This window comes from Paenibacillus sp. FSL L8-0435 (assembly GCF_037965655.1).
Taxonomy (GTDB): domain Bacteria; phylum Bacillota; class Bacilli; order Paenibacillales; family Paenibacillaceae; genus Paenibacillus.
Genome location: NZ_CP150185.1, coordinates 3,690,970 through 3,806,312 on the forward strand (window position 1 = coordinate 3,690,970; position 115,343 = coordinate 3,806,312).

Sequence of the window (115,343 nt, forward strand, 5' to 3'; positions counted from 1 at the left end):
CTGCCTATCAAGTTCTACTTGAAGACGGGAGCCGCATTACAGAGCTACGCTTCAAAGGGTACTCAACCGGCGCTGGTAAACCAGCACTTGATGGTCTGCCGTATGTGTATACGGAAACAGACCATGAAGCAGATACCTTGGAGCTGGAACTGGAGGATGCGTACGCAGGAATCACCGTTCTTCTGAAATATTGTATCTTCAGGGATGGTGCTATTACCAGGTCAGTTCACTTTAAGAACAACGGTCACAGCACGATCAAACTTTTACGTGCGCTTAGTGCCAATGTTGATTTGTATGGCAAGAGCCATTATGAATTGTTATACCTCGCGGGTCATTGGGCTCGAGAGGCGCATCTTCAACGCAGACCCCTGGGCCCAGGAGGTACTAGTCTTGGGAGCAAACGTGGAATGAGCAGTCATCAGCACAATCCTTTTGCGGCTGTCGTTAGCCCTGGAGCCGATGAGGATCATGGGGAGGTTTTTGCTGTAAATCTGGTGTATAGCGGTAATTTCCATGCCGAAGCGGAAGTGGATGCTTTTGGCGTCGTTCGTTTGGGCATTGGTCTGAATCCATTTGATTTTGGTTGGCTGCTTCCTCCTGGCGAATTCTTCCAAACTCCTGAGGCTGTATTGGTATATTCAAATGAAGGGATCGGAGGCATGTCCCGAATCTATCATCGACTCTACCGGAACCGTCTATGCCGCGGCGTGCATAGGGACAAGGAGCGACCGATTCTCGTGAACAATTGGGAGGCAACTTATTTTAATTTCACTGCAGAAAAGATTGAAGCGATTGCCGAGACAGGCTCTCATCTGGGGATTGAACTGTTGGTGCTTGATGACGGCTGGTTCGGCAAACGTGACAGCGACAATAGTTCGCTCGGAGACTGGGTTGAAGATCGGAGAAAGCTTCCTAACGGCTTGCGTGATTTGGCAGAGCGGATTGAACGCCAAGGCTTGCAATTCGGATTATGGTTTGAACCTGAAATGATCTCACCCGAAAGTGATCTGTACCGGAAGCACCCCGACTGGTGCCTGCACGTTGAAGGCCGTCGCCGGACGGAAGCCCGCTGGCAATTGGTATTGGATCTTTCACGGCCGGAAGTCCGTGATTATTTGTATGATGCACTGGCTGAAATCTTCACCAACGTACCTGTTTCTTACGTAAAATGGGACATGAACCGTGCGTTGACCGAAATTGGTTCCGCAACGGCTTTACCCGAGAATCAACAGGAGATTGCACATCGTTACGTGCTTGGGCTCTATGATCTTTTAAATAAACTGACGACTGCATTTCCGGAAATTTTATTCGAAAGTTGTTCCAGCGGTGGAGGTCGGTTTGATCCCGGAATGCTGTACTACATGCCGCAGACTTGGACAAGTGACAACACGGATGCCGTGGAACGCTTAAAAATACAATACGGGACCAGTTTGGTATATCCCGTCAGTACCATCGGAGCTCATGTCTCCGCCGTGCCGAACCATCAAGTCCACCGCGATACCTCGCTTAAATTCAGAGGGGACGTTGCGATGTCGGGAAACTTTGGCTATGAACTTGATCTGACCAAATTCACGGATGCCGAAAAAATCCAGGTGAAAGAACAGGTTGCCATGTACAAAGAACATCGTTCTCTCATACAACAGGGGGATCTATTTAGACTTCGGAGCCCTTTTCAAGGCAATGAAACATCCTGGATGTTCGTTTCGGACAATCGATGCGAAGCTATCGTATTTTACTTTCGAGTTTTAGCCAAGCCCACTCCTGCTGCTGATGTACTTCAGCTCAAAGGATTGGATCATTCGTATACTTATGAAGTGACTGGAGAGAGTGGACACATGGGATCTTTCGGCGGGGATCGTTTAATGCAAGCAGGCTTGATCATCCCTCCCCTTACAGGAGATTATACCAGTGCATGGTTCAAGTTGAGCGCCACTCAATAAATATGGCGATAATAAAAATTCTCTGCATTGGTTTAATGCAGGGGATTTTTATTATACCAACTTATGAAAACAAAATTGTCTTTTCTGAAAACAGTATGGATTATTGAATGAAATCCTACTGGATCTCCGATATGTCGCCAATATAACAATCGTTTTATGATGAAAGAGGAAAGGGGGGGATGAAATGAAAGCGATAACAGAAGAGAGAAGGTTCCGCACACGCAAACACAAAAATTCGCAAAAGTGGAAAGTCTTTAAGAATCAAAAATATCTGTACATGATGTCATTTCCGTTTGTGATTTGGGTGTTTGTATTTCAGTATTTGCCTCTGTGGGGATGGACGATGGCATTTCAAAACTACAGACCAGGCAAAGGTTTTTTCGATCAAAAATGGGTTGGATTCGATCATTTCCAAGCACTGTTTCAGGATGAGCATTTCTATTTGGTGCTAAGAAATACACTGGCAATGAGCCTTATGGGGCTTGTGGCTGGGTTCGTGTTTCCTGTATTGTTCGCAGTGGTTCTAAACGAGGTACGAGTTCAGTTTATGAAGCGTTTCGTACAGACTGTTTCTTACCTGCCTCACTTCGTGTCTTGGGTCGTGGCCGCCGGGATCGTCATCAAAATGCTGTCAACCGACGGAGGCGCGATAAACGACTTGCTCTTGGGGCTGAATTTGATTGACCAACCGATACAATTTATGGCCAAGGGTCAACTGTTCTGGGGAATAGTGACCGGAGCCGATGTTTGGAAGGAGACAGGGTGGAACGCCATTATCTATTTGGCTGCCATTTCGGGGATTGGTCCTGAACTGTATGAGGCAGCAAGGGTAGACGGCGCCAGTCGTATGAGACAAATATGGCATATTACACTCCCAGGCATCAGGCCAACAATCATCGTACTGTTTATTATGTCGATTGGCCACCTCGTAGGAATCGGATTTGAAAAGCAATTCTTGCTTGGTAATCACATGGTTAGCGATTATTCCGAAGTGTTGGATCTGTATGCGTTGAACTACGGTTTATCCATGGGGAGATATTCTTTTGGTACCGCTATTAGTATCTTTAACTCGGTCATCAGCGTGATTTTGCTGTTCGTCGTGAATGGACTTTTTAAAAAATTCGCTAACGAAAGCATTATGTAAGGAGGAGGAACACACATGGAAGCATCCGAGCCGACAACTTCTTCCGTCACACCCAAACGACCGAAGATAGGCGCAAAATCTCCCCAAGACTTGATATTTGACACCTTTGTTTATGTTTTCATAGGAGTCGTTACGATTGCGACGCTATATCCCTTTTTGAATGTGCTCGCCATTTCATTCAACGATTCCGTAGATACTGTTCGAGGCGGTATTTCTATTTTCCCTAGACAATTCACTCTTGAAAATTATAAGCTCATCTTTAGTTATGAGGGGTTGATCACGGGATTCAAAATATCGGTGCTTCGTACTCTAATAGGAACCCTGGCAGGTCTAGTAAGCGGTTCGATGGTTGCTTATACACTTGCTCGTAGAGAGTTTCAGGGAAGACGATTTGTTTCCGTATTTCTGGCGATCACAATGTATGTGTCGGGCGGTTTGATTCCTAGTTTTATCTTGATCAAGAATCTGGATCTGATCAATACGTTCGCAGTGTATATTTTGCCAGGACTCGTAAGCGCCTTCAATATATTCATCATCCGTTCGTTCATTGATGGAATTCCTTATGCTTTGCAAGAATCGGCCAAGCTTGATGGGGCAAACGATTTCACCATTTACTGGCGTGTCATACTACCGCTCACCAAGCCTGCTCTTGCAACCGTAGCCTTGTTCCTTGCTGTCGGGCAATGGAATTCCTGGTTTGATACGTACCTTTATAATGGTTCCAATGACTCCCTGACCACCTTGCAGTATGAGCTCATGAAAGTGCTTCAGAGTACCACCACAAACTCGAACAATATACGTGGGGAAAACATGTCTCAATTGATGTCGCAAGTGTCTCCTGACGCTGTCAAAATGGCGATTACCATCATCGCAACTGTGCCTATTCTCATTGTGTACCCATTCTTGCAAAAGTACTTTGTAAAAGGCATGACACTAGGTGCGGTCAAAAGCTGATGAGACTCTAACCGTAAATGACTTTGTATCCTTAAATTATCTGAAACATGGGGAGTGTTGTTTTTATGAGAAAGCGAACCCGAAAAACAGCAGTAACACTACTTTCAGCTGGTCTGTTGCTCAGTCAGCTCGCAGCCTGCAGTGGAAGTGGTGGTGGGGAATCAGCAAGTCAAGATGGCTCAAATCCTATCACACTTACTTATTTTTCAGAGGATGGAAGTCCTAACTGGAACAATATGAATGACCGTATAGGAAAAGTCATCACAGAGAAAACAGGTGTCGTTTTGGATGCTGAATTCGCAGTGGGGGACCCAGTGCAAAAGGTATCCATCATGGCTGCCACTGGTGAAGTTCCCGATCTCATAGCTGCTAAGGCTGATCTTGGCAAGCTAGTGGATGTCGGTGCAGTTCTCAATCTGACGGACCTGATTGAAGAACATGCGCCTAATATTAAAAAGATGCTTGGCGATAAGATTGTTCGTGCCAAATATAGTTTGGAGGATCAAGCCATCTATGCCATTCCGACTTGGTCTGCTATCGATGAACGTAAATTCAAAGCCGACGGTGGCTTCCAACTTCAACATCGGGTTGTAAAAGAAGCTGGTTATCCTGAAATTCGTACGGTAAAGGACTACGAGAAGGTCCTTACAGACTATATAGCTAAACACCCAACAGATGATAATGGTAACAAAAATATCGGACTAACCATTAATGCGGATGACTGGCATATGTATCAGGTGACGAACATGGGATTTTTTACGACAGGTGCACCGGATGATGGAGAGTACTATGTGGACCAAGAAACTTTTGATGTAACTTATCATTTCCGCCGTCCAGAGGAAAGAGAATATTTCCGCTGGCTGAACCATATGAACGACATAGGTTTATTGGATAAGGAAAGTTTTGTCCAAAAGACGGATCAATTCAAATCCAAGGTTTCATCTGGGCGTGTGCTTGGCCTGATCGACCCTGCATGGGACTATGGTGATGCTCAACAGGCATTGAAGGCTGCAGGGAAATTTGACCGGACTTACGGTCATTATCCAGTAACATTGTCTGAAGAGTATAAGGATACTAATTTCTGGTCCGCTGGGTTTGACGGAGGATATGGGATCGCGATTTCCAGTGAGTGCAAAGATCCTGTGGCTGCAATCAAATTTTTGGATTACCTGGCTTCGGAAGAAGGACAGATTCTGATGAACTGGGGGATCGAAGGACAAGATTACGTTGTAGAGAATGGAAAAAGAACTGTACCGAAGGATGTTCAAGAAAAGATGGACAACGAAGGTAGTGCTTACATGAAGGAATCGGGTCTCGGCCTGTATTGGAACCTATCGGTTCATTATGGTGATGGAATTAAGGACTCTACAGGGAATTATTATACGAAAACGAACAGTGACCTTTTAACGGCGACCTACAGTGCACCCGAAAAAGATGCTTTGGCCGCTTACAAAGTCGAGCATTGGAGAGATCTTTTCCCAAAAGAAGAAGAGTTTCCTGAAAGAAAAGCCGGCGCCGTTTACAATATTGCTTTGCCAAGCGATAGCCAGGCGACAATATTAATGGCCAAAATGAAGGATATCACATGGAAACGAATTCCCGAAGCTGTAATGGCCAAACCGGAAAATTTCGATAAAGTCTGGGATGAGTACATGGCGGAATTGGAAAAGGCTGGAGTGGAAGAGATGGAAGAGGCTTTTGGTCAATATGTGAAAGACCGTGTTAAACTGTGGAGCGGTCAATAGCATGTAATTGAGAATAGACAGAAAGGCAGGATACGATGAAATCGATACCTTGCAATCCTAATGCATCGGAAGAAGTACGTTCTGTGCTCAACTATTTCCACGAGATTCAAGGGACTGGCATCATTACGGGACAGCACACACAAACCATGGTGCAAGAAGAATTAAACTACATCTATCAAGTAACAGGGAAGTGGCCGGCACTATGCGGATTCGAGCTTCTTGGGTATTCTCCAAACATTAATTATGACGATAGTGGCGAAGAGTGTTTGCTGGAAATCGCTGAAAACCAGGATACGCTGCAAAAAGCCTGGGAGTGGACGGAGAACAACAGAGGCTTGCTTACGTTCACATGGCATTGGTTTTCACCGCTTGGCGGACGGGATAAAAGCTTCTATTCGGAGCATACAAATTTTAACGTAAGTAAAGCGATTACGGAAGGAACCATAGAATATGAAGCCCTGTTGTCCGATATGGACCATATGGCCAATATCCTCCGGGAATTTTGCGACAAACGTATTCCGATCTTGTGGAGACCATTTCATGAAGCGGAAGGCACTTGGTTCTGGTGGGGCAGTCAAGGCCCGGAAATCGCAAAACAATTGTACCGTATCATGTATGAGAGGTATACGCATTATCATAATCTAAATAATTTAATTTGGGTGTGGAACTCACCGTTGGTCGAAGGTTACGTTGGGGATGACGTGGTTGACATTATTTCCAGGGATATGTATCCCCCAGCTCACCAACATACGGATTTACGGAAGGAATATGATGAACTGGTTGGTGTTACACGAACTCCAAAACTTGCTGCTATCGGGGAGATTGGTCCAATTCCGAGTATTAGAAGCTTGTCCACCTCGCGCATCCCGTGGCTGTGGTTTATGACTTGGTCCCAGGACTTTGGTAGGACGGAGAAGTTTACGACAAAAGAGGAGCTGCGCAGTGCATATCACTGTAACTATGCTATAACATTGGACAAACTACCAAAGCTATATTAAATATTCAAAAACACCTCTTGGCAGCCGATCAGGCGTGAAACGAAGGAAAAGGACCGCATGTTTAAGTGTGTGTCGTGAGACTAACGAAAAATAAGGGCGGAGTATATCCGCCCTTATTTTATTTTTACGGCTTTAGCCAGTTGGCAAACAAGAGCTACAGCCTGGACACACAAAGTGGATGTGCAAATACCACATTGTATTCACCCCGAAGTATAGACAGAAAGAAATCTATAATCAAGTCAGAAAAGATTTAATCGAAATTTTCAAAACGTTTATGCAAGTACAAGGGAGTAGAAATTATAGAAGGTCATATGATGCCCGATCATGTCCACATGCTGGTAGCGATTCCAACGAAGATTGCAGTCTCAATAAAAGATATTCAGTTCAACGCAGGTCTCTGTCTTTGTTTGTAGAGTTGTTGCAATGCCAGAGAATAAAGTTGATAAGCATTATCATTCATGATATATTGTTCACTAGTAAACTAAATATAAGGGTTTATTTAGAAAAACCCTACTATTTAAATGATATTTTTGTTTACAAGTAAATAAGGAGCGATCAAAGAATGATCTCAAAAGATCGAACAAAACAGTTGCTTTATGACCAATTTATCCGTTTTTTACATGTGTATGAGAACCACAAGGATACAGAAATCGAGCATTTCCTAAGTATCGCCCAGCGAGAAAGTATCGAGAAAATCCCTCAGCATTTGACCGCGGTTCATATGATAGATTGCATAGGCAAGCATGAGCCTATTAACAACACGGGTATTGCCGAGGCGATGAATTTGTCCAAAGCAAGTATCACCAAAATTGGCAACAAACTGCTGGAGGAAGGATTCGTCAAACGGACGAAAATGAACGACAACAAAAAGGAAAGTTATTTCCGGTTGTCACCGCAGGGCAAAAAAATCTTTGAACTGCATGAACGTCTTCATATACATGAGGCTGAGCGCTTCTATCGTACTCTCGACAAATACTCGGAAACGGAGCTAAAAGTAATCCATCAATTTCTTCAAGACAGCAGTATGAATATTGAATCCAGATAGAACAAAGGAGAGTGAAGCATTTGAGTCTGGCGGAATTGATCAGGGAGCGCAGGAGTATTCGTAAATGTAACTCTACGCCGGTGGACCAGGAGTTAATTGTAGCATTACTGCGTAAGGCTATAAGGCTTCAACCGTCTGTTGAGTCTGGCTCGTGGCGTGTAGTATATGCCGGAACTCCAGAAGCACGCAAACGGTTGGTAGACTGCATGCTGGAACAGATGTCACAAAGCAAGCTCGGCAAGTTGATTCCAGGGAAACTTCTGGATGTTTTTAAAAAGAGATTTACCGATATTCCTGCGCACGTCATTGTTATGTCGACTGTAGGACCGGATCGTCTGACCAATGACCGCAATTATGCGGCTGCCTGCTGGGTGATGCAGAGCTTCCAACTGTTGGGCTGGGAACGAGGGTTAGGAATGTTATGGGATACAGAGTCCATGATTCAGCATGAAGCGTTCTTCAATGGAATTGGCTTACGTGAGGATGAACGATTTGTTGGTATTCTTCATATAGGATATTACGACAAAGCGCCAAGAAGTCGGAAAAGAACACCAGCCGAGCAGAAATGGACCGTATTGCGAGGACAGTCTACATAGAAGAGGAGGGTATAAAATGAAATTGTCAGATCTGGAAGGAGTCATGGGCGGTCCGAGTGAGTTTTTGGAACAACCGGTATCGCACGACCTCATCCTTGAATTGCTTAATCATGCCGTATGGGCGCCAAATGATGGACTCCGAGAGCCGTGGCGATTTATCTTTGCCGATAACCGGTATGGGGACATCATGCAGGGATTACAGGAGCCTGCCCCTGCATATCTTCTGGTCTTGGTGAAGGAAGAGGCGGATCAATATAAGCGGGAAGAGGACTTTGCAGCTGTCTGCTGCCTAATTCAGAATTTCCGCTTGCTGGCTCATGAGCAAAGTCTGGGTGTGCGCTGTACCTTGCATGACTGGATGTACGACCCAAGCCGTACTGAAATGTTTGGTGTACTGAATAACGAGCGCATTGCTGCGGTTCTGGAATTGGGATACGGTGCAAATCAGTGGAAAGGGAATACAGAGTTGCCTGAGACTCAACTTCATTTTGAACTGCTGTAGGGTGGCGATCAATTTTTATTGCACCAAAACATCATAACTGATTGAGCTTGCTTTCAGGCTCCTCACCATTTTCTACACGTTTTATATTCTTTATAAAGAAATCATATCTTGTTTTATGAAATTTCCGACCATCAGGCATTCCCGCTGTATGTGGAGTAAGTATCACATTACCCTGATTCCGGAGCTCACTGTCAATAGGAAGCGGTTCAGATTCAAACACATCCAGGCATGCGCCTGAAATATCCCCGTTTTTTAATGCATCAATCAAATCTCTTTCGTTGACAATGCCGCCGCGGGCTGTATTGATAAAAAGAGCAGTATTTTTCATTTTTTTGAATGCCGCTTTGTTAATTAGCTGTTTGGTTTGTTCATTCAAGGGTACATGTACACTAACTATGTCCGATGTGCTTACAAGAGTATCAAAATCCGTCTTTTTCACAAAATCGTCCGATTGTACAGTGGCATTTCTCGCATACGCCAGTACATTCATATCAAAAACCCTGCAAAACGCAGCTACTTTTTTTCCAATTGCACCCAAACCGATAATTCCAATCGTTTTTCCCTTCAATTCACTCCCTGTATAGTCCAATTGATTTTCATCCATCTTATTTTTCATGAAAGTATCAAGAGACGGTATGTTTTTATAATAAGACAATAACAGTGCCATGACGTGCTCGGCCACTGCCTGTGCATTCACTCCTGCAGCATTGGCCACCCAAATGCCGAGCTGTGTACAGGCAGGGACATCCACATTATCAAATCCTGCACCCGTCTGTACCAATTTCAATTTTTTTGCGTTAGAAAGCAGGCTATGGTCCACTTTAATATGTTCAGGAATGATTACCTGGCAATCTTCAATATGATGCAGCATTTCTTTTCCGGGCGGAACAATTACAACGTTCCAGTCTTGCGGAAAACTCCCTGCAATATTGGATTTTGAGGTCTCGCTAAAATTGCCAACGATGAGAATTTTCATTGCTAAACCACCTTTCATAAGCTACCATTCTTCAAATAAAACCGTTGATGCTCGTCATTTTATCCTTTTAATACAATTTTATCAAGAAGATTTCATTACGTTCTATTGAACCGGAATGGAAAAGAATCTTGATAAACAATATACTAGCTATATAGTTTTTTTGTTGAGGAGAATATCAAATGGATGAAATCGATGAGTCAAAACAAATTGTATTACAAATCGGCGGTGCATTAAAAAAGTATAGAAAAGAAAAAAACATGACCTTAGACGACTTATCAGAATTAACGGGTGTAAGCAAACTTACTCTGGGGAATATCGAACGTGGTGAGACAAATCCAACTTTGGCTATCATATGGAAAATTTCAAAAGGAATATCTTTACCGCTATTGGCTTTGTTCACATCAGAGAAACCCGTTAGTTTGTATCGAGCAGGGGAGGGACTGCGGTTTTCTAATGATGAAAAAAATTGGGTCATTGAACCCGTCTTTAAAAGCAACGATATTGAAATGTGTCGGGCATACTTACAGCCTAATAGCTCGTATTACCCTGAAGGTCATCATGTGAATACAACTGAAATTGCGACAGTAATGACGGGTTCCATCGAGTTACAAGTTAATGGAGAGATGTACACATTGAATCAATATGATACGATCAGTTTTCGTGCAGATTATCCCCACGCTTATACCAATCATACGAATAACGAAACAGTGCTCCATATATCCTTAAAATATGGTTTCTAGTCGTCGAAAATCCACTTATTAAATGCAACTCCGAATTCCATGACGGGAATTCAGAGTTGTATTTTTTTATTCAATTTTAGTATGTTATAAAATAATTATTGTTTATAAAAGTATCTTATACTATACTTTCATTATTCGCGCGGATGTTATAACAAAGTTTTTCAGCCAACAAGAAGCAAATATAAGACGTAGGAATTCAGGAAGGAGAAATGAAGAATGCCGAATAAACAAAATAAAAAATTCGTGCCATCCTCTGTAGCGCTGATCATTCTCGGCATTATTGTTATTGCAGCTAATTTACGTACTCCCTTAACCTCAGTTGGTCCTTTAGTAGGTTTTATAAGGGATGACGTTCATATTTCAAATACATTAGCAGGCCTGATCACAACGGTACCCTTGCTTGCCTTTGCTGTGTTATCACCTCTTGTACCAAAATTAGGACGGAGGTATGGGGTTGAGCGTATCATTTTGATTGCCCTAATCTTTCTGACTGTTGGTATTGTAATACGATCTTTATCTGGCGCAGTTAATCTGTTTATTGGAACAGCAGTTCTTGGATTCGCCATTGCCATATGTAATGTATTATTGCCAAGTATAATCAAAAGGGATTTTCCAAATAAAATTGGTTCCATGACAGGGGTTTACTCCATTTCAATGAATTTATGTGGAGCAATCGCATCGGGAATCAGTGTACCGCTAGCCATGAACGCAGGGCTAAAATGGCAGGGAGCATTGGGAATATGGGGGATTCTAAGCTTTGTATCAATCCTCTGTTGGTTACCCCAATTAAGAAATCAAACAAAACAAACCGCCAAGACGAGTCAACAAATGGCAAGCAACGATGTGAATGTTTGGCGATCCCCGCTTGCTTGGCAAGTAACCTTGTTCATGGGTATACAGTCTATGGTTTTCTATGTATTGATCGCATGGTTGCCTGAAATTTTAAAGCAGCAAGGAATTGACTCCAACCAATCTGGATGGTACCTCTCGATCATGCAGTTAGCGATGCTTCCATTTACCTTTATTGTCCCTGTTATTGCCGGGCGTATGTCTAACCAACGTTTGTTAGTGGTTATCACAACCATTTTGCTTTTGACGGGGACGCTCGGACTTCTTTACGGAAGTTCTAATGTCATTCTGTTGTGGATCGTCATACTCGGAATTGGTGGAGGTTTCGCCTTTAGTTTGGCCATGATGTTTTTCGGGTTACGCACTGATAATGCGCATCAAGCAGCGGAACTATCTGGCATGGCCCAATCGATCGGATATCTTCTTGCCGCAATCGGTCCAGCCCTTATAGGATATCTGCACGATGCAACAAATAGTTGGAACCTGCCACTTTTCATTCTTCTTGGGGCTTCCGTGTTACTATTTATAGTTGGTATAGGAGCAGCAAGTAATCGTGTTGTAGGTAGTCGAAATGGTTACGAATTGCCACGGAAAGGATGATAACTATGTTTGACAAAATTATGGTGGCCATTGATAAATCTGAAATAACGAACAAACTCCTTGATGCAACCGTTGAAATAACCCAAAATAAACAAACTCAAGTTACCTTGGTTAATGTCAGCCAGGATTATGTGTCAAATGGCATGACATATGTACCAGAGAATTTTTTGGAAGACATACTGAACGAAATGGAGAAAGCCAGTTTGGAACAGTTGCATCAAGCCAAATCTAAATTAAAGTCTGCGGGGATTAACCCGGAAACTGTTCATCTTAAGGGAGATCCTGGGCATGAAATATTGAATTATGCAAAGGATACCGAGCAGCAACTTATTATTATCGGAAGCCGTGGGCTTAGGGGCGTTAAGGAAATGATGCTTGGAAGTGTCAGCCACAAGGTTTCACAGCTATCAAGTTGTCCAGTCCTCATTGTACATTAACTCCTTCGGGAACTGGGGAACGTTCATAGTATGAATAAGTGTTAGAAATCATTCCGCCTGGGGTTCAAACAGAATTCATGACAGATCCCAAAAACTCAATACATGAAACAAACAAAAACCCGCAACGACGCGGGCTTTTGTTTGTTTTTAACATCAAGTATACATTACCTGCCGGGAATTTCATTCAGCGAGTGTTCTTGTTCCTCCAGCAGTCGTTTCAGTTTTTGGCGCTGCCGTTTTTCTTTCTGACGGCGCTCTCTGTCCTCAGCTTGCAGAGCCTTGAGCAGGGAGAAACACATACCAATAAGAACAACAGCGAACGGCAGTGCGGCCACAATGGAGGCCGTCTGTAGACCGTTCAACCCCCCGCTGATCAGTAGGACTACCGCGATGGCGGACTGCATGATTCCCCAGGTTAATTTCACTCTCGTACTCGGGTCCAGCTTGCCATCTGAAGACAGCATACCCAGCACAAAGGTAGCCGAATCAGCCGACGTAATAAAGAAGGTCATGATCAGGAGTGTAGCGATAAATGCTATGATCGTACCCAAAGGTAGCTGCTCCAGTGTAAGGAATAAAGCGGTTGTTGTATCTTGTTTGACGGCCTCCGCCAAATGGGCGGCATTAAACAATTCGAGGTGAAGTCCTGTTCCACCGAAAACGGAGAACCAGATAAATCCGAACAGGCTTGGAAAAACCATGACGTAAATTACAAACTCCTTTATGGTTCTTCCTCGGGATACCCTTGCGATAAACGTGCCAACAAAGGGAGCCCATGCGATCCACCATGCCCAGTAAAATAACGTCCATGCTCCAATCCAGGTTTCTCTTGAGAACGGTGTCAGTCTCAAACTCATGTTAATAATATTCTGCATGTAACTGCCCAATGTTGTCGTGAATGTGTCAAATATAAAAGAAGTCGGTCCAGTCACCAATACAAACACCATCAATAGCACAGCTATAACCAGATTGGTGTTGCTCAGAATCTTAATACCTTTATCCAGACCGGAGGTTGCCGAGATCAAAAACAGTACGGTAACAATTGAGATAATGACAATCTGGGACAGCGTCGAGTTTGGAATACCGAATAAGTAATTCAGACCCCCACCGATCTGAAGCGCACCCAATCCAAGAGAGGTTGCAACACCGAAGATCGTTGCAATGACTGCAAGAATATCAATGATCTTACCAAGCCAGCCTGCAGCAAGACGTTCACCGATCAGCGGAATAAAGGTGGAACTGATCAGTCCTTTGTAGCCTTTCCGGAACTGGAAGTAAGCGAGCGCCAAGCCGATGACGGTATAGATAGCCCAAGGATGAAGCCCCCAGTGGAAAAAGGAATAACGCATTGAAAGTCTTGCTGCTTGCGTTGTTTCGGGTACCGCGCCCTCCGGTGCAGATAAATAGTGGGACAGCGGTTCAGCAACTCCCCAGAAAACCAGCCCAATGCCCATACCAGCGCTAAACAGCATGGACAGCCAGGAAACCGTAGAATATTCCGGCTCATCATCGTCATCCCCCAGCCTAATACCGCCAAATCGGCTGAACGCAAGATAGAAAGCAAAGATCAGGAAGAACAGTGTCGCTAGCAAATAAAACCAGCCAAAATTCTGAATAGAGAAGTTGTAGGCAACATTAGCCACATCCGCCAGCTGAGCAGGAGCGACGGCTCCCCATATTGCAAACAGTACAACGATGATAATTGTGATTGTAAATACCATGATGAGACCCTCCGTTATGTAAGCTTAGCCAACTGTTCCTTAGTATGTGCTAGTCCGACTTGTAATATTTCGGAAAGCTAGCTGTTGATAAATTAAAACAAACCGCCGTGTAATGAAACACCCGTCGGTTTATTCGTTCCCTTTTTAGATGGGGCATTGTGATAAGCCGCTGATGCGCTATCCATTTTATCGTCAGCATGCAAAGCAACATTTCTGTTAAGATTTAGAAGTATATTAAGCATACATCTAAAGTTAGGTTCTTGTTTAGCTATGCTCATTTTAGAGTAAAATGAGAGGGGGATTCCAACGAGAATTCAACTCCAAAATAAGGTTATTATAATGAAAAAGATTCTGTAGATATGATAGGGTGATAGGGATGACATTGGAGAATGCTACGTTTATCGACTGTACTTTTTATAAATGTAGATTCAATGACCGGGTTTTACAAGCGGCGAATATCGTCAATTGCTCCTTTACCGGCAAGCTAGTGGATATTACGTTTGAGGGAAATGGCCACCAAAAGTTAATTGCCAATTTTGAAAACTGCATCCTTGACGATGTTCGTTTTGTGAACTGTGACCTGACGCAATGTATTCCGCCAAAATCCAAAAACCATGTGTATGTTGAACAGGTATCCGCACGTGTGAAAAATGCTCTGACGAAGATAGATGATGACCCTAATCTATCTGACGATGATCGGAAAGTACTTGTACGCAGTCTCCGCAAGCTTGAGCCTATGGAACAATATATTTTTAACACAGCGCATATGAAGAAACTATATGGTGATGTTTTTGTTGAACGATTTTTCAGTAGTCTGGATTGTAACATTGCGTAAATTTAAAAATGGATTGAAGTGAAAGGAAGGGGGCCGCTTTTGGTGACAAAAGTTGCCCTCTTTAATTTCCTCTTGATTAATCTTATTTCCCGCTGGCCCTATCCAAATCAGTTGCCAGATAAATGGAATTCCAGTAATTCAAAATCGATGAAATATCATCAATGGAGGTACGCATTGCAATGTAACCGTCGGGACGAATCAATATGAGTTCTTTATTTGTTACATCGTAAATTCGATAGGCATTACCTGCTGTGTCTATTATACCTTCCGCCGCCCCCTCCACGTGGGATGGCAGGATATAATGCATATGGAGTTCATTGTTGGTGAAGTTCTTCAGCGAAGGATCGATGCTGCTTGCAAAAGCCAAAAGCGTCCAGTGTGGGCCTCGCAATAGGTCAAAGAGACTTCCTGCAAATCCGGTGCCTTGCAGGCCCGTAGCATTAGGAGCACGATCCCCAGGAAATGAACGGGTAGCATTTGTTCGAGCAGAACGACGGATAAGCGAACTTGAGCGATAGGAAATGAGTAGCCCGCTCGTCAGATCGTCGGATATGGTGCTCAAAGTTTGGGACAACCCTCCGCCTTCAGTCGCCGTTCCTATGACCACTCCCATCTTCTTCGTGCTGTCCTCAAGAACAGATTGAGCCACTGGGCGGCGCTCCTCATCGTACGTGTCGAGTAAGGCGGTGTCCGCTCCCCGCATCACAGCCGCCAGCTTCCAGCCGAGATTGTACGCGTCCTGCATCCCCGTATTCATGCCTTGACCACCGGCCGGCGAATGAACATGAGCAGCATCGCCGGCAAGGAAGACCCGGCCGTTGCGGTAACATTCGACCATACGAACGTTGACCCGATAGATGGACAGCCAAGAAGCATCTGTGAGCCGAACACGGTCGGCCCCGGCGCGACGGTCAAACATGGCTTGATACGCCTCTAGCGACGGCTGCTCTGGTTCTTCGATGTCTTCCGGAATTGTAGCCTGCAGTTGCCAAATATCGGATTTTGGCAGCGGCGTCACCCCGACCATCCCCTCCGAAGAAGTCCAGATATGGATATGGTCACGATCTAACCCTTCCAATCGTACATCGCCAAGATACCATCGCTCATGATCGTGTGTTTCCCCAACCAACGGTAAGTGAATAAATTTGCGGATATTGCTTTTGCCTCCGTCAGCGCCGACTACATAACGAGCGCGAATTTGCTCTTCTCCTTGTGGTGTATTCACGGTTATCGTTACACCATCCTCATCCTGAACAAGACTTATGGCTTCCATGCCCAACTCAACTTGACCGTCAAGCACTGCATATCGGTCGCGCAATGCTTTTTCCACATCATATTGAGCAATCCAAACCGGATCACGATAGGGTGTTTCAAGTTCGGGGCTGGCTGCAACGGTAATAGCCGGCTTGTCCACACTCCTGCCATCTGCGGTATAATAACGAACAGGCAAATCCACAACACCTGTGTCAATAATGTAGTGGACGGCCTCCAAATCATCGACGACTTCAAGCGAGCGAGGCTGTATTCCTTTGGCGCGAGAAGCAACGTTAAATAAGGAGCTTCGTTCAATAATACGATGGTTGATGTTTCGACGGGCGAGATCACAGGCAAGTGTAAGCCCTGTAGGTCCTGCCCCGACAATAAGAACATCAACAAAAGACGGCTTGCTATTCATGAATAGAATCCTCCTTGTTCATTGATTTGATATGCTACATTTGCTATACTACACCGTGCAGTGTAATTTGTAAACAGAACGGAACTCTAATTAATTTCTGATGGTATACCTATAAGGGGGCACGTAAGAATGGATCATACGGAAAACAAGAAAATCCGCAAAGGCTCTTCAGACAAAAGAGCTAAAATTATGGCGGCAGCACGAGACCTGTTTCTTTCCGATGGGTTTGATCGATCCAGCGTTGATGCGGTCGCAGCTAAAGCGGGAGTTTCCAAACGGACAGTTTATGATTATTATGGCGACAAACAGAATCTACTGCTTGCCGTTGTTGAAGAATCCAGTTTGGCGGTTCTTGACATGATTGAGCAAGGGATTTCAGATCACCTCTTGGAATTCGAGGATCTGAAGCAGGCGCTCATCTTATTTTGCGAACAAATCGTAGCTTCTGCGAACGGTTCGTCCGATTACATGGCTTTGATCCGTCTGGTTATGGTGGAAGCCGCCAACCTGCCAGACTCGTTTTTTGATAGGCTGGATAACGCAACTGAAGAGGGGATTATCAGGAGGTTTACAGAGTTTGGACAAACCGGATTGCTCCATGTGCCCGATCCTGAAATGGCTACAAAGCACTTCGCTGCATTAACGTTTTTATTGGTATTTAATCAACCTAGAAAAACAGAGGCATTCGAAGAGGAACAAACCAAACGTATCATCACTGAAGGCGTACGCGTCTTTCTTAGTGCTTATGGACCTCGTACCGTTTAAAACGAAAATCAACCATCATACTGATTGCGATTTTGTTCAAAAAATAAAAAAGGACCGTAAATGTTCATCTTCCATCGATGAATGCTTTCGGTCCTTTTGTGTTTATCCTTAATGAACGACGGTATAGTTCCCGTCTCTCTTGGTTAACGTCTTCGGAAGGCTCCGCCGCGTGCCAGAGCGAAGAAGATGAGCAGAGCAATAATCGAGCCAACGATGGCGGGAATAATATGAAATCCGCCAATCACCGGCCCCCTTGGTCCCAGCAATTCCGTTCCTAACCAGGAACCGATAAAACCCGCAATAATGTTTCCAAGTACACCGCCCGGTACGTCCCGCCCAATCAAGTTGCCGCTTAACCAGCCAATAAGTCCACCAACAATGAGTACCCAGAGCAGATCCATGGATTGTTCTTCTTTCTTCGGGGTTATTACAGGTTATGTAGGGTTCGTTTGAATATACCTCATCTTCCTGCGGGTGGAGGAATCTAAATCGCCTGTGCTAAGATGGGTTAATAGTTGATTAAAGCTGGTGAAAACAGGGCTAGATAGGGGTGTACAGTTGAAGAAAATCCTAGTCATTGATGATGAAATCGCAATTCGAGATTTAATTGAGCTGGTGCTAAGGCGAGAAAACTACGATGTGCAGACCGCAGAGGACGGCAAAACGGGCTTGCAGCTGCTCGACTCTTTTCAACCCGATATAGTGGTACTTGATCTGATGCTGCCAGACTGCTCCGGATATGACTTGTGTAAGGAAATTACCGGGAAACGTGCCGTTCCTGTGATCATGCTCTCTGCCAAAAACGAGGTGATTGACAAGGTATTGGGACTCGAGCTAGGGGCGGAAGATTACATGACCAAACCCTTTGACAACCGTGAATTGCTCGCTCGGATCAAGGTCATTCTGAGAAGAAACGAGAGCAAGGAAGAATCAAGTGAAGGAACAGAGGTGAAATCTACACGCATCATTCATGAAGAGCTGACATTTGATCTGGAAAGCCGCAGGGTGCTGAAAAACGGTGTACCCGTGTCTTTAACGGCTAAAGAGTTTAAAATTCTGGAAACGTTACTCAAAAGGCCAGACAAAATCTTTACCCGGGATGAGCTGTTGCAGATCGGATGGGGATATGATTTTATGGGAGACAGTCGCAGTGTGGATATGACCATCATGCGGTTACGGAAGAAGCTGGAGGATAACGCGGACGAACCGAAGTATGTCAGGACGATCTATGGATTTGGCTATCAACTTGGAGGTGGCGAGGCCTGAAGTATGCAACCCGGTTACTGCTGAATTATTTATTTTTCTCCGTGCTGTCCTTTGGCATCATCATTTTTGCGGTGAATAAAGCCATCGATTACTACAGCTTCATTACCATTGAGAAACAGATGATGGAGAAAGCGGATCTGTCCGAGTTGTCCTTCCGTGAGGTGTTGTCGCAACATAGGTCATCTTCAGGAGAGCCCCAGACCAAGGAAATTGTCAGACTTGCTCTAGAGAAGCTGAAAGCTTCAGGCAAGGAAGTACGTATCTATGACAGCTCCAAGCAGTTGCTGGGCCTGGCTGTGGATGGCATCATCATTAATGATGCCAAACCGCTTATTTTTGACAAAAATATAGAGAAAGCCCTGAGCGGCAGTTATACCTACACCGTCACGGAAGATCATCTGCTTTATTTTGCGACGCCCATTCAGGATCAATTCTACGAAAACGCTTATGTGTATGAGTTCGTGGAGGATATTTCCTACTTTTATGCGATTATGGATCAAATCCGTTATATCCTGTTTGTCGGCGCAGGCGGATTTATTATACTGATTACGTTATCCAGTCTGTGGATTGCCCGCAACACAACCAAGCCGATTAAACTGTTGCTTAGCGCTGCGCAAAGTTTCTCTAGACAGGAGTTTCGTAGAGTTCATCTAAACCGGAAGGATGAGCTGGGCATGCTGGCAGATGGGCTGGATTCCATGGGGCGGCAGCTTCATGATTACATTCAGTATCAGAAACAATTTGTCTCCAACGTATCTCACGAGTTAAAAACACCCTTGGCAGCCATTCGTGGTTTCTCTCAATACTTGGTTGAAGGGGAGACTGAGAACAAGGAGCTGCAAAAAATCTATGCTCATCTGCTGCAGGAATCGGATCGGCTGACACGCTTGATTAATGAACTGTTGTTGTTATCCCGATTCGACAAGGCTGGTTCTAACGAACTGGAAGTCGAGACAACGGAAATGAATGAACTTATTCAGGAAGTCACAATGAATATGGGAGCCAAGGCTAAGGATAAAGGTATCGAGATCAGAGTCAGTCAAGTGGAGGAAGAACCAGATGATGAGGGTACGACAAAAGTTTACGCCAACGTGAATCCAATGCTGATGTCCCATGCGATCGCGAACCTTGTGGACAATGCCATCAAATATTCAGGCAGTCCATCGCTAATCGAATTGAAGTTGGAACATACGCCAAGTGAGGTAGTTATACGGATACGTGATCAAGGGATCGGTATCTCGGGCGAGGAGCTGGAGCGAGTGCAGGAACGTTTTTACCGGGCCAAAAATGCTAGCACAGCGAACGGTTCAGGTCTTGGGCTTTCTATTTGCAAGGAGATTGTCGAGCGGTTTAATGGTTATATTGACATGGAAAGTCAAATCGGGGAAGGAACAACCGTTACGATTGTGTTGCCCCGTGCGGAAACACAATCGTAAATAATTAACGTTACAAGATTGGTACATTTCTGTTATGAGACTAACAAATGTTTTATTTATAATCACTTCATAAGAACAAATCACACATTTATGGAGGGATCATGATGAAATTGATAAACAAAGCAACAGGTGTTATCGTACTAGGTGCTCTACTAACGGTGGCATTAGCGGGCTGTCAGTCCAATGATGCTACGCCCCCAGCAACCGGACAGAACACAGCGAATGAACAGAGCAAAGGCGAAGGAGCAACCAATTCTCCTGCGCCTGCTTCCGAAAGTTCGGAAGAAAAGGGTACTGAAGCTATTAAAGAAGGTTCGATGGAGAAGGAAGGCAATGTGGTGCTGAAGGAGCTTGCTTTTGTCTATAATGAGCACACCATTGCGATTTCGGATACAGCGAATGAAGACCAGATGGAACAGATGCTGGGCAAACCGGATAACCTGAAATCTCATACGTACAGTGCCGACGATGGAACCAACATGGATACGTTAATCGGTTTTACAGAAAAGGTCTATACGTATCCTGGTCTGGAGATTAAAACAATCAGTATACCGGAAGGAAAACAAGACTCCATCTTTCATATCGAAATCACAGATCCTAAGTACACGACAGTGCGAAACATTAAAGCAGGAGATAGTCTGGATACACTCAAAGACGCCTACCCCGAGGGGAAACTGCTTGGTGATGGAGCCCCTAATGAGGAAGATGACTACCGTTACGAGCCATCCAATTATGTGGATGTAATGTCGTTTCATATCAAGGATGCCAAGGTAGAGAGCATTCAGATCTACAGCCTTTTGGATTAATATTTAGTCGAAAGACAAGAAGATAGTCCTATTGAAGTCGCTAATTTATCGGCTTTTTTATTTTATCGGTACAATGGGATGCCATGGCATACACAGGGTAGGATCTGATATCAGTAAAGAAAACGTAACGATTGTCCTAAGTATACGATTGTATAACAAAGCGAAAGGGTCATCCCTCATAGGATGGCTCTAAAACTTGCTGTTACAGACAACACGGAGGACAGTATCGTAAACGAAGAAGGTCGATTGAACTAAAGGGAAACAATAGTTCCATGAAACCAAAGGGGACCGCCGATCAACAGGATCGGCCGGGCAGTAAAGTTTAGTTATAATCAACTTTTATCACCATAAAATAAAGTTCACTTGGTAAAATTGTAAAGTAAAAATCACATTAACTGGAGTGGATACTATGCTTTCTGAAGAAGATTATGCGAAGGTGGCGAAAGAAGCTTTACATCAATACCCAATCTATTGGGAAAAACTTCTGTATCTCGGAAAGAGTGATAATGTTACATTTCAAGTTCAGACCAACGATGATCATCAAAAGTTTCTTATCAAAATCCATATCTCAACAATTTCCATTCAATCAAAAGGGAATATCGCATCAGAGCTTATTTGGCTTGAAGCTTTGGTTAAAGATACAAATCTCGTCGTACCTGCACCTGTTAGAAATCTTCAAGGTGATCTGGTAACAGAAATCTCAACTGATCTTAGCGAAAATACAATCATGGCGACTATTCATCATTGGATTCATGGAAGCGTACTTCAAAGAGAGCCAACAAGTAATGAAACTGAAAATTTAGCTCTCTTAATGGCGGCTCTACATAAACATTCTATGCAGTGGAATGCACCTGAAGGCTTTAATAGACCAATATACAATTCTGATCATTTATATTCATCACTAAATCAATTAAAACGGTTAGTAAATTTAGAGCTTATCCCAAGTGAAGTGTTTGTTCATGTGGAAGAGTCAGCACATAAAATAGCAAATGTGATACAAAATTATAAACCTTTGCCAAGTAACTGGGGAGTTATTCATTCTGACCTTCATGAGAGTAACTATGTATTTTATGACAATACTCCTCAACCTATAGATTTTTCGAATTGTGGCTATGGCTTTTATTTATTTGATATGGCTGAAACATTTTTGCATCTTTCATCTGATAATAGGAAAGTATTTATTTCATCGTATAGCAAAGTAAATCAACTGGAAGAGAATTATGTCGAGTTATTAGAAGCATTTTTTATTTGGTCAATCATTAGGACTTTCGCATTCCATTCACTAAATCCAACTGAACAACAATCCTTAGCGGCAAGTTTTCCATCAGTTATTGAAAACTATTTTAGGAAATATCTTAAAGGAGAAAAATTTTTGTTAAACTAAGGAGTAGGTTAGTGTAATTTCCCGTTCTAGATAACGTTATAATATAAACAGAGTTCAAGACATGAATACAAGATATAGACAAAAGGCTAAAGAAGATATTAAAAGTTAATGCTTTATTGCGCTAACGTAGAAATTATAATTGAATAAACGACGAAAATGAAGCTGCCTGTGTTAGCCGGCAGCCTTCATTACGTTAACGGGCAGGATAGATGAATTTTGTGAATATACGCCAGGTATGCGAACGACAAAAACATAAACAGTTTTCAAACAGGATGTAAAATGATCAGTTCTTGACTGCATGGTCAATAACTGATACATTAATCCCATGAGCAGACCAAGAGAATTTGATGTCGATCGTGTATTACACCAGTCTATGGAAGTGTTCTGGAATCAAGGCTTCAAAGCAACTTCTTATGAGGACCTTACGCGTACTACAGGAGTCAAAAAGCAAAGTTTGTACTGTGTTTTTAAAGACAAGCGATCGTTGTTCCTGAAGGCGCTGGCACTTTACCGTGAACAGGTTATAGCGAAACTGAAACAGATTGAAGCCCTGGATTCGTCTCCCGTTGATAAACTGGATACCTTACGATATTCCCTTTTAGACGATGAAACTAGCTGCCAAGGGTGTCTAATTGTGAATGCATCACTCGAATTCGGAACAGATGACGAGCAGGTCACACGAGAAGCTGAGCTCATGGCAGAAGAGATTCAACTGGTATTAGAGAAGATCATACGTAGTGGCCAGAAACAACAGTTAATTTCCAACCGGTATACGAGTATAGAGCTTGCATCTTATCTAAATAACACCATTCTTGGTGTGAGAGTTATGGAGAAATCAGGTTCATCCCGTGAACAGATCGAGACGGTTCTGCGTACTTCATTTGGCATGATCATGTCTTGATCTTTTTTTTGTGAAATTCTTGACTACGAAGTCAAAAATAATTGAAGGCGGATTAATACACCACGAAACCTTGAAGGAGGTGGAGCTTTTCGATAAAAATCGTGTATTGATTCATTTGGAAATAACGTCTAGCTGTTAACCAGGCTGGTTGCTGTTTAACATCTCCTAGGTCAATTTATATAAAACGAAATATGTGGAGGTTATTATGAATTATTCTCAATCCGTAGAAGCATTGTTCCAACCTGTAGAGTTAGGTCACTTGAAGTTATCCAATCGGATCGTGATGGCGCCGATGACGCGTCAATTTTCTCCGGACGGTATCCCGGGTTCGAATGTTGCGGGCTATTACCGCCGTAGAGCAGAGAACGCAGTGGGACTTATTGTAACAGAAGGGACAATAATTAATCATCCGGATGCATCCAATCAAGCCAATGTGCCGCACTTTTATGGCGAAGCTGCAATGAATGGTTGGGCACATGTTGTATCTGAAGTACATGAAGCTGGCGGTCGAATTATTCCACAGATCTGGCATATGGGAGCCAAAGGTCATGTTAATGATTATTCGGAAGCTGAGATTGCTACAATCGTTCAGGAATTCGCACAAGCAGCCTCAGAAGCGAAACGCGTTGGGTTCGATGGTGTTGAAATCCATGGAGCACACGGCTATCTGATCGACCAATTCCTGTATGAGAAAACCAACTCTCGTACAGATCGTTACGGTGGAGATATGATGGCTCGCACACGTTTTGCAGTTGAAGTGATTGAGGCTTGCCGTAAAGTAGTGGGATCGGAATTCCCTATTGTACTGCGTTTATCTCAGTGGAAGACAGATGATTATCAGGCTAAATTGGCTGAAACACCGGAATTACTAGAGCAGCTTCTTGCACCGTTGGTTCAAGCTGGAGTCGATATTTTCCACTGTTCCACACGCCGTTTCTGGGAGCCGGAATTCGAAGGGTCTGATCTGAATTTTGCTGGATGGACCAAAAAACTGACTGGTAAACCAACAATTACTGTTGGATCGATTGGTCTTGATGGTGACTTTACAAGTCTGTTCACAGAAGGTAAAGGCGCAAGTAACGTCGGTATCGAGGGATTGGTACAACGACTTCAGAATGATGAGTTTGATCTGGTTGCTGTAGGCCGTGCTCTTCTAGTCGACCCTGAATGGGTTAAGAAAATTCAAGAAGGACGTATTGATGATCTGGTTCCATTCACAAGAGAGGCGATGACTGTACTTACTTAATTGCAGTTATAATCATTAGGAATATGTATTAATTAAACACACCTTCAAGATCATCTTGGAGGTGTGTTTATAATGGCAACCAGAGTGAGCTATCCGGTGGAATTAAAGATGAAAGACATAGAGATGAGACTGGCAGAGGATGCAAAAGAAACATCGGAATAAGGTCCTCAACTTCATTATTGCTGGTTCCTTAATTTCTACATCATCACTCAACAACACCACTGCTCGGGGGGGAGCTCTCCCTCCGAAAGATCAACGCTTCTCTTCACTGAATTCCCAATGCAAGTGACGATCTATTCATTAGTGCTAAGTGACAACAAGTGTTTTAGATTGTCATCAATCAATTGATTATCGGCACTGTTGATTCCACGACCGGCAAAATGGCCCCAGATCGATTGAATTGGTTTCAAGACAGCATTAGGTATACGCTTAGCTTCATATTCATTATCGTCCGCTGTGCAGAAGAGATCCGTGCTTCCCGGCATGATACAGGCAAGTGCTTTTATGCTCTGAAGTGCTTTATCAAAGTCTCCGTTATAGGAGGGGTTTGCACTGATATCAGCATGTTGGCCTGTCCATAACATGGCCAGAACATTATGCGGATCCATATTCATAAAGCTATTTTCCCAGACACCAGCTACAAAATCCTCCAATGTGTCAAATCCCATCTCACGGTAATGCTCTTCTCTATAAAATGCATGTGATAGTCCCCATCCTGCATAGACCCGACCAACGGCACGCATGTCTGTAGAACTTAGTTGGTTTAATTTATTTGAGTCGAAGCCGACTGCAGATAGCAGTGAAGCTTTCACGCCTTCCAGGACCACAAATGTGTGTGGCCAAGGTTTGGCGATGCCTCCGAAAGGTGCGATTCGTTCAACCATCTCCGGGTAACTTGCCCCCCATTGAAATGCCTGAATGCCGCCCATCGACCACCCGACGACGAGAGCAATCTTTTCAATACCGAATTTTCCGGTCAGCAGTTGTTGCTGGAATCGAACGTTGTCATAGATGGTTACCTGTGGAAAGTTAGCCCGATCGAATGGAGGAGGCGTGTTACTGGGAGAGGAAGAGAGCCCATTGCCCAGCAAATTGGGAACGATAATAAAATATTTCTCTGGATCCAGTGCCATCCCGCTGCCAATGAGCCATTCATTCTGAATATGCTGATCTCCAAAAGCCGTTGGATAGACAATAACATTATCTTTCTGTTCATTTAATTTTCCGTAAGTTTGATAAGCGAGATAAGCGTTTGGTAACGTCACTCCTGATTGTAAGAGTACATCACCCAAATTAAAAATTTCATAATCCATCGTATAATTGCTCCCTTCAAAATGAAAAACCACATGTTCACTGTGATCTCTTGTACTCAGTATAGAGCTGTGATACTCTCAATAAAAGTGAATATAATTCAAGATAGTATTCAATAAAATTGAAAGATGAAGGAGGGATCATCGGATGGAATTCCGTCAACTGAATACGTTTTGTACGGTTGCAAAAACTTTGAATTTCACGCGGGCAGCAGAAGCGCTGAGCTACGTTCCTTCCAACGTCACGATGCAAATTAAAGCATTGGAAGATGAGCTAGGGGTTCGCCTCTTTGATCGGTTGGGCAAGCAACTCGCGCTCACAACTGCGGGTAAACGCTTTTTAACACACGCCCAAGGCGTTCTCGAAAAAATGGACGAAGCTCGAAGTGCTGTCCATGATAATGAAAAACTAAGTGGTACTTTAACGATAAGTGCCAATGAGGTTATTTGCTCCTACCGGCTTCCACCTATCTTCCAACGGTTTCGTTCGCAGCATCCGGGAGTTCGCCTAATTTTCCGCTCAGTTCCGAATCAAGAGCTCAAGCAAACGCTCTTTGAGGGAACCACGGATATTGTTTATATGTTGGATGAACCCATTCGCTCGAGTGGACTTTCCGTGGAACCCTTGCTGGAAGAACATTTCCGATTGTTAGCTGCTCCAGATCACCCACTCGCCAAACGAACTGTGCTGCAATTGGAAGATTTTCATGATGAAGTGTTCCTGACAAATGAGAAGGGTTGTCCCTATCGGACGATGTTTGATCGGTCATTTGAGAAAGAGGGCATTGATAGCATTACATATTTAGAGTTTCAAAGTGCTGAAGCCATTAAACAATGTGCAATTTCAGGAATCGGTATTGCCTTTCTTCCTGAGATCGTCGCGGAATCTGAAGTTGAACGTGGAGAACTTGTTGTCCTCCCATGGAAAATTCCGGACTTGCAGGTATATACACAGATGTTGTGGCATAAAGACAAGTGGCTTTCACCAATCATGTTATCTTTTATAGAAGCAACTAGGGTAGTTTTTGGTTCACAGAGTGAAAATAAAACCGTATAGCTTATGTACGAGACATCAAACTCTTGAGCACAGTAAAATGCTGTTGAAAGTGAGGAGACATTATTTATGATTCCATTAGTATATGACCAGATTAACCATTGGGGAAAAGACGATGAATTTTTCCTTTCATTGTTAAAGAGATTACAAGTAGAATCTGTAGCTGACCTGGGCTGTGGAACAGGAAGATGGACTACTCATCTTGTTCAGTACGGTTATAAAATTACCGCTATAGATCCCAATGAAGAAGCGATTGAAATAGCGCGAAGTAAAGATAATTCTGAAAGTGTGGAATGGATTATAGGTGATAGTGCGGATTTACAAACCAATACCTATGATGCGGTAATTATGACAGCGAATGTTGCACAGGTATTTCTTACAGATGACAGCTGGAAACGAGTAATCTCAGACGTATTCCGATCCCTAAAAATCGGGGGTCACTTTATTTTTGATACAAGAAACCCTTTGGTAAAAGGATGGGAAGAATGGGAGAAGGACAAAACTCCTGACTTAGCTAAAGATAGACTAAGCGGAGATCCTTTAGAAATTTATACAGAATATGAAGGGTTTGAGGGAGATATTTACACTTTCTATGAAATAGTAAAAAATACTAAAACAGACAAAGTGTTAGTTCATGAAAAAATGCAGCTGAGGTTTCGAAATCAAGAAGAATTCGATGAGTCGCTGAAACAAATCGGTTTTTCAAAAATTAAAACATATGGTGATTGGGAATTCAAACAAGCAAATTCTCAGAATAGATCGTTTATTTTTCATTGTGTAAAATAGCAGTTAGTAAAAAAATTTCAAGGGACCAGAGCAGATTGAACACACTTCTTATTCCTAAAATAACTACAAAACATGGTTCATTCAAATCCATTCAATGAAATTTGTTCATATATGATGAACTGGAGTATGATGGGGGAAGGCGTTGCTGATAATTATCATATAATCAATGCCAAGTATAGAGTGTAATTTGATATAGGTCTAAAGCTTTTGGACCCGGCTATACAACATCATACTTCCTTGAAGGGGGACATCTGTTTTGGATGAGCAGTTTCTAGATTTATTGGCCGAGAAATATGATACGGAAGAAAAAATCATAACAGAGATCATCAACCTTGAAGCGATCTCCAATCTCCCAAAGGGAACCGAACATTTTGTCAGTGATTTGCATGGGGAGTTCCACGCTTTTCAGCATGTACTAAGAAACGGTTCGGGTACCGTCAAAGAGAAAATCAAAGAATTATTCCGGGAGGTTTGGACAGATCAAGAAATCAATGATTTTGCGGCGTTAGTTTATTACCCGGAAGAAAAAATACAGCTGGTTATAGGGGAACTGAGCAATAAACAGGCTTTGAACCAGTGGTACAGACTAACAATTGAACACATGCTTAAGCTTATTTCTTATGCCTCTTCCAAGTATACACGCTCAAAATTGCGTAAAGCTCTGCCGGAGCAATATGTATATATTGTAGAAGAGCTTTTATACAAGACGGATTCGACCAACAATAAGAATCCTTATTACGAGGAAATATATCGGCAAATTATATCCTTGGGCCAGGCGGACAATCTCATTATCGGACTTGCTTATACGACACAGCGCCTGGTCGTTGACCATCTTCATGTGGTTGGAGATATCTATGACCGGGGGCCGTACCCCGATAAAATTATGGATACGCTGATCAACTACCATTCTGTAGACATACAGTGGGGGAACCATGATGTCCTCTGGATCGGAGCCTACGCAGGTTCCCTGGTCTGTCTTGCGAATATTATTCGGATCTGCGCCAGATACGACAATCTGGACATCATTGAAGATGTATACGGAATCAATCTGCGCCCACTGCTAAACCTGGCGGAGAAATATTATGAAGACAATCCGTCCTTCAGACCTAAGCTGCAGGCTGGCCATAATGTATCGGAGCAGGAAATTCTGCAGATCACCAAAATTCACCAAGCCATTGCCATGATCCAGTTTAAACTTGAAATCCCGATTATCAAGAGACGCCCATACTTTAATATGTCTGAAAGACTTTTGCTGGAGCAGATTGATTACGACAACAATGAAATCAATATCTGCGGTAAAACGTACCTGCTGGAAAACACCTGTTTCGCAACCGTAAATCCGCAGAAACCTGAACAATTGCTGGAGGAAGAACGTCAGGTGATGGAAAAGCTGTTGTTTTCCGTTCAGCATTCCGAAAAGATGGCCAGACATATGAATTTTCTCATGAAAAAGGGCAGCCTTTATTTAAAATACAACGGGAATTTGTTAATCCACGGCTGTATTCCTTTGGATGAAGAAGGAAATATGGAAGAACTGCAGATTGAAGACAAGACATATGCGGGCCGTCAATTGCTTGATGTTTTTGAAGATTATCTACGTTACGCCTTTGCGCATCCGGAAGAGACAGAAGATCTGGCGACGGATATGGTATGGTACATCTGGACAGGAGAATGTTCCTCGCTCTTTGGAAAGAGAGAAATGACCACTTTTGAACGGTATTTTATCCAAGATAAAGAAGCACATAAAGAGAGAAAGAATCCGTACTACCATTTACGTGAAAATGAAGAGATCTGTCGAAAAATCTTGCAGGAGTTTGATTTGAATCCAGATCATGGACATGTCATTAACGGCCACACACCAGTCAAAGAAATTAGTGGAGAGAGCCCTGTTAAAGCAAACGGAAAAATGATCGTGATTGACGGCGGTTTTTCCAAAGCCTATCAATCCACAACGGGAATTGCCGGATATACCTTGTTGTACAATTCCTTTGGCATGCAACTTGTCGCCCATAAGAAATTTAACTCAAAAGAAGATGTCTTATGTAACGGAACGGACGTGTTATCTCTAAAAAGATTGGTGGACAAAGAACTGGCACGGAAACTAGTGAGGGAAACCAATGTCGGTGAACAGCTGTTACAGAAAATCTCAAATTTGAAGGATCTATTAGACTATCGCGACATGAAATGAAACGATTGCTAAAAATACACACCTGGATCAACCGTTTGAGTGCAATATGACGTAGACGCTCGTATTGGGCAGGGAAGTAATAATACCCAGCCTGTACGAGCCTTTCTTTTGTAGCAGTGCGATCTAACAACGTAGAGGAAATGTAAATTTGCCTTCAATTAGTGGAGAGGAGGAAGATATGGACTACAATTCACGGAAGGAAGCAGTGTTTGAGACGAAACGGTTCCGTAACTGTACCATAGCGGCAGGTCGTCGTCATACCGTTGCTCTTAAATCTGACGGAACAGTAATAGCGGTGGGTGATCATAAATACGGTCAATGTAAGGTAAGCGATTGGTGCCATATTGTCGCAGTTGCTGCTGGTAATGTTCATATGGCTACGAATACCGGTAATGCCCATACCGTTGGTCTTAAATCTGATGGTACGGTAACAGCTATAGGTTGGAATAAGCATGACCAATGCAATGTAAGCGAATGGCGCGATATAGTAACCGTTTCGGCAGGTTGGTGCCGAACTGTTGGGGTTAAATCAGATGGCACCGTGGTGGCGGTGGGGCGAAATAATGAAGGGGAATGCAACGTGAGCAGCTGGCATGATATTGTATCGGTCACGACGGGTGACTGGCATACAGTTGGTCTAAAATTAGACGGAACGGTAACAGCGGTTGGTAACAACAAGTATAACCAATGTAGCATAAACGACTGGAGCGACATATTGGCTGTTTCGGCGGGATGTGCCCATACGATTGGACTGAAATCGGATGGTACGGTGGTTGCTGTGGGTGATAATGATTGTGGACAATGTGATGTAAATGGATGGAGTAGCATCCAACAATAAATAAGGGAATTTTATATCGAGAGACAAGATCATGACCCCATTGAAGTCGCTATTTTAGCGGCTTTTTTATTTTATCGGTACAAGTTTTCCCAAGTCAAGGACATGAACATGGTCCGATTACCGATCAGCATACAGATAATCGGTTCTTCTCTCCATAAATTCATTGAGCTAACGAGAAAGATAGTTCATATAGGGTGGAGGGGTATAAAAAGATGTTGACTAAATATAGGGTAGGGGGGTATAGTATTTAACAAGAGGTCAACGAGACCTGAGGAACTGGCCTCGAGAGTACAGCCCATCGTTTAGGTCAAACTAAACCAAAAAATTACCCACAAGAAGGGACGAAATAAGATGAAAAACATTGTATTGAACGTACAAGGTATGAGCTGCCAACATTGTGTAAACTCCATCGAAGGTGCTCTGAAAGAAATTGGAGTGAGTGGCAAGGTGAATCTCAGTGATGATTCGGTTGAAGCGACGTATGATGAAAATCAAGTCTCCTTGGAGCAAATTAAAGAAGTTATTGAAGAACAAGGCTATGAAGTAGCGTAAGTAATGGACGACGATGAGAGGAGTGAGTTATTGTGGCAACAACAGCGGCTCAGACGAAACAGTCGAGTATACAAATTACAGGTATGACCTGTGCAGCTTGTGCAAACAAAATCGAAAAAGGCCTCGGCAAAATGGACGGGGTTACATCAGCGAATGTTAACTTCGCTTTGGAAAAGGCAAGTGTAACGTATGATCCCACGAAAGTGGAAATGAAAGAACTTGAGGAAAAAATCAAAAAACTTGGATATGGTTCCGTTTCAGAGGTTGCGCAATTCAATCTTGAAGGCATGACCTGTGCAGCATGTGCGAACAAAATTGAAAAGGGCCTGAACAAATTGCCCGGCGTGACTAACGCTTCAGTAAACTTCGCCATGGAAACGGCTCGAGTTGAATTTTCTCCTGGTGAAGTTTCCATCGAAGACATGAAAGACAAGGTAAGAAAACTCGGTTATACAGCGATCAGCAAAGCAGACGGTTCCAGTGGTGGTGCAAGTGAGCATCGTACTAAAGAACTGAGCAATCAAAAACGGAAATTACTGATTTCGGCAATTCTTTCCTTGCCGTTGTTGTGGACTATGGTAGGTCACTTCTCGTTCACTTCATGGATCTATGTACCGGAATTGTTTATGAATCCGTGGTTCCAACTAATTCTGGCTACACCAGTACAATTTTATATTGGTAGACAGTTCTATGTGGGTGCGTATAAGGCTCTCCGGAATGGGAGTGCGAATATGGATGTGTTGGTATCACTTGGCACCTCTGCAGCGTACTTCTACAGTTTATATTTGACCATTCAATGGTCAAGTATGGCTGACGGGATGCATCATGGTCCATCCCTGTATTATGAAACGAGTGCGGTCCTTATTACTTTGGTTCTTATGGGTAAATTGTTTGAATCACTTGCGAAAGGCCGAACATCAGAGGCAATTAAATCACTGATGAGTCTGCAGGCGAAGACGGCATTAGTGGTTCGGGATGGCAAAGAACTTACCATTCCAGTGGATGAAGTCATTGTAGGAGATGTTGTCCTTATTCGCCCAGGAGATAAAGTTCCTGTAGACGGAGAGGTGCTGGAAGGGATCTCATCTGTAGATGAATCCATGCTTACGGGCGAAAGCCTTCCAGTAGAGAAACAAGTCGGAGATGCTGTGATTGGAGCTACGATTAATAAAAACGGTATTCTTCGGATCAAAGCAACCAAAGTAGGTAAAGAAACCGCTCTTGCACAAATTATTAAGGTTGTTGAAGAAGCTCAGGGATCAAAGGCACCAATTCAGCGGGTAGCCGATGTGATCTCTGGCATATTCGTCCCGATCGTTGTAGGAATTGCAATAGTTGCTTTCGTGGTTTGGTACTTCTGGGTTACACCAGGCGATTTTGCAGGTTCGTTAGAAAAAGCAATTGCGATTCTTGTTATCGCATGTCCTTGTGCACTTGGACTTGCAACCCCAACATCCATTATGGCGGGGTCTGGTCGTTCGGCTGAACTAGGGGTGTTGTTCAAAGGCGGAGAGCATCTGGAGCAGACGCATAAAATTGATGCGATCCTTCTGGATAAAACCGGTACTGTTACAAAAGGTAAACCTGAATTGACTGACGTCGTCGCTCTTGGCAATGAGAATGAATTCCTGAAACTTGTTGGAGCTGCAGAGAAAAATTCTGAGCATCCACTTGCAGAAGCCATCGTTGTAGGCATCCAGGTACGAAATATCGAACTACCAGGAACACAATCCTTTGAAGCATTTCCGGGCTTCGGAATCCAGGCAACGGTTGAAGGTAAACAACTACTCGTGGGTACACGTCGACTGATGGAAAAGTATAATATCGATGCAAAAGCAGCTTATCATTCGATGTCACGTTTGGAAGAAGCGGGCAAAACCGCGATGCTGGTTGCCATTGATGGCCAATATGCAGGTATGGTCGCTGTAGCAGACACGATTAAAGAAACTTCGAAAGCTGCAGTGAGCCGTCTGAAAGAAATGGGCATTCAGGTCATTATGATTACAGGTGACAATGAACGGACGGCAAAAGCCATCGCTGCTCAAGTAGGTATTGACCACGTTCGTGCAGAGGTCTTGCCGGAAGGAAAAGCGGAAGAAGTGAAAAAACTGCAATCTCAAGGTAAAAAAGTGGCCATGGTTGGCGATGGTATTAACGATGCACCGGCTTTGGCAACTGCAGATATTGGTATGGCGATTGGTACGGGGACAGATGTAGCGATGGAAGCAGCTGATGTAACACTTATGCGCGGCGATCTATCCAGTATTCCTGATGCTATCTACATGAGTCGTAAGACTATGAACAACATTAAGCAAAACTTGTTCTGGGCACTTGGTTACAACACTTTAGGCATCCCTATTGCAGCTATCGGTCTGTTAGCACCATGGGTTGCAGGAGCAGCGATGGCCTTGAGTTCGGTATCCGTCGTTCTAAACGCCCTGCGATTGCAACGCGTAAAAGTACGTCACTAGTCAAAGTACTAGAATAGGAGCGAACATAATGATGATGAGGAGTAAAAAAATCATGCTAATGTTAACCGGTGTTTTAGCTTTCGATGTGTTGTCTGCTTGCGGAACCCCTAAAGAAAGTGCACATACAGATGGACATGGTGGTATGAATCATACTGAGAAGAATTCTGAAACTGAAGGTGCGAGTCATGATCATGCAGGGCCTCATGCTGATTCAACAGCAAGTATCCTTAAAGCCTCGTTCTCCTTTGCATCAGATGTGAAGGCCAATGAAAATTCGCATCTGACAATTCAAATCACGGACGCCGATGGAAATCCGGTTAATGAATTTGAGATGGGCCACGAAAAACGAATGCACCTTATCGTGGTGAGTAAAGATCTTTCTTACTTTAATCACATTCATCCAGATTATAAAGGCGATGGAAAGTTTGCGATTGAAACTTCATTTCCAGTCGGTGGCGAATACAAAATCCTTGCCGACTTTGTTCCAAAAGGTGGAGCGAGTACTGCACTCAGTGAATGGGTGAACGTTGGGGGACAAGAAAAAGCCCAAAAGCCTGTTCATGCGGATTCCAACCTTGTAAAAGAAGTGGATGGTAAAAAAATCGAACTTTCATTGAGTACCAAAAAGGCCAACAACGACGTAAATCTGACCTTTAATATCATGGATGCGTCAACGAACGAAGGGATTAATAATCTTGAACAATACCTCGGTGCTGTAGGTCATGTTGTTATCCTTTCTGAGGATGCAGAGCAATATCTGCATGTTCATCCAACAGAGGAAAAGGCACCAGGTCCAAAAGCGGAATTTATGACCTCCTTCCCGCATAGCGGAATCTATAAAATCTGGGGCCAATTCCAACATGATGGGGAAGTTTTTACAGTACCTTTTGTAGTAGATGTAAGTGAGTAGAGAGGTATGAGCATGCGAGATCAAATTAAAATAGCGATTAGTCCAGCAATCCAACTTGGTGGAAGCTTATTCACTCCGGAGCAACTAGTTAAAATTGGCGAGATTATTAGTCCAGATTCAAAAGTGGAGATGACACCCTTTAAGCAACTCTACGCAGAAGTATCGATTGAACAACGAGAGCAGATCACAAATGAACTTGAGGATCACGGTCTTGAAATAAACCCTGCAGGATTTGTAACCAAAAGTCTGATCGCTTGCAACTTTTGTAGAGGTGCAGAAGAAGCAGGCATGGAAACAGCCAAAAATTTAAATCAGGCCATTTCTGGTATCGAGACGCCTACACCACTCAAGATTGGATATGCTGGATGCGCCTTAGGCACTAGTGAACCGTTGATTAAGGATATTGGGATCGTAAAGATGCGCGATAAGTTCGATGTTTATGTTGGTGGCGAGTCGAAGGGGCTTAAACCCTCCTTCGCCAAGCTGCTACATTCCGGATTAACGGAGGATCAGCTTATTCCTTTTGTTACCGCAATTGTTGATTATTATAAGATGCATGCAAAAGGCAAAGAAAAGTTCAGCAAATTCGTTAATCGAATGACACTGGAAAACTTGAAGTCTATGACGCTTGAAAGGGGGTGAAAACAGTGAAAGAAGCAACTGTAAAAATTCAAGGTATGTCTTGCCGTTCTTGTGTAACTAAAATTGAAGGTGCAATTAGCGCTATTGGAGCTGAAGGGCACGTTAATTTTGAACAAGGAACAGTAGAAGTTCGATTTGACGATTCTAAAGTTCAAATCGCTGAAATTGAAGAAGCGATCCGTAAAAAAGGATATAACGTCGGAGCCTAATATATATTGAAATACAAGGGAGAGTAATTGGGCATGACGGAATCCATTCAGATTTATTCAATCCCAACCTGCAGCGATTGCAATTATGCTAAACGTTACTTTAAAGAGCATGAGCTTCCCTATACGGATTACAATTGTGAAGAAGATGCCAAGTACGCTGAGGAAGTCTGGAAGTTGACTGGCAAACAGGTTGTTCCAACCATTGTCATTGGAGATAAGGTCTTTGTAGGCTTTGCCGAAAATCTCACTGAAATCAGTGAGTTAGTTAAGTAACTCTTACGACCCCGGTCAACTTTTGACCGGGGTTATTCTTAATAAAAATATACCTTTGACTGATATATCTTTGTAGGAGTGGAGGGTATAATATGCTTACAAGATGCAGTAGATGGTTGCCCAACCGATTCAATCTTGGTTGATGACAAGCCGTTCTCTTAGCACGTACCATGATACTTCTTGCTCCCTTTACATAGGGTAGGGGGGGATGGTAATGTGTTAATAAAGGAGTTGATCTACATGGATGATACGATACTTGAGGCCGCCTCATGTGACCATACATCTTCAAACGAGCGGAAAAGCCATCATTCGGAGAGTACAAAGCGAAAATTAATTAGCCGGTTGAATCGGATTGAAGGGCAAGTGCGTGGAGTAAAAGGAATGATTGAGAAGGATACGTATTGTGATGACGTGTTGCACCAAATTGCCTCCATTCAATCCGCATTGAATGGCGTAGGAAAGCAGCTTTTGGAACATCATATGAAAAGCTGTGTCATTGAACGCATTTCAGAAGGCGATCACAAAGTTTTGGATGAACTGATGATCACTGTAAATAAGTTAATTAAGTAAGCTAGGATAGGGGAGATATCCTCTTGTTTTATTCAGGCAAATGCCCCATCAGTACTTCAAATGACCATATTGACAAATCTAACGCCTTCCACTAAGATAATCGTACAAGTAAATAATGAATATAATCAGGATTGTTACTGATCAGCAGGCAAGACCGATTAATATGCAAACATGTAGAGTTTAATACCATGGGTGCACTATTAATGGTCTTTTTTATTTGCTAAATTCTGTTAACGTTTCATTTTAAAAGGAGATTCGTATGAAAATCACGCGAATTATTAATAATAATGTCGTCTGCGCTGTAAATGAAAGACGCCAGGAGATGATGCTTCTAGGAAGTGGCATTGGTTTTCAGAAGAAAAAAGGAGACGATGTGGACACAGAGAAGATTGAGAAAGAATTTTTCCTGAAGTCCAAAAATGTAACTGGCAAATTATATGCCCTGCTCGCGCAGATTCCGATGGAGTACATCCGTGTGTCCGATAGTATTATTCAATATGCCAAGCAGTCCTTGGATAAAGAGCTGAATGAAAATATATATTTGACGCTAACAGACCATATTAACTTCGCCGTATCACGCTATAAACAGGGAATGAACTTCAACAATGCGTTATTGTCTGAAATTAAAGCATTCTACGCCAATGAGTATCGAGTGGCTTTGAAGGCTTTGGATATGATTAATCAAGAATTCAACATTACGTTGCCTGAAGATGAGGCTGGATTTATTGCGCTTCATATTGTCAATGCAGAGCTCGGATCTGAAATGGAAGATACCATGAAGATGACACAATTGATTCAAAAGGTTTTAAATATTATTCGTTATCAGTTCAAAATTCACTTTAACGAAAGCTCCCTTCACTACTCTAGACTGATCACGCATCTAAAGTTTTTTGCCTATCGTCTGTTTAACAATACGGTGATGAAAAGTAATGATAACGATTTCCTCAATATTATTAAAGAAAAATATAAGCTAGAGTACCAATGTAGTCTAAGAATTGCGCAGTTGATTCGGGTAGACTATGGGAAAGAATTAACCGAAGACGAATTGGTGTATTTAACTGTTCATATCAAAAGGGTGACTGATGAAGAAAGGGATTGACCCATCATCGCTCCATAATGACTATACTAGGATTGTTACTGGTGATGCAGGCAAGACCTAGAGTTCCATCGTGTATAGAGCATATCTATATTCGATAGAACTCTAGGTCTTTTTTTGTAGAATAATACATTGAAGGGGGAACAAAAATGAAACATGAACAAACGGCTACCGACATTCTAAAACTTGTTGGTGGTGAAAAAAACATTGAAAGTGTTACACACTGTGCTACCAGGTTGCGCTTTAATTTGAAAGACGAGTCGATTGCAAACAACGAAGCACTGAAAAACGTACAAGGAGTTGTGGGCGTTGCCAGTAGTGGAGGTCAGTATCAGGTCATTATTGGTAATGAGGTCAACAACGTCTATAAAGCCCTTGCGCAACTAGGGAACTTTACAAGCAAGAATGATACTCCAACTGTGAAAAAAGGAAAAGTCTCCACTGTTCTGGACACGATTTCCGGAATCTTTACACCTATCCTACCGGCGATGATTGGTTGCGCCATGATTAAGGCAGTTCTTCTTATTTTGAAAACCTTTGATCTCGTTGACCTTGACGGTCAATTTAATACGATTATGACTTTCGTCGGGGATGCGGCTTATTACTTCTTGCCAATGCTGCTCGCCTGGAGTGCTGCTGTTAAACTTAAAGCTAATGTGGGTTTTGCGTTAACCATTGCGGGTATCTTGTTACATCCTAGCTTTTCGGCGTTGATGTCTGCGGGTGAGCCTGTTACGTTCTTCGGTCTGCCTGTTACACAAGCAACGTATTCTTCTTCCGTTATTCCAATTATTCTAGCTGTATGGATCCTGTCATATGTGGAACGATTTGCTGAAAAGTATTCTCCTTCCGTGATCAAATCCATTTTGAAACCTTTATTTGTAATCCTTGTTATGGCGCCTCTAACATTAATTATTCTAGGACCATTGGGTGCAATTGCCGGTAACTATCTTGCTTCTGCTGTATCCTATGTCAATACACACGCAGGATGGTTAGTGTCTGGTATTATCGGCGGAGCATTCCCATTCCTGATTCTGACGGGGATGCACTATAGTTTGGGACCCGTTGTCCTCACTGCTTATGCGCAGACAAAAACTGATGGCATTGTTGGCCCAGGTATGCTCGTACACAATATTGCTCAAGGTGCAGCTGCGCTCGCGGTCGCATTAAGAACCAAAAATAAGGCGTTTAAACAAGTTGCATACTCTACTAGCGTAACTGCGCTGTTAGGAATTAGCGAACCTGCATTGTTTGGTGTAAATCTACGGTTGAAAAAACCGCTGATCGCTGTTGTCATTGGTGGTATTGTAGGCGGAATATACGTTGGCTTGTTCGGAGTAGCTCGATCTGCTCTAGGCATTGCCGGCTTGGCTACGTTGCCAGCATTTATCACAGATAATCCATGGAACCTAATCCATGCAGCAATTGGTCTGGTCATTGGCTTTGTTGTTACCTTCTTGATGACGCTTATTTTAGGATTTGAAGATGTGCCTGAGGATGGAGAGGATCAACAAACACCAGCCAATTCATCTTCAACAAACCGTGTGCCTGTTGTTAGTGTTTCTGAACATGTGCTCATAGCACCAATGACTGGTCGAGTTCTAGAGTTATCAACAATAAAGGACGAAGCTTTTGCAACTGGAGCTATGGGAAAAGGGATCGCCATTGAACCTACAGTTGGAAAGCTTGTTTCACCAGCCGATGGTGTCATATCCGCGGTATTCCCTACCTTCCACGCAATCGGTATTAGCTCGAATAATGGGGCTGAACTCCTCGTTCATATCGGCATGAACACGGTGAAGCTGAAAGGTGAACATTTCAAGGTGCATGTACAAGAAGGTGATGAAGTAAAAGCTGGGGATTTACTTATCGAATTCGATACAGATGCAATAGCCGCCAAAGGTTATGATCTGACTACACCTATTATTGTTACGAATTCAGATGACTTTACAGATGTAATTGGTATAGACAAACCATCGATTATGATCGGTGAAAAACTAATGAAGATCATATAAGAATACAAGGAGGAATTCCAATGAAGAACACAACCGTATTCCCGGACTCTTTTATGTGGGGCGGCGCAACAGCGGCGAATCAATATGAGGGTGCCTGGAACATTGATGGTAAAAAGGCAAGTACAGCAGATATGATGACGGGTGGAACGCATACTATTCCAAGACGGATCACTAAACACATTGAGGAGGGCGTAAACTATCCTTCCCATGAGGCAGTAGACTTTTACCATCATTACAAAGAAGATATCCGTCTGTTTGCAGAGATGGGCTTTCGATGCTTCAGAATGTCCATTGCTTGGTCCAGAATATTCCCCAACGGGGACGATATAACGCCAAATGAAGCAGGACTTCAATTTTACGACAAGGTGTTCAGTGAACTGAAAAAGTATAATATTGAACCCATCGTTACGATCTCACATTACGAAGCTCCGTTTGCGCTAACTGAGAAGTTCAATGCTTGGGCTTCCAGAGAGATGATCGACTGCTACGTACGGTATTGTGAGACCATTTTCACCCGTTACAAGGATGTCGTGAAGTACTGGATTACATTTAATGAGATCAATAGTTTAATTGTTCCAGCAGGTGCATATATAGCAGGGGCATTATTAGTTGATGATAGTGGTGTATTTAACAATACGGTTGTGGATAGTACGCAATTAAGATTCCAGGCTTTACATCATCAATTTATAGCAAGTGCAAAAGCTGTCAAGCTTGCTCATGAGATTAATCCGGCGTTCCAAATCGGTTGTATGATTAATTATAGTCATGGTTACGGAAGTACATGTAAACCGGAAGATATGTTGAAGGCTCTGAGAATGGATCAGATTAACAATATGCTAAGCAGTGACGTGCAAGTTAGAGGGGAATACCCTGACTTTGCCAAGAGATATTTTAATGAGAACAATATTCAGATTGAGATGGCAGAAGAAGACGTAGAAGTGCTAAAACAAGGCTGTGTTGATTTTTATAGCTTCAGCTACTACAAATCTCATGTAGTGGGTACCCGCCCAGAGGGTGATGAAACCCAGGGGAATGTCTTTGGTGGATTCAAAAATCCATATTTGAAGGCAAATGATTGGGGATGGCAAATCGATCCAGTTGGACTTCGTTACGTACTCAATCATGTGTACGATCGGTATAGAATCCCTGTAATGATCGTTGAAAATGGTCTGGGAGCGGTTGATGTCATCGAAGAGGATGGCTCTATCCATGATACGTACAGGATCAATTTCCTGCGAGATCATATCGAACAAATGAGAGAAGCTATCCTCGATGGCGTTAATCTTATCGGCTACACGGCTTGGGGTTGCATCGACATCGTTAGTGCCTCAACTGGCGAAATGGAGAAACGCTACGGATTCATTTATGTAGATAAGGATAACGAGGGCAGTGGTACCCTGAAAAGAAGTAAAAAGGACAGTTTCCACTGGTATAAAAAGGTGATTGAATCCAACGGGGAAAGATTGGATTTGGAAATATAATTTGCACTCGAACGAAAGATGATCCAATCTTTAAATTCTATCAAATAGACCAAGTACTTATCACTTTGTGAGACAAGTACTTGGTTTTTTGTGCATCAATAATAAAACTAAGAATTAATTATTTTGATGGCTACAGTGGCTGACAATATCCAGTCTACAGTTCATTATGGTGTCCAAGGGTTTTCAAAAGCTAAATATAAATATTTACCTCTTGCATAAAGAACATGTGTTCGGTCTATAATATATACAAACATACGTTCTTAAAAGTACAGGAGTGATTACAGTGTTGACTAAGCAACGAACCATTATGCTCATTGATATGCAGTCGTTTTATGCTTCAGTCGAAAAGGCAAAAATGCCTCAATACAAAAATAGACCATTAGCTGTTGCGGGAGACCCCGCAAGACGCTCTGGAATTATCCTTGCCGCTTGTCCACTAGCCAAGGCGAAGGGTGTGTCTACCGCGGAACCACTCTGGCAGTCTCTTCAGAAGTGCCCTGAACTGATCATTGTGAGACCACACATGCAAGAATATATCGAAGTATCCACTCAAATCATGTCCATTATTGAAGAGTTCACCGATCTGGTCGAACCGTACAGTATAGACGAATTATTCGCTGATTTTACAGGGTCTATGCATCTATTCGGTAATGATCCAGTTGATTTGGCCAAGCAAATTCAAGACAAAATCTATAATGAAACAGGCGTTTACGCGAGAGCTGGCATTGGTGAAAACAAAATCATCAGTAAATTATGCTGCGATATGATCGCTAAAAAAGCAGAGGGGGGCATTTTCCACTTAAAAAAAGAGGAGTTACACCTCCATATTGGAGATAGGCCCATCCGCGATATGTGGGGGATCGGCTCCAGAATGGAAAAACATCTGTGGAAGATGGGCATCCGAACCATTAGAGACCTGGCGAATACGCCTCTTTCCAAATTAAGAAGTAAGTGGGGTGTTAATGGAGAAGTCATTTGGCGAGTCGCAAATGGACTCGACAATTCGCCGGTAACCGTCAACACGCACAGTACACAAAAAGATATTGGAAACGGAATGACCCTACCTAGAGATTTCACAGAGGCTTGGGAGATCGAAGTGGTTATTCTCGATATCTGCACAGAAGTATGCAGAAGAGCCCGCAAAAAGGGACTGATGAGTAGTGTAGTATCTGTGAGTGTGTCTGGAGCGGATTTTGACCACCCCACTGGTTTTCACAGGCAGGTGAAACTGTCTGATCCTACAAACATAACCGTTGATGTATGCAAGATAGCCAAACGCATATTTCATCAACACTGGGATGGGCAACCTGTGCGCCGTGTAGGCGTATCCCTGTCTCAATTATCCAACGCGGATACATATCAACTATCTTTTTTTGATGATCAAGAGCAGAAACGGGCCATTGATCAGGTGATGGACGATATTAAGGATCGATTTGGCGACATTGCCATTCTACGAGCAAGCTCCATTACGGCTGCGGGTCAAGCGATCGATCGAGCATCTAAAATTGGGGGGCATTATAAATGAGCAAAAAACTGGAGGCCAATGGATTATGGGAATCGAGCCGCATGATGCTTCCTCAACATAAAGAACGAATTATACAGCATCGTACTCAAGTTCATTATCTAACGAAACCGCTGATCCATGAAGATGAGTGGGAGATTATTACACAAAATATAGATATGTCGCTCAATTATACATTGCAAGCCACCTTTGAAATATTTACTGAGTCAGGCAATCGGGATATACACGGGATCGTCACTTCAGTCAGTACCTTTGGAAAGAAAATCAAAATTGAAATGGAGAATGGATTTGAATGGGTCGATTTTGATCAATTGGTCGCTGTAAAACTTGAAGAAGGAGGCGTGTAAAGTGCGACAGACTTTCGAGGAACTTTCACTCGTGAAGAGGGTGGTAGAGCTCCCTTATCTTTTAGGTGCTCTGGAGGTAGATAAACATAAAATATACGCTTCAAACTTCAAAATGAAATCTGTGTATGTTGACTACTTGGACGGTACTCAAAAGAAAATTGCTTTAGAGATGTACAAATCAAAACAAAGGCTAAAGGAACATCATATTAAAATCATAGATGAAGTGAGATCTGAGCTGAGTTTAACGGTAGATTATTCGGTGAGAGGTTACATTCATAAAATGACATTATTATGGAGCAAAGTGAAAGTGGATGTAACCTTAATGCTTACCGAACATATGAACGTTGATATTACTGAATTGCCCACATGAACATAGAAAATAAGAATCTAACTCATGGATGCGGCAACCAATACGAGCAGATCTTTCGGCAAACTGGGAATCACGAAAAAGATAAATAAAAAGGCAGAGTAAACTATGTTTGGATGTCAAAGATAAAAAAACTCATTATTATATATCTGCCCCTTTATTCGGTAAGGACATTCAAAAGAAAAGCCGCGAAGGAGGAGGAATAGCAGAAGGTTTAAGACAATCGAGAAATCAGCAGGATGCCCAATTTTCGGGTTCGCTAGCGGGACGTAATTATCAAGTCATCATTTCAAGTAGCATGAGAAATTTTAAGATAAAACGCAAGAGGAGAAGTGGGCGTAAAAGTAATTGAGGGGATGGTAGCGTCATGCCAATTGAAATCAAAGACATTGTGTCTAAGAAAATATTAAGTGAAGTAAAAGGTTATCTAGATATTGGTTTTACTCATTCACTAAATCCCTATACGGGTTGTGCATTTGCTTGCGAATACTGTTATGTCAGAGAAATGCCTATTCAAAAGTTTAAGGATATTCCTTGGGGATCGTGGGTGGATGTCAAGAAAAATGCAGCAGAAAACTATCTAAAGGAAGTCTCTCTTCTAAGACGTAAAAATAAACCCATAAGTATATTCATGTCATCAGCCACAGATCCTTATCAACCTGTAGAGCAGAGGGCAAACATTACAAGAAGCCTATTGGAAGAAATGGATAAAAACCCACCAGATTCACTTCAAATTCAAACTAGAAGCCCGCTGGTTGCCAGAGACCTTGATATACTTCTGAAATTAAAAGGAAAATGTCGAATTATGGTTTCAATGACAATCGAGACAGATCGCGAAGACGTGAAACGAATTTTTTCGCCCTATGCTCCTGGAATAGATTTACGAGTTAAAGCCTTGAAAAAGATAAATGATGCAGGGATACATACACAAATATCTATCTCCCCTGTGCTACCTTTTTCACCTAATTTCGCTAACATGTTACAAGGCATAACTGATCGAATTTGGATTGATACGCTATTGATTGGTGATGGTCAAATGGGGATGAGATCTAAGCGGTTAGGGATGCCACAATTATTTGAGGCGAACGGCTGGGACAGATGGTACGAGAAAAGCATTCATCTGAAAGTCGAAAAATATTTTAAGGCAAGGTTTCCATCTGAAATTATTCATGTATCCAAAAACAATGCATATCCATTTTGATTTTAAATAGCCAATTATTTAATGAGGATCTTGTCCGTTTTTTCTTCATGCAATAGAAATATTGCAGAAACTGGTGTTCGAAGATCAACTCTCTCATACGAATTAATGGAGGACGCATGAGTCCTCCATTGACTTAACTTGAAGATGTAGAGGAATTTATTCTATTTTGAAATGACCGTGGAGTAACAATTTGACATCATTCACTCTGATCAATATCGTTTGGAAGTTCATCATTGAGTTTCTGGTACCCGAGTCCCCATGTTTCCATAGAGAATATAATTGGCTTCAGTGAATTTCCTAAATCACTTAAGCTGTATTCGACTCTCGGAGGGACTTCTGCAAAAACAGTACGAATGACAATTCCATCCTCTTCCATTGAACGTAAATTTTCAGTGAGAACCTTTTGGCTGATCTCCGGGATACTTTTACGAAGTTCTCCGAATCGATGAGTTCCCTTCAAAAGATCCCTCATAACCAATAACTTCCACTTGTTACCTATCAATCCAACTGTCGTTGCGACGGGACACAACGGTAACTCTTTTTTTGAAATCACTGTATTATCGCCTCCAATAGTTACTATTAGGTTCCTATATAACAAAAAGGCGCCTACTTTCAAAACAATACATTGCTTATATTATAATTCTGTCTATGAAAAATCAAATGAAAATGAATGAAAGGAGGAGGGAGTTCGCAAAATAGTTTATGGATACAACTGAGTGACTATTTTTTGAATCATATGTTAACGTTCTTGAATTCTTGGAGACAGCATTTAGAGATCAGTTTATTGGCTCTGCAACCTAAAGATAAAATAATAGTTACAAAAAGGTTCCTATGCAACATTAAGGTGCCTACTTACCAAGTATCTAAAGTAGAGATAAAATTTAAGTGAAGGCATATGCTCACGAAATAGAAAGGGGTTTAAATATGACGATTACAGAAAACAAACAATTGATGCATCGATTCACGAACTTCATTAATACGGCAAGCAAAGAGCTTGCTGAAGAATTGATTGCTCCAGATGCTGTTTTTTATGTACCTATGCAAAAAGAACCAATGAATGGTCCCAGTGGTTATCTCTCCATAATTCATATGATGAGATCTGGTTTTTCCGATATACAGTGGACTGTTAAGGAGCTAGTAGCAGAAGAGGATCTAATAGCAGCTCATTTTGTCATGAAGGGCACACAAGACGGAGAGTTTCTCGGGTTTCCACCAACGAGCAAAAAAATCGAAGTAAATGCAATGAATTTTTATCGGATCTCCAATGGCCAAATTATTGAAGAGTATGGTCAACCTGATATGCTTGGCTTGCTTCAACAAATAGGGGCAATTCCAAAAGCATAATTAGATTAAAGTAGAAGAGGGACTGCATTTTTGCACTCCCTCTTCTTAGTGATTTTACAATTAGGAAATATAAACTACTAGTTTTAGCCTAGTTTTTGCGAACCATTGAACCACACGGATTTGATTGACAAGGTATCTGAAATATTAGTGATCGGATCACCGTTTATGAGAATAAGATCAGCACGTGCACCTTCGGTAATCCGGCCACGATCATGTAGACCAAAGCAACGGGCCGGTTTGGAAGTAGCCGACTGAAGAGCTTCGATCGGAGTGAACCCAGCCTTCACCAGCAACTGCATTTCGTGGTGAACACTAGCCCCATGAGCAAGGCCACCAAGGTTCGGAACAGGAACCGGTGCGACATCCGTCCCTACAAGAATATCAACTCCGGCACGGTGAAGATCCATCACATTTTTAAAGCTGTTCTCCATATTGCCTTGTGGGAACGTATTGAAGCTTGAGTTCAAGATATCGATCCAATCCGGACTTAATTTGGAATGAACTCGTGGATCATTAGCCAATTCTGATGCCGGATTACCTATAATTGATGAATTCAACACCAAGCACGGTGTAACAAAAGCTCCAGAATCAGCTATGGATTTAACCAATTCGGACGTGTACTCGGGTCTGTCGATAAACAAGTGGCCCAAACCGTCGACTCCAAAATCGATGGCAGCTTTCGATGAAAGAGCCGTCAAAACGTGGGCAATGACCAACTTATCGAACTTGTGGGCTTCAGTAACGGCTGTTTTTAGAATCTCATCACTTAGAACAGGCAGGCCAGGTGCACCCATAACCGTTCCCTCTTCAATCATGATCTTAATATAGTCAGATCCATTCTCCACTTGGGTATGCACATGTTTGATCGCTTCATCAACCGTCGTCACTTGAGGTATTTCGTCGTGATCGTGAGCGTAGGCGGCTAACATTGCTTCCCGGTCTTCCTCCGATAACTTCTCTAGTTCCTTTAATACGAATTCAGGTATTTCATCTCCATCAGGTAGTAATTCATCTGGGTGCCCACCAGGAGCGGTAATCGCTGTACCAGCAGATCGAACGTCTGCGATGTCATCGACATTTTTTAGCTGAATTTCGCGCCCTCTTTTCGTAAAATCGCCGTTCATTTCAAGTTCTGTTGTAACACCGAATTTTAAGGCATCTCGTAATCCACCAATGGAGGTATGGACATGTGCATCAATCAGACCAGGTATTAATGTCGCATTTTCTCCATCGATAATTGTTGCATCGCTTGGGATGTCTCCGCCCACTGAAATAATGGAAACCCCTTTAATGACAATATGTCTGGGAGCAATAATCTGATATCCATCAAAGATTCGTACATTTGTAATCGCCGTAATTCCTTCTGATCCAGCATTCTGATTTAATTTCTCCATCATAACTCCTCCTAATGTGTTTGTGTTTCAACACTTCGGAGTATAACTGTTAGATATCTAACAGTCAATAGTCTAACTTTTGTTTGACAAGCCTACTGGGATCACTGTATATTTTAGCTACTTACAATTAGATTCCTAACAATTACAGAGGGGACGATGGACGGTCATGCCTTCCCGAGAAGATACGCCTTATATGGAGTTGTTTCAAATTATCGGTCTTAAGTTAAAGAAAAGAGCGGATGAGAGTATAAAAGAGCTAGGATTAAGTTCTCAACAAGGAAAAGTAATCGATTATATTTATGAGAATCAAGATAATCATATTATTCAAAAGGATCTTGCAGATCGGTTTCATCTGCGTGGGGCAAGCGTTACAAGCATGCTTCAAGGTCTAGAGCAAAAAGGTTTCATCGAACGTAAAATCCCGGCCAATAATGAACGGCAAAAAAATATTTATGTATTACCAAAAGCGGTTGACTTGATTGAAGACTTCAATAACTCATTTCAAAAAGTGGAGGATGAAATCGTTCAAGCCCTTAATGACGAGGAGAAACAAATCTTAAAGAAATTACTGATCAGAATTAATGAACGCATATAATAGACTGGCAGGCAGAGGTAACTGGTGGCCATAGAACACTGATGACATTGATTTCTCATCAGGAATTATTACTTACAATGGAACGGAAATCTTGGATCAAGAAGATATTTTTCAAGTCATTACTGCATCGTTTGAAAATCTTTCTATTTAAGGCGGTATATTAATAAACAAACTTGAAATTAAAGTATCTAACTATAATCCCAAGTATGCTGAACATACAGTGAAAATGTGGAGAGATAGTAAGGAACGGGCAATTGGTCAGGCTGAAACCCATAGCTTCGAAAACCATCTATATTTTTTAAATCATATACTATCTAAACAGTATCAAATAGATTTAGCGTTAATTGATGAAAAAGTAGTTGGAATGATTGCCTATAGTGAAACTGAGATAAGCCAACTTTATATTCATATTGATTATCAAGGGAATGGAATAGGGCGAACCTTGCTTAATAAAGCAAAAGCACAAGCAAATGGAAAATTAACTTTATATACATTTGAAGTGAATAAAGATGCCCAAAAATTTTATGAGAATAATGGGTTTGAAATTACTGGTAGAGGACAAGAAAATGAAGAGAATTTACCTGATATACGATATGAATTGAAGTTGTAAGAATTGAAGTTGTAAAAATCGAACATAAAGTTACATTCAAAAAAGTGAACAGTCTGCAGGTTAGCAGGATGCTTGACCACCCAACCATTTTCACTGGAAATGTAATCCCATGTATTTGTCTTGACAGTAATTGAGTCTGACTCGTAATATTTAAAGTGGAGATGTAGGAAAGGGGACTCGCCGGACCATGTGGACTTCCTTGTAATGATTATCTAAACTGGATCGCTCGACTTGGTGTTTTGGTTATAACCACACGCCTGGTTTGTGATGCCGATCCGCAATCATTCAAGGGACGCGAGGAACCGTTTGAATCAAACCCGGGCGCGGATACTTGATGTATCCGCTTTTTGTTATACCTAGGATAATTCCATCTCCAATGAAAAATGGTTTTCTCCCTCCCTTATTAAACGGAGGTAATAAAATGACCAAACTATACGGAAAAACCGCTATTGTGACAGGCACAAGCCGCCCCGGAGGTATTGGAACCGCTGTCTGCCGCACGTTGGCACAAGAAGGCGCTAATGTGTTCTATACCCATCTGTACGATTACGATAAAACAGAGAATCCGGGGGATGCCGACAAAAACTGGCCGGATCTCTTTGCCGAAGAACTTCGCTCCTATGGCGTTAAGGCAGCGCATATGGAGGTCGATCTTACCGATCCCAATTCTCCAGCGCAACTGCTTGATGCATGCCGATCGGCTCTCGGGCTGCCGACCATTCTCGTCAACAACGCTACCTACAGTGTAGCAGCTGATTTCCGTCAATTAAATGCATCATTGATCGATGCGCACTGTGCCATGAACATTCGAGGTACATTCATGCTATCGGCCGAATTTGCGCGTATGCTGGAGGTTGAACTGGCCGTCCATCAGGACCTTTGCGGCGGCCGGATCATCAACCTCACGTCCGGTCAAGGTAAGGGGCCGATGCCTGGCAATCTCGCTTATGCCGCAACGAAAGGCGCTGTCTCCACCTTTACCGAATGTCTATCTGCTGAACTGGCTCCGTTTCACATTACTGTGAATGCGGTTGATCCCGGGCCTACCGATACGGGTTGGATGTCAGAAGAAGTGAAAAAAGCTTTGCTACCGGAATTTCCGATGGGCAGGATCGGTCTTCCTGAAGATGTATCCCGTCTGATTGCTTTTCTGGCAAGCGACGATTCCCAATGGATCACCGGACAAATCATTCATTCTAGAGGTGGTTTCTAATTTCCATAAAACCAAAGGAGGCCGCCGATCAACAGGATCGGCGGCTTTATTCGACTAGCGGGTGGATACTATGCTTTGTGAAGAAGATGATGCAAAGGTGGCGAAAGAAGCTTTACGTCAATACCCAATCAATTGGTTAAAAACTTGTCGTCTCCGCCTTTTAACGTCTTCGGAACGCTCCACCGCGCGCCAGAGCATAGAAAATCAAGAGAGCAATGATCGACCCGACGATCGCGGGTATGATATGAAATCCACCCACCACCGGCCCCCTCGGTCCCAACAGTTCATACCCTAACCACGATCCAACAAAGCCAGCAATGATATTGCCGAGTACGCCTCCCGGCACGTCCCGTCCAATCAGATTTCCGCTTAACCAGCCAATTAGCCCACCGACAATAAGTATCCAGATTAAATACACGAATTGGTCTCCCTTCCATTGATTTATTACAAGTTATGTTTCGTTAGGGGGAATGTTGCGGATCATCTGCGAATCGACCATTAAACCATTTCCATTTTAATCCAAGGGTAGTAAAATCGGTTGTACCACCACTAGTATGAATGCTGATGCAGATGGGGATTGGAGATCGCCAGTATAGGAAGGAGGCACTTAGGTGTTCATGTTTCGAAGTCCTTTTATTATAGCCTTATTGATGATGTGTCTGATGTCAGGCTTGACTGCTTGTTCTGAGTCAGAGCAATCGGAAGATAGGCGTGCTTCGACAAAGGTTGACTTCACGGAGCAGATACAGAGCCTTAATCTGAATCTGGAAGAACCGTCATGGAAGCTGGATACCACCCCCGTGAATCTAACGTGGTTCGTTGGAGCTGAATGGTACGGGCAAACTTGGGGTGAGAGCCTGACTTCCAAATATGTCACCCAAAAAACAGGGGTCAATATCGAATTTGAAGTATCAACTGGTGAACCAAGCGAGATGTTATCACGGATGTTGACGACCGGTAGTCTGCCGGATCTGATAACCATCGGCTCCTGGGAGAGTGCGGTTAACAAACTTCGGGAGAGTAATCTCATCTATGCCCTGGATGAGCTAGCCAACCAGTATGATCCTTACTTTTACAAGGTAGCAGGTGATGATGATGCTCTGCAATGGTATCGGCAGGAAGACGGCCATACCTATGTCATCCCCAATGATGCGTACAGTCCCGAACAGATGCGTTCAACCGGCTTGACGGGAGCGAACCAAACCTTTCTCGTACGTAAAGATCTGTATGAGTCGATGGGCAAACCGGACCTTACCACACCAAAAGGTTTTCTAAATGCATTGCAATTGCTGAAGAATCAATATTCTGTTTATAAAGGCAAGCTGATCAGTCCGTTCTGGGCACAGGGGAATGCATCCTATGGGATGACCGAATATTTGCAAAATCTGCTTGCGATCCCCCATGAACAGAACGGTAAAGTATACGACCGAATGACAGATCCGGATTATATTGAGTGGCTGAAAACATTTCGTATCGCTTACGAGCAGGGCCTGATTAATGTTGATTTTCTGGTCGACTCCAGTGCACAGGTGCAGGAAAAAACCAACCAAGCCCAATATTTTATGATGATTCGGGAATGGACAGACATAGCAGACCTTAATTCGAAATTGGAAGTCCTTACGAATCAGAGTTCATACTATATTGCTGTAGATGGACCCCGGAGCAGCAGGGGAGAATCCGCCAAACTGTTTCCTGGCAGCATGGATGGCTGGATGGTTACGATGATTAGCAGATCCACGGAAAACCCTGAACGGGCCATCCGATTTTTGACCTATCTGGCCAGCGAAGAAGGCCAAAGGGATTTATTTTTGGGCAAAGAAGGTGAAACCTGGGCGATGAAGAACGGCAAACCACAGTTGACGGCGGCAATGCTTCAGTTGCATGACACGGATAGGGAGCGGCTGGAAAAGGAATATGGCATTATGGATACCTACTGGATGCTGCGAAACCCTGCTTTCGTTAACAAGTGGAGACCAGAGAATGCCCCATCCATTAAGCAAATGGAGGAGTTCGCCAACCAACAGGCCGATCTGGACAGCGGCATCTATAAGGGACTAGATCCTATAGGGGATTCCGATATAGCGTTAGCCTGGTCACGTATTTCTCAGAATTGGGAAGAAGTGCTGCCAGAACTGATTACAGCGAAGGATGAAGCTGCCTTTGACAAAATTTTTGAAAATTTTCTGATACGTCGTGTGAACTATGGCTTTAACCAGGTGATGGAATATCGCCAGGCTGAACTGGAACTGAGAAAAGCCAAATTAGTCAGATAACCATTCCCTACTACATTGTTAACGATCAGCTAACTAGTAATATATGGTATAACAAAGGTGGTGAATACATCAGCATGAAATACCTACTAACGAGATTGAGGAAGATTTATCGCAATGCCCGTATATCCCAAAAGCTGTTTCTGGCATTTAGCCTGATGATTGCCATACCTGTTATTTTGATATCCTTCGTGTATATCCGCATGCAAGAAACCCAGCTATATAAGGATGCTATGGCAACGGGCAACAGCCACGTTTCATGGCTGAATGAACAATTGCGCAGAAGAATGGATATGATTGAGAACGCTTCCAACACGGCTCTTACTCAAAAGTCATTTGTGGATTTTATTCATTCCAATATGCTTGTGGATGGACTGCGGCTGGTGAAGTTTAAGCAAAACCAGTTTGAGCAAATGCTTAATATTATTCAAAGCAATGCGATAATTAGTGAGCTTAGCTTTTACGTCGATAACCCAAACTTGTATGAAATCTGGCCTGAAATCTATCATTATAAGAAATTTTGGCCGCAGGATTATTGGGTAAAGCTTCGGGACGAAGGTGGTGCGGCTTACCGTTTATTTTCTTTTAGGGATGGTGAACACACATTATCCTACTATCGTCTGGTTCGCCTTCAAGGGCAGGAACAAAAACGCCCTAGTATTATGGAAGTGCGAGTCCCGCACAGCATGTTTTTCAGCGACCTGCTCCAGGAGAGCAAGGGGGACTTCTTTTCGGTGTTGATGAACGCAAGCGATCCTCCCCAGTATGTTTACAATCCCCAGCATGAGTTTTCTGAGAAGTATGGGCAGGGGATGGAGGAGATTCTTGGCAGTATTCATCACCAGCTGGATATATTGCCGCAGGAAAGCCCGCTTCAGGTTAAGGTGGGAGATCAGAGCTTCTATGCATTGTATCGATACATCGCTCCGTTGAACACTTATGTGGTTGAGATTGCTTCCCATCAGGCATTGATGAAGGGACCGCGCAGTTGGTATGCATTTGTGGTAACGATTACATTATGTGTATTGCTGCTGATTATGCTACTCGTATCCCAAACGACACGGCGTATTTTCCGGCGGTTGGACAGCGTATTGGTATCCATGCGTCAGGTACGGAAAGGCGAGCTGGATTCAATGATTGATACAGGCCTTGATGAGAACGAAAGAGGGGATGAAATCGATGAGGTGGCAGTGAATTACAATAAAATGTTACATGAGGTCAAACGTCTAATGACACAGGTCGTGGATAAGCAGTTAATTGCCAAAAACGCACAGTTGCACTCCCTGCATTCGCAGATTAATTCTCATTTTTTATATAACGCCCTGGAATCGATCCGTATGGTGGCAGAGGTACAGCGGCAGCCTGCTATAGCCAATTCATTGGTGTCGTTGGGCTCCCAACTACGTTACAGCATGCAGTGGCGTAGCGATACCGTTGCTTTTCGTGAGGAGCTTGCCAATATCCAAAGTTATATTGAATTTATCAACTTTATGGAAGGTGGCAGTATCGTTATGACGGCGGATCTTCCTCAGGAGATACTTCGCTATGCCATTCCCAAGATGTGTATGCAGCCCATCGTTGAAAATGCAGTTCATCACGGGGCACTTTCAGGCAGGAGGGTAACTATAGAGATTACCTTTTCTGTGGAAAATGACAGTCTGCTTTTCATTAACATAAGAGATGACGGAAAGGGGTTAGAGCCTGAGATGTTACACCGTCTTCAGGCAGTACTGCGGAGCGAATCGGATACACCGATGGTTACTAGCAGGAGCGGACTTGGTTTGGAAAACGTGAATAAGCGATTGCAGCTTCATTATGGCAAGAATTGCGGTCTTTGGATTGATAGTGTGCAAGGTGCATATACCTGCGTAACGATACGCTTGCCTTGGGAAAATGTAAATCTTGGAGGGTGGTAGAGCATGATTAATATCCTGATTGTGGACGATCAAAAACACATTCGTGACGGCCTGCAGGCCATGCTGCATCAATTTCCTCTGGAGCTGAACAACATATACTGTGCCGCGAGTGGGATTGAGGCGCTGTCCCTATTGCGGCAGCATTGCATTCACATCGTTATTACCGATATTATGATGCCCGATATGGATGGGTTGACGCTCATGGCTCAAACCAAAGAGGACTACATGGATGTGGAATACCTCATTATCAGCGGTTATAGTGATTTTACATATGCCCAAAAAGCGATCGGGCTTGGTGCAAAGGGTTACTTGCTCAAACCTTTGAAGCGAGAGGATCTGCAACACTCCCTGGAGCATGTATGGCAAGAGATCCAGACACGGCAGGCACTTACGCATAATATGCAGCGTGTATCCCGCCTCGCCCAAGAGACCGATCGTAAAGAATTAAGAATGTTTATGCAAGGTGCGTTAAGTGATGACGCATGGATCCTTCAGATTGAGGAACAAAATGATGCGTTATGGCGTAATTATCGCCTAGCCCTGCTGCGGGAAGAAGTTTACATGAACCAGCCCGGAGCCAGCAGCGCTCATAGTATGGAAGCCATTGCTTGTCGTGTGTTTGGCAGACAAGGTTGTATTTGCCTGCAACATCGCCCATACCTGATCCTTGCGGTGGATGCGTCCATAGATCCAAGTGTTTTGCCAGCAGCGCTCAAGGAAGCAAAGATCGATGCCATAACGGCCATGACTAACCCGATGCAGGGGTTAAAAGAACTACCCGACAGCTATAACCAAGTGCTTGAGCTCTATCGCCACAGTTACTTGTTTCCTGATCAGTACAGTATCTCCCCAGCACATATTGAGCATATGGAACAGCAGTGGCAACTGCCCTATGAAGACTTATATGAACTGTTCCAGTCGATTGGAACAGATAACAGCGGAACAATTACTCAGGGTATTTCTGCAATATTTCACAAAAAGGTGCTGCAACGTTATCCTATTCGCTATACCCAACAGCTCTGCGCCGCCACCGTTCAGATGATGGAGGAATACCAACGAGTTATCCACCCTTATATGGGGGAAGAAGTGCTGGATCTTGAATCCTTGCGTAATCTCTTTGATTATCAAGGGATGCGTGAGTATATACAAGCACTGCAACAGCAGCTGCTTCGGCTGAATCAGTTATATTATGACTATAAGTGTAGCTATCGCCATTCGCAGGATCTAAATGAAGCTATTCGTTTTATACACGAGAGTTACCACAAACCGCTGGACCTCGCGATGGTATCCAATCATGTATCGCTTAATTATGCTTATTTTTCAAATCTGTTTAAGAAGAATATTGGTAAAGGTTTTGCTGAATACCTACGAGATGTGCGTCTGGATAAAGCGCGGCGGCTTCTCGCCGAAACCGATCATAAAATTGTGGAGGTGGCTGCTATGGTTGGATATGAAAGCTACAAAAGCTTTACACGCGCGTTCCGACTTGTGATGCAGATCCAACCCACAGAGTACCGACAAATGATGCGCCAGAAGGCAGATTGAATCAAAAGCCAAAAAAATGGGATACCACAAAAACAATTGTACCTTTTCAGCGAATTAATCTATTCGATAGAATAAAGATACCCCTTCATGTAAGCGATTTCCTTAATGCGCATGGATTGGGAGAAGCTAATATTTTATTAAAGGAGGACTATCATGAAACCATCTCACTTTGCGGCGAAACGGTTTATGAAAAAGGTACTCGGTATGTTCCTTGTGGTTGTGATGCTGACTAGTATTGGCATACTGCCAGCTTCAAAGGTTCAGGCAGCGGGAACTACCGTAACCTCAATGGAGTACTTCTCACCAGCAGACGGGCCTGTTATTTCAAAATCAGGGGTTGGCAAGGCCAGCTACGGATTTGTTATGCCGAAGTTCAATGGAGGCTCCGCGACATGGAATGATGTTTACAGTGATGTAGGCGTTAATGTAAAAGTGGGCAACAACTGGGTTGATATCGACCAGGCAGGCGGTTATATCTATAACCAAAACTGGGGGCACTGGAGCGATGGCGGCTTCAATGGTTATTGGTTCACCCTCTCCGCAACAACCGAGATCCAACTGTACTCCAAAGCGAATGGTGTTAAACTGGAGTATCAACTTGTATTCCAAAACATCAACAAAACAACCATTACCGCGATGAATCCGACACAAGGTCCACAAATCACGGCAAGTTTCACAGGCGGTGCAGGCTTTACATATCCAACGTTCAACAATAATCCTGCGGTCACTTATGAAGCTGTTGCGGATGATTTGAAGGTATATGTCAAACCTGTAAACAGCAACACCTGGATTGATATTGACAATAACGCAGCCAGCGGATGGATCTACGATCACAATTTTGGCCAATTCACGGATGGCGGCGGTGGGTACTGGTTTAACGTAACGGAGTCGATCAATGTCAAATTGGAATCAAAGACTTCTTCAACTAACCTTGTTTATACCATTACGTTTAATGAACCTACAAGAACTTCATATGTCATTACGCCATACGAAGGAACAACCTTCACAGCAGATGCGAATGGTTCCATAGGGGTTCCGCTTCCCAAAATTGATGGAGGCGCGCCAATCGCCAAGGAACTGGGCAATTTTGTATACCAAATTAACATGAATGGGCAATGGGTTGATTTGAGTAACTCCAGCCAGAGCAAATTTGCATACTCCGCTAATGGGTATAACGATATGTCCGATGCCAATCAGTGGGGTTACTGGTCCGATTATATCTATGGTCTTTGGTTCCAGCCAATCCAAGAAAATATGCAGATCCGTATTGGATATCCACTGAACGGACAGGCGGGTGGAAATATTGGCAACAACTTCGTCAACTATACCTTCATCGGCAATCCAAATGCCCCGCGTCCGGATGTATCTGATCAAGAGGATATCTCAATCGGAACGCCAACCGACCCGGCAATCGCGGGCATGAACCTCATTTGGCAGGATGAATTCAACGGAACTACGCTGGATACAAGTAAATGGAACTATGAAACAGGATATTATCTCAATAACGATCCCGGTACTTGGGGATGGGGAAATGCAGAACTGCAGCACTACACAAACAGCACTCAAAATGTTTATGTACAGGACGGGAAGCTGAATATCAAAGCCATGAACGATAATAAATCTTTCCCGCAGGATCCGAATCGGTATGCACAGTATTCTTCGGGAAAGATTACCACCAAGGATAAACTGTCCTTGAAGTACGGCAGAGTAGATTTTCGTGCCAAGCTTCCTACAGGTGATGGGGTATGGCCAGCACTGTGGATGCTTCCAAAAGATTCGGTATACGGCACTTGGGCTGCATCAGGTGAAATTGATGTTATGGAAGCGAGAGGCCGTCTGCCTGGATCAGTAAGCGGTACCATACACTTTGGTGGACAATGGCCCGGGAACCAGTATTCGGGCGGCGATTATCACTTCCCGGCGGGGCAAACTTTTGCCAATGATTATCATGTATATTCGGTAGTCTGGGAAGAGGACAATATTAAATGGTATGTAGACGGCAAGTTTTACTATAAAGTCACTAACGAGCAGTGGTATTCCGCAGCTGCACCGAATAATCCGAATGCACCTTTTGATGAGCCGTTCTACCTCATTATGAACTTGGCAGTAGGCGGAAACTTTGACGGCGGCCGTGCCCCGAACGCCTCCGATATCCCGGCGACGATGCAAGTGGATTATGTGCGCGTGTATAAAGAACAGTAATTTGCGATTTCGGATACAGCGAATGAAGATCAGATGGAACAGATGCTGGGCAAACCGGACCTGAAATCTCATACTCTAAAATAGGCTTACGACCGATTCCCAATATTTCTACCTGGGAATCGGTCGTTTAAATTTAGACTTGATACTGTAGTTCATCGGCTGCAACTCTTGTCGAAGGACAACATCATTAGGAGGAAATATGAATCAGAAAGAATTTGAATCAGTCATCAATCTCCCTGCAAATATTCGTTATGAATACTTCATCAAAAAAGTAGTGGATTCAGAAGAAGTGTGGGGGCTTTATGAGAATGGTTGGTCAGTTACTGAAGATGATAAAGGTAATAAATTACTTCCATTTTGGCCTAAAAAAGAATTCTCGGAATACTGTGCAACTGATGGTTGGGAAATTTACTCAAGTAAAAGTATGGATTTGTACGAGTTCATAGACGATTTTCTACCCAATTTAAAAAAAGAGGGTTTTAAACCTTCAATATTCTTAAATAATGCTGATTCTGCTGTATTAGAAGTCGATATACTAATTGAGGATTTAAAGACAGAACTTGAAAAATACTAACTTAAAACCTCAACGAAGGAGTTTGGAAAACCGTGAACAATACGAGACGTAAACGAATAAAATTGGGTGATATCTACGCTATACCTCTGCCTAACGCTAAGTTTGCCTTTGGGAGAAGGCTTAAAGATGCCAGCATTGCAATCTATAATGTGATAAGTGACACGATAGAAGAGATACCTCAAGAAGAGGAATACCAATTTATCGTGGGTGTATATGATGATGTACTGAAATCAGGTGATTGGCCGGTCGTTGAAAATCGTCCATTCCCGGATGAAAAAGAGGCTTGGCCCCCACCTGCCTGTATCATTGATAAGATATCAGGAGGGTATGAAATATATCATCTGGGAGAGATTAGACCTTCTACTCGCGAAGAATGCGAAGGATTAGAGATTGCGGCTGTTTGGGAAGCCCATCATATTGTTGATAGAATAATGGGAGATGATAAGTGGCACCGAGACCCGAATAAATAGTGTACGAGTATACCATCTGTGGTTCCAGAAATCAGGTGTAGCGGTTTAAACCGCTTTTTCACTTTCCAATACAAACATTAAGTCACGGCCTACACACGTTTCTATAGGGGTAACACCAAGCGCTTCAACCATTTGCTCTGTTAAAGTACACTCTTCTGGCATCTTATATAAACAAAATCAACCGAGCCAAGCCCTCCTTTTACAAAGAGGGGCTTGGCTTGTTTTGCATTCAGATGTAAGTAATAATGCAAAGTGAACTTGACACATAATGCAAAGTGAACTATGCTAAAAATGCAAAGTAAACATTGCAAGGACGTGATCACTTGAAGACAAGAATTGCAGAACTGCGTAAGCAGCATAAGCTGTCACAGGAAGAGCTGGGACGAATTGTTGGTGTTACCCGGCAAACCATCACCTCTCTTGAAAGGGGAAAATATACGGCTTCCCTTATTCTTGCTTACAAAATTGCCAATTTTTTTGGACTCGCCATTGAAGATGTTTTTGATTTCAGCGAAGTGGAGGAAATGTAAATGGACAAGTACAAGATTAAAATAAAAACTCGCAAAAACGTACTGTCACTGGTAGCCGCTGCTACCCTATTGATCTATGTAGGACTTATATTTTACCGAGGTGGACTACCCGATTTACCTGGTTTTATAAAGGGATTTCACACAGGCGCTTTTATCGGGGTTGAAGTGGCCGTCGCTTTTTTCCTCGTCAGGTATATAAAAGCCAGTAATAATGAAGCCGAGCTGAAGAAGCAGTATATTGAGGAGAATGACGAGCGGAGTGTAATGATACTCCAGAGAGCCGGCACACTCAGCACAGCAATCATTCTCATTGGTATGGGCATTGCCTCCGTGATCGCCGGTTTCTTTAATCCCTTGATATTCTATACCTTACTAACTTGCTTATTATTTGTTTTAATCGTATTTTTTGCACTGTGGATGTATTATGCGAGAGAAATTTAAGGTTTAGATCAAAGCAGTGGAGAGAGATGAATGTTCACCGGATATCGATAATACTTAATAACAAAGTTGTCGAGGGACAAAAACATGATCCCATTAAAGTCGCTATTTAGCGGCTTTTTTGTTTTATCGGTACAAGAACATCTTCCGCTTACCGATTAGATGAATATCCATAGGCCGGTGAGACTTTCTCAACAGCATGGAAGCAGGAATTTCCCCGCTGTTCTGATAATATAAGGCCTTGACCTTCACATGGGCTACCCAGGAATATTCGTAATGGCTAATTTTGCATTATGCATAAAACAAGACATAAATAGTTTTGATCTTTTATGATCAAGTTATCGTTAATTAGTTTGAGGGGGTGAGGGAGCGTTGGATGATGAAGAGTTAATTCATGAGATTCGTGAAGGAAGTCGGGCTGCAATGGAAGTTTTGGTGAAGCGGCATTACAAGTCGATATTTTCATATGTGTACCGAAAAACGGGAGATTATCATATCTCTTTTGATCTAACTCAAGAGGTATTTGTAAAAATGATGAATTCATTGGAGAATTATCGAGATAACGGAAAATTCAGTCACTGGTTATTGAAAATAGCAGTGAATCATTGTATGGATTATTTTCGTGGGCGCGAGTTCAAGCAACAACTCAGAGAGAGTGAGTTAACAGAAGAGGCGCTCCCAGCAAGTGAGCACCAGAATGTGTGGAACATATTCTATAAACGGCTTCAGAATGATAAGGTCAGGCTGGCGATACAAAGTTTGCCTGAGCACCAGAGGGACGCGGTCATTCTGAACTATTACAACGGACTAAAGATCAAAGAGGTTGCCGAGCTGACGGGATCGAATGAGTCGACAGTGAAATCACGTATACGCTTGGGCATAACGAAATTAAAAGAGATCATTGTGGGAGGTGAGCGGGATGAAACGTACGGAAAACGAAGATAGAAGGAAGCGTCGAGCTGAATTGGAGATGGAGGAGTACGCCGAAATTGCCCCTTTTTTGGATGACTATGTGGTTGAATATCCATCCGAGATGGAGATCGATAGGACGATAAGGGCCTTGGATGCACATATGCCGGGACAGATGAATGTTCATCTGGAGCAATCACCGGGGAAATCATTTACAGAACTGTTCCAACTCGTTCGGGGTGAGGTTATGGTTTTCCACAAATCGTACTGGCTAGTTTGCGCATTGCTTCTGTTGTGCGGATTCTGGTTGGGAACCCGCAGCACAATATCCCCATACATGAGTGGACTTATTCTGGTACCTGTACCTTTTATTCTCGGATTACTGGAAGTATTCAAAGGTCGGGATCAGGGGCTGATGGAGATCGAACTGACCTGTAAAATTACGGCACAACAGCTAATGCTGACTCGTCTGATCGTCGTGCTTGCAGGAAATATGGTATTTGTTCTGCTTCTTATGCTATTGGTATCTGGCGGAAGAGGAAGTTTCATCTCATGGAGTGGCGTCGGTCTGTGGTATACCCAACTGATGATTGCGGCAGGGGCTAGTTTGTGGCTGGCTATGCGTGTTCGGGGTGGAACAGCTGTTAGTATTTTCTTGGTCGCATGGTTTGGGCTTTTCTGGCTTATGTTAAGCAATCCCCGATTTGTTACTTTAGTACAATCTATCCAGACCCCAGTACTTATTGCAATCGCATTATGTGGAGTGGTTCTGTTGATCAGTCAGATCCGGCAGATGACGCGAAAATATACATCACAAACGGAAAGAGGTTATTCCTTTGAAATTGACCATGGATAACGTATCCAAGAAGTATAGAAACAAGTGGGCCGTGAAATCGTTCACGCTAGAGCTGTCCAGCGGTGGCGTCTACGGCCTGCTTGGACCAAATGGAGCGGGCAAAACAACGCTGCTTCGCATGCTTGTAGACATCGCCAAGCCAACGTCCGGACAAATTATGCTGGATGGGCAACCCATTGAACAGATGGGGGATCGTTATCGCGATATATTGGGCTATATGCCGCAGCGCTTTGGATTTTATAATCGTTTCAGTGCTCATAAATTTCTCATGTACATGTGTTCGTTAAAAGGACTGAGTACAAATCAAGCCGCTATTCGAGTGCAGGAGACATTACGTATGGTTGATCTGGAAAAGCAGGCACAACATAAAATTCGTACGTTTTCTGGCGGTATGAAACAGCGGCTCGGAATTGCACAAGCCTTGCTAAATGATCCGCAAATTCTAGTTCTCGACGAACCTACGGCTGGCCTTGATCCGAAGGAACGTATTCGATTTCGTAACATTATTGGTGAGTTGGGAAGAGACCGGATTGTACTGTTATCGACGCATATTATCTCTGATCTGGAGTTCTCGTGTAAGGAAATGATCCTGATGAATGAAGGTCAACTGATTACTCAGAACACACCGGAAGCGATCATGAACAGTATGCAAGGCAGCGTTTGGACTGCAACGTTAACAGAACAGCAGCTTGCCGAACTCACCTCTCGTTTCAAGGTAAGCGGATTGTCCTATCAGTCCGATGGTATTGTGGCGAGAATCTTGGCAAAAGAACGGCCTGTCCCACAAGCTATGCCAGAGGCCCCTCGGCTTGAAGACGTATATATGCACTATTTTGATGAGGAGGCGACATCGTGATTCGTTTGACCCGATATGAATTTGTTAAAATAATGACGCGTAAAAGTATCTATCTTGCACTCACCGGGCTACTAATGCTTCTTGTTCTATATGCCTATCTCGGACATCCGGGGCCGATGAACGGTACGTCGTTCTACAAACCCTATGAAGGAGCCATTACGGCTGAGAAGGTTCAGGCTGCACAGGAACAGTTACAAAACAAGGGTTACAGTGATGAAGCGAATCAGAATCGATATGGCGTATTTTATGAGATTTCCATGTTTTCGCCGGAATTCATAAAAAACTACACCAAAACTGATGATAGCGGAAATGTCATGGAACGGACCGTAAACGTCACTGAAATTCACTACAATAAACCTTGGGGTTATCTGTTGGAATACATTGATCAATTTGGCGTGCTTTTTATGATGATCATGATTTTGCTGGGACTGGCTCCCGTATTCGCAGAGGAATATGCATTGGGAACGGCAGCATTGGTACGCAGCAGCAAGCGAGGGAAGAGCCAAATCGTATCGGCTAAATTGATGGCTTCAGTAGTATATATTGTCCTATGCGTCATCTTGTTTACAAGTATCAACTTGCTAATCTACTGGTTGAGGTTTGGGAATTTGGCTGGAGCAGATACTCCAATACAGAGTGTAGGCATGTACTTTCAAAGCTTCGATTATGAGTACTCGCCTTATAGGTTGTCTGCGCTTCAGTATTATGTAGTTCAGTTGGTCACACACTTGGCAGGCAGCCTGATTTTTGGATGCGTTGTGCTATGGGTTTCTTCGCTCAGTTCAACAGCGTTTGTTGCCATAATCATTAATGTGGCTATTGTAGGCGTGCCCTATCTGGCTTTTGATGTGATGAACTTTAACCCAGGATGGGCGAAGTGGATTGAGGAATTTTCCTTCAGTACAATGATGCGGGTAACGAGACTGTTTCAAACTCCAGTAAACTACTCCATATTCAGGGTGGAGGTGTCATATCTACAGTTGTATTTGCTTATTATGACTGTAGTTACAGCTGTAGTTGTACTTGGTACATATCGAGCGTTCCGTAATCGTGAGGTATTTTCTTGATTTGAAGCACTATGAGGAACATGATGTATTACACAATTAGGTCCGCAGTTTTTGCGGACTTCTTTTCATATGAATAAGCATGGCAGTGTCCCCAGCTGAGGACAAGAACTTGGTTCCATTGCCAAAAGGACAAGAACATTGTACCCATGTCGATTAGAACATTTATCTGTTTCATTAAGCTAACGGGCAGAATAGTTTCGGTATGTGGTATTATTTGTTTGATGGAGTAAACTAAAGCTTGAGACAAACATCAGTCAGTGTTTTCCAAAAAAAAGGTAAGCATAACGATCAAAGTTTTAAAAGGGAGTGAACTATATTAATATACAGCATCCCTATTTACGACAAATTCAGCTTAAGCGGCAACAAGTACCCACCTATAATCGTTACCCCTTTGATTTGGCGGTCATTCGAAACCTAAATACTCTTGATTTTCACCCCAAGGTAACCTATATCGTAGGTGAAAATGGGATGGGCAAATCAACACTGATGGAGTCCATTGCTGTCGCATGGGGATTTAACCCGGAGGGTGGGACGATCAACTTTTCCTTTTCAACCCAGGCTACTCACTCGAGCTTATATGAATATATACAATTGATCAGAGGTCCGCGACGCCCGAAGGATGGCTTCTTCTTCCGGGCAGAGAGTTATTATAATTTAGCCACAACGATCGATGAGTTGGACAGCCAACCATCATTCGCTCGCCCTATTATAGAATCTTACGGTGGGAAGTCCTTGCATGAGCAATCGCACGGAGAGTCGTTCTTTTCCACTTTCATTCATCGGTTCGGGGAGAAGGGATTATATATACTGGATGAGCCTGAGGCTGCATTGTCTCCCCTTCGCCAAATGGCGATGCTGACACGAATCCATGAACTTGTTTTGCAAAACTCTCAATTTATAATTGCGACCCACTCCCCAATCCTTATGGCATATCCAGATTCGATTATTTACAATCTAAAGCCAGATGGTATCGAAGTCCAAGTATTGGAAGAAACCGACCATTATATGATTATGAAAGAGTTTGTGAATAACAAGGATAGGATGCTCAGAGAGTTATTCGAAGAAACTCAAGATTAAATCCACTGCTATCCTATAGAATCTAAAAGCTTAAGAGAGATCGTTACAAAGAAAGCGATCTCTTGTCGAGATTTAGCTAACGGGAAACGTTAGCTTAATCAAACTTAATAAGGCATCAAATTGATCATCTGCTGATTTCAACTAGCGGACTGACAACAGGGATCGTTGCAGAAATGCTAACGATCCTTTTTTGTATATGTTTACGTATGAGTATTTAAATCACGAAAAAGGGCTCCTCCGTAGACTAGGAGCCCCAAGTGCAGGTCAGCGATCACGTACCTGGATATAAAGGGAAAACAGTGGGTGTTGCCCGGCAAAGTGACGTTTTTATTTTTCACAGTCCGATCGGTAATTTTGGTGATGCTGAGTATCTTACATGCTGTAGGCTTAGTAGAAGTGATTTTGTAGAACCATTCAAACGCTCTACACAGAGAAACAACGGATCGAACAGGAAGAACGGTACAACTATATTGGACTGTTATGGAAAAGTAAGGTATAGAAAGCCACTGCTTCTATATATTCTAAAACAGAAGATTCTATTTTCTAGCATGGGTGCTTGTAGGGGGGAATGCATGTTTCATTATTTTCTGAAGATAAGCAGAAACATTGTTAGGATTGCAACTGTGAAGCATTCGTCCTAAATCGAGGAAGTATAAATATACTATTCTCTATTTTCATCATCTAATCGCCGACGAAATATCAAAGCCGAAACAGCAAATATAATAAAAGATAATGTTGAAGCAACAGCAACCATCTTCAACACACTTCCTATTGGAGGGTTAAACAACAGAGCAATTGAGATGATTAAAACAGCACCTGTTAAACCCATTCCCAAAATCGAGATCGCTAAAATCTTGTTCATCAAATCACCTCACAGGTTGAAATAGAGTTTCTCATTGCATAATAATAGTTTAATACATGATGAATTAGTATAGAATGTAACAAAAAGTATAGCAAAGATTTAGTAGCGATTGCTTCCGAGAATGGGGAAGCAATCGCTATGTTTTTTTTGCGGATTTTTTTATTTTTTTGTCCGCCTCATGTGTACAAAAAATAAAAATGATGATACATTGAATTTAGTTTATTTCCTTTTATAACAGGTTTTTTTCGAAGAATACTGTGTCTCCTGTACGAGGACATGCGTATATCGAGGAGGGAATGGAATGTCAAGTCAAGCATTGGACGAATTTTTAAGTTCGAACATCGAAGATCTAAAGACTAAAGGTCTATATAACGTCATCGATACGCTGCAGGGTGCAAATGGTCCTGTTATTCGTATCAACGGAAAGTCCTTAATCAATTTGTCTTCCAATAACTATTTGGGACTGGCAACAGATCACCGCCTGATTGATGCTTCAGTTAAGGCGTCGCAGACATACGGGGCAGGCGCAGGGGCTGTGAGAACAATTAATGGTACGATGGATCTTCATATTGAGCTTGAAGAAAAACTGGCCCTTTTCAAAAAAACGGAAGCCGTTATCGTGTATCAATCGGGATTTAACTGCAATATGGCTGCTATATCCGCGGTAATGGACCAGCATGATGCGATTTTATCAGATGAGCTGAACCACGCTTCGATTATTGATGGCTGCCGCCTGTCTAGAGCCAAGGTGATTCGCTTTAAGCATTCGGATATGAATGATTTAAGACAGCAGGCGAAAGATGCCAAGGAATCCGGTCAGTACCATAAAATTATGGTCATCACCGACGGGGTTTTCTCCATGGATGGTGATATAGCAAAGCTGCCTGAAATCGTGAAAATAGCAGAAGAATTCGATCTGATTACTTATGTGGATGATGCCCATGGTTCGGGCGTTCTCGGAGCAGGTGCGGGAACCGTGAAGCATTTTGGATTGTCCGACCGCATTGACTTTCAAATTGGTACTCTTTCCAAGGCGATTGGCGTTGTCGGCGGTTATGTGGCGGGTAAAAAACAACTGATTGAATGGTTGAAGCTGAGAAGCCGTCCGTTTCTGTTCTCGACATCGCTACCTCCGGCTGCAATCGCTTCTTGTAGCGCTTCTGTCGACATTTTAATGAATGACAAAGAGCTGATCGAGAAGCTGTGGGAGAACGGCAATGATTTGAAAAATGGCTTGAGCCGGCTTGGATATGATGTAGGCCAAAGCGAAACGCCGATCACACCTTGTATCATTGGCGATGAAGTAACCACCCAACAGTTCAGCAAACGGCTTTATGAAGAAGGCGTTTACGCCAAGGCAATCCTGTTTCCGACGGTTCCGAAAGGAACCGGAAGAATACGCAACATGCCGACAGCTGCCCATACCAAGGATATGCTCGACCAGGTGATCTCCGTTTATGAGAAAGTTGGCAAGGAAATGAAGCTGATTTAGCTGCATTCGCGGGAGTACATTTCGGGAGGAATGTCTTATGAACAAGATTTTGGTGACCGGAGCACTGGGCCAAATCGGTTCTGAGTTAGTTGTTAAATTACGTGAAATTTATGGTGCGGATCACGTCATTGCTACGGATCTCAGATCATCAGCCCACGAAATTACCCGATCCGGGCCATTCGAGCTGCTGGACGTGACGAATGATAAGGCGATGTTCGAAATCGCCAAGCGGTACGAAGTTGATACCGTCATCCATTTGGCTGCGCTGCTGTCGGCTACCGCAGAGGAGAAACCGCTACTTGCCTGGAATTTGAATATGGGTGGATTGATGAATGCACTTGAAATATCCAGGGAGCTCGGCTGCCAATTTTTCACTCCAAGCTCCATTGGATCTTTTGGTCCTTTGACTCCGAAAGACAATACCCCTCAGGATACGATCCAGAGGCCCAATACGATGTACGGCGTGAACAAAGTGTCCGGCGAACTGCTTTGTGATTATTATTTTCACAAATACGGCCTGGATACTAGGGGACTGCGATTCCCGGGATTGATATCTTATATGACGCCTCCCGGCGGAGGAACGACGGATTACGCCGTGGAAATTTATTACGCAGCCGTGACGGCTGGCCGGTATACATCTTATATCGCCAAGGACTCAAACATGGACATGATGTATATGCCGGATGCCCTGAACGCTATCATCGATTTGATGGAAGCGGATTCTTCCCGGTTGATGCACCGAAATTCATTTAATGTCACCGCAATGAGCGTGGATCCGGAGGCGATCGCTGCAGCGATTCGGGATGAGCTTCCAGGCTTTATCCTCGATTATGACGTTGATCCGAAGAGACAGGCGATTGCCGATAGCTGGCCGCATTCCATTGATGCGACGGCAGCGAAAACAGAATGGGGATTTCATGCTCGCTACGACCTGAAGGCCATGACGAAGGATATGCTTTCACATCTAAGCGAGAGACAAATGCTTCGCAAGGCTTAAAGTTATTATGAATTCGATCGAAGAGTGACATCGCTAAAAAAAGCAAGAAAGGGGAACTTATAAAAACAAAAATAGAACGAAATTGTCGAGGGACAAGAACATTGTTCCATTAAAGTCGCTATTACAGCGGCTTTTTTTTGTTTTAAGGACAAGAACGTTGTGTCATTTCGGATTAGGTATCTATCTAAATAGCATCATGATGAAGATCATGTGGCAAGAAAAAAGCACATGAATTTAAGAATTCGCGTGAATAACGATTTTTTTATTAGAAATAACGTTTTTCCGGTAAAGACCAATCAATCTGCGCCAACCATCGGGACGCGAATATGTTACGAACTTGTCGATGTCGGTTTCGTAGATTGCTCTTGGTATCTCACGCTCATGCTTAGGAACACGAATTGTGGCTTCTTGGCAGAGGTAGTAATTCAAATGTTCGTGTCCAAATATGAAGATGTATGAGGATTTATACTTAACGGGGATATTCTACTTTGTAGTGGTGGAAATTACCCATTGAGCAAGTTGATTCAAAGTATATCGGACTCGCATTATAGCCACGTAGCTTTTGTCATGTGGATTCATGACAGGCTCATGGTACTTGGAAGCGTTGAGAACGCCGGAGTAAGGACAGTACCGTTATCTTCGTATCTGACTGCAAACATTATTCTATGCCTGCCTAGTTCTGACAGATCTAAGCAGGGAGTCGAGCCAGATCAGATTCGGCAAGAATAGCCTTTCTGTTCAGATCATACTAGTTTATTATCAAGTATCCTTCAGCAAGTCAACCATGTTAGAATAGTGAATTTCACTCAGTTGCTCGATAAAGTTATCTACCCTGTAGTTCTCCGGTTCAACTATCCAGAGACAAATTACTCCTACCAATCCAGATACCATGTATTCGATGCCTATTTTTATCTTCTCATCGTGGCGATGATCGCCGATCCCTGAAAAAATGATCGTTTTAAAAGCCTCTTTCAAGTATACGGAGAAGTTTGGATAAATATTTTGAGTGATCATTGTCTTAAAAAATATCATATTGGCTTCAATATCGTCGAAAATCGTTTTTAACATGGTAGCAAACATATCTTTATCCATCTCATGAATTGAACTCACTTCCAGGCTTAAGCAAGCATTTAAACTCTCCACGTTTTCCTGAAATAACTTCTCCATGAATTGAGGTTTATCTACATAGTGCAAATAAAATGTGTTGCGATTTATCATCGCTTCTTCGGCAATGTCCTGCACAGTAATTCGTTCATAGCCTTTGGTTTGTACTAATCTCAGAAACGCTTCTTTAATGGCTTTCCGCGTTTTGAGAATGCGCAGATCGACTTTATCTTTACCCAATTCGTGCTTCCCCTCCATAAATAATAGTCGAATTTATCAAAAGTGATGTTTAATTAACACATTGAATTATATCGACCATTGAGTCTTTTAAGTGTACGTTTTACAATTACAACTGTCAATTGAACTCACTAACTCATTCATAAAAGGAGAATCATAAATGAAAACACTGGCGATTGTTGGTGCAGGTAAGGGATTAGGATTATCTATTGCGAAGAGCTTTGGCAAGCGCGGCTTCCAAGTGGCATTAGTTGCAAGAAATGCTGCAAAACTGCAAGATATGGTGGATGAACTGAAGGCGGATGGTATCGAGGCAGCTTATTTCGTAGCAGATATTTTTAACAAGGAACAGATTGCACAGGCTATGACCAACATGAAAGAAAAGTATGGTCAGATTGATGTGTTGGAATTCAGTCCAACAGCAGGCAATTATCCTCCCACTTCTGTATTGGAGTTAACGGCGGAGAACGCCAGGGACGCATTTGAGGCGAATGTGGTTAGTGCCATCCATGTCGTCAATGCTGTTCTCCCTGATATGCTCGCCAGGAAAGAGGGAGCCTTGCTCTTTACCTCAGGATTATCCGCCATGTACCCTGTGTCCATGATGGGGAATATCGGTATTGCTCTTTCAGGGTTACGCAATTATGTTGCTAATCTTCATACTTCATTGTCTACTCAAGGGATTTTTGTGGGCCACCGCTCATTAGGTTTATTGATCAAGGAGTCAGGTACTGGCGCAATTAATGATCCGGATGTAATTGCAGAGATGTGGTACCAGGCCTATGTAGAGAAAAACGTATGGGAAGAAGAGTATCCTAAGGGGGTTACCCCCGAAACCATTCTGTTTTAACATTGGTGATGATTTCAGCAGGTCATAACATACAGTTGTAACCAAGTAGATGAGCTTGAGAACTAGGCATATATTTTGTGTTAAGAGACGCTTGAAAGAGATGAAGAAGTCGCTATAGGAGCGACTTCTTTTTTTGTTGGCACAGGAACCGATCTACTGCACTGTAGAAGCAATAGAAGCAAGAGGTGTCTATGATGTAGTAAGAAAAGTATCGGGGGGATTTTGTCAAGGGACAAGAACATGGTCCCATTGAAGTCGCTATTTTAACGGCTTTTTTATTTTATCGGTACAAGTTCTTGTCCCGAGCCAAGGACAAGAACTTGTACCCATTACCGTATTGGACAAGAACATGTTCCTATTGCCGATTAGGCATGTATCTAATCATCATCTTGCCCTTCAATTCATTAAACTAACGGGCAGTTAGTTTAATGAATACTGGAGAGTATCAGGTTAAGAGATATCAAAAAACAGGAAACTTATCCAAGTTAAATAGTGTGAAAACCACTATTTAAAGAAAAAGCCTTAGTCATGGATCTTTTGATTTCTCGACTTACATGTCATTATCAAAAATAGGTTAGGTTATAAGCTCCACATAAAAATTCAATTCAATAGGTGGTGCGATGATGATTACTCATGAACTCAAAGTTATTGAAAGAATGTCTTCAGGTGATGGGTTATCTGTGGAGTTTGAGGAACTCATGATTCAAGGAGTGTCTATTGACTCTAGGTCCATAAAACCGGGAAATTTATTTGTCCCAATTATAAGAGAGTTAAATGGGCATAATTATGTAAGTGAAGCAATATCTAAAGGAGCGATTGCTTCTTTCTGGGAAAAGGATCACCCTAACCCACCAGTTCATCTTCCGTTAATTTATGTAAATGATTCCTTAGAAGCCTTACAAAAATTAGCGGCAGAATACCGACGAGAATTACAAGTCAAAGTTATTGGTGTTACGGGTAGCAACGGTAAAACAACTACAAAAGAGATGCTAAATTCTGTTTTACAGACAAAATTTCGAGTTTATAAAACAGAAGGTAATTTAAACAGTCAATTAGGTGTCCCATTAACGGTTTTAGGGATAGATAAGGATGCTGAAGTTGCAGTAATCGAGATGGGGATGAGTGAAAGAGGTCAAATTGAGCAACTTTCCCGAATTACACATCCAGACATAGCTGTGATTACAATGATAGGAGTTTCCCATCTATCTAGTCTCGGCTCTAGAGAACAAATAGCAGCAGCAAAATTAGAAATTATTAGTGGTCTAAAGAATGGTGGGTGCTTTGTTTTCAACGGTGACGAGCCGTATTTAACCAAAGAACTAAGTAATATCAAAAAAAATATCTCAATAGAAACAATTAGTTTTGGGCAGGGGGATTTTAATGATGTGATCGCCGAGAATACATTATCAAACTCCGATGGTTCCCAATTCTCTGTTGCAAACGATACTTACTACCTTCCACTTCTTGGTGCACATAATATTAATAATGCACTTGCTACAATTGCCATAGCTCTGAGGTTGGGTTTAAACTCTGCTGAAATAAATGAAGGATTTAATCAGTTGAAATTGCCTAATATGCGATTAGAGAAGATTAGTTCACCATTGGGATTTACAATTATTAATGATGCTTGGAATACTAGCCCGGATTCCGTAAATGCAGCAATTATGACTTTTCAGGAACTGACGGCTTATTGTGAAAAGCATTTAGTAATTGGTGATATGCTTGAACTGGGTGATGATGAAATAGAGTTTCACCGAGTAATTGGCAGAAATCTTGATCCAGATAAAATAAATTATATTTATACATTTGGTGATCTCAGTAGCCATATTGCCTCAGAAGCAAAAAGGAGATATCCAATAGGGACTGTAATGACTTTTAAAGATAAAATAGTGTTGGCGAATGCATTAAAGCGAAAAATTAATAAAAATGATGTGATTTTGTTAAAAGCATCTAGAGGGATGCAGATTGATTCAATTATTCCTTCCTTAATGAAGTAATCATTCAAATAAGGGGTTCATGTAGCAGTCAGTTTACTAAAGAAACATGGTTAAAAGAACCAAACAAGAGGAATGACATGGTGCATAGCTTGATAAATAAGTAAGAACTGAGGGAACCTAAGTTATTGACTTACTAGGAGACCCGCGCAAAACTAGATGAACCGTCTCGACATTAACGGTACCAGTTTTTGTCCTCAGACACCTGCTGTCGAGGGACAAGAACATATTCCTATTGAAGTCGCTAATTTAGCGGCTTTTTTGTTTTATCGGTACAAGTTCTTGTACCGAGTCGAGGACAAGAACTTGTACCGATTGCACGCGGAGGGCAGTGCTTAGACTTTCATGAATAAAAGAGGTGTCCGTGGTATTATATGTAATTATGGGTTATGAAATAAATGGATTATTTGAAAAGAAAATGGGGGAATCAAAATATGGAACGTAAAATTCAACTAATGGAAACCTACGTAAATATCGACTTTGGAAACTCACCCTTTTTAAAATTAGATAAAGGGTTGCAAATTCCATACTCTTCAATCGAGGGAATAACAACAGGTAGACCAATACCCAATGCTTTTAAACTATATGGTGCTTTATTAGGAGAAAAGAGAAATGGTTTATTTAGATCAAATGGTGGTTATCAACTCCACTTTTTTGAAAATGAGCTTGGAACTCTTCATTTAGATTTGAATAGCTTGAAAGTTGGTATGTTCAAAATATCAAAGTTGATCATTGGTGTTGAAAATCCTGAAGAAATAAGTGAGAATATTTCCGAAAGAGTGCAGTGATAATAAAGGAAAAGTGTATTACAAACGTGATACGGTGGAACTTCGAGAAAAAAGCTTACGAGCTCAAAAACTTGTGAAGACATATAATGGTTGCGATCCAGAGGAGAAGAAATAATATGTGCGACAAGACAACGCAAAAAAGATCACTTCATTGTAGAATATAAGAATTATGAGATGGGCGGGAATTGTACATTTTTTCGGGGGAAGATCTTTATTATGTGTACTAGGAAAGAATAAGCGGGGCTTATACAATAATATTAGAGGTTGTAAACGCTTGCTTTTAATTTTGAGGATGCAATCAATGAATTACCGTAATCCCGTACATGAAGTATTTTATTATTCCAATACCAAAGGAGATGCCTTATGAATCAACAACAACTACCTAAGCCCCACCAACCGCTCGTAACCCACATCTTCACTGCTGACCCGTCCGCCCATGTCTATGAGGGCAAAATCTACATCTATCCTTCCCATGACCTCGATCATGACGAGCCGAGCAACGATAACGGCGACCAGTATAAAATGGAAGACTATCATGTCCTCTCGATGAACAACTTCGATTCCCCGGTGGTTGATCACGGCGAAGCGTTGCATCTGAGAGATATTCCGTGGGCCTCCAAGCAGCTCTGGGCACCAGATGCCGCTTATAAGAACAATACCTATTACCTGTTTTTCCCGGCACGGGATCATGACGACATCTTCCGTCTGGGTGTGGCAACATCAGAGTCTCCGGCAGGCCCATTCATGCCGCAACCGAATTATATGGAAGGTAGCTTCAGTATCGATCCGGCCGTACTGGTGGATGACGACAATCAGTCATACATCTATTTCGGCGGACTCTGGGGTGGCCAGTTGGAGAAATGGCAGACCGGCAGCTTCGTGCCAGATGCAGAAGGACCTGCTCCTGACCAGCCGGCGCTTGGACCGCAAGTTGCACTGCTTAGCGACGACATGCTGTCCTTCCAAGGCAAGCCTGCCGAGATATCGATTGTCGATGAAGACGGGAATCCGATTCTGGCTGGGGATGAGGAACGGAGATATTTTGAAGGCCCATGGGTGCATAAATATAACGGCTATTACTACCTGTCCTACTCTACAGGAACCACGCATAAGCTCGTATATGCGATCGGCAAGAACCCGATGGGACCATTCACGTTCAAGGGCGAGATTCTCTCTCCGGTTATCGGCTGGACAACCCATCACTCCATTGTGCAAGTTGAAGACAAGTGGTATCTGTTCTATCACGACAGCTCCCTGTCGGAAGGCGTCAACCACAAGCGCTGCGTTAAATATTCCGAGCTGAAATACAACGAAGACGGAACGATCCAGAGGATCAACCCTTATCCGGGTGCTGAGTAAGCTGGCAGGTTAGCGGAACAGATAAAATTACAAGATAAGGCATAACATGAGGCAGCTCCTGACGGGGCTGCTTTTTTGATAGGAGGAGGATCAGTTGTTTCACTCAAACTTGGAGAAAATCTCTGCTGAACAAAGAATACTTCAGCAGTATACTGATTGAATGAATAAATTTAACTTAATTAAACATTAGGATTAAATCCAAAAATCTGTCTTCGATTACCACTGAAGGAAAAAATACAGTTAACCGATCTTCTCAAGAAGCTCGGACTAGGTGCCAGTAAGAGGAGTTGATGTATTCGTAGTAGGGGAGAGTCATCAGCCATTATTTGCAACCCAGCCACATACCTATAAAAATCGCCAGTTCAGCAACAGTCCTGAGTACATCCGATCCGGTTCGGGTATATGAAGATTTTGCAACGTTGGATCTGATTTCAAATGGACGTGCTGAGATTGTTGCAGGACGTGGTTCACGTCTAGGTGCATATGAGTTATTAGGTTTTGATGTGAGTAACTATGAAGAGTTGTTTGAAGAGAAATTGGCTTTACTGCTGAAGATTAACGAAGAAGAGCGTGTTACAGCCGCATCAAAGCGGATTAGCGCCTCTAAACAGTATGCTACGAAGAATGAAATATGTCGCTGTTAGGTGTTTTCAAAAAATGTCATGTTATATTCCTTAATAATAGTGAAATAATGTCGATAAAATTATATAGTCCAATAGGAGAGGGGAAAACAATGCAAGTTTATAAGGGGCAACCCTATTAAATCTTACTCCGGTTATGAAGTATCAATTCAAAAAGGAAAGTTGAGGTTTTCGTATGAAAAAGAAGTTAATCAGTCTCATGGTAGCTACCCTGGTTTTTGCAAATGTTGGTGGGGTGGTGGCTGCTAAGAATTATGAATCCTTGCCACAAGCGGTTTGGACTCAAACACCGAATGAAGATTACATACCGATTCAACCAGAGAGTTTTTATGTGCCAGGAAAAGATACGCTGTACTTACATGTTGGAGAAGAAAGATTCTCTGAGACAAAAGCTTGGTCACCCGATACACTTCGAGCCGTAGATCCCAAAACAGGAAAGATTAAATGGGTATTCTCGTTTGCAAAGGCGGGATACGGATGGCCAAGTACAGAATATCCTTTTGCTTATGCACCAGACGGTACGGTATACGCCTATTTCTCATTTCCAGGAATTCTTTATTCTGTGAGCCCTGCAGGGAAGGAAAATTGGAGTAAGCGCGTAGGACAAGATCTAGGGGCATTTGACGGCAAGTTATATCGCATGAGTGACGGAAACTTAATTATTGCAGGTCAGAAATCGAATACAATCGGTGCAGAAACGGTACAACTACTATCTTTCGATAAAAATGGCAAGCAGAAAGCAAGTAAGGTGGTATCCGGAAAGCTAACTACTGTGTCGAAGAACCAAATCGCCATAGAGCTGTTAACAAAGCAAGGCAATGCTCAAAAAGTTGAAGTATACAACTCTTCCTTACAGCGCTCATTTCAATACACATTCCCAAAGGGAGCAGGAGTCAACTTTTATACTGCTTTTGCACTCGATGATGGTACTTTTGTGTTTTCAGTATATCAAGCAAATACGCGTAAACTAATAGCTTTATCTCCAAAAGGTTCCGCTATCTGGGGAAGAACAATCGATCAATTTGGGTTTGCTTTCCAAGCTGGGGATGATTATATGGTATTTAATCCTCAAACCAAAAAATTAAGATTGTTCAACCAGAAGGGTTTAGTAAAGGATAGGGTACTATCGAATTTTAATATGTCTGAGGGAGACGGTCTGCCGACAGCAAAGAAAACGGTAGAAGGAAACCTATATGTAGATTTGCTAACCACCCAGTATATTTTAGATGTAAAAACTTTGGCCTCTATTCACGAATTTAATGGAATAAAAGGGTCTGTATTGGACTACCGTGAGAATAGTGTCTTAGTATACGACTGGAATAAGAATAGCATCTCAAAGCATTTATTGAAATAAGGTTTTAACAAATTCTGAAAAACAAACCGACAACTGAAACAAGTCAGTTATCGGTTTGTTTGATATCATATGATCCAGGTGACCTGTGCTACTCCTTAATAAAGTCAGCCATCAATTCATGAATGATTTCTTTACTGCTCTTCACTTCAGTGATCAGATCAAAAATAGTCCGATTAACGATTAGATGAGTATCAAAATAAAAAAGCTATATAGAGGAGAGTGGGCTTTAACTTGGGTCAGTAGCGCTACAGGGAAATACTTAACCCATAGAAAGGGATGAAATAGTTGTTTACTTAGATACGTATTGTGTCTTATAATTTTAAAAAAGATACATATCGTATCTTAAAAAGTTTGTATCGCACAAGTAATTTAAGGGTGCTCGCATCTTGGTTCCAGTTTTTGTAGATAGCGGGGACGACCGATGGAAACGAAAAAAACGCCTTGGCAGGCACCGGAATTAGAGGTGCTGGATGTGCAGCAAACGACGGCTGGCTATGGATTCAGGCAAATTGATTGGATCGAAGAACATGATGCAGACCTATATGATCCATCGTCTTGATGATCATACTTCAAATTGAAAATCGTATTCTTGCTCAAAAGGTCGCCTGTGGGCGGCTTTTTCGATGCTCAGAATAAGGCGTAGCATCAGCCTCCTGTTGATGTAACATTTGTTCGAATACGTTGCGAAATTCGTTACGCCGCTCGACAAACATTGTCCAATTGAGGCCTCCACGAAAAAATGATTTCTCCAAAAACGGCTTATACAGACAGTTCATAATTATAACGGAACCTGTTCTTTCAAATCCAGTGGTTGAAACACATGTGATGTATCATCGTAAACGGCTCTTCTTTTGTCAGCTTCAAATGGACGGAGGTGAAGGAGTCAAAAAATACTCTTCTCTAAATACGATTGAATTTGCATGATCAGATTCCCTTCGCTTCGTAAGTCATTTGGAAGGAAGCATTGCTTACGGACAGTATGTCTGTATTTTTCGGCGCATTCAACCATATATTGGATTCATATTAAAGAGGTTCTACACCATTTATAGCGTTGTGAGAGGGGAGTGATCATTTTGAATACTTCTAAACAAATGATGTCTCATAATTCCAATGATCGTTTTAGTAAACTTGGAATTTATAGCGTCCAAAGTGTCTTTATTATTCTGTTCTTGCTGTTAACCCCTGTCTACTATTTGAACAAATGGGACTTTAAACGTCACAAAAAGCGGAATCCTTTCTACACCAGTAAATTGGTTCGATTGCAAGAGCGTTATCCGATTTTCTACGAATTGGCCATGTACGTTCAAAATTTTCCTATTCCTCGTAATGTTTACAAAGTTTTACCCCCTTTAAAGGGCGATGTTCTTCAGGTGGGCTGTGGTACAGGTTTATTGAACAAGTATCTTCGCAAGCAGAAGGATGTTCGTTTTCTCAACATGGATCCGAATATAAATGCTCTAAAACTTGGAAAGAAGTGGGGAAGGTTTAATTCTTATATCCATGCTTTCATTGATAAACCGACTTCTTTACCTGATCATAGTTGCGATATGATTTTGTTTGCAAGAAGCTTTCATCACATTCGCTATCACAAAAAAGCCTTTATAGAGAGCTGCAGACTGTTACGTGACGGTGGATCTATCATTATTGCGGACCCGGTTGTTCTCAAGTCTCTTTCAGGTTCTGTAACGGACGGTGGTTATATGGCGAACTCTTCGATTGATGGTGTAATTTGGAGATTTACCAAAGAAACATTAATTACTCACATAGAGCGCTGTCTTCCTCCTGAATTAAAGATAGAATCAGTAACCGAAACGAGACAAGTGCATGTAACGAATTATAATTTATTTGTACCTCAGACAGATATCGTAGTGGTACTGCGAAAAAGGGAGGCTGTATACAAATGACAACTAAATTTATTTATGGTGTTTGAAATCTGCAGCATTATTCAATGTTTATCCATTGCTCAGCCAGAAACATGTCTTGCGGATAATATAGGTAAAGGTATCTCTCCACAGAGGTGCCTTTTTTTGTTTTTAGGAACCAAGTCTTGTCCCAAGCTGAAGACAAGATCATTGTATAGGCTGCAACGTTTGTCGTGTCAAGGGAAGATGAGTTGCACGGGAATAACGGCGTTCTTGGGAGAATAGATATCATCCATTTGTTCACGTAACAGCTTTACGGCTGTTCGTGCCATTTCCTGTTCATCCTGCTGCACATAAGCTACGCCTGAAAGATGTGGATTATCAAAAGATAGCAAGTCGATATTTGAGTGAACGTTCAGAAGACTGATAGCGGCGGATGTAAGGCGTGCTGTTTCTTCAGTCAAGGAAAAGGCTGCCGAAATTCCACTGTGGTTCTGCAAGAAGTTGCTTACATAGTCCAATGCTTGCTCGCTGCGTAGAATGTCGAGAGGGATGTGACACCACAAGCTCTTGTCAATCGAGATGCCTTGATCTGTGTATGCCTGCTCAAAGCCGAGCGTGCGATCCTCGACGGCTGTATTGGCATTTTCAGGTGAGATGAGCGCAATCTGCTGATGACTCTTGGATAACAAATGGGATACAGCTTTATACGCACCGCCGTAATTGTCGGATGTAATGGTGTACGTCTCAATGTTGCGCAGATAGCGGTCGATGAACACACACGGGAATTTATCGAGCGACAGACGCAGTAATGATTCGTTATACTTCTCATCTTCTGTTGGAAAAACGATCAACCCCTTCACACCGAGCTCCGTTAGTGTACGAATGACGTTTGATTCGATAGAGGAGGACTCGCGCGTGATGCTTAGTACCATGCTGAGGCAGGCTTCTTGTAGGAAGTGTTCCGTGTAGTCAACGAGCTTCTGAATGACACGGGTTCTCATCGTCGGAATGATGAAGCCGATGAGCGGCATGGAGCACGCGCTGCTTGGGGATGGCGAGAAATTGATGCTAGAAACAACAAGACTAGAAGAGACGAATGAGCCTTTGCCTTGTACGCGTATAATTAATCCTTCGTCAGCTAGTAGGGTTAGGGCGTTCCTGACGGTTATTTTACTTACTCTGAATTCGTCCATTAGTTCTTGTTCAGAAGGAATGCGGTCCGTTGGCCGAAGCTGCCCTGATTTAATTTTCTGTATAATGTTTTCTCGAATTTGTTTGTAGAGCGCCAGCTTTTTCAAAGAGTAGCATCTCCCCATAAACTTTATGATTTTATAATCAATTGGTTATATAAAGCTTATTTCATATATATTATAATACGGCATGTAAAGCGCTTACAATATGGAATCTGAGAAATTGTTGCAAAGGGGTCTTTTCTTTGAAAGGTTAGAATTATGTTAAGGATGGTGGTGCCAAGATGGATTGTAACCGCTTAAATTAACAGAACTAACTAGTCAGCCGACTTTTCAAATGCATAACAAAAAAGAGAGGATGACGAACAAATGAAAAAACGTAGTGCTTTAATCTCCATCGTTACTCTCCTGATTATGTCACTTGTTTTTACTGCATGTGGTAATCCTTCTGGTTCAAAAACGGAAACACAGCAATTAGGCGCTAATGCCGGTGAGAATGCAACAGAATTATCATTTTGGACATTCGCAGATTTGCACGGCAAGCATTTGGATAAAATGCTGGGGTTATGGAACCAACAGAACCCAGACAAACAGATTAAGTTGAATGTAACGGTTATGCCTTACGATGATATGCACAACAAGCTCTTATTGGCAGTTACAAGCGGAAAAGGTGCTCCTGATATCGCGGATATTGAGCTTGGTCAATTCCCTAAATTCTTGGAAGGTGACAACGTTCCCCTGGAATCTTTGAATGATGTATTTGCACCATACAAAGACGTTGTGGTTTCTTCACGTGTCGAGATTTACTCCAAAGCTGATCAGGTTTATGGCTTTGATTATCACGTAGGTGCTACGCTTGCTTTCTACAACACTGAAATTCTCGAACAAGCAGGTGTTGACTACAAGACAATCAAAACGTGGGAAGATTACAAACAAGCAGGTATCAAGGTTTACGAAAAGACTGGCAAGTACTTAGGTACTGCTGATACATCAGCTTCGTGGCAAGCATCGCTGCTACTAGCTCAGCAAAATGCCGATTTTACAGATGAAAATGGTAATCCAAAAGTGAACTCGCCTGAAATGATTAAAGCGTATGAAATGTTAGTCGATCTGCAGAAGAACAATGTTATTCATACGATCCCTGGCGGACAACCCGACACAGAAGAAGCAAAAGGCGAATACAACAAAGGCAACTACGCAAGTGCATTGATGCCTGAATGGTACATGTCCCGCTTTGTAAACGAAATGAAAGACCTTAAAGGTAAGTATGCAATAGCTCCATTGCCTGTATTCGAAGAAGGTAATCCTCGTTCCGTTGGCTTAGGCGGTACTGGCACAGTTGTTACTAAGAATGGTAAAGACGTTCAGTTGGCAAAAGAATTTGTAGCCTTTGCTAAGCTTTCGAAAGAAGCTACTACAGAAATCTGGAATACACTTGGATTTGACCCAATCAACATGGAAGTATGGAAAGATGATGCAGTTACGAAAAACCCTGAAAATGAATACGTCCAATACTTTAAAACAAATGCATTTGATACTTTGAATGAAATCAAAGACGAAATTAGAGCGATTAAGTCCGTTAAAGCTTCACCAACCATCGGCAATATATTCAATACGGTTACTTTGAATGCTATCTTTGAAGATGGCCAAGACGTGAAGGAAGCGTTGGATGAAGCACAAGCAGCAATTGAACAAGAATTGAAATAAATATAATAAGTAATGATTTGATTAAACCTGTCGGCAGGTACAGTGGTCGGCAGGTTTAACCATAGTCAAGGGAGATTGAGAATATGATAAAGAAATTTGTATACTCTCAAAAAGTTGCACCTTATGTTTTTGTATTGCCATTTATACTCATATTTTTGATATTCTGGTTTTTTCCGCTTGTAAATTCATTCGTAATGAGCTTTCAAGATAGGATGCTGGGACAGGATCCTAAATGGATTGGTGAAGCAAATTATTCGAAATTACTTACTGATAAAGTGTTTTTGACATCTATTAAAAATAGCGTTGTGTACATGTTAGGAACCTTAGTGCTGTTGATTCCTTTTCCCATGTTATTCGCCGTTATGATCAACAGTAAGTTAATGATGGGAAGAGAGTTTTTTAAATCTTCTTTCTTTCTCCCTGCATTGACATCTGTCGCAGTTGCGGGTACCATTTTCCGCCTTACATTCGGTGAGATGGAAGGTTCATTAATGAACAGTTTCCTAGGTCTATTTGGTGTAGAGCCTATCAAATTTTTGAAAGACGGAAATTGGAGTATGGCAGCACTGTTAATCCTCGCATGTTGGAGATGGACAGGCGTTAATATGCTTTACTATCTATCGGGTTTGAAAAGCATTGACAATGAATATTATGAGGCTGCTTCAATTGACGGTGCATCTGCTTGGCAGAAGTTTAGAACGATCACAATGCCATTATTGAAGCCGACCACGGTATATGTTACAACAATTAGTGTTTATGCAGGTTTAGCAATGTTTACCGAGAGCCTGATGATGTTCAACGGTAACAAATCACCCCAAAATATTGGCTTAACCATTGTTGGATATCTGTATAGACAAGGGATTGAGCAGAATAAGCTGGGTTACGCAGCTGCAGTTGGTATCGTTCTGTTAGTCATTGCTATGGTTATCAATTTAACGCAGTTGAAATTTAGTGGAATGTTCAAAAAGGAGGAGGATTAAAGTGGGCAGAAGTCAGACGAGGAGTGATTTCATCTCTAGAATAGTAATTATTTGTTTATTCATTATACTATTCGTTATAATTATGATCCCATTCTACGCAGTGGCCCTATCTTCCTTTAAACCAGGTGAATCATTAGTTAGATATGGACTTAACCTAAGTTTGGATTTTGAAATCATGAGTTTTGATAATTTCATCTTTCTGTTTACTGGAGAACATGATTATTTTGTGTGGTTTTGGAACAGTATAATTTTAACAATCGTTCAAGTGGTTTTAACACTTTTTGTAAGCGCATTTGTTGCATATGGTTTTGCAGCATATCATTTTAAAGGTAAGAACTTCCTCTTTATATGTGTTTTACTCATTATGATGGTGCCTTTCGAAATACTGCTGGTTCCTTTGTACAGCCTAATTAATGATTTGGGAATGGTGAATAGCTATTCGGCAATCATTCTGCCCGGTATAGCCAATGCCGCGACAATATTTTTCTTCAGGCAATATCTACGAAGCATACCCAATGAGATTATTCAATCTGGGCGGGTTGATGGCGCAAACGAGTATGCGATTTATTTCAGACTAATTATGCCGATTATGAAGCCATCGTTTGCAGCAATGGCCATATTGAATGGTATGAATAGCTGGAATAATCTATTGTGGCCATTCATGGTGCTCGGAGATCAGAGTAAATATACACTTCCAATCGGTTTGAAAACGTTGTTAACTCCTTATGGCAATAACTATGACTTATTGATCGTGGGCTCCTTCTTCTCCATCATTCCAATTTTCATACTATTCATTGCTTTTCAGAAGTATTTCATAGACGGTATGACTGCAGGCGCTGTTAAAGGGTAATCTATATTATGATGAAACAGGTGATAAGATGGAAATCCAACAACGAGCGTCACACGACATTCAACCATTAATTGAACAGAGAGCTGATCCTTTTATTTACAGACATTCGGATGGTTATTATTACTTCGTAGCATCCGTTCCGGAGTATGATCGGATTGAAATCCGTAGAGCCCAGAACCTTGAGAAGCTTGTTACATCAACTCCTGTAGTGATCTGGAGAAAGCGCGAGACTGGTATCCTTAGTGCTAATATTTGGGCACCAGAACTGCATTTTATTGATAACAAATGGTACGTGTATTTCGCTGCCGCACACACGACGGAAACGAATGAAGGCTTGTTCGACCATCGGATGTACGTGCTAGAGAATGAAAATGCCAATCCGCTCGAAGGCAGTTGGATGGAAAGAGGGCAGGTTCGTACCGAGTGGGAAAGCTTCGCCCTCGATGCCACTACCTTTGAGCATAATGGAAGCCGTTATTACGTATGGGCACAAAAGGATCCGAATATTGAAGATAACTCTAATCTGTATATATCTAAAATGAGCATTCCGTGGACGTTGACTGGGTCGCAAACGATGATTTCGATGCCGGAATATGACTGGGAGATCATTGGTTATAAAGTGAACGAAGGCGCGGCATTTCTTCGCAAGGGTAATCGGGTATTCCTCTCTTACTCGGCTAGCGCCACCGATTTCAATTATTGCATGGGCTTACTTGAAGCCGATGCGGATGCTGATTTGCTCGATGCCACCTCATGGCGCAAGTCGCAAACAGCGGTTCTCTCGACAGATGAGAGCATCTCAATGTATGGTCCCGGTCATAATTCCTTCACGGTGTCAGAGGACGACGAAGAGACGCTATTTGTGTTTCACGCAAGAACGTACAAGAACATTATAGGAGATCCGCTGTACGATCCGAATCGCCATACATTTGTGACAGCGCTTTTGTGGACGGCTGACGGCAGACCCGATTTCCGCGGTTCTGTTGCAGCACTTGCACGTTCTTTACAATGATCGAGTGTCCCAACAAGGTTGGTTGATGGATTTGAGTTCGTTTATCCAACTTGCCAAAGAGAGACAGTTAGAACATCGATGGCACCCTACTGGGTGCCTTCGATTTCGCTCTACAGATGATACGTCGAACCGTAATACAAGTAGTGGAAAGTTGCCTTAAAACTTGCCGCTCCAGTTATCCCGGAAAATCATATCAAAAAAACAAAAACAGTCGCTGATCAATAGGATCGGCGGCTTTTTTATGTTATCGGTACGAGTTTTAGTCCATGCCAAGGACAAGAACTTCTATCGATTGCCGGAATGGACAAGAACATTGTCCGATTACCGTTAAGAAGTACATCTAAAGAATAAAGATGTAATTTAAATCTTAACAGGCAGCATAAATTTTGCACAGTTTTCAAATTTCTTATGGGACAAACAACTCGATAAGATACAAAAACGGGCTTTGAGTCACTTACAGCGAGACGAACTATAAGAGGTAATTTTCTGATTTGTTACAAGGTTAGCATATGTACAAGGTTGTAATTATGTAAATTTCAGTTGGAAATGATGATTTCAGCCTGATGTAATGATTTGTAAAATAAGGTTATCAAAAAAGAACAAGGAGAGGTTCCCATGACAAAACCAGACGTCACGCACCATCCACAGACATCAGGTTATAGCCATAAAATCAATGATCCATTCTGGTCGCATTATATTGAACTGGTCCGCAACGTAGTTGTTCCTTATCAATGGGAAGCGCTCAATGACCGTATCGAAGGAGCTGAACCAAGCCGGGCCATACGGAATTTCCGCATTGCTGCAGGGGATGAAGAGGGCGTTCATTATGGCATGGTTTTTCAGGATAGCGATGTTGCGAAATGGATTGAAGCAGCTTCGTACCTGCTCTCCGCGAAGCCCGACCCGGAACTGGAAGTCCTCGTGGATTCTGTTATTGAGACCATAGCTCGGGCACAGCAAGCCGATGGTTATTTGAACACGTACTTCACCCTGCGTGAACCTGGGGCGCGCTGGACGAACCTCGCCGAGTGTCATGAACTTTATTGCGCAGGACATATGATTGAGGCTGGTGTGGCGTACTATCATGCCACGGGCAAGCGCACGCTGCTGGATGTGGTTATTCGCCTGGCGGATCATATAGGCACCGTGTTTGGTACAGAGCCGGGACAACTGCCAGGTTATGATGGACATCAAGAGATTGAACTTGCACTCTTCAAATTGTATGAGACGACAAAAGAAGAGAAATATCTGGAACTGAGCCGTTATTTTCTGGATCAGCGGGGAGCGAGTCCGCATTTTTTTGTAGAGGAATGGGAGCAAAGAGGCCGTACCATACATTTTGGCGAGTTGGATATGGTTCACCGACACACGTACTCGCAGTCCCATCTGCCTATTAGGGAGCAGTCGACAGCAGAAGGCCATTCGGTTCGACTGGTTTACATGTGCGCGGCTATGGCAGATGTAGCTGCGAAAACGGAGGATACATCGCTGAAAGAAGCCTGTGAACGGTTGTGGAGCAACATCGTAAGCAAGCGAATGTACATTACGGGAAGCATTGGTTCATCAGCCAAAGAAGAAGCATTTACAGGCGATTATGATCTGCCTGGAGATACCGCCTACGCAGAGACCTGTGCCTCAATTGGCCTGATCTTTTGGGCGAAGCGCATGCTGCAGATGGAGCAGGATAGCCGGTACGCAGACGTTATGGAGCGAGCCCTGTACAACACGGTGATTAGTGGAATGTCTCTGGATGGTCAACGTTTCTTCTATGTGAATCCGCTTGAAGTCGATCCGAAGATGCAACGTGTAAATCCTAATTATGCCCACGTGCGAACACGCCGGCAAGGGTGGTTTGGTTGTGCTTGCTGTCCGCCGAACATTGCGCGATTAATTGCCTCATTGGATCAATATGTATATACCCCGGCTGTGGAACAGGCTACGTTGTATGTACAATTGTACATCGGAGGGGAAGGGGAATTCACACTTGAGGGTAGGAGAGCAGCCCTAACCATGGACTCTGACTATACCTCCACTGGAGATGTGAAGCTGATCGTTCGGCCTGATTCCCCAGAGGAAATGCAGTTTACGATAGCTCTGAGAAAGCCGGACTGGTGCAAGGTTCCCGAGCTGTGGATTAATGGTGAGAAAAGCGAACAGGATGGTTTTACTTTTGAATCCGGTTACATAAAAGTGACCCGTTCGTGGAAAGCCGGTGATGAGATTAAACTTCACTTCCCTATGGAGTTGCTGCGGATGAAAGGGCATGATCACATCAAAACCACTTTCGGAAAAGTAGCCATCCAGCGGGGACCGTTTATGTACTGTCTCGAAGAAGTCGACAATGGCCGCGGATTGCATCGCATTCAGCTGCCCCGGGATTCCGAGTTTCATATCGGTAGCGGGGAACAGATGCCTCTGGGGGTTCCGGCTCTTACAACCATTGGGCAGAGAATCGTATCCCAAGAAGACTGGGGAATACATCTGTATCGCAGTGATGTTCACTGGGATACACAACCTGCCGAGCTTCGGTTCATTCCTTACTTCACTTGGGCCAATCGGGATGAAGGAGAAATGAGCGTTTGGATTCGCGAAAGCGAATAAGAAGAAGTCTACTCGTGCTGCTGTAAAAAGGTATGCAAAAGGAAAGCGCCCGATAGACCCACAATACGCGCTGTAGGATAACGCGATCTTTGATGAGCGGACACTTTTTTCACGGCATCAGTTCTGATTGAGTCAGTTTATTTATCTGAGTTGGTAAACTTGCTGCGGAAGTTGGAAGGAGAGATGCCCTCTTTTTTCGAGAAACAGGAAGAGAAGTAGGATACATGATTAAAGCCGATCTCTTCGGCGATGCGAGCAACGGACCAGGCGGTTTGCAGCAGCAGCTTTTTGGCCTGTTCGATTCTGTAATGCAGCAGATATTCCATGGGTGTCATGCCATACACTTTCAGCATGCTGCGTGCGAGATAGTTTGGATGGTAGTTAAGTTCCTTTTGCAGCATCGGATTGGAGATCGGTAGCGGGTAATTGTGGCGGATATAGAGTTCAACTTTCTCGGCAATCCGGATTGCGGCAACGTCTGACAGTGAAGACAGCCCAAGATCCAGATGCTGCATAAATTGCTGGAAGGTCGCCTGTCGTTTCCAATTGCGCAGGGACTGAGGCTCCTGATCAAGCTGAGAGAAATGCTCCAGCAGTTCCATATCTTTGATTGCAATGTGCAAATGTTTGGGAATGAAGATGGAACAGACATCACAGTGGTTCAGATATGCGCTCACCTTATGTGTCTCGATTAGTTCGGCTTGATTGGCGAGACATTCGTCCATGTTGGCAGACTCTCTCCAGCTGCCAAAGGTTTGAAAATGAATCCAGATCATTTCCGTTTCCGCCTTACAGGCTGCGCTGCCGTAATGATGTCCATCCGGCTTAAGGATCAGTGCTTCTCCCTGGTTCAGAAGCCATTCTGTCCCGTTCTCGCTAATGGCGAGCGAACCGCGTGTAACAACAATTAGATCAAAGACACCGATGTCACTGCGGCTAATGTGATATTCACCGGCTTCGTAACAAGCACGTCCGCAATCAATAAAATAGGGAATGGGCGGGGTAATGAAATGAAGGATGGGCGAGTCCAATCCGGCACCTCCGAACAGGTTGAAATATTTAAAATTCATGTTGGCATCGAGAATTTATTTTTTATGATACAGCAAGTAACATAGAAAATAAAGCGCTTACGAAATTCAGTTTTAACCTTCAACGGATTAAGGTTTAGAACCTTATCTTCACTCTCGTACTGGTTGTGATGATGATTCCAATGGAAATTATTATCATGCCCCTGTATGGCTACACGATATAGGCTCCACGTAAGTGGAGTAACGGTTATAGGATTCGATTATCTTAACAATCGACTTAGAGATTCTACTTTAGACGAAAGAATGAACGTCATTTTCGATGGATCGGTCAAAGGTATTTCGTAGAAGAAACTATACTTACCGGTTTAAGAGAATTAAACCCCTAATGGATATGATCACATATATACAGGAGGTTATAATGACAATGATTTCGAAGAAGTGGAAGCCGCTCATGATCGCGCTGCTCCTGGCATTTTCAAGTCTGCCGCTGCAGGTTAGCGCTTTGCCTGGGGCCGCGACGGCTGCGGTAAAGACCGGTATCTCCAATGCCAGCCTGTCGGCCAAAGTTGGCGACTTAGGTCAGATTGAGGAGCTTTATATCAACAACAATCCTACCAATAAACAGGGGAAGCCAATCAATTTCGTCCTGCCTAACACTACATCGCCGCAGAATGGTACTCAGCACCAATGGATGGGGGAAATGATCTTCTCTTACCGTACGGGTGCCAATGGACAATTCCCTGATAACAGGGACGGCTTTGTAGAAGTTGATACCAATAAAACATTGGCTGCCGGGGGATCTACACAATATTCGACCATTAATCCGGATAACCCCTATATGAACAAGACCGCATCAGCAGACGGCAAGAAGGTAGAAGTCAACTTTATTGGACAGAACCTAGACTCTACGGGCCAGCGGGTAATGAAGGGCTTCGATGTGAAATCCGTTTTTGATATGGAGACCAATGACGGTTCACTGCTTTGGGAAATTACGGTGAAGAACAAGAGCAATCAGTATATCGAATTCGGAGATATCGGCTTGCCAATGCCTTGGAATAACAAATATCAGACCTTATCCGATACCTATGATGACCGTGTGACAGTGCATAATTTCGCAGGTGCTGACAGTGGATATTCTTATGCCATCCGCACCAGTGGTGAGGGAAACTTTATGCTCTTCACTCCGGTGCCGGAAAGCGGCGCTCGAATCGAGTATGTGGATTATTGGATGCATGAAGCAGGAGAGCGACGTGCTGCAGACACCTTTAAGAACTGGACAGGAGACAGTGGCGGCTGGTATCCGGGGCTGAACGTGCTCTATATTCACTCCAAAGAAATCCAAAAAACGGGACGCGGGTACTTTACTGATGCTTCCAGCCTCGTCCTAGGACCGGATGAGTCCAAGACGTATAAGTTCAAATTCTCCGCAGTCCGTGGAGGCGACAATACGCCGCAGGAAAGCGCCCAAAGCCCAAATAATAGTTCGACCTCGATGGAAGACCGTGAAGCCAATCTCCGGTCCATCCTATATAAATCAGGTATGATTGATGCCGTAGCGGTGCCGGGCTTCCAGACAGCGATCGATATGCCTGTCAAGATAGACCTGCACTATGACGACAATATCGTTGATGTACAATCCATCGATATTCAAAATGTGGCAGAGAATGATCCGTTTGACGAAGCGCATATTCCGGATATCAAGTCTGGGAAGAGCAGAAAGGAAATGGTTGACAACTCGCGGGCGGAACGTGGACTGCCTGACGGGAACCCCGGCTACAACGAGTCGGTTGAGTTTGTGGAGACCAAGATCGTAAATGGTGAACAGCATCACATCTATTCGCTTCAGTTTGATTCGATCGGCAATAACAGCGTGCGTATCGAATATAAGCTGAAGGACGGCAACGAATGGGTGGATAAATTCACTCAATTTGAATTCAATGTTCTAGCCGAGCTGGATGCAATCTCGGATGCCCATTCCGAATTCATGGTCCAGCAAACACAGGATAAGAATCCGGAAAGTCCAACTTATGGTAACTATTTCGACTGGTATCTTACAAGCGGCATCGATCTAAATACAAGCCATTGGGGAGATGACTGGAGCCATGACAACATCAACTTCATGACGATGAAGAACTATCTGGCTCCCAATCCCGATGAAATTCGCTCTATCGAGACATTCCTGATCGACTTCATGTGGGAACGATACATGAAGAATACTCAGGATAGCTACATCGTTGCGAACTGGCTGAAAGATTCTGGAGCGTATACCGACAAAGATAAGCCTTATACACGTACCTTCTCCGAAATCATGGAAGCTACCGGATTTTTCAACATGTACCGGATTCAGAAGGCTTATCCTAATCTGATCGAGTACCGGGAATCGCCTCAGTTTTATCTGGAGAAAGCTTATAACATTTACTATAAGCGCGTTTCCACCGGGGCCATCGGATTCTATGGCGAGCAGCAAATCCCGGATATGATTGAAGCACTGAAGGAAGAGGGGATGCAGAACGAGTCAACCAATCTGCAGAAGAAGTTCGCCCTCGACAAGGGACGGAATATGACCAGAGCCACTTATCCTTACGGATCGGAATTTGAATATGACAATACTGGCGAAGAGGGGGCTTATGCAGCAGCGAAGGCTCTGCGCACGTACTATCCAGCAGACGCGCTTACAGGTGCAGCTGAGAAAAGTATGGAAATGGCCGATTGGAAAACACGTGCCATGCGCGGGATTCAGCCTACCTGGTTCCATTATTCCGTGCCCGTTTTCCGCGGCGGTGAAGGCTGGTGGAATTTCCAATATACTGCGTCTTTAGCAGGTTACATTATGGATGACTGGCTAAGGTATGAGAATGATGGCAGATCGGTGGAGCAGAAGGCAATTGCACAGCAGCGCAATTATGCCGCTAAGATTTCGAATTTCAATGCCGTCAATATGGGACAGATTTCGGCTAATTCAGTTGGCGGTACCTCTTGGAGATATTCGATGTATAAAGGAGGCACAGGTACGAAGGACGTATACGATGGCGGCTCACGCGTCATGAGTAACGGCTGGAATGATTTTTCGGGCGAATCAGAAGAAGGCCTCTATGGTTCCCTTCTCAGCATCAGCTCCGATATTGTTACAGATCCGATATTCGGGCTGTTTGGTTATGGAGCGCTGGTGAGTGACGCAGGAGACAGCTACAACATTACGCCGAAAGACGGTTTCGGCAAACGAATCAATCTGATCGATGAGAAAATCTATTTGGAGCTGGAAAGCGATAAAGTAGAAAGCGCGCAAATTCAAAAAGATGGTAAGGGTTTTACACTTCAGCTCCTGAATCCATCAGGGAAAGAGCATACTTCACGGATTTTGTTCGATGGAGTGGGGATCGAGAATGGCTACTATACCATGAAGCTGAATGGTGCAGATGCCGGACAGTTCTATGTTCAGAACAATGAAGGCGTTGCCATGTTTCAGATGGGTAGCGTGCAGCGTGCTGAATTGATCATTGAAAAGTCAGCCGGCGGTGAAAATGAAGCTCCGCAAATTACTGTAGAGCTGGCGACACAACATCCACAGGCGTTGATTCCATTTATGCTGAATGGGATTGTAACCGATGATGGCGCGCCGGAAGGAACTCTGTCTTACCAATGGGAAGTGGTCAGTGCCCCAGAAGGCGCCAAGCTAACCTTTACTCATCCGAAAGCAAGCATTACACAGGCTACGGGTACCAAAGCAGGCTCATATACGGTTAAGCTTAGCGCAAGTGATGGACAACTGACTGGCTCCAGCCAGGTCATCTTCGAACTGGCTTCACCGCCGGATAAACAGCCTCCAGCAATTGGCCACGTAACTGCGGTTCAGGATGTTGCAAATAACAGTATCGTGGTATTGTCCGGGGAGGCCATTCCTGACCCTGTGCATAGCGAGGCAGAAGAACCCCAGTTGAAGTACACTTGGGCCGTCAAGCAAAAGCCTCAAGGTTCAGTGGACATTTCATTTGTGGATGGTGACAAAACAGCAGCCTATGCGCGTGTAAGCATGGCAGGCACCTACGTGTTTACCTTCAGTGCGACAGACGGAGACAAGAAGGCCAGCAAGGATATAACGATAGAGATTAAGGAAGATACCGTTGACGTTTACCGGGCACTCAGCGTTGTCACCAAGAAGGATATTGAACCAGAACTTCCTAGACAAATCTATATTCTGTCAGAGGAAGGGTATCTAGAGCAGGAAATCACTTGGGATGCTATTGATCCAAGCGGCTATGCTAGTGTAGGCCAATTTGAAGCCAGAGGAAAGGTCAATGGCAGTGCCTTGGAGGTATGGGCTACCGTACATGTCGTGAATACTGAGCTTCAAAATGCGGCGCTGACAGCCAAGGCTTCCGCTAGCTTCTCTGGTGGCGACGGATATCCGGAAGCGATGAATAACGGCATTGAACCTAAAAGCTCGGCAGATTTCTCGCCGAACCGTGGTGCCCCCAACAGTGCATGGCATAACTGGGGTAGAGAAGGAGATCCAGCATGGGTGACGTATGAATGGGATCAGCCATTCCTGGCCTCATCAATGGATGTATATGTATTTCAAGACAACGGCGGGAACTTCCGTCCAAAGGATATGCAACTTATGCTTCGCGGCGAAGATGGAAAATGGTACACCCCGCGGGACATAAAGGGATTGGGCAATGAACTTAATAAATACAATACGACTACCTTTGAGCCCGCATATATTACAGGTGTTCGTATGGACATGAAGCCCTCCGTTAATGGCAGTGGTATTCTGGAATGGAAGATATACGGCTATACCGGAGCGGTAGATAAGTCAGAACTGATCAAGGTCTATAACTATGTAAATACATTAAATTCTTCGAACCTTGCAGATCCTGGCCTTGCTCCAATAGAAGCGGCGAAGACAGATGCATCTGCTGTGATCAAGAATATGAATGCAAAAGACGAAGAAGTTAGCCTGGCGCTTGAGAAGCTGTTGATGGATTTGCGTTTGCTCAGTCCGAGAGACGGCAATATGGCCTTCCTCGCAAATGCTTCTTCCAGCTATACCTCTCCTTGGGAGAGTCTGGCTGCAGTAAACGACGGAAAGAAAGATGGCAATAACATTTTGCATTGGGGAACCTGGGGCCATGAGGGCGCAGAGGAGTGGGTGCAATATGAATGGCCGCAGGGTTCCACCATCCGGAGTTCGAATCTGGTGCTGTGGTCAGATGGCGGCGGAATCAAGCCGCCTACACAAATTGTATATTCCTACATCCCTGCGGATAGCGCAACTGATGAATGGATAACAGCGGGAACGATTACGGAGGGAATCAAAGTGGTTGAACATACTCCAGTGGAATCCTCCAATCCGTACACGTTTGACTCGGTGCTGAATGTAAAAGCACTGCGGGTTACCCTGACCAAACAATCGCGGGCAGGCGATAACGGTGTAGGCCTATGGGAATGGGAAGTTCACCAGGCCATACCCAGTCCTGATCGTGAGGCTCCAGTAACACCGGCCGGTATGGCACCGTCCATTCCTGATGGAGATGACGGCAAACTGATCGGTGTGACAACAGAAATGGAGTATAAGAAGGAAGGCGAAGAAGAATATATTGCAATTGCAGGAATTGAGGTCACAGGTCTCACCGCCGGTAAATATTATGTCCGGTATATGAAGACCGGTTCGCTGAGCGCCAGCCTGGATAAGGAAGTCTTTATTCCGGAAGAGCAGACACAGGAGCAGGTTGCACCCGATGAGAGTGGGTGGGTAATCTCACACGCCAATTCGGATACCGGCATAAAAGGCATAATTGAGGGTTTGAATGATACGATGGAATACCGGAAGCTGGGCGAAGAGGACTACACGCCTGTTACAGGTTCAAGTATCAACGATCTGGAGCCTGGCAGCTATCAGATCCGGTATGCAGCCACAGACAGCCTTAAGGCAAGTCCGCCGGTAACCGTGGACATTCGCAATGAAGCCAGGGCAGACAGAGAGGCACCAACAGCGGAAGGACTCGTCATTACACCGCCTACAGCGGCAGGCGGAAATGACGGCAGAATTGAAAATGTGACTGTCGATATGGAGTACCGGAAGGTGGATCAAGGTGGTTACATGCCGGTGAGTGGAACCAGCATTGAAGGCCTCGAAGCCGGCAGCTATGAGCTCCGGTACGCCGGGACGGATATGAGCAATCCAAGTCCTGCTATCCTGATCGTTGTGCCTGACGGAACCAAGCAGGAGCAAAGTCCGCCGTCCAGTGCAGAGGTCAAGGCTGTAAATGTCAGTGCAGCTGGGGCCAAGGATGGTAAGATCACTGGTGTAAGTCCTGTAATGGAATATCGGCTAGTAGGAGTGGACGCTGGCAGCTGGAATGCGATCACAGGCACAGAGGTTACAGGTCTTGGCAACGGAATTTACGAGGTAAGATATAAAGAGACGGCAACTCATTATGCGAGCCAATCTCTTACTGTCGTTATCAGCAATCCAGTCATCAATCCGAAGCCTACGGAAACACCGCCGTCAACGGATGCACCTGTGTCAGTGACCACACCTTCACCGGTTCCTGAAAACATCAAAGTCGAAGGGAATTGGATTAAGATTGTGGCACCAAAGACGGATACCAAAACCGGTAAAGCTAAGGGAGCACCCCTCCGGCAGGAAGACCTTAATAAGGCTCTGGAGCATGTAAAGGCGAATAGCAATAATATTAAAACAATTATGGTGGATATTCCGAAAGCAGAGGGAGCCCATTCCTATGCGGTTGAGCTTCCTGCAGCTGCACTAAGCGCAGCGCATGCCAACATCAAGATCGAGATTAACACGGAATTTGGAACCATTGCAGTACCTTCTAATTTGCTAAAGTATGTATCAGGTGCCAAAAATGTGGAACTGTCACTGAGCCGGCTAGATACTGTAAAGCTTCATTCAGATGTAAAATCAGTGATAGCCAGCAGACCTGTTATTGCATTCGCTGTGCAATTAGATGGAGAAGAAATGGCAACCTTGAATGCACCGGTTGAAATCAGCCTGCCTTATACTCCTGATGTTGAAGAATTGGCCAATTCCAAATATCTTACAGTTTCGTACGTGGCTGCAAATAGTACATTTGTTCAGCTACTGAATGGCAAGTACGACAGTGCTCTACAAGCCATGGTTTTTCCAGCGGAAAACACAGGTGAATATGCAGTTGTTTATACGAAGAAGTTCTTCAATGATGTCGTCAAGGATTCGTGGTACGCACCAGCGGTTGAAACAATGGCGTCCAAAGGATTCATCGACGGGACATCAGCAACAAGCTTTAGTCCCGAGCAAAAGGTCACAAGAGGTGAGTATCTAGCTTGGTTGGTAAAGACACTGGATCTCAAAGCAGAGTTAAACACCACCTTCAGTGATATGAAGCGAACAGACCTCTATTATGAGGAAATTGGAATCGCCAAAGCACTCGGGATCGCCCTGGGCATGAAGGGCAGGTTCTATCCGGAAACGGAAATTGCTAGACAAGAATTGGCTGTACTGACCATGCGGGCTTTGCGGGCAGTTGGGAAAACCGAGCAGACCCGTACAGCTGAGGATCTCAAGAGATTTACAGATGCGGAAAATGTAGCAAAGTACGCAATTGATGACATGGCTGCAATGGTTAGAATGGGGTTCATAAACGGGCGAAGCAATGTCACCCTGAGTCCTGGCGGAACGACAACCAGAGCAGAAGCTGTTCAGGTTCTGTATAAGATTTTCTTGCAGCTATAATTAAAGAAACCGACCTTGATTCTGTTTTATGAAGGACCAAGGTCGGTTTCCTTTTTAGGGAGTGCTTCAAGCATGATGCCGTGCCCAATGTTAATTACCCCATACCTGGAAAAACTTAAAAATCTAAATTATCCCGTTGAATTGGCGTAGTTAAGTCGAAATTTGCGGTTCATCTACAGGCTGTCGTCCACTTACCACAAGCATAATTACAGCAACAATGATAAGTATAAAGCAGAAGATAAATGAGTATCGGTAACCCACAATGCTGGCTACTCCACCACCAACAAGACTACCAATCAGCCTGCCGATAGTGGATGAATTCGAATAGAGTGTGGAAGCATATCCCGGCATACTAGGCAGCAGGTCCTGAATGTAGCTAATTCCAATCGCAGAAATGACCGCGACAAAAACAGCGAGCAAAATTTGTGCTGCAAGCATTTGCCACATCTCGTTCGAGATAAGGATAACGAAATAATAAGCTCCTCCAAAAATAGCCCCGCAATACACCAAGATTCGGTTACTATACTTTGCACTAAGTAGACCGAGTACAATCATAAAGGGAATTTCCAGCGCAGCACATATACTGCTGACTAAACCGACATGACTTGTCGTTCCCCCAAGATTGTTTGTAATAAAGAGAGCCGTGTTTATGGTGCTCATCCAATGAGCCGTATACATGAGTATCATAATGAGAAAAGGAATTAGAATATCCCGGTTTTGAGCCAGTCGGAAACTTTTTATATTCGCTTCAGCATTACTGCTCTTCATTTCTGTGTTTGATTTGAGAAACAGGAAAACAAGCAGAGCTACGAGCAGGAAAGCTCCGATCGTCCCCAAAAAAATCCCCTTAAATCCAATAGCAGTGAGTAATAAAGTGCCGATTAAAGGACCTGTAATAAAGCCGAGAGAGAAAGCAGAACGCAAGGTAGAATTAGCAAACGCACGCTCCGTAAAATGACTCTTTATCACTGCTTCTCTGGAAATAGCGAACAACTGGGGCATCCCTAGTGCACCAAGGGCAGTAAACACAGTCATGTAAATGAACAACATCGGAAAATCTTGAATGAACAAGTATCCACTAAAGGCCAGGACATTAGAGAGAGTAGAGAAAAGATAAACGTTCTTCCGATTCAAGCCGAGGTCAGAACGTCTCCCGATTAGCGTACTGATCCATATTCCTGCAATTAGTGTAACAGCTAGATAAAGACCAAACATTCCAATGGATACGCCAAGCTGTTCCGTGAAATAAATAGATAAAAAGGGGGTACTGAGTGAAATGCCCATTCCCTGTAATGTCATACACATAAAGAGTAAAGCATACGAAGGAATGGAAAACAAGCTGATGAATCGATTGATCATAGTGTAAAATTACTCCTCAGAATTTGTTGTTGTGTAACCACCATGCATGACCTTGCTTTATCTCGTCTAAGTGCATTTTACTGGTGAATTCTTCACATCCACTTTGGGAAGCTAATAAACGCTCACATTCATGGCTGAATAGAATCAATCGTACATCTTTATTATGTACTAAATGACAACACAAACAATATAACATTCGTGCCAAATGCTTGCCTAAACCTACCATAGACTCGTGTGAGTATACAGTAAATTAAAGGCATTTCCCGGAAAAAGGAGGTTCCCTTTTCACTATCAACAGGTTGTTATTAAAGAGATACATAGTCATTTCTAAGACAGTACATGTGGAGCATGATCGAAGGCCTCATTCTGCTGTAAACTATGCTTGAAGCCACCAAAAATCTCCTTTTACAAGATAGGGGGATGAGCGTTAAAGTTAACGCAATTAAAGACAGGCGATAGATTTAAAAAGATGAGATGAGCACCAAAGGAAGGGATGCCCATGATAAAAAAGTTGAGGTTTCAAAACAAATCAGGTGTACTCAAATCAGCTTTAATTTTGTTTTATAAAATACACAGATGCGAACTCCCTAAGTTACCATATTGTTGTTAGAAACTTTTTCTAAAAAATGTCCCTTTAGAACTACCTAGTTTGTTATACATATATCAACTTCATCGCGAATACCTGGGAGGTGTCTTAAAGAAACATGGATGAGGAAACTGAATACAGAATTAAAAGAGTACGAGCGGGCGAAATTCAGGACTACGTTAGCCTGAGGTTAATTTCTCCGCCTGGCTCTACAAATTGGCCTATCATCACTACATAAACATAATCCGTCGAAAAAAATGCAACAGAAATGGAATTTCAGATTAATGGCTCAAGATCAATCTACCATTAGTCCTGCTGAAATGCTGGATAGCCAACTCTTTAACGAACCACTAAGCCGGGCGCTTGAGAAACTAAATGTAGTTGAACGGAACCTATTGATTCTGCGCGTTTTTGAAGAAAAATCGTTTGCTGAAATTGCTGGAATTCTGAATAAAAGTCCCGATGCCAGGGATAAGGAAACTAATTACGTTACTTACCATCGAATTGGATGGAGGGACGCTAGGTAAAGAGGATCTGGTCAAAATAGCTGAAGAGATGATTACATCTCGTTAGTGTTCTAAACAACAAACTCAAATACAAAGTAAAGAGTGAGTACAGATTATCTAAGCAACATTCGCCGATCTCAGTCGGAGAGCACTTTTGTTCAACATTAATAATCTTTCTTACCCTTGAATCCAATCCATAGTAACGGTAGAAGATTTGCTTGGCTCCAACATGGATGCTCCACCTAAATAGGTATCCCCGAAGATTCCTTTTTGATAAACTTGGCAAAAAGTTGACTTATAGACGGGATATCTAACTACAATTCCAGTTTTTTGCCGAGGAAGGAAATTCACTGGAAATGGGCGAAGGCTTTACAGTCGCAAGTCAGTTATCAAGATTCGCAAAAAGGGAAGAAACTGGATAGAATTCCAGTGTAGACCGATTCCGTCGGAGCGATTCTCCATTTCGTCCACAGGTATGTATGGTGACGCTATCCTAAATGTTTACCTAAGAACGGCAGGAACGACCTATTCGTGGTCAGAAGAGGCACAATGAACGCGTCTAATTTTTCAAGCTAATACGCGCTTTCCTCCTTTTCTGCACACCCTCATATTCGATTACAGCAAAAGGCCACCCGCAATCATTTGCGCCAGCGGCCTTTTTTTCTTGGCCTTGTTGTGCGGCGACACAAAACAAGAAGCAAAACGCGAGCAATAGGTGTATATTTCCAATATAATCAAATAGGCGGGAATTGTACATTTTTTCGGGGAAAGATCTTTATTATGTGTATAGGAAAGAATAAGCGGGGCTTATACAATAACATTAGAGATTGTAAACGCTTGCTTTGAATTCTGAGGATGCAATCAATGAATTACCGTAATCGCTGGATACTTGAGCGCTATTCTGAACCGAGCGCGGGAATGCCTACATGCTGGACGATGAAGCGCCTCCCTTGTTGGCTTGCCTCAGCCAGCTGCTTCACCGGCGTCTACCTGGGGCTGCGCGCCTTGGGCAACGGTACAGAGAACACCAGCCCTAATTATGAAGGATTCTATTATCCAATACCAAAGGAGATGCCTTATGAATCAACAACAACTACCTAAGCCCCACCAGCCACTCGTAACCCACATCTTCACTGCGGACCCGTCCGCCCATGTCTACGAGGGCAAAATCTACATCTATCCTTCCCATGACCTTGATCATGACGAGCCGAGCAACGATAACGGGGACCAGTATAAAATGGAAGACTATCATGTCCTCTCGATGGACAACTTCGATTCCCCGGTGGTCGATCACGGCGAAGCGTTGCATCTGAGAGATATTCCGTGGGCCTCCAAGCAGCTCTGGGCACCGGATGCCGCTTATAAGGACAATACCTATTACCTGTTCTTCCCGGCACGGGATCATGACGGCATCTTCCGTCTGGGTGTGGCAACATCAGAGTCTCCGGCAGGCCCGTTCACGCCGCAACCAAATTATATGGAAGGCAGCTTCAGTATCGATCCGGCCGTACTGGTGGATGACGACAATCAGTCATACATCTATTTCGGCGGACTCTGGGGCGGCCAGCTGGAGAAATGGCAGACCGGCAGCTTCGTTCCAGATGCAGAAGGACCGGCTTCTGAACAGCCAGCGCTTGGACCGCAAGTTGCACTGCTTAGTGACGATATGCTGTCCTTCCAGGGCAAGCCTGCCGAGATATCAATTGTCGATGAAGACGGGAATCCGATTCTGGCCGGGGATGAGGAACGGAGATATTTTGAAGGCCCATGAATGCATAAATATAACGACTATTACTACCTGTCCTACTCTACAGGAACCACGCATAAGCTCGTATATGCGATCGGCAAGAACCCGATGGGACCATTCACGTTCAAGGGCGAGATTCTCTCTCCAGTTATCGGCTGGACAACCCACCACTCCATTGTGCAAGTTGAAGATAAGTGGTATCTGTTCTATCACGACAGCTCCCTGTCGGAAGGCGTCAACCACAAGCGCTGCGTTAAATATTCCGAACTGAAATACAACGAAGACGGAACGATCCAGAAGATCAATCCTTATCCGGGTGGCGAGTTAGCGGAAACAGATAGGATTACAAAATAAGGCATAACATGAGGCAGCTCCTGACGGGGCTGCTTTTTTGATAGGAGGATCAGTTGTGTTACTCAAACTTTGGAGAAAATCTCTGCTGAACAAAGAATATTTTACTGTGAGACTATGTGTAGAACAGGAGAAAATGATTTACAATGAACGATTCTATTTAATTCTTGGGTACGATTGACAATAGTAGATTGCATATGTAGCATTTGAATAGTAACAATTAAACGATCATAACTAAACGGAGGGATTTTCCATGGCTAAAGTAAACGTAGGCGAAGAGAATGCACAACCAATTGAACTGTATTACGAAGATCATGGCGAGGGGAAACCCATCATCCTTATTCATGGCTGGCCTTTGAGTGGAAGATCCTGGGAGAAACAAGTACCTATCCTGATTGAAGCGGGCTACCGTGTTATCACGTATGATCGTCGTGGTTTTGGTCAGTCTTCCCAACCTTGGGATGGTTATGACTACGATACTTTTGCATCTGATTTACATAAATTGATTTTGCACCTCGATCTGCGCGACGCTACACTGGTTGGGTTCTCCATGGGAGGCGGCGAAGTAGCTCGCTATATCGGAACATATGGAACGGAACGGGTTTCCAAAGCTGTATTTGCAGGCGCTGTTCCTCCTTACCTGTATAAGTCCGAGGATAATCCACAGGGAGGATTGGACGATGCAACCATTGCTGAATTCCAAAATGGGGTTAAGGGTGATCGTCTAGCCTTCTTGGATGGATTTACAAATAACTTTTTCGCTGCAGGAGATCGTACAGACCTTGTGAGCGAGCCGTTCCGTCTATATAACCGGGATATTGCTGCTCTGGCATCCCCTAAGGGTACCCTGGATTGCATTGCTGCCTTTGCTCTTACCGATTTCCGTCAGGACCTGGAGAAATTCAATATTCCGACCCTGGTTATTCATGGCGATTCCGATGCCATTGTGCCGCTTGAAGTCAGTGGACAACGTACACATGAATCTATCCCTGGCAGCCGGCTTGTTGTTGTAGAAGGTGGACCACATGGCTTTAATGCGACACATCCTGAAGCATTTAATGCAGCGTTGATCGAATTTCTGAAGAGCTAAGCTTTGATTAAAACTGGTTAGAAAAACATACGAAATAAAAAAAGAGCAGGACACCCTTTTGGAGTAGGGGTGTCCTGCTCTTTTAACGATTACAGAAATTCGACTGTATCATGTTGTTCCCGGACAATCCTGGTTGTATCAACCTTGTTGTGCAAGGAAGCGACCGCTTCTTCACTCCATGACGAACTAAAAACCAAACTCAATGAGTTATTATCAACGACTTTCCATACTGAAACACTGTCTGAAATTAATAGTACTTTGTATACGCCAACTAACCTGTATATTCTAATGAAGAGAGCTTCGTTCGAAGATAGAAGAAGACCACCTTAACCCTAAGTTTTGATAATTAATCTTAATCTAAGGCCAGGACATATGCATATATAAAAATCGAAGAGGTGAACAAATTAAAATATTTCCATTATATATTGCATGTACTTCAACAGCTGAGCTTAATACCGTTACTGAGTATGTAAATATGTCGAGGGGCAGGAACATGGTCCCTTTGAAGTCGCTATTTTAGCGACTTTTTTATTTTATCGGTACAAGTTCTTGTCCCAAGCCAAGGACAAGAACTTGTACCGATTGCCGGAATGGACAAGAACATAGTCCGATTACCGATTAGGCATAAACCTAAACGGTTCTTACCCTCGTTAATTCATTAAGCTAACGGGCAGGTTAGCTTAATAGGAACGTCCTGTGTGTGAGCTGCACCTTTGGGCACTATGTATGAAGCTGCGCGGATCTCGTCCGGATCGGAGAGAGCAGTGGCGTGCCGGTCGCCTGGGCTTCAGCTGTTCTGTGAAAATAAAGTTATAGACTGGCAGTCGGCATTAGCCAACGTGCAGGATAACGGAACCATTAGATGGACTTATTGTTCTCATATGATACAATATATCCCAGAAATATCTGTGGGTTAATGAAAAGCGCTGATGAATTAATAAGAGACCAGCACAAAAAAGTGGTAGTTTTATGGATATGCAATAGTCGCCGAATGGAACTTGGTACTAAAAGGAGGCAGGACACATGCTAGAAGAACAGGAAAAATTCGCGGGCGAAGGATATAACAGGTCGTACGCAATTGCTACGGGTATGCCGATTTTGAATCTTAGGGGTAGCATACCGCGTGAAGGTAACGGCCAACTACCGTTTCCTTGGGTGACAACGGGCATCAGGATTGATAAAGAGCAGATGTTGGAAACCGTTATGAAGCAAAAGACACTCGAGTATTTGTTTAATATGCAATTCAGTAAGGAGGAGATGACCGACCGCAATTTGGTTGTAGGCTGTTATGAATACAGGAATCCGCATGACAAGGAACAAATATTGCTATATGCGCTGGTTTCGTTGAAGGAATTTCTCGCGAGATACGGCGATGAACGGGCATCGGAGATTCTGATGCGAGTTGGCTGCACATACGAGAAGATTATGGAGGAATGCGATGAAGCCATTGAAGAACACTTTGCAGTGTTGCGCCGGTCACTTCATTTAAAGAATTTGAGGGACAAATATGATGTCGTTTACGAGTGGAGTGAAGAGGAAGGGGTAAAGAGGTACATAATCAGATACACCAAATCGAGTTATACGAAGATTAAAGCTAAATCATTCGAAGAGTTGACCAAACTCTATGATGAGCAACGGAAGAAGGATGCAAAGAAGACGTTCGCGATTCTGGAACCGTTAGAAGCATTTATGCAAGCCTAAGAAAATCGCCCCTTTACGGGGCGGTTATTCAACATTTCATCGAAAGAAGATTCGAGGAATATCCAGCGATAGAGAGGATTCTCGATAGTCGCATCGGAAATTGCTGACCCGTACGCCAGATATGGTCGAATGGGGACTGATGGAAGACGTTGATCCAGCCGATTATTTCGGCAAAACCATGGAGGTAGAACGAACGATTTAAGGCGATTGGATGCCTAGCGATTCAGGGAGAAATTCTGAACTGAATTTAGTCATGGAAAACATTAGCATAATATACAGCTGCTCCATGTGATCGGCTGCTTTTATTCAACTAACGGGCAGGATACTTTCAAGATTAGACGCGGTGAACCACACTAAAAGTATCGACGAGTTTATCGTCGTTAGCAACTATTAAGCAGGGTAATACAGTTTCTGGGTCGAATTTGGTTGGCGGTAAGTTAGAGTGGGGGAGGAATAAGATATGGAAAAGTACGGGAGTGACAAGGCACGTTTTCTAAAAGAAATAATGGATTTGATGGTACCCATAGAAGGCGGATCAATTGAACTACGCGATTTTCTTAATACAGATAAATGGCTTAGTACTGATTACACTTTATCTAACCCAGGAAGTAGTAAAAAGACTGTAACGTGGACTGAAGCTATTGAGCCATTCCATGTAATGAAGTATCCAGTAACACAGCAGTTATATCATTTTGTCATGCATGAAGAAAAAATAGAGCCGATTGTGAGTAAGCTGCCAATTACGGAAGTTTCGTGGATGGATGCTATTGCTTTCTGTAATGAGTTATCGAGAAAGCTTGGCAGGATGGAATGTTACACAGTTACAAACGAAAGTGAGAACACAATATATAACAAAATAGCGAATGGATTTCGATTACTGTCAGACGCTGAATGGCAGTATGCGTGCAAAGCAGGATCAACGGAATATCGGTATGCAAGAATTGATCAAATTGCATGGTATCAAGGAAATTCCAATGGATCTGTTCATAAAGTAGGACAGTTGCTTCCTAATCCATGGGGACTTTATGACTTGATCGGTAACGTCTGGGAATGGTGCTGGGATCTATATGATGCTGAACGATATGGGAACTATAGAGTTTTCAGGGGAGGCAGTTGGGCTGAAGTGGAGAACAATTGTGGTTCTACGTGTAGAAGGAAAAGCATGCCCATTTTCAAAATAGATGATCTTGGTTTTAGAATTGCACTTACAAATCCTTGAGAAAACGACACATCGAGTTTGCTCAAGTCGTTGAGCATACGGTAAGTGTTCAACTATCGTGAAACTATAGCTTACTGATGACTCGAAGGCAGCCGACGACTAAGACGGCTGCCTTAGCTGCGCTAACGGGGGCAAGGTAATTCAATAGGATATTAGTCTTTTATGGTAAGATTATAGAACAAGAAAAGATAGTTAATGTCGTCGTTTTTAGAATGAACAGTATGAAATTATAGGCCATGAAAGATAAAATAGCAGGATTGAAAAACTGCTGCGGACCTGTCGAGGGACAAGAACATGTGGTCCCCATTGAAGTCGCTATTTTAACGGCTTTTTTATTTTATCGGTACAAGTTCTTGTCCCAAGCCAAGGACAAGAACTTGTACCGATTGCCGGAATTGACAAGAACATAGTCTGATTGACAATTAGATATATATCTAAACATTGATCACATGCACTTTAAACTTCATTAAGTACCATAACACATAAAAATGTTCATATTGTTATGGACAACTGAATCAAAGAGAGGTTAAACATGGTTGGATGGGTATTAAAAAAGCGAAATATCAGACTGAAACTTGCTGTTGAGGACAAGAACATGTTACTATTTCCGGTTAGACGCATAACTATTCGTCATCTTGCCCTTCAATTCATTAAACTAACGGGCATGTTAGCATAATAAATTATCTTCATTTAGTGAAAACTATCCTTAAAAATCTGGGGATGAGGGTTTCAGAAATGAAAAGATTTATGGGATCATTGCTAACAGTCATCATTTTCTTGATGGTAATCCAGCCCATTTGTGCAAAGCCAAACGATGAACCATTGAAACGGCTTGTACTTACTTTGTTAGCTCCAAAAATACAGGAACAGATTAACCACTACTACAAAAATAAATTAACTGTATCACCTACGTTTACGCCTTTTTTGGATGGAACTGATGTAGACGTTAAATATCATTCTTCACATATTGATGTTCAGGTTAAAACTATCCCGTACGTAGGACCTCATTTAAATGTTGGACTCGACTCAATGAGGTTTAGTATAGATAACTCGGGATCAATAGTGGTTCTTGAGTATAAGCATATAAGGGATTATGACTTGCCTCCTAACTGGCAAGAAATTATTAAAAATCATTGAACTAACAAAGAAACTATAGCTCAATAAAGGCCCTTGTTACGATGGGCATTTATTGAGCTTACCAATGGCATTTGGCTAGGAAAATATCAGAGTGCTTCTTTTACTTTTTTTTATACAAACATCTATCTTGTGTTTTTTGGCGAGTATTTTATATGGATCATATGTTTAAGAGTGCTTTTTACCTCAGGCCAGTCGTTATCCGTAATGCTATAAAAAACATTGTCATGAAATCTACCTTGAGTATCCCGCCTATGCTTCCTAAATATGCCTTCTTTAGTTGCCCCAATCCGTTCTATCGCTCGCTGTGACCTTATGTTATAGCCGCTGATGGAAAATTGCACGCGGACTAGCGCTAATTGTTCGAAGCAATAATTTAACAGTAAAAACTTACATTCCGTATTTACACCTGTACGCCAGTAAGTTGGTGTTAGCCATGTCCAGCCGATTTCCGCATTTTGATTGATCATATCAATATCTCCGATTCTAGTGGTTCCAATAATTTTTTCCGACATGAGTTCGACGATGACGAAAGGGAGTTGGGTGCCATGAAGCTGGTTTTGTATGGCTTGTTCGATTAAATGCTTAATATCATCAAATGTTGCATTTTTTCTCCAAGTAAATTCCCATATGTTTGGATCCATCAGTGTTTCAAGTAAATCTTCTTTATGTTTAGATTCTAGGGGTAAGAGTTTTATTGTCTTGCCTATTAAAGTAACATTTTGATTCATGTCATTTACACCTCCGATTCCATTGTGATTCATTATCTTAACGTGGTGGGATTAGTATATATTTATTGGTATCGACGTTGAATGCATTAACCGTTGAATTATTGTACTTTCATGCATCACAAATTCTCTACAGGTGTTCTATTAAGTTCAACTAACGAGCAGGATAGTTTAGTGAAGGTGGGGGATAAATTCAGATAGAATTCAATAACAAAACCAAGTTAACTTAATAAATTTTAGTTAAAAAGGGAAGATCAATGTTGAAACGAATGCCCTTTGAACGTCCAACGGAGCATTATGACGAACAAATTTGTGAAATGTTAAAACTTCGGAAGCAGCTTTCAAATAACAATCCTGGTTTCCCGCCATTTGAATATATCTTTAAATGGGCTGAAACTTTTGAACTTTACGAGAATTTTCTGAAAAACGTTTTTGGAACATTGATTACCAGATAAGACATCAGGACTTGAATTAATGATCATAGAATATTGTAAGCCATTCAGTGACAAGAAGACGGGAACAAAGATTGTCTTTAGACTGGAATAGCTTCAACGAGCATCGATTAGTCTAACGTAGAAATGTTAGCTTAAAGCATCCTCGTGATCAACTGCGGTTTACAACTAGTGGATGATAATAGGGATCGTTGCAGATTTGCTGACGATCCTTTTTATATACCTTTAGGGACGGTAGAGAACGAAGAAATTATATTGGAGTGATAATGCCTGCCTCATTAAGCCAACGGGCAGGTTGCTTCAATCATGCCGGCAGTATCTTTTAGAAATCCACAAAGGCAGGAAAGTGTAGGAATTGTGTGGAATAAATATACAACTTTATCTTATTTGGAGGTTGTAAAATGGCGTTCCCGACACATATTGTGTATCTGCAGGCGGAATTGTAGAAGATGGAACTGGAAATATCCTTTTAGTAAAAGCTCATGACGATGGTTGGGTGTATCCTGGTGGAATAACTGAAGTAGGAGAAAACCTGATTGATGGCGTCATTCGTGAAATCAAAGAGGAAAGTGGAATAGATGCCAAGGTTAGCCATTTGATTAGTGTTGTTTCGAATACAGCAATCCATAAGTGGTATGACGGTGTGACTGATGTCCCTACGAAGGTCATGTTTGATTTTGTGTGTAAAGCTGTGGGGGGAGAGTTAGCTACTTCTAATGAAACGAGCGAATGCAGGTGGGTACCAAAGGAAAATGTTCTGGATTTGATTACTTTACCTGGAATCCGCATGCGTTATGAAGCTTATTTGAACTTTAACGGATCTGTGAATTATATGGAGTATGTAACTGCGTCAACGACAAAATTTGATGTCAAGTTTCAAAGGAGTGTTTAGTTGTAAGAGGGATAGTGTATTGAACTAACGGGGAACGGATAGCTCAATACAATTAAATGAACAAAAAACAGCCGATAACTGAACTGCACCCCATTTGTTAGACACACTAACAATGGAGGTGCAGTTTTTTTGCTTAAATTCAGTTTACATGAGAAATTGAAAGCCATTCATAGATATCAGAATGGTGCTGAAGGAGTCAAAAGTATTGCAAAATCATTACGGATAAATCATGAAACTTTACGTATGTGGATTAGGCAATACGAATATCACGGCGTCAAAGCTTTTGAAAAGAGCTATACAGCTTACACTAAGACATTTAAACTAGACGTACTCACCTATATGAACGAGAATGGGACGTCTCCAAATGAAGCTGCGGTCATATTCAATATACCCTCTCCTGGGATTATTAGAAAATGGCGTATTCAATTCAATGAGAATGGAATGGACGGCCTGAAATCAAAGAAAAAGGGGCGTCCACTCATGAAAAATACGAACAAAAATATGACGAAGAAGCTAGAACCTGCCGATGAATCAGTCGAAGTTCTACAAGCTGAATTAGAACGTTTACGTATGGAAAACACTTATTTAAAAAAGTTGAATGCCTTAGTTCAAAACAAGGAAAAATCACCAAACAAGACAAAGCGCAAGTAGTCTACGAATTAAGGCTTGAATTCCCGGTGGTTGCGTTGCTAGCGTTCGCTGAAGTCCCACGTAGCACCCTATTACTGGGTGAAACAGTTTGACAAGCCCGATCTAGACGCAGACCTGAAACTCCTTATTCAATCCATTTACGAGGAACATCAGGGGCGTTATGGCTATCGTCGTATCCGTGATGAACTAGTTAATCGTGAACACCGAATCCAAATCTACACAAGGAGTGACGAGTAAAGCTGCCCGATTTCAGATCATAGAGGATTTACGAGTACGCCACAGCCTTTCTTGGCTCTTAAAGTTAGCTGCGGTGTCTTGCTCGGGCTATTACAAGTGGAGAAAAAGCATACCAGCGGCAAAAGAACGTAGACACAAACAACATGAATTGGAGTCGCATATGCTTGCGATCCATCGGGCACATCCCTATTATGGTTATCTTCGAATGACGGTAGCTTTACGAAAAGAAGGCCTTAGAGTCAACCACAAAAAGGTGTGTCGATTAATGAAACAATTAGGAATCTCTTCTGTCATTCGAAAGAAGCGTCGATTCTTTGGAAAACAAGCTTCTGTGGTGAATCCGAATCGACTTCAGCGCCAGTTCCAGACGGATACGCCATGTACTAAACTGGTCACAGACATCACCTATATTCGTGCTGGAGAACACTTTGTGTACCTGTCTGTCATTCAGGATTTATACAATAATGAGATCTTAGCTTGGCATCTATCTGAACGAAATGACCTGGCTTTGGTTCATGAAACGCTGGATAGACTCCGTCAGCACGCGGATCTGAGTGGCGTAATTCTGCACTCGGATCAAGGATTTCAATATACCTCGAAGCCTTTTAACCGTAAACTGGAACAGCTCTTTTACAACCAAAACCGATTTCAGAAAAAACTAACGACCGTTCTCCGGTAGAATACCGGGAAACGGCCGCAGCTTAAATTTTGTCTTTTTTGTACTGTCTACTTGACAGGGTTATGACCAAAATAGCGACTTTTTTATTTTGTCGGTACAAGTTCTTTCAACGCTAGGAGGTATTTCCACTGGAACTGTAATCCCATTTGAAATAGATAAAACAAGTTCGTTAACAAGCACTTAGCAAGAAAAGGGGAGGAAGATGAATGTGATTCTGGATTAAGGGAGGAGAAACATATGCAGATATTGTACTTTGTGCTGATTTGTCATTGTTAGGCACAAACAAGAAAATGTTTCTATTGCAGAATAGGTGTAATCGTTATTTTGCCCTCTTTAATTTCATTAAGCTAACGGGCATGTTAGTTGAATAAATTGAGGAGAGGGAAGGTCAACGTGTCGGATATACAAAAATGAGTTGAATAGTAACGAGCCAAAATATAAAGCTTCTTTACATAATCATAAGTTCCGTCGGGAAAATATCCTTTTTTTCCACTAATCACTGCATTAGGACTTCTTAACTTAGAGATCATAGCATCATGAGGCAACGTAACCTGCTCCGCAGTTGATCTGGAGCCAACATTTCCGGTAGCAATGTCTTGCGTATAAGGGGCCTATTGCCGCCGGCGCTTGTGCCGATGTAATCATAGTATGATTCATGGTGAATTTTCCTCCTTTAATGAATATAGAATGATTGTCGTTTTTGTTTGCTTAATAAAGAACCCGCAGTAATAAGCTGCGGGTGCGAGATAGTATTAAAATCCGCTAATCGCGTCGTTATTGACCCGCTGGTGTGTAATTCTCGTCTAGAAATGATTGAACAGCTCGGAACGCTTGAACTCTATTTTTTTCGAGCAGTACCATATGAGTACCTTCTCCGATTTCCACCCAACGGCGATAAGCAGCTCCAGTTAAGGAAGTAAAGAAGTTTTGTGCCAAATCTAATGGTACATCGATATCCCACTCCGCATGAATGAGGAGTACGGGTACGGTGATATCTTTAGGTTCATAGAAGGCTTTGCCAACCGTCCAATATTCACGTATGTCTAGAATCGGCCCGTTGGTAGCGCGAATATGCTCAGGGTGTACGGTCTTGTTATTAGGATCGGAGGCCAGCGTTGCTTCAACCCATTTTTCAAACCAACCCTCAGGGAGCAAGCTGTCACGTTTTCCTTCAGGAGCAGCACTTAACCAGCGTTCTTTAGTAGTAGCTGCGGGCACAAGGCGATAAGAGCCAAGCGGGCCGCCTGTATCAATAGGGATTGGTTTGTTGCTCAGCCACTGAGGAGCAATAAGGGTTAACTTGTTCACTTTGTTATTATTACGGCTTGTATATGCCCCAGCCACCGTACCGCCCCAAGACATCCCAAGTACATTGACCTTCGATAGATTTCGATGCTTTAGGACGAAGTCTACGGCCGAGCCAAAGTCATGAACTCCGGTTTCTGTACGGACAAGCGGAGGATTCTGATCAGCAGGTTGCTCCATTTCTGGCGGTCTTGTGGATCCACCATAGCCACGAACATCTACTGCATAGACGTCATAACCGTGACTTGCGAGGTAATCAAGGAAGGTGAAACCGTCTAGCTCCACATCATATAGGCTGCCAATTGGATAAGTAGCACCGTGAACCATGACGATCGTTTTCTCATTAGAGAAGACAGTCATAGATGCAAGACGTTTATTAAGGACCGATAGCTCAATACCAGGCGTATCGCTAGCTATGTTAAAGTTCTCAGATACGATGGAGATAGATTTGTTGAATGTGTTGTTAGACATTATATTTTTCGCCTCTCTTCAATGTATTAGATAAAGCGCCAGTTGAAGCCGTCTTCGCTTCGGGTGACGTATCCCGCTGAACTCTCTGGGAAGTGCGTACTGAAATAGATAATTGGACGGTCGGCAACATATTCCAAAGCCCAGCGGCGTGAAATTCGGGCCTGATCGCCAAATTCACAGTACATAGAATTCCAGTCCGGTCGCATAACTTGGAATGGGTGATGCATGATATCGGCGCCGAACAAAGCTTCTTCACCACCCGATGAAAGACGAATAGACATTTGTCCGATACTGTGACCTGGAGTCGGAATGAATGTAAATATATCTAGTAACTTTCCGCCTTCTGGACCGATAGTTTCCGTCAAGCCTGCCTCAACGATCGGAAGTACACTCTCTTCATAAACATTGAAATTTGCTTCATTTTCTTTGTTATGGCTCGCTTCGCTGGAGTAATACTCTTGTTCTTTAATAGGGAATACGTACTTGGCATTGGGGAATGTAGGTACCCATTTGCCGTCAACTAGCCTCGTATTCCAACCGACGTGATCCACATGCAAATGAGTTAGTAACACGTAATCGACTTCTTCAGGAGTAACGCCTGCCTCTTGAAGTCGCTCGAGATAAGGTAGCTGCAGATTAGCAAGATCCGGATTTAGTGGCAGGTTTTTATCGTTACCTGTAGCCGTATCAATAAGAATCGTATGATGGGGTGTCTTCACGACCCAGGTGCCAATACTCACGATGAGTTGCGAATTTTCGTCAAGCAAGCCCTCAGGGAAGAATTGTTGGTTCTCTTCTAATACAGAGGGATCCCACGTACCTGGGAAATAAATTTCTGGTGGAACACCACTGATTACCATTTCGGTGACTCGGGTAACAGTAGTATCGCCTACGGTGTAAATCTTAGGTAGCTTAGTCATATAGCTCATCGCCCTCCTTCAAAATTTCGCTGGAAATGAAATTCTATATTTAAAAAGAATTATGTGTACATGTCCCGGGAACGTATTTGCACATCAGTCTTGTTAAAATCTTAATCCAATAATGTTCTTAAATCAACGTTTTTACACCGAAATTGGACCACCGTAAGAAAGCTTGCTATTGCTAGATATTTTAATTATTATCAAATTATAAATTTCGCTGAGAGCGAAAAAATTCAAATGTGAAGGAGACATGAAAGATGAATTCTATAGGCGAGGTCATTAGAAATACCCGCAAAAAGCAGAAATTAACTCTTAAAGAAGTAGCAAAAGCAGGATCTATCTCAGTCTCTTTTCTCAGCGAAATTGAACGGAACAAAGCGAATCCGTCGATAAGTGTCCTAAAAAGGATTGCCAATGCGTTAAACGTGAATTTTACTGATCTATTTGGAGAGAAAGAACAAAGCATCGTTGTGAGAAAAGACGAACGTAAACCGTTGGTACATTCTGAAGGCTCACGTATTACATGGTATTCCCTTAGCGAAGGAAGTAAAAATAAGATGGGACCAATCTGGGGGGTGCTTGAAGAAGGTGCGACTTCTGGTGATGTTGGCGTAGGACACAGCGAAGGAGAGGAGTTTCTGTATGTCCATTCGGGTTGCCTGGAGTTCATGCTTGGGAATGATAGATATACGTTAGAAGAGGGGGATAGTATATATTTCGATGCCAAGACACCGCATAGCTATAAGAATGTATATAAAGGTGAGACCTTGGTGATTGCCGTGTCGACGCCTCCAACTTTTTAAGTCCAAACTGACAATGTCAAAATAGTAAGTCTGCTAAAAACACTTACATATTTTTACTTCAGCGTTGTTGGTTTTGTCATTAAATCAATTTATTCTCGAAAGGTAAAACGGGCTGGGAGGTTACTATTGTGTTGATAGGAAATGCACCTTTCTTCTGGTCAAGAGTCTTCTGCAAAAGGAAAATGAAATAAAAGAGTAAATCATTGCTAAGCTAACGGGAAACGATAGCATTGTAAAACAAAGTAAGCAACAGATCAACCACATTACTATTGGGGATACATGAGCAGAATGGCAAAGATATAGACACTTGGGAATGGAAAGGAATTTCAGAAATAAAAATGAACGAACAATGGATATTCCGATTACAGCCGCTGCCGCGAAGCAGCAGAAGAGAAGCAGGCCGAAGAGGTAGAAGTTCCAACGGAGATTCAGAAAGTGATTCCGGAGTTTCTGAAGGTGCACGTACCGTTCAATGCTAAAGATGCTTTTTTGAAGAATTCAAAGCCGTATCTGACTGAAAACCTTTATAAAGCATTAGAGCAAGAACAGCGCCGCGTAACGCTAACGATCGTCAAAACTAAAATGACCAATGTAGAGCTGGAGCCACAGAAGGAAGGATTCAAGGAACAATGGTGGAATGCAGATATCGAGGTAGAGAATACCGATCAGGAAGGCCAAATTAGTGGATGGACAATGGAAGAGTGATGATTTGGGTGTACGTTTAAGGGCGTGGAAACCATGAGGATATTGCGAAAGAAATCCATGTCGCTCGCGCCATCGACTACCGGGGGATCGAACGGGGAAAGGACTGTGAGTTCTCCAATACCCGTACCGGGCTGGAAGAACCGCTTCAGTGGATGAAGGAGCTTCAGCAGGAACACACCAAGAGTGACGCGCTCTTTGGCACCCGTGCTTGCCGCATGCGAGTGGTCACTTGATCGGTCAGTTCCAGAATAATGTTACATTAATTAAATCCAAACCCCCGAGTAAGCTGTCTATATAACAGGAGGTGAACGACAATGATCGATGCACAGCAACAAATCAACGCCGCACAAAACGGAGATCACGATGCCTTCGTTTCTCTTATAAAGGATCGAACGGATAAGCTGCACCGAGTGGCTCGCCATTATGTACGGGAGTCCAAAGATGCGGAGGATATCGTTCAGGATGCCCTGGTTAAGGCTTATGAGTCACTGCAAACGCTGCAGCAAGCCGAAGCGTTTGAGAGCTGGCTTACCAGAATTGTGGTGAACCGGGCGCTCAATCATTTGGAGAAATCCAAGCGTGTTCACCTGAGCGAAGACCCGCAGGCGCAAGAGCTATTGGTCGTTAATGATATCGATCAAACCCTGGATCTGGAGCGTGCATTGGCCAGTCTGAATCCGAAGCTGCGTCAGCTCCTGTTCTTAAAATATAAGAAGGACCTGACCCAGCAGCAAATCGCCCATCTCCTGGATATGCCATTAGGTACTGTAAAAACACAATTACGGAAGGGACTGGAACATTTGCGCAACGAAATGGCTCAAGATTTTCTCGAACGAGACCTGGATACATTACGCCTGCAGTTAAGAAAACAGGCAGAGCACCAGTTTGCCGTTTCACCGGATTATGATCTGATCGTCAATGACTATCAAGAGAACACCATGAGGGGAACAGGGAAGGGAGAAGCGGGATTCTTATGGGTTAAAACGGGGAGTGATGACGCCGTTTCTGCCACGCTCTCCAGGGACGGCAACTTGCTAGACTATGCCATTTCCTGGGCCTCATTGGACAACGAGACACGGATATCTGAGGAGGAGCTCCAACAGCAGGCAGAGCAATTCCTGGAAGATCATTATCCCGGCGCACTGCGTGATTTTCCGTATTGTGAGATGGAGTGGATGGAAGGGATGTTTGGGTACACACGACAGCAGAAGGCGATGGGGCTGCCGCTTCCTGAGACGGGATGCCTGATTATGGTTCACCCCAGCGGTCGCGTGGTCGGATTTAGGTACTACGGAACCGTTCCAGGGCCAGCACTCCCAACCATGATCACACCAGAAGAGGAACAGATGGCGTGTATGGAGGCGAATTTTTTGCTACATGTGGAATATTGCGTATTGGACAAAGCCGTCTACACGGATGGTGACGATCAGGTCCATCTTGTTTACGCCCCCCGAAGTAGAGGACTAATCTATACTGCATCATCACAGGAGGAAGTTCCGACAGCCTATAGGGCAGAAGCTGTCCCCTCTGACCCAAGAACTCTGGACGAGTGGCCAGGTGAGTTCCCGCCCACACGAAGCCTAGAAGAGTGGATTGGCGTAGACAACGACCAATTTCAGTTAGTACAAGACGACAATATTGGCTCGAACACCAAGTTGATGGTGTGGAAGCAACAGAATGAAGAGCGTCCAGCCAAGAATGACCGGTCTTGGAAGGCCTATTGGGCTGATCAGATGGAGGGAGCGGTCAAGGCGCGAGTAGAAAGCCAAACCGGACAACTGATTGACTTTGTTTCGCATGGTAAGCCAGATCAACTAGCTCCATTAACCTGGGATCGAGACGCATGTATAGAAGTAGCTATGGACTATGTCCGAGGACTAGCAGCCGAAATGTTGCCGTATCTCAAGCTTCTAACTGAAGAGACCGACGACGAAGATCGTTTGGAAATCATTCGCTTTGGTGTATATGTTCAAGACGTATCTGTCAGGGATGAATGCTATCAACTAGCTGTTGACCGCTCTAATGGGAGGGTCAAAAGTTTGATGTCCCCCTCCATAAGGCCAGAACAGTTAAAGAAGCTGGAGACCGTGCCTTCATTTGATTACCAGACAGCCATCCTCCGATGGACGGCACAGGCCAAGCTGCGTCTGCAATGGGAACGGATGCACAATGCTAGGGTGGAAGAGTCCCCGTACGAACTAGTGTATCGAATGATTGGTAGCGAGCACGAGCGGACGCCCGAAGTGCTTGATGCGCATACGGGGAAGTTATACGAAAATACTTTTTACTGACAAACAAAAACATCTAGCCCGAAACTAAGGGCTGGAAGGCATTCATTTGCCATTATTTAGACAAAGGGCATAAATTCATGAATCTGGAGGATGCGAGAGTCGATCAAACCGGCATATTAATTGTGACCATTGAATTTTAAAAACGCCGAACTATGTAGCTACATTTAATACATCTCTTCAGATTCACATTAGGCGATTTAAATACGTATTTTTAAAACAACCTATTACGGCTACACTAGCTTCAGTTGAAGAACATGATCAGATTATTAAAGCTTTTGAAGGCAAAAATAGCAACGATGCCCATAATTTAATGAAACAAAATTTTATTCGACCGATGCAGGAACTGAACGAAATACTTTGAAATGAGGGAAGAAACATGGAAAATAAAAAAGATCTTCGCATTCGAAGCAAGGTAATCAGTGAAGGTGCTAACCGGGTACCGAACAGAGCGATGCTGCGTGCAGTTGGATTTCAAGATGAGGATTTTAAAAAGCCAATGATCGGAATAGCAAGTACGTGGAGTGAAGTAACACCGTGTAATATGCACATCAATGATTTAGCGGTGCAAGCTAAGCGGGGCGCACGTAATAACGGCGGTGCTCCACTAATTT

At 43.0% G+C, this 115,343-nt stretch carries 97 protein-coding genes and 5 pseudogenes (2 of these 102 only partly in view); 86 read left to right on the forward strand and 16 right to left on the reverse strand.

All coding sequences use genetic code 11. The annotated features are described in order from the left end of the window. From NST33_RS15950 to NST33_RS15990, 9 genes and pseudogenes are all read left to right on the forward strand, one after another. A protein-coding gene (locus NST33_RS15950; protein ID WP_339303966.1) for an alpha-galactosidase crosses the window boundary here: on the forward strand, nt 1–1,940 show its 3' portion. Its footprint begins 223 nt before the window's first position; the window shows 1,940 of its 2,163 coding nt (coding positions 224–2,163); its start codon lies off the left edge, out of view; it ends in the stop codon at nt 1,938–1,940. Nucleotides 1,941–2,124: 184 nt separating this feature from the next. Further along, nucleotides 2,125–3,084, forward strand: coding sequence for a sugar ABC transporter permease (locus tag NST33_RS15955; RefSeq protein WP_221821403.1), 960 nt, complete (start codon nt 2,125–2,127; stop codon nt 3,082–3,084). Between the two features lie 15 nt (nt 3,085–3,099). Beyond that, on the forward strand, nt 3,100–4,038 hold the full coding sequence (locus NST33_RS15960; RefSeq protein WP_076210480.1) for a carbohydrate ABC transporter permease: 939 nt from the start codon (nt 3,100–3,102) through the stop codon (nt 4,036–4,038). A 65-nt stretch (nt 4,039–4,103) separates the two neighbouring features. Continuing rightward, nucleotides 4,104–5,783: an ABC transporter substrate-binding protein gene (locus NST33_RS15965; protein ID WP_221821404.1), complete on the forward strand. Its 1,680-nt coding sequence runs from the start codon at nt 4,104–4,106 to the stop codon at nt 5,781–5,783. Nucleotides 5,784–5,818: 35 nt separating this feature from the next. Then, a complete protein-coding gene (locus NST33_RS15970) occupies nt 5,819–6,781 on the forward strand; it encodes a glycosyl hydrolase (protein ID WP_221821405.1) in 963 nt (320 codons plus the stop codon). Nucleotides 6,782–6,959: 178 nt separating this feature from the next. Further along, a pseudogene (gene tnpA, locus NST33_RS15975) lies at nt 6,960–7,149 on the forward strand (IS200/IS605 family transposase); the annotation flags it as partial. A gap of 194 nt (nt 7,150–7,343) precedes the next feature. Then, complete coding sequence (locus NST33_RS15980) at nt 7,344–7,826, forward strand: MarR family transcriptional regulator (protein WP_221821406.1); 483 nt, start codon at nt 7,344–7,346, stop codon at nt 7,824–7,826. Nucleotides 7,827–7,837: 11 nt separating this feature from the next. Then, nucleotides 7,838–8,422 (forward strand): nitroreductase, encoded by a 585-nt coding sequence (locus NST33_RS15985; protein WP_313771457.1) that lies wholly within the window; start codon nt 7,838–7,840, stop codon nt 8,420–8,422. 16 nt (nt 8,423–8,438) lie between these two features. Then, the gene (locus NST33_RS15990; RefSeq protein ID WP_221821408.1) at nt 8,439–8,924 is read left to right on the forward strand and encodes a nitroreductase family protein; all 486 of its coding nucleotides are present in this window, start codon (nt 8,439–8,441) and stop codon (nt 8,922–8,924) included. Between the two features lie 31 nt (nt 8,925–8,955). On the opposite strand, the gene NST33_RS15995 is transcribed toward NST33_RS15990, so the two are convergent. Beyond that, a complete protein-coding gene (locus NST33_RS15995) occupies nt 8,956–9,900 on the reverse strand; it encodes an NAD(P)-dependent oxidoreductase (protein ID WP_221821759.1) in 945 nt (314 codons plus the stop codon). Nucleotides 9,901–10,079: 179 nt separating this feature from the next. On the opposite strand from NST33_RS15995, the gene NST33_RS16000 reads away from it, so the two are divergent. From NST33_RS16000 to NST33_RS16010, 3 genes are all read left to right on the forward strand, one after another. Continuing rightward, nucleotides 10,080–10,640 carry an XRE family transcriptional regulator gene (locus NST33_RS16000; RefSeq protein ID WP_221821410.1) on the forward strand — a complete coding sequence of 187 codons (561 nt, stop codon included), beginning with the start codon at nt 10,080–10,082 and terminating at the stop codon, nt 10,638–10,640. Nucleotides 10,641–10,856: 216 nt separating this feature from the next. After that, entirely contained in the window at nt 10,857–12,089 is a 1,233-nt protein-coding gene (locus NST33_RS16005) for an MFS transporter (protein ID WP_221821411.1), read from the forward strand. Nucleotides 12,090–12,094: 5 nt separating this feature from the next. Beyond that, nucleotides 12,095–12,526: a universal stress protein gene (locus NST33_RS16010; protein WP_221821412.1), complete on the forward strand. Its 432-nt coding sequence runs from the start codon at nt 12,095–12,097 to the stop codon at nt 12,524–12,526. 164 nt (nt 12,527–12,690) lie between these two features. Here NST33_RS16010 and NST33_RS16015 read toward each other — a convergent pair whose 3' ends face one another. Next, nucleotides 12,691–14,247, reverse strand: coding sequence for a BCCT family transporter (locus NST33_RS16015; RefSeq protein ID WP_221821413.1), 1,557 nt, complete (start codon nt 14,245–14,247; stop codon nt 12,691–12,693). 376 nt (nt 14,248–14,623) lie between these two features. On the opposite strand from NST33_RS16015, the gene NST33_RS16020 reads away from it, so the two are divergent. Continuing rightward, the gene (locus NST33_RS16020; protein WP_221821414.1) at nt 14,624–15,082 is read left to right on the forward strand and encodes a pentapeptide repeat-containing protein; all 459 of its coding nucleotides are present in this window, start codon (nt 14,624–14,626) and stop codon (nt 15,080–15,082) included. Between the two features lie 82 nt (nt 15,083–15,164). On the opposite strand, the gene NST33_RS16025 is transcribed toward NST33_RS16020, so the two are convergent. After that, nucleotides 15,165–16,757, reverse strand: coding sequence for an FAD-dependent monooxygenase (locus NST33_RS16025; protein ID WP_221821415.1), 1,593 nt, complete (start codon nt 16,755–16,757; stop codon nt 15,165–15,167). 129 nt (nt 16,758–16,886) lie between these two features. On the opposite strand from NST33_RS16025, the gene NST33_RS16030 reads away from it, so the two are divergent. Beyond that, the gene (locus tag NST33_RS16030) at nt 16,887–17,522 is read left to right on the forward strand and encodes a TetR/AcrR family transcriptional regulator (protein ID WP_221821416.1); all 636 of its coding nucleotides are present in this window, start codon (nt 16,887–16,889) and stop codon (nt 17,520–17,522) included. Between the two features lie 143 nt (nt 17,523–17,665). Here the strand turns inward: NST33_RS16030 and NST33_RS16035 are convergent, their stop codons facing one another. Further along, a complete protein-coding gene (locus NST33_RS16035; RefSeq protein WP_024630063.1) occupies nt 17,666–17,923 on the reverse strand; it encodes a GlsB/YeaQ/YmgE family stress response membrane protein in 258 nt (85 codons plus the stop codon). Between the two features lie 157 nt (nt 17,924–18,080). Here NST33_RS16035 and NST33_RS16040 point away from each other — a divergent pair, with 157 nt between their 5' ends. From NST33_RS16040 to NST33_RS16065, 6 genes are all read left to right on the forward strand, one after another. Then, nucleotides 18,081–18,788, forward strand: a complete 708-nt coding sequence (locus tag NST33_RS16040; RefSeq protein WP_127549319.1) for a response regulator transcription factor — start codon at nt 18,081–18,083, stop codon at nt 18,786–18,788. A gap of 71 nt (nt 18,789–18,859) precedes the next feature. Beyond that, entirely contained in the window at nt 18,860–20,224 is a 1,365-nt protein-coding gene (locus NST33_RS16045) for a HAMP domain-containing sensor histidine kinase (RefSeq protein WP_313771458.1), read from the forward strand. Between the two features lie 101 nt (nt 20,225–20,325). Continuing rightward, entirely contained in the window at nt 20,326–21,030 is a 705-nt protein-coding gene (locus tag NST33_RS16050; RefSeq protein WP_260632760.1) for a hypothetical protein, read from the forward strand. A 409-nt stretch (nt 21,031–21,439) separates the two neighbouring features. Further along, nucleotides 21,440–22,414 (forward strand): phosphotransferase, encoded by a 975-nt coding sequence (locus NST33_RS16055; RefSeq protein WP_221821418.1) that lies wholly within the window; start codon nt 21,440–21,442, stop codon nt 22,412–22,414. A 325-nt stretch (nt 22,415–22,739) separates the two neighbouring features. Beyond that, entirely contained in the window at nt 22,740–23,315 is a 576-nt protein-coding gene (locus tag NST33_RS16060) for a TetR/AcrR family transcriptional regulator (protein WP_221821419.1), read from the forward strand. 205 nt (nt 23,316–23,520) lie between these two features. Beyond that, nucleotides 23,521–24,561 carry an NADH:flavin oxidoreductase gene (locus NST33_RS16065; protein WP_221821420.1) on the forward strand — a complete coding sequence of 347 codons (1,041 nt, stop codon included), beginning with the start codon at nt 23,521–23,523 and terminating at the stop codon, nt 24,559–24,561. A 293-nt stretch (nt 24,562–24,854) separates the two neighbouring features. Here the strand turns inward: NST33_RS16065 and NST33_RS16070 are convergent, their stop codons facing one another. After that, the gene (locus NST33_RS16070; protein WP_221821421.1) at nt 24,855–25,874 is read right to left on the reverse strand and encodes an alpha/beta fold hydrolase; all 1,020 of its coding nucleotides are present in this window, start codon (nt 25,872–25,874) and stop codon (nt 24,855–24,857) included. A gap of 145 nt (nt 25,875–26,019) precedes the next feature. Between NST33_RS16070 and NST33_RS16075 the strand changes: the two genes are divergently transcribed. The 19 genes and pseudogenes from NST33_RS16075 to NST33_RS16165 all read left to right on the forward strand — a co-directional run bounded on the left by NST33_RS16075 (nt 26,020) and on the right by NST33_RS16165 (nt 44,393). Next, nucleotides 26,020–26,928 carry a LysR family transcriptional regulator gene (locus tag NST33_RS16075; protein WP_221821422.1) on the forward strand — a complete coding sequence of 303 codons (909 nt, stop codon included), beginning with the start codon at nt 26,020–26,022 and terminating at the stop codon, nt 26,926–26,928. A 66-nt stretch (nt 26,929–26,994) separates the two neighbouring features. Next, entirely contained in the window at nt 26,995–27,711 is a 717-nt protein-coding gene (locus NST33_RS16080; protein ID WP_221821423.1) for a class I SAM-dependent methyltransferase, read from the forward strand. Nucleotides 27,712–27,967: 256 nt separating this feature from the next. Next, nucleotides 27,968–29,899 (forward strand): fructose-1,6-bisphosphatase, encoded by a 1,932-nt coding sequence (locus tag NST33_RS16085; RefSeq protein WP_221821424.1) that lies wholly within the window; start codon nt 27,968–27,970, stop codon nt 29,897–29,899. Nucleotides 29,900–30,077: 178 nt separating this feature from the next. Further along, nucleotides 30,078–30,719, forward strand: a pseudogene (locus tag NST33_RS16090) (chromosome condensation regulator); the annotation flags it as partial. 369 nt (nt 30,720–31,088) lie between these two features. Beyond that, a complete protein-coding gene (locus NST33_RS16095; RefSeq protein ID WP_047843207.1) occupies nt 31,089–31,289 on the forward strand; it encodes a cation transporter in 201 nt (66 codons plus the stop codon). A gap of 32 nt (nt 31,290–31,321) precedes the next feature. Further along, nucleotides 31,322–33,760, forward strand: coding sequence for a heavy metal translocating P-type ATPase (locus tag NST33_RS16100; RefSeq protein WP_339303975.1), 2,439 nt, complete (start codon nt 31,322–31,324; stop codon nt 33,758–33,760). 28 nt (nt 33,761–33,788) lie between these two features. Next, complete coding sequence (locus NST33_RS16105; RefSeq protein WP_339303977.1) at nt 33,789–34,670, forward strand: hypothetical protein; 882 nt, start codon at nt 33,789–33,791, stop codon at nt 34,668–34,670. A 12-nt stretch (nt 34,671–34,682) separates the two neighbouring features. Continuing rightward, entirely contained in the window at nt 34,683–35,312 is a 630-nt protein-coding gene (locus NST33_RS16110; protein WP_221821425.1) for a nitrite reductase, read from the forward strand. A gap of 5 nt (nt 35,313–35,317) precedes the next feature. Continuing rightward, nucleotides 35,318–35,521 carry a heavy metal-associated domain-containing protein gene (locus NST33_RS16115; RefSeq protein WP_221821426.1) on the forward strand — a complete coding sequence of 68 codons (204 nt, stop codon included), beginning with the start codon at nt 35,318–35,320 and terminating at the stop codon, nt 35,519–35,521. Nucleotides 35,522–35,554: 33 nt separating this feature from the next. Beyond that, the gene (locus NST33_RS16120) at nt 35,555–35,794 is read left to right on the forward strand and encodes a glutaredoxin family protein (protein ID WP_074095290.1); all 240 of its coding nucleotides are present in this window, start codon (nt 35,555–35,557) and stop codon (nt 35,792–35,794) included. Between the two features lie 240 nt (nt 35,795–36,034). After that, a complete protein-coding gene (locus NST33_RS16125; RefSeq protein ID WP_047843212.1) occupies nt 36,035–36,364 on the forward strand; it encodes a metal-sensitive transcriptional regulator in 330 nt (109 codons plus the stop codon). Nucleotides 36,365–36,623: 259 nt separating this feature from the next. Beyond that, entirely contained in the window at nt 36,624–37,463 is an 840-nt protein-coding gene (locus NST33_RS16130) for a PRD domain-containing protein (protein ID WP_076250546.1), read from the forward strand. A 146-nt stretch (nt 37,464–37,609) separates the two neighbouring features. Beyond that, nucleotides 37,610–39,475 carry a beta-glucoside-specific PTS transporter subunit IIABC gene (locus NST33_RS16135; protein WP_221821427.1) on the forward strand — a complete coding sequence of 622 codons (1,866 nt, stop codon included), beginning with the start codon at nt 37,610–37,612 and terminating at the stop codon, nt 39,473–39,475. 20 nt (nt 39,476–39,495) lie between these two features. Next, nucleotides 39,496–40,956, forward strand: a complete 1,461-nt coding sequence (locus NST33_RS16140) for a glycoside hydrolase family 1 protein (RefSeq protein ID WP_221821428.1) — start codon at nt 39,496–39,498, stop codon at nt 40,954–40,956. A 286-nt stretch (nt 40,957–41,242) separates the two neighbouring features. Next, a complete protein-coding gene (locus tag NST33_RS16145; RefSeq protein ID WP_260632762.1) occupies nt 41,243–42,481 on the forward strand; it encodes a DNA polymerase IV in 1,239 nt (412 codons plus the stop codon). Beyond that, the gene (locus NST33_RS16150; protein ID WP_100527527.1) at nt 42,478–42,825 is read left to right on the forward strand and encodes a YolD-like family protein; all 348 of its coding nucleotides are present in this window, start codon (nt 42,478–42,480) and stop codon (nt 42,823–42,825) included. Before NST33_RS16145 ends, NST33_RS16150 begins: the two co-directional genes overlap by 4 nt. Before the next feature lies 1 nt (nt 42,826). Beyond that, nucleotides 42,827–43,195 carry a hypothetical protein gene (locus NST33_RS16155; RefSeq protein ID WP_036613922.1) on the forward strand — a complete coding sequence of 123 codons (369 nt, stop codon included), beginning with the start codon at nt 42,827–42,829 and terminating at the stop codon, nt 43,193–43,195. A gap of 109 nt (nt 43,196–43,304) precedes the next feature. After that, entirely contained in the window at nt 43,305–43,544 is a 240-nt protein-coding gene (locus NST33_RS16160) for a hypothetical protein (RefSeq protein ID WP_260632763.1), read from the forward strand. Nucleotides 43,545–43,559: 15 nt separating this feature from the next. Continuing rightward, nucleotides 43,560–44,393: a radical SAM protein gene (locus tag NST33_RS16165; RefSeq protein ID WP_221821429.1), complete on the forward strand. Its 834-nt coding sequence runs from the start codon at nt 43,560–43,562 to the stop codon at nt 44,391–44,393. A gap of 196 nt (nt 44,394–44,589) precedes the next feature. On the opposite strand, the gene NST33_RS16170 is transcribed toward NST33_RS16165, so the two are convergent. Then, nucleotides 44,590–44,946 (reverse strand): helix-turn-helix domain-containing protein, encoded by a 357-nt coding sequence (locus NST33_RS16170; RefSeq protein ID WP_221821430.1) that lies wholly within the window; start codon nt 44,944–44,946, stop codon nt 44,590–44,592. 371 nt (nt 44,947–45,317) lie between these two features. Between NST33_RS16170 and NST33_RS16175 the strand changes: the two genes are divergently transcribed. Continuing rightward, nucleotides 45,318–45,737, forward strand: coding sequence for an ester cyclase (locus NST33_RS16175; RefSeq protein ID WP_221821431.1), 420 nt, complete (start codon nt 45,318–45,320; stop codon nt 45,735–45,737). An 83-nt stretch (nt 45,738–45,820) separates the two neighbouring features. Here NST33_RS16175 and NST33_RS16180 read toward each other — a convergent pair whose 3' ends face one another. Next, nucleotides 45,821–47,131 (reverse strand): amidohydrolase family protein, encoded by a 1,311-nt coding sequence (locus NST33_RS16180; protein ID WP_339308709.1) that lies wholly within the window; start codon nt 47,129–47,131, stop codon nt 45,821–45,823. A 166-nt stretch (nt 47,132–47,297) separates the two neighbouring features. Here NST33_RS16180 and NST33_RS16185 point away from each other — a divergent pair, with 166 nt between their 5' ends. The 3 genes from NST33_RS16185 (at nt 47,298) to NST33_RS16195 (ending at nt 49,549) form a co-directional block, all read left to right on the forward strand. Continuing rightward, on the forward strand, nt 47,298–47,726 hold the full coding sequence (locus tag NST33_RS16185) for a MarR family transcriptional regulator (protein WP_036613915.1): 429 nt from the start codon (nt 47,298–47,300) through the stop codon (nt 47,724–47,726). A gap of 163 nt (nt 47,727–47,889) precedes the next feature. Further along, nucleotides 47,890–48,336 (forward strand): GNAT family N-acetyltransferase, encoded by a 447-nt coding sequence (locus NST33_RS16190; protein ID WP_127549270.1) that lies wholly within the window; start codon nt 47,890–47,892, stop codon nt 48,334–48,336. Nucleotides 48,337–48,757: 421 nt separating this feature from the next. After that, nucleotides 48,758–49,549 (forward strand): SDR family oxidoreductase, encoded by a 792-nt coding sequence (locus tag NST33_RS16195; protein WP_047843236.1) that lies wholly within the window; start codon nt 48,758–48,760, stop codon nt 49,547–49,549. Between the two features lie 160 nt (nt 49,550–49,709). On the opposite strand, the gene NST33_RS16200 is transcribed toward NST33_RS16195, so the two are convergent. Beyond that, nucleotides 49,710–49,967, reverse strand: a complete 258-nt coding sequence (locus NST33_RS16200) for a GlsB/YeaQ/YmgE family stress response membrane protein (RefSeq protein ID WP_074095306.1) — start codon at nt 49,965–49,967, stop codon at nt 49,710–49,712. A 199-nt stretch (nt 49,968–50,166) separates the two neighbouring features. Between NST33_RS16200 and NST33_RS16205 the strand changes: the two genes are divergently transcribed. The 13 genes from NST33_RS16205 to NST33_RS16265 all read left to right on the forward strand — a co-directional run bounded on the left by NST33_RS16205 (nt 50,167) and on the right by NST33_RS16265 (nt 64,259). Further along, entirely contained in the window at nt 50,167–51,822 is a 1,656-nt protein-coding gene (locus NST33_RS16205) for an extracellular solute-binding protein (protein WP_339308711.1), read from the forward strand. A gap of 74 nt (nt 51,823–51,896) precedes the next feature. Then, nucleotides 51,897–53,735: a histidine kinase gene (locus tag NST33_RS16210; protein ID WP_339193551.1), complete on the forward strand. Its 1,839-nt coding sequence runs from the start codon at nt 51,897–51,899 to the stop codon at nt 53,733–53,735. 3 nt (nt 53,736–53,738) lie between these two features. Then, nucleotides 53,739–55,280, forward strand: a complete 1,542-nt coding sequence (locus tag NST33_RS16215) for a response regulator (RefSeq protein WP_339303983.1) — start codon at nt 53,739–53,741, stop codon at nt 55,278–55,280. Nucleotides 55,281–55,433: 153 nt separating this feature from the next. Beyond that, nucleotides 55,434–57,482, forward strand: a complete 2,049-nt coding sequence (locus tag NST33_RS16220; protein ID WP_339303985.1) for a glycoside hydrolase family 16 protein — start codon at nt 55,434–55,436, stop codon at nt 57,480–57,482. A 199-nt stretch (nt 57,483–57,681) separates the two neighbouring features. Beyond that, entirely contained in the window at nt 57,682–58,056 is a 375-nt protein-coding gene (locus tag NST33_RS16225; protein ID WP_339303987.1) for a DUF2750 domain-containing protein, read from the forward strand. Nucleotides 58,057–58,088: 32 nt separating this feature from the next. Beyond that, nucleotides 58,089–58,526 (forward strand): Imm26 family immunity protein, encoded by a 438-nt coding sequence (locus NST33_RS16230; RefSeq protein ID WP_339303989.1) that lies wholly within the window; start codon nt 58,089–58,091, stop codon nt 58,524–58,526. 323 nt (nt 58,527–58,849) lie between these two features. Next, nucleotides 58,850–59,056, forward strand: coding sequence for a helix-turn-helix transcriptional regulator (locus NST33_RS16235; protein WP_036613900.1), 207 nt, complete (start codon nt 58,850–58,852; stop codon nt 59,054–59,056). After that, complete coding sequence (locus tag NST33_RS16240) at nt 59,057–59,497, forward strand: hypothetical protein (protein WP_339303991.1); 441 nt, start codon at nt 59,057–59,059, stop codon at nt 59,495–59,497. Nucleotides 59,498–59,866: 369 nt separating this feature from the next. Further along, nucleotides 59,867–60,439, forward strand: a complete 573-nt coding sequence (locus NST33_RS16245; protein ID WP_260632765.1) for a sigma-70 family RNA polymerase sigma factor — start codon at nt 59,867–59,869, stop codon at nt 60,437–60,439. Next, the gene (locus tag NST33_RS16250; protein WP_221821440.1) at nt 60,414–61,259 is read left to right on the forward strand and encodes a hypothetical protein; all 846 of its coding nucleotides are present in this window, start codon (nt 60,414–60,416) and stop codon (nt 61,257–61,259) included. The genes NST33_RS16245 and NST33_RS16250 overlap by 26 nt, the downstream gene beginning before the upstream one ends. Next, a complete protein-coding gene (locus tag NST33_RS16255; protein WP_221821441.1) occupies nt 61,240–62,115 on the forward strand; it encodes an ABC transporter ATP-binding protein in 876 nt (291 codons plus the stop codon). Before NST33_RS16250 ends, NST33_RS16255 begins: the two co-directional genes overlap by 20 nt. Next, entirely contained in the window at nt 62,112–63,182 is a 1,071-nt protein-coding gene (locus NST33_RS16260) for a hypothetical protein (RefSeq protein WP_221821442.1), read from the forward strand. Before NST33_RS16255 ends, NST33_RS16260 begins: the two co-directional genes overlap by 4 nt. A 315-nt stretch (nt 63,183–63,497) precedes the next feature. Next, nucleotides 63,498–64,259, forward strand: coding sequence for an AAA family ATPase (locus NST33_RS16265; protein ID WP_127549436.1), 762 nt, complete (start codon nt 63,498–63,500; stop codon nt 64,257–64,259). A gap of 661 nt (nt 64,260–64,920) precedes the next feature. On the opposite strand, the gene NST33_RS16270 is transcribed toward NST33_RS16265, so the two are convergent. Continuing rightward, the gene (locus NST33_RS16270; RefSeq protein WP_221821443.1) at nt 64,921–65,121 is read right to left on the reverse strand and encodes a hypothetical protein; all 201 of its coding nucleotides are present in this window, start codon (nt 65,119–65,121) and stop codon (nt 64,921–64,923) included. Nucleotides 65,122–65,422: 301 nt separating this feature from the next. On the opposite strand from NST33_RS16270, the gene NST33_RS16275 reads away from it, so the two are divergent. Together NST33_RS16275 and NST33_RS16280 are read left to right on the forward strand one after the other, a co-directional pair. Next, entirely contained in the window at nt 65,423–66,613 is a 1,191-nt protein-coding gene (locus NST33_RS16275; protein ID WP_221821445.1) for a glycine C-acetyltransferase, read from the forward strand. 37 nt (nt 66,614–66,650) lie between these two features. Further along, on the forward strand, nt 66,651–67,610 hold the full coding sequence (locus tag NST33_RS16280; RefSeq protein ID WP_076250511.1) for an L-threonine 3-dehydrogenase: 960 nt from the start codon (nt 66,651–66,653) through the stop codon (nt 67,608–67,610). A gap of 759 nt (nt 67,611–68,369) precedes the next feature. On the opposite strand, the gene NST33_RS16285 is transcribed toward NST33_RS16280, so the two are convergent. Continuing rightward, nucleotides 68,370–68,954 carry a TetR/AcrR family transcriptional regulator gene (locus NST33_RS16285; protein ID WP_221821446.1) on the reverse strand — a complete coding sequence of 195 codons (585 nt, stop codon included), beginning with the start codon at nt 68,952–68,954 and terminating at the stop codon, nt 68,370–68,372. 157 nt (nt 68,955–69,111) lie between these two features. Here NST33_RS16285 and NST33_RS16290 point away from each other — a divergent pair, with 157 nt between their 5' ends. From NST33_RS16290 to NST33_RS16325, 8 genes and pseudogenes are all read left to right on the forward strand, one after another. After that, complete coding sequence (locus tag NST33_RS16290; protein WP_221821448.1) at nt 69,112–69,801, forward strand: SDR family NAD(P)-dependent oxidoreductase; 690 nt, start codon at nt 69,112–69,114, stop codon at nt 69,799–69,801. 620 nt (nt 69,802–70,421) lie between these two features. Then, nucleotides 70,422–71,798 carry a UDP-N-acetylmuramoyl-tripeptide--D-alanyl-D-alanine ligase gene (gene murF, locus NST33_RS16295; RefSeq protein ID WP_260632766.1) on the forward strand — a complete coding sequence of 459 codons (1,377 nt, stop codon included), beginning with the start codon at nt 70,422–70,424 and terminating at the stop codon, nt 71,796–71,798. Between the two features lie 431 nt (nt 71,799–72,229). Beyond that, the gene (locus tag NST33_RS16300; protein ID WP_339303997.1) at nt 72,230–72,583 is read left to right on the forward strand and encodes a hypothetical protein; all 354 of its coding nucleotides are present in this window, start codon (nt 72,230–72,232) and stop codon (nt 72,581–72,583) included. Nucleotides 72,584–72,946: 363 nt separating this feature from the next. Next, a complete protein-coding gene (locus tag NST33_RS16305) occupies nt 72,947–73,942 on the forward strand; it encodes a glycoside hydrolase family 43 protein (protein ID WP_339303999.1) in 996 nt (331 codons plus the stop codon). A 283-nt stretch (nt 73,943–74,225) separates the two neighbouring features. Next, a pseudogene (locus NST33_RS16310) lies at nt 74,226–74,520 on the forward strand (LLM class flavin-dependent oxidoreductase); the annotation flags it as partial. Nucleotides 74,521–74,758: 238 nt separating this feature from the next. After that, complete coding sequence (locus NST33_RS16315; RefSeq protein ID WP_339304001.1) at nt 74,759–75,937, forward strand: hypothetical protein; 1,179 nt, start codon at nt 74,759–74,761, stop codon at nt 75,935–75,937. Between the two features lie 421 nt (nt 75,938–76,358). Next, nucleotides 76,359–76,496, forward strand: coding sequence for a paeninodin family lasso peptide (locus NST33_RS16320; protein ID WP_339304002.1), 138 nt, complete (start codon nt 76,359–76,361; stop codon nt 76,494–76,496). Nucleotides 76,497–77,010: 514 nt separating this feature from the next. Beyond that, nucleotides 77,011–77,841 carry a class I SAM-dependent methyltransferase gene (locus tag NST33_RS16325; RefSeq protein ID WP_339304004.1) on the forward strand — a complete coding sequence of 277 codons (831 nt, stop codon included), beginning with the start codon at nt 77,011–77,013 and terminating at the stop codon, nt 77,839–77,841. 194 nt (nt 77,842–78,035) lie between these two features. Here NST33_RS16325 and NST33_RS16330 read toward each other — a convergent pair whose 3' ends face one another. Continuing rightward, a complete protein-coding gene (locus NST33_RS16330) occupies nt 78,036–79,100 on the reverse strand; it encodes a GntR family transcriptional regulator (RefSeq protein ID WP_017688249.1) in 1,065 nt (354 codons plus the stop codon). Between the two features lie 261 nt (nt 79,101–79,361). Here NST33_RS16330 and NST33_RS16335 point away from each other — a divergent pair, with 261 nt between their 5' ends. The 5 genes from NST33_RS16335 to NST33_RS16355 all read left to right on the forward strand — a co-directional run bounded on the left by NST33_RS16335 (nt 79,362) and on the right by NST33_RS16355 (nt 86,142). Continuing rightward, complete coding sequence (locus NST33_RS16335; protein ID WP_315372013.1) at nt 79,362–80,699, forward strand: extracellular solute-binding protein; 1,338 nt, start codon at nt 79,362–79,364, stop codon at nt 80,697–80,699. 83 nt (nt 80,700–80,782) lie between these two features. Beyond that, on the forward strand, nt 80,783–81,679 hold the full coding sequence (locus NST33_RS16340; protein ID WP_100527509.1) for a sugar ABC transporter permease: 897 nt from the start codon (nt 80,783–80,785) through the stop codon (nt 81,677–81,679). Between the two features lies 1 nt (nt 81,680). Next, a complete protein-coding gene (locus tag NST33_RS16345) occupies nt 81,681–82,529 on the forward strand; it encodes a carbohydrate ABC transporter permease (protein ID WP_339304007.1) in 849 nt (282 codons plus the stop codon). A 28-nt stretch (nt 82,530–82,557) separates the two neighbouring features. Then, nucleotides 82,558–83,541, forward strand: a complete 984-nt coding sequence (locus tag NST33_RS16350; protein WP_339304009.1) for a family 43 glycosylhydrolase — start codon at nt 82,558–82,560, stop codon at nt 83,539–83,541. 615 nt (nt 83,542–84,156) lie between these two features. Continuing rightward, nucleotides 84,157–86,142 (forward strand): beta-L-arabinofuranosidase domain-containing protein, encoded by a 1,986-nt coding sequence (locus NST33_RS16355; protein WP_339304011.1) that lies wholly within the window; start codon nt 84,157–84,159, stop codon nt 86,140–86,142. Between the two features lie 137 nt (nt 86,143–86,279). Here the strand turns inward: NST33_RS16355 and NST33_RS16360 are convergent, their stop codons facing one another. Next, on the reverse strand, nt 86,280–87,212 hold the full coding sequence (locus NST33_RS16360) for a helix-turn-helix transcriptional regulator (protein ID WP_260632768.1): 933 nt from the start codon (nt 87,210–87,212) through the stop codon (nt 86,280–86,282). A gap of 376 nt (nt 87,213–87,588) precedes the next feature. Between NST33_RS16360 and NST33_RS16365 the strand changes: the two genes are divergently transcribed. Further along, nucleotides 87,589–94,905, forward strand: a complete 7,317-nt coding sequence (locus NST33_RS16365) for a DUF5695 domain-containing protein (RefSeq protein WP_339304013.1) — start codon at nt 87,589–87,591, stop codon at nt 94,903–94,905. A gap of 150 nt (nt 94,906–95,055) precedes the next feature. On the opposite strand, the gene NST33_RS16370 is transcribed toward NST33_RS16365, so the two are convergent. Beyond that, nucleotides 95,056–96,204 carry a sugar efflux transporter gene (locus tag NST33_RS16370; RefSeq protein ID WP_339304015.1) on the reverse strand — a complete coding sequence of 383 codons (1,149 nt, stop codon included), beginning with the start codon at nt 96,202–96,204 and terminating at the stop codon, nt 95,056–95,058. Between the two features lie 903 nt (nt 96,205–97,107). Between NST33_RS16370 and NST33_RS16375 the strand changes: the two genes are divergently transcribed. The 7 genes and pseudogenes from NST33_RS16375 to NST33_RS16405 all read left to right on the forward strand — a co-directional run bounded on the left by NST33_RS16375 (nt 97,108) and on the right by NST33_RS16405 (nt 104,601). Further along, entirely contained in the window at nt 97,108–97,377 is a 270-nt protein-coding gene (locus NST33_RS16375) for a sigma-70 region 4 domain-containing protein (protein ID WP_221821461.1), read from the forward strand. 1,057 nt (nt 97,378–98,434) lie between these two features. Continuing rightward, a pseudogene (locus NST33_RS16380) lies at nt 98,435–99,457 on the forward strand (glycoside hydrolase family 43 protein). Between the two features lie 250 nt (nt 99,458–99,707). Further along, nucleotides 99,708–100,544, forward strand: coding sequence for an alpha/beta hydrolase (locus tag NST33_RS16385; protein ID WP_145148156.1), 837 nt, complete (start codon nt 99,708–99,710; stop codon nt 100,542–100,544). A 1,023-nt stretch (nt 100,545–101,567) separates the two neighbouring features. Then, nucleotides 101,568–102,245, forward strand: coding sequence for a hypothetical protein (locus NST33_RS16390; RefSeq protein ID WP_260632769.1), 678 nt, complete (start codon nt 101,568–101,570; stop codon nt 102,243–102,245). A 460-nt stretch (nt 102,246–102,705) separates the two neighbouring features. After that, nucleotides 102,706–103,464 carry an SUMF1/EgtB/PvdO family nonheme iron enzyme gene (locus NST33_RS16395; protein WP_221821463.1) on the forward strand — a complete coding sequence of 253 codons (759 nt, stop codon included), beginning with the start codon at nt 102,706–102,708 and terminating at the stop codon, nt 103,462–103,464. A 236-nt stretch (nt 103,465–103,700) separates the two neighbouring features. Then, on the forward strand, nt 103,701–103,874 hold the full coding sequence (locus NST33_RS16400; protein ID WP_221821465.1) for a hypothetical protein: 174 nt from the start codon (nt 103,701–103,703) through the stop codon (nt 103,872–103,874). 325 nt (nt 103,875–104,199) lie between these two features. Then, complete coding sequence (locus NST33_RS16405) at nt 104,200–104,601, forward strand: DUF3888 domain-containing protein (RefSeq protein ID WP_221821466.1); 402 nt, start codon at nt 104,200–104,202, stop codon at nt 104,599–104,601. 122 nt (nt 104,602–104,723) lie between these two features. On the opposite strand, the gene NST33_RS16410 is transcribed toward NST33_RS16405, so the two are convergent. Beyond that, the gene (locus NST33_RS16410; RefSeq protein WP_221821467.1) at nt 104,724–105,329 is read right to left on the reverse strand and encodes a GNAT family protein; all 606 of its coding nucleotides are present in this window, start codon (nt 105,327–105,329) and stop codon (nt 104,724–104,726) included. 912 nt (nt 105,330–106,241) lie between these two features. On the opposite strand from NST33_RS16410, the gene NST33_RS16415 reads away from it, so the two are divergent. The 3 genes and pseudogenes from NST33_RS16415 (at nt 106,242) to NST33_RS16425 (ending at nt 108,237) form a co-directional block, all read left to right on the forward strand. Beyond that, entirely contained in the window at nt 106,242–106,670 is a 429-nt protein-coding gene (locus NST33_RS16415; RefSeq protein WP_313771464.1) for an NUDIX domain-containing protein, read from the forward strand. A 129-nt stretch (nt 106,671–106,799) separates the two neighbouring features. Next, nucleotides 106,800–107,531 (forward strand): annotated as a pseudogene (locus NST33_RS16420) (helix-turn-helix domain-containing protein); the annotation flags it as partial. 16 nt (nt 107,532–107,547) lie between these two features. Next, entirely contained in the window at nt 107,548–108,237 is a 690-nt protein-coding gene (locus tag NST33_RS16425) for an IS3 family transposase (RefSeq protein ID WP_221821470.1), read from the forward strand. Nucleotides 108,238–109,011: 774 nt separating this feature from the next. On the opposite strand, the gene NST33_RS16430 is transcribed toward NST33_RS16425, so the two are convergent. Together NST33_RS16430 and NST33_RS16435 are read right to left on the reverse strand one after the other, a co-directional pair. Beyond that, nucleotides 109,012–110,013 (reverse strand): alpha/beta hydrolase, encoded by a 1,002-nt coding sequence (locus NST33_RS16430; protein WP_221821471.1) that lies wholly within the window; start codon nt 110,011–110,013, stop codon nt 109,012–109,014. Nucleotides 110,014–110,039: 26 nt separating this feature from the next. Continuing rightward, complete coding sequence (locus tag NST33_RS16435) at nt 110,040–110,933, reverse strand: MBL fold metallo-hydrolase (protein ID WP_221821472.1); 894 nt, start codon at nt 110,931–110,933, stop codon at nt 110,040–110,042. Nucleotides 110,934–111,190: 257 nt separating this feature from the next. On the opposite strand from NST33_RS16435, the gene NST33_RS16440 reads away from it, so the two are divergent. The 4 genes from NST33_RS16440 to ilvD form a co-directional block, all read left to right on the forward strand. Beyond that, entirely contained in the window at nt 111,191–111,736 is a 546-nt protein-coding gene (locus NST33_RS16440; protein WP_221821473.1) for an XRE family transcriptional regulator, read from the forward strand. 435 nt (nt 111,737–112,171) lie between these two features. Beyond that, entirely contained in the window at nt 112,172–112,441 is a 270-nt protein-coding gene (locus NST33_RS16445) for a hypothetical protein (protein ID WP_221821474.1), read from the forward strand. A 314-nt stretch (nt 112,442–112,755) separates the two neighbouring features. After that, complete coding sequence (locus NST33_RS16450; RefSeq protein WP_339304022.1) at nt 112,756–114,732, forward strand: sigma-70 family RNA polymerase sigma factor; 1,977 nt, start codon at nt 112,756–112,758, stop codon at nt 114,730–114,732. 376 nt (nt 114,733–115,108) lie between these two features. Then, a protein-coding gene (ilvD, locus tag NST33_RS16455) for a dihydroxy-acid dehydratase (RefSeq protein ID WP_221821476.1) crosses the window boundary here: on the forward strand, nt 115,109–115,343 show its 5' end (the start). Its footprint extends 1,457 nt past the window's final position; only the first 235 of its 1,692 coding nucleotides appear in the window; its start codon is at nt 115,109–115,111; its stop codon lies off the right edge, out of view.

Bases quoted from the DNA above. Each gene is read 5' to 3' on its own strand.
- NST33_RS16410 (WP_221821467.1), bottom strand. From the start codon at position 105,329: ATGAATCAAAATGTTACTTTAATAGGCAAGACAATAAAACTCTTACCC.
- NST33_RS16210 (WP_339193551.1), top strand. From the start codon at position 51,897: ATGAAATACCTACTAACGAGATTGAGGAAGATTTATCGCAATGCCCGT.
- NST33_RS16140 (WP_221821428.1), top strand. From the start codon at position 39,496: ATGAAGAACACAACCGTATTCCCGGACTCTTTTATGTGGGGCGGCGCA.
- NST33_RS16240 (WP_339303991.1), top strand. From the start codon at position 59,057: ATGGACAAGTACAAGATTAAAATAAAAACTCGCAAAAACGTACTGTCA.
- NST33_RS16430 (WP_221821471.1), bottom strand. From the start codon at position 110,013: ATGTCTAACAACACATTCAACAAATCTATCTCCATCGTATCTGAGAAC.
- NST33_RS16120 (WP_074095290.1), top strand. From the start codon at position 35,555: ATGACGGAATCCATTCAGATTTATTCAATCCCAACCTGCAGCGATTGC.
- NST33_RS16220 (WP_339303985.1), top strand. From the start codon at position 55,434: ATGAAACCATCTCACTTTGCGGCGAAACGGTTTATGAAAAAGGTACTC.
- NST33_RS16405 (WP_221821466.1), top strand. From the start codon at position 104,200: ATGAAAAGATTTATGGGATCATTGCTAACAGTCATCATTTTCTTGATG.
- NST33_RS16015 (WP_221821413.1), bottom strand. From the start codon at position 14,247: ATGGTATTTACAATCACAATTATCATCGTTGTACTGTTTGCAATATGG.
- NST33_RS16035 (WP_024630063.1), bottom strand. From the start codon at position 17,923: ATGGATCTGCTCTGGGTACTCATTGTTGGTGGACTTATTGGCTGGTTA.
- NST33_RS16175 (WP_221821431.1), top strand. From the start codon at position 45,318: ATGACGATTACAGAAAACAAACAATTGATGCATCGATTCACGAACTTC.
- NST33_RS16185 (WP_036613915.1), top strand. From the start codon at position 47,298: ATGCCTTCCCGAGAAGATACGCCTTATATGGAGTTGTTTCAAATTATC.
- NST33_RS15965 (WP_221821404.1), top strand. From the start codon at position 4,104: ATGAGAAAGCGAACCCGAAAAACAGCAGTAACACTACTTTCAGCTGGT.
- NST33_RS16080 (WP_221821423.1), top strand. From the start codon at position 26,995: ATGATTCCATTAGTATATGACCAGATTAACCATTGGGGAAAAGACGAT.
- NST33_RS16395 (WP_221821463.1), top strand. From the start codon at position 102,706: ATGGAAAAGTACGGGAGTGACAAGGCACGTTTTCTAAAAGAAATAATG.
- NST33_RS16315 (WP_339304001.1), top strand. From the start codon at position 74,759: ATGAAAAAGAAGTTAATCAGTCTCATGGTAGCTACCCTGGTTTTTGCA.
- NST33_RS16270 (WP_221821443.1), bottom strand. From the start codon at position 65,121: ATGAACAAGATTTTAGCGATCTCGATTTTGGGAATGGGTTTAACAGGT.
- NST33_RS15970 (WP_221821405.1), top strand. From the start codon at position 5,819: ATGAAATCGATACCTTGCAATCCTAATGCATCGGAAGAAGTACGTTCT.
- murF (WP_260632766.1), top strand. From the start codon at position 70,422: ATGATGATTACTCATGAACTCAAAGTTATTGAAAGAATGTCTTCAGGT.
- NST33_RS16065 (WP_221821420.1), top strand. From the start codon at position 23,521: ATGAATTATTCTCAATCCGTAGAAGCATTGTTCCAACCTGTAGAGTTA.
- NST33_RS16130 (WP_076250546.1), top strand. From the start codon at position 36,624: ATGAAAATCACGCGAATTATTAATAATAATGTCGTCTGCGCTGTAAAT.
- NST33_RS16350 (WP_339304009.1), top strand. From the start codon at position 82,558: ATGGAAATCCAACAACGAGCGTCACACGACATTCAACCATTAATTGAA.
- NST33_RS16450 (WP_339304022.1), top strand. From the start codon at position 112,756: ATGATCGATGCACAGCAACAAATCAACGCCGCACAAAACGGAGATCAC.
- NST33_RS16400 (WP_221821465.1), top strand. From the start codon at position 103,701: ATGAAAGATAAAATAGCAGGATTGAAAAACTGCTGCGGACCTGTCGAG.
- NST33_RS16365 (WP_339304013.1), top strand. From the start codon at position 87,589: ATGACAATGATTTCGAAGAAGTGGAAGCCGCTCATGATCGCGCTGCTC.
- NST33_RS16095 (WP_047843207.1), top strand. From the start codon at position 31,089: ATGAAAAACATTGTATTGAACGTACAAGGTATGAGCTGCCAACATTGT.
- NST33_RS16300 (WP_339303997.1), top strand. From the start codon at position 72,230: ATGGAACGTAAAATTCAACTAATGGAAACCTACGTAAATATCGACTTT.
- NST33_RS15995 (WP_221821759.1), bottom strand. From the start codon at position 9,900: ATGAAAATTCTCATCGTTGGCAATTTTAGCGAGACCTCAAAATCCAAT.
- NST33_RS16435 (WP_221821472.1), bottom strand. From the start codon at position 110,933: ATGACTAAGCTACCTAAGATTTACACCGTAGGCGATACTACTGTTACC.
- NST33_RS16165 (WP_221821429.1), top strand. From the start codon at position 43,560: ATGCCAATTGAAATCAAAGACATTGTGTCTAAGAAAATATTAAGTGAA.
- NST33_RS16360 (WP_260632768.1), bottom strand. From the start codon at position 87,212: ATGAATTTTAAATATTTCAACCTGTTCGGAGGTGCCGGATTGGACTCG.
- NST33_RS16150 (WP_100527527.1), top strand. From the start codon at position 42,478: ATGAGCAAAAAACTGGAGGCCAATGGATTATGGGAATCGAGCCGCATG.
- NST33_RS16075 (WP_221821422.1), top strand. From the start codon at position 26,020: ATGGAATTCCGTCAACTGAATACGTTTTGTACGGTTGCAAAAACTTTG.
- NST33_RS16275 (WP_221821445.1), top strand. From the start codon at position 65,423: ATGTCAAGTCAAGCATTGGACGAATTTTTAAGTTCGAACATCGAAGAT.
- NST33_RS16020 (WP_221821414.1), top strand. From the start codon at position 14,624: ATGACATTGGAGAATGCTACGTTTATCGACTGTACTTTTTATAAATGT.
- NST33_RS16290 (WP_221821448.1), top strand. From the start codon at position 69,112: ATGAAAACACTGGCGATTGTTGGTGCAGGTAAGGGATTAGGATTATCT.
- NST33_RS16375 (WP_221821461.1), top strand. From the start codon at position 97,108: ATGCAACAGAAATGGAATTTCAGATTAATGGCTCAAGATCAATCTACC.
- NST33_RS16010 (WP_221821412.1), top strand. From the start codon at position 12,095: ATGTTTGACAAAATTATGGTGGCCATTGATAAATCTGAAATAACGAAC.
- NST33_RS16060 (WP_221821419.1), top strand. From the start codon at position 22,740: ATGAGCAGACCAAGAGAATTTGATGTCGATCGTGTATTACACCAGTCT.
- NST33_RS16050 (WP_260632760.1), top strand. From the start codon at position 20,326: ATGATGAAATTGATAAACAAAGCAACAGGTGTTATCGTACTAGGTGCT.
- NST33_RS16305 (WP_339303999.1), top strand. From the start codon at position 72,947: ATGAATCAACAACAACTACCTAAGCCCCACCAACCGCTCGTAACCCAC.
- NST33_RS16025 (WP_221821415.1), bottom strand. From the start codon at position 16,757: ATGAATAGCAAGCCGTCTTTTGTTGATGTTCTTATTGTCGGGGCAGGA.
- NST33_RS16005 (WP_221821411.1), top strand. From the start codon at position 10,857: ATGCCGAATAAACAAAATAAAAAATTCGTGCCATCCTCTGTAGCGCTG.
- NST33_RS16390 (WP_260632769.1), top strand. From the start codon at position 101,568: ATGCTAGAAGAACAGGAAAAATTCGCGGGCGAAGGATATAACAGGTCG.
- NST33_RS16335 (WP_315372013.1), top strand. From the start codon at position 79,362: ATGAAAAAACGTAGTGCTTTAATCTCCATCGTTACTCTCCTGATTATG.
- NST33_RS16110 (WP_221821425.1), top strand. From the start codon at position 34,683: ATGCGAGATCAAATTAAAATAGCGATTAGTCCAGCAATCCAACTTGGT.
- NST33_RS16280 (WP_076250511.1), top strand. From the start codon at position 66,651: ATGAACAAGATTTTGGTGACCGGAGCACTGGGCCAAATCGGTTCTGAG.
- NST33_RS16355 (WP_339304011.1), top strand. From the start codon at position 84,157: ATGACAAAACCAGACGTCACGCACCATCCACAGACATCAGGTTATAGC.
- NST33_RS16030 (WP_221821416.1), top strand. From the start codon at position 16,887: ATGGATCATACGGAAAACAAGAAAATCCGCAAAGGCTCTTCAGACAAA.
- NST33_RS16440 (WP_221821473.1), top strand. From the start codon at position 111,191: ATGAATTCTATAGGCGAGGTCATTAGAAATACCCGCAAAAAGCAGAAA.
- NST33_RS16385 (WP_145148156.1), top strand. From the start codon at position 99,708: ATGGCTAAAGTAAACGTAGGCGAAGAGAATGCACAACCAATTGAACTG.
- NST33_RS16340 (WP_100527509.1), top strand. From the start codon at position 80,783: ATGATAAAGAAATTTGTATACTCTCAAAAAGTTGCACCTTATGTTTTT.
- NST33_RS16105 (WP_339303977.1), top strand. From the start codon at position 33,789: ATGATGATGAGGAGTAAAAAAATCATGCTAATGTTAACCGGTGTTTTA.
- NST33_RS16180 (WP_339308709.1), bottom strand. From the start codon at position 47,131: ATGGAGAAATTAAATCAGAATGCTGGATCAGAAGGAATTACGGCGATT.
- NST33_RS16125 (WP_047843212.1), top strand. From the start codon at position 36,035: ATGGATGATACGATACTTGAGGCCGCCTCATGTGACCATACATCTTCA.
- NST33_RS16320 (WP_339304002.1), top strand. From the start codon at position 76,359: ATGGAAACGAAAAAAACGCCTTGGCAGGCACCGGAATTAGAGGTGCTG.
- NST33_RS16055 (WP_221821418.1), top strand. From the start codon at position 21,440: ATGCTTTCTGAAGAAGATTATGCGAAGGTGGCGAAAGAAGCTTTACAT.
- NST33_RS16195 (WP_047843236.1), top strand. From the start codon at position 48,758: ATGACCAAACTATACGGAAAAACCGCTATTGTGACAGGCACAAGCCGC.
- NST33_RS16225 (WP_339303987.1), top strand. From the start codon at position 57,682: ATGAATCAGAAAGAATTTGAATCAGTCATCAATCTCCCTGCAAATATT.
- NST33_RS15960 (WP_076210480.1), top strand. From the start codon at position 3,100: ATGGAAGCATCCGAGCCGACAACTTCTTCCGTCACACCCAAACGACCG.
- NST33_RS15980 (WP_221821406.1), top strand. From the start codon at position 7,344: ATGATCTCAAAAGATCGAACAAAACAGTTGCTTTATGACCAATTTATC.
- NST33_RS16205 (WP_339308711.1), top strand. From the start codon at position 50,167: ATGTTTCGAAGTCCTTTTATTATAGCCTTATTGATGATGTGTCTGATG.
- NST33_RS16370 (WP_339304015.1), bottom strand. From the start codon at position 96,204: ATGACATTACAGGGAATGGGCATTTCACTCAGTACCCCCTTTTTATCT.
- NST33_RS16135 (WP_221821427.1), top strand. From the start codon at position 37,610: ATGAAACATGAACAAACGGCTACCGACATTCTAAAACTTGTTGGTGGT.
- NST33_RS16215 (WP_339303983.1), top strand. From the start codon at position 53,739: ATGATTAATATCCTGATTGTGGACGATCAAAAACACATTCGTGACGGC.
- NST33_RS16250 (WP_221821440.1), top strand. From the start codon at position 60,414: ATGAAACGTACGGAAAACGAAGATAGAAGGAAGCGTCGAGCTGAATTG.
- NST33_RS15955 (WP_221821403.1), top strand. From the start codon at position 2,125: ATGAAAGCGATAACAGAAGAGAGAAGGTTCCGCACACGCAAACACAAA.
- NST33_RS16070 (WP_221821421.1), bottom strand. From the start codon at position 25,874: ATGGATTATGAAATTTTTAATTTGGGTGATGTACTCTTACAATCAGGA.
- NST33_RS15990 (WP_221821408.1), top strand. From the start codon at position 8,439: ATGAAATTGTCAGATCTGGAAGGAGTCATGGGCGGTCCGAGTGAGTTT.
- NST33_RS16000 (WP_221821410.1), top strand. From the start codon at position 10,080: ATGGATGAAATCGATGAGTCAAAACAAATTGTATTACAAATCGGCGGT.